109 protein-coding genes and 1 tRNA gene (1 of these 110 cut by a window edge) are annotated in these 113,878 nt (G+C 48.7%); 45 read left to right on the forward strand and 65 right to left on the reverse strand.

The annotated features are described in order from the left end of the window. Positions 1-574, reverse strand: a 574-nt coding sequence (locus ACYVB1_RS11780; RefSeq protein WP_460923791.1) for an AraC family ligand binding domain-containing protein, incomplete at its 3' end; no start/stop codon positions are given. Between the two features lie 277 nt (positions 575-851). On the opposite strand from ACYVB1_RS11780, the gene ACYVB1_RS11785 reads away from it, so the two are divergent. The 5 genes from ACYVB1_RS11785 (at position 852) to ACYVB1_RS11805 (ending at position 8,258) form a co-directional block, all read left to right on the forward strand. Beyond that, positions 852-1,415: a family 16 glycoside hydrolase gene (locus ACYVB1_RS11785; RefSeq protein ID WP_460923793.1), complete on the forward strand. Its 564-nt coding sequence runs from the start codon at positions 852-854 to the stop codon at positions 1,413-1,415. Continuing rightward, positions 1,412-1,753, forward strand: a complete 342-nt coding sequence (locus ACYVB1_RS11790; RefSeq protein ID WP_460923794.1) for a 3-keto-disaccharide hydrolase — start codon at positions 1,412-1,414, stop codon at positions 1,751-1,753. Before ACYVB1_RS11785 ends, ACYVB1_RS11790 begins: the two co-directional genes overlap by 4 nt. Before the next feature lie 366 nt (positions 1,754-2,119). Then, on the forward strand, positions 2,120-3,493 hold the full coding sequence (locus ACYVB1_RS11795; protein WP_460923795.1) for an alpha-L-fucosidase: 1,374 nt from the start codon (positions 2,120-2,122) through the stop codon (positions 3,491-3,493). A 10-nt stretch (positions 3,494-3,503) separates the two neighbouring features. Next, positions 3,504-4,763 carry a Gfo/Idh/MocA family oxidoreductase gene (locus ACYVB1_RS11800; RefSeq protein WP_460923796.1) on the forward strand — a complete coding sequence of 420 codons (1,260 nt, stop codon included), beginning with the start codon at positions 3,504-3,506 and terminating at the stop codon, positions 4,761-4,763. A 63-nt stretch (positions 4,764-4,826) separates the two neighbouring features. After that, complete coding sequence (locus ACYVB1_RS11805) at positions 4,827-8,258, forward strand: family 16 glycoside hydrolase (protein ID WP_460923797.1); 3,432 nt, start codon at positions 4,827-4,829, stop codon at positions 8,256-8,258. Between the two features lie 84 nt (positions 8,259-8,342). Here the strand turns inward: ACYVB1_RS11805 and fbp are convergent, their stop codons facing one another. The 5 genes from fbp to ACYVB1_RS11830 all read right to left on the reverse strand — a co-directional run bounded on the left by fbp (position 8,343) and on the right by ACYVB1_RS11830 (position 17,545). Next, the gene (gene fbp, locus ACYVB1_RS11810; RefSeq protein ID WP_460923798.1) at positions 8,343-9,350 is read right to left on the reverse strand and encodes a class 1 fructose-bisphosphatase; all 1,008 of its coding nucleotides are present in this window, start codon (positions 9,348-9,350) and stop codon (positions 8,343-8,345) included. Between the two features lie 202 nt (positions 9,351-9,552). Next, positions 9,553-11,199, reverse strand: coding sequence for a UxaA family hydrolase (locus tag ACYVB1_RS11815; protein WP_460923799.1), 1,647 nt, complete (start codon positions 11,197-11,199; stop codon positions 9,553-9,555). 514 nt (positions 11,200-11,713) lie between these two features. After that, positions 11,714-13,060, reverse strand: a complete 1,347-nt coding sequence (locus ACYVB1_RS11820) for a TolC family protein (RefSeq protein ID WP_460923801.1) — start codon at positions 13,058-13,060, stop codon at positions 11,714-11,716. 50 nt (positions 13,061-13,110) lie between these two features. Further along, positions 13,111-16,218 carry an efflux RND transporter permease subunit gene (locus tag ACYVB1_RS11825; RefSeq protein WP_460923803.1) on the reverse strand — a complete coding sequence of 1,036 codons (3,108 nt, stop codon included), beginning with the start codon at positions 16,216-16,218 and terminating at the stop codon, positions 13,111-13,113. Between the two features lie 238 nt (positions 16,219-16,456). Next, positions 16,457-17,545, reverse strand: coding sequence for an efflux RND transporter periplasmic adaptor subunit (locus ACYVB1_RS11830; protein WP_460923804.1), 1,089 nt, complete (start codon positions 17,543-17,545; stop codon positions 16,457-16,459). A gap of 204 nt (positions 17,546-17,749) precedes the next feature. Here ACYVB1_RS11830 and ACYVB1_RS11835 point away from each other — a divergent pair, with 204 nt between their 5' ends. Beyond that, complete coding sequence (locus tag ACYVB1_RS11835) at positions 17,750-18,091, forward strand: MGMT family protein (protein ID WP_460923806.1); 342 nt, start codon at positions 17,750-17,752, stop codon at positions 18,089-18,091. A gap of 86 nt (positions 18,092-18,177) precedes the next feature. Here ACYVB1_RS11835 and ACYVB1_RS11840 read toward each other — a convergent pair whose 3' ends face one another. The 6 genes from ACYVB1_RS11840 to ACYVB1_RS11865 form a co-directional block, all read right to left on the reverse strand. Then, positions 18,178-18,762 carry a DUF1579 family protein gene (locus ACYVB1_RS11840; RefSeq protein ID WP_460923808.1) on the reverse strand — a complete coding sequence of 195 codons (585 nt, stop codon included), beginning with the start codon at positions 18,760-18,762 and terminating at the stop codon, positions 18,178-18,180. 474 nt (positions 18,763-19,236) lie between these two features. Next, on the reverse strand, positions 19,237-19,839 hold the full coding sequence (locus ACYVB1_RS11845; RefSeq protein ID WP_460923809.1) for a hypothetical protein: 603 nt from the start codon (positions 19,837-19,839) through the stop codon (positions 19,237-19,239). A 172-nt stretch (positions 19,840-20,011) separates the two neighbouring features. Next, positions 20,012-20,869 carry a DUF4249 domain-containing protein gene (locus ACYVB1_RS11850; RefSeq protein WP_460923811.1) on the reverse strand — a complete coding sequence of 286 codons (858 nt, stop codon included), beginning with the start codon at positions 20,867-20,869 and terminating at the stop codon, positions 20,012-20,014. Positions 20,870-20,872: 3 nt separating this feature from the next. After that, complete coding sequence (locus ACYVB1_RS11855; protein WP_460923812.1) at positions 20,873-23,533, reverse strand: secretin and TonB N-terminal domain-containing protein; 2,661 nt, start codon at positions 23,531-23,533, stop codon at positions 20,873-20,875. A 32-nt stretch (positions 23,534-23,565) separates the two neighbouring features. After that, complete coding sequence (locus ACYVB1_RS11860) at positions 23,566-24,558, reverse strand: FecR family protein (RefSeq protein ID WP_460923814.1); 993 nt, start codon at positions 24,556-24,558, stop codon at positions 23,566-23,568. A 122-nt stretch (positions 24,559-24,680) separates the two neighbouring features. Then, positions 24,681-25,229 (reverse strand): RNA polymerase sigma-70 factor, encoded by a 549-nt coding sequence (locus ACYVB1_RS11865; protein ID WP_460923815.1) that lies wholly within the window; start codon positions 25,227-25,229, stop codon positions 24,681-24,683. 290 nt (positions 25,230-25,519) lie between these two features. On the opposite strand from ACYVB1_RS11865, the gene ACYVB1_RS11870 reads away from it, so the two are divergent. Together ACYVB1_RS11870 and ACYVB1_RS11875 are read left to right on the forward strand one after the other, a co-directional pair. Next, a complete protein-coding gene (locus ACYVB1_RS11870) occupies positions 25,520-26,635 on the forward strand; it encodes a sensor histidine kinase (RefSeq protein WP_460923816.1) in 1,116 nt (371 codons plus the stop codon). Positions 26,636-26,752: 117 nt separating this feature from the next. Then, positions 26,753-27,523 carry a LytR/AlgR family response regulator transcription factor gene (locus tag ACYVB1_RS11875; protein ID WP_460923817.1) on the forward strand — a complete coding sequence of 257 codons (771 nt, stop codon included), beginning with the start codon at positions 26,753-26,755 and terminating at the stop codon, positions 27,521-27,523. A gap of 296 nt (positions 27,524-27,819) precedes the next feature. On the opposite strand, the gene ACYVB1_RS11880 is transcribed toward ACYVB1_RS11875, so the two are convergent. Next, positions 27,820-28,221 carry a cupin domain-containing protein gene (locus tag ACYVB1_RS11880; RefSeq protein ID WP_460923818.1) on the reverse strand — a complete coding sequence of 134 codons (402 nt, stop codon included), beginning with the start codon at positions 28,219-28,221 and terminating at the stop codon, positions 27,820-27,822. Positions 28,222-28,321: 100 nt separating this feature from the next. Between ACYVB1_RS11880 and ACYVB1_RS11885 the strand changes: the two genes are divergently transcribed. Then, positions 28,322-28,678 (forward strand): hypothetical protein, encoded by a 357-nt coding sequence (locus tag ACYVB1_RS11885; protein WP_460923819.1) that lies wholly within the window; start codon positions 28,322-28,324, stop codon positions 28,676-28,678. Between the two features lie 190 nt (positions 28,679-28,868). Beyond that, on the forward strand, positions 28,869-29,405 hold the full coding sequence (locus ACYVB1_RS11890; protein WP_460923820.1) for a ferritin: 537 nt from the start codon (positions 28,869-28,871) through the stop codon (positions 29,403-29,405). A 58-nt stretch (positions 29,406-29,463) separates the two neighbouring features. Here the strand turns inward: ACYVB1_RS11890 and ACYVB1_RS11895 are convergent, their stop codons facing one another. Together ACYVB1_RS11895 and ACYVB1_RS11900 are read right to left on the reverse strand one after the other, a co-directional pair. Then, on the reverse strand, positions 29,464-29,754 hold the full coding sequence (locus ACYVB1_RS11895) for a (2Fe-2S) ferredoxin domain-containing protein (RefSeq protein ID WP_460923821.1): 291 nt from the start codon (positions 29,752-29,754) through the stop codon (positions 29,464-29,466). Positions 29,755-29,916: 162 nt separating this feature from the next. Further along, on the reverse strand, positions 29,917-30,747 hold the full coding sequence (locus ACYVB1_RS11900) for a zinc-dependent peptidase (protein WP_460923823.1): 831 nt from the start codon (positions 30,745-30,747) through the stop codon (positions 29,917-29,919). 111 nt (positions 30,748-30,858) lie between these two features. Here ACYVB1_RS11900 and ACYVB1_RS11905 point away from each other — a divergent pair, with 111 nt between their 5' ends. Then, the gene (locus tag ACYVB1_RS11905; protein ID WP_460923825.1) at positions 30,859-31,572 is read left to right on the forward strand and encodes a TIGR04283 family arsenosugar biosynthesis glycosyltransferase; all 714 of its coding nucleotides are present in this window, start codon (positions 30,859-30,861) and stop codon (positions 31,570-31,572) included. 3 nt (positions 31,573-31,575) lie between these two features. Here ACYVB1_RS11905 and ACYVB1_RS11910 read toward each other — a convergent pair whose 3' ends face one another. Beyond that, on the reverse strand, positions 31,576-31,995 hold the full coding sequence (locus ACYVB1_RS11910) for a hypothetical protein (protein ID WP_460923826.1): 420 nt from the start codon (positions 31,993-31,995) through the stop codon (positions 31,576-31,578). 141 nt (positions 31,996-32,136) lie between these two features. Between ACYVB1_RS11910 and ACYVB1_RS11915 the strand changes: the two genes are divergently transcribed. Continuing rightward, a complete protein-coding gene (locus ACYVB1_RS11915; protein ID WP_460923827.1) occupies positions 32,137-34,221 on the forward strand; it encodes a M13 family metallopeptidase in 2,085 nt (694 codons plus the stop codon). 85 nt (positions 34,222-34,306) lie between these two features. On the opposite strand, the gene ACYVB1_RS11920 is transcribed toward ACYVB1_RS11915, so the two are convergent. Then, entirely contained in the window at positions 34,307-35,077 is a 771-nt protein-coding gene (locus ACYVB1_RS11920; protein WP_460923828.1) for a peptidylprolyl isomerase, read from the reverse strand. Between the two features lie 420 nt (positions 35,078-35,497). On the opposite strand from ACYVB1_RS11920, the gene ACYVB1_RS11925 reads away from it, so the two are divergent. After that, positions 35,498-36,724, forward strand: coding sequence for a S8 family peptidase (locus ACYVB1_RS11925; RefSeq protein ID WP_460923830.1), 1,227 nt, complete (start codon positions 35,498-35,500; stop codon positions 36,722-36,724). A 77-nt stretch (positions 36,725-36,801) separates the two neighbouring features. Here the strand turns inward: ACYVB1_RS11925 and ACYVB1_RS11930 are convergent, their stop codons facing one another. Beyond that, a complete protein-coding gene (locus ACYVB1_RS11930) occupies positions 36,802-37,302 on the reverse strand; it encodes a GNAT family N-acetyltransferase (RefSeq protein WP_460923831.1) in 501 nt (166 codons plus the stop codon). A 136-nt stretch (positions 37,303-37,438) separates the two neighbouring features. Between ACYVB1_RS11930 and ACYVB1_RS11935 the strand changes: the two genes are divergently transcribed. Beyond that, positions 37,439-38,437 (forward strand): quinone oxidoreductase family protein, encoded by a 999-nt coding sequence (locus ACYVB1_RS11935; protein WP_460923832.1) that lies wholly within the window; start codon positions 37,439-37,441, stop codon positions 38,435-38,437. A 247-nt stretch (positions 38,438-38,684) separates the two neighbouring features. On the opposite strand, the gene ACYVB1_RS11940 is transcribed toward ACYVB1_RS11935, so the two are convergent. Continuing rightward, positions 38,685-40,889 carry a S9 family peptidase gene (locus ACYVB1_RS11940; RefSeq protein ID WP_460923834.1) on the reverse strand — a complete coding sequence of 735 codons (2,205 nt, stop codon included), beginning with the start codon at positions 40,887-40,889 and terminating at the stop codon, positions 38,685-38,687. Positions 40,890-41,067: 178 nt separating this feature from the next. Between ACYVB1_RS11940 and ACYVB1_RS11945 the strand changes: the two genes are divergently transcribed. Then, positions 41,068-41,325 (forward strand): acyl-CoA-binding protein, encoded by a 258-nt coding sequence (locus ACYVB1_RS11945; RefSeq protein WP_460923836.1) that lies wholly within the window; start codon positions 41,068-41,070, stop codon positions 41,323-41,325. A 53-nt stretch (positions 41,326-41,378) separates the two neighbouring features. Here ACYVB1_RS11945 and ACYVB1_RS11950 read toward each other — a convergent pair whose 3' ends face one another. From ACYVB1_RS11950 to ACYVB1_RS11960, 3 genes are all read right to left on the reverse strand, one after another. Further along, the gene (locus ACYVB1_RS11950; protein ID WP_460923838.1) at positions 41,379-41,822 is read right to left on the reverse strand and encodes a putative signal transducing protein; all 444 of its coding nucleotides are present in this window, start codon (positions 41,820-41,822) and stop codon (positions 41,379-41,381) included. Between the two features lie 20 nt (positions 41,823-41,842). Continuing rightward, on the reverse strand, positions 41,843-42,067 hold the full coding sequence (locus tag ACYVB1_RS11955; protein ID WP_115567266.1) for a CDGSH iron-sulfur domain-containing protein: 225 nt from the start codon (positions 42,065-42,067) through the stop codon (positions 41,843-41,845). A 133-nt stretch (positions 42,068-42,200) separates the two neighbouring features. Continuing rightward, positions 42,201-44,648, reverse strand: a complete 2,448-nt coding sequence (locus tag ACYVB1_RS11960) for a GAF domain-containing protein (RefSeq protein WP_460923840.1) — start codon at positions 44,646-44,648, stop codon at positions 42,201-42,203. A gap of 240 nt (positions 44,649-44,888) precedes the next feature. Here ACYVB1_RS11960 and ACYVB1_RS11965 point away from each other — a divergent pair, with 240 nt between their 5' ends. Further along, positions 44,889-45,518, forward strand: coding sequence for a hypothetical protein (locus ACYVB1_RS11965; protein ID WP_460923842.1), 630 nt, complete (start codon positions 44,889-44,891; stop codon positions 45,516-45,518). 81 nt (positions 45,519-45,599) lie between these two features. Here ACYVB1_RS11965 and ACYVB1_RS11970 read toward each other — a convergent pair whose 3' ends face one another. Beyond that, positions 45,600-45,776 carry a hypothetical protein gene (locus ACYVB1_RS11970; protein WP_460923843.1) on the reverse strand — a complete coding sequence of 59 codons (177 nt, stop codon included), beginning with the start codon at positions 45,774-45,776 and terminating at the stop codon, positions 45,600-45,602. A gap of 188 nt (positions 45,777-45,964) precedes the next feature. Between ACYVB1_RS11970 and ACYVB1_RS11975 the strand changes: the two genes are divergently transcribed. From ACYVB1_RS11975 to ACYVB1_RS11985, 3 genes are all read left to right on the forward strand, one after another. Beyond that, positions 45,965-46,579 (forward strand): deoxynucleoside kinase, encoded by a 615-nt coding sequence (locus ACYVB1_RS11975; protein ID WP_460923845.1) that lies wholly within the window; start codon positions 45,965-45,967, stop codon positions 46,577-46,579. 183 nt (positions 46,580-46,762) lie between these two features. Further along, a complete protein-coding gene (locus ACYVB1_RS11980) occupies positions 46,763-48,421 on the forward strand; it encodes a dipeptidyl-peptidase 3 family protein (RefSeq protein WP_460923847.1) in 1,659 nt (552 codons plus the stop codon). A gap of 258 nt (positions 48,422-48,679) precedes the next feature. Beyond that, entirely contained in the window at positions 48,680-48,889 is a 210-nt protein-coding gene (locus tag ACYVB1_RS11985; protein WP_460923848.1) for a hypothetical protein, read from the forward strand. 71 nt (positions 48,890-48,960) lie between these two features. Here ACYVB1_RS11985 and ACYVB1_RS11990 read toward each other — a convergent pair whose 3' ends face one another. From ACYVB1_RS11990 to ACYVB1_RS12035, 10 genes are all read right to left on the reverse strand, one after another. Continuing rightward, positions 48,961-49,596 (reverse strand): hypothetical protein, encoded by a 636-nt coding sequence (locus ACYVB1_RS11990; RefSeq protein ID WP_460923849.1) that lies wholly within the window; start codon positions 49,594-49,596, stop codon positions 48,961-48,963. Positions 49,597-49,684: 88 nt separating this feature from the next. Further along, positions 49,685-50,824 (reverse strand): NAD(P)/FAD-dependent oxidoreductase, encoded by a 1,140-nt coding sequence (locus ACYVB1_RS11995; RefSeq protein WP_460923850.1) that lies wholly within the window; start codon positions 50,822-50,824, stop codon positions 49,685-49,687. Between the two features lie 3 nt (positions 50,825-50,827). Further along, complete coding sequence (locus ACYVB1_RS12000) at positions 50,828-51,079, reverse strand: hypothetical protein (RefSeq protein ID WP_460923851.1); 252 nt, start codon at positions 51,077-51,079, stop codon at positions 50,828-50,830. After that, the gene (locus ACYVB1_RS12005) at positions 51,076-51,729 is read right to left on the reverse strand and encodes an alpha/beta hydrolase (protein WP_460923852.1); all 654 of its coding nucleotides are present in this window, start codon (positions 51,727-51,729) and stop codon (positions 51,076-51,078) included. Before ACYVB1_RS12005 ends, ACYVB1_RS12000 begins: the two co-directional genes overlap by 4 nt. A 139-nt stretch (positions 51,730-51,868) precedes the next feature. Beyond that, positions 51,869-52,516: a hypothetical protein gene (locus ACYVB1_RS12010; RefSeq protein WP_460923855.1), complete on the reverse strand. Its 648-nt coding sequence runs from the start codon at positions 52,514-52,516 to the stop codon at positions 51,869-51,871. 84 nt (positions 52,517-52,600) lie between these two features. Next, complete coding sequence (locus ACYVB1_RS12015) at positions 52,601-53,074, reverse strand: hypothetical protein (RefSeq protein WP_460923856.1); 474 nt, start codon at positions 53,072-53,074, stop codon at positions 52,601-52,603. 157 nt (positions 53,075-53,231) lie between these two features. After that, entirely contained in the window at positions 53,232-53,585 is a 354-nt protein-coding gene (locus ACYVB1_RS12020) for a Rieske (2Fe-2S) protein (RefSeq protein WP_460923857.1), read from the reverse strand. A gap of 5 nt (positions 53,586-53,590) precedes the next feature. After that, entirely contained in the window at positions 53,591-53,887 is a 297-nt protein-coding gene (locus ACYVB1_RS12025) for a DUF3221 domain-containing protein (RefSeq protein ID WP_460923858.1), read from the reverse strand. A gap of 77 nt (positions 53,888-53,964) precedes the next feature. Beyond that, the gene (locus tag ACYVB1_RS12030; protein WP_460923859.1) at positions 53,965-54,633 is read right to left on the reverse strand and encodes a DUF2461 domain-containing protein; all 669 of its coding nucleotides are present in this window, start codon (positions 54,631-54,633) and stop codon (positions 53,965-53,967) included. A 223-nt stretch (positions 54,634-54,856) separates the two neighbouring features. Continuing rightward, positions 54,857-55,552, reverse strand: coding sequence for a hypothetical protein (locus tag ACYVB1_RS12035; protein WP_460923860.1), 696 nt, complete (start codon positions 55,550-55,552; stop codon positions 54,857-54,859). 427 nt (positions 55,553-55,979) lie between these two features. Here ACYVB1_RS12035 and ACYVB1_RS12040 point away from each other — a divergent pair, with 427 nt between their 5' ends. The 4 genes from ACYVB1_RS12040 (at position 55,980) to ACYVB1_RS12055 (ending at position 61,788) form a co-directional block, all read left to right on the forward strand. After that, positions 55,980-58,529: a PIG-L family deacetylase gene (locus ACYVB1_RS12040; protein ID WP_460923862.1), complete on the forward strand. Its 2,550-nt coding sequence runs from the start codon at positions 55,980-55,982 to the stop codon at positions 58,527-58,529. A 76-nt stretch (positions 58,530-58,605) separates the two neighbouring features. Continuing rightward, entirely contained in the window at positions 58,606-58,758 is a 153-nt protein-coding gene (locus tag ACYVB1_RS12045; protein ID WP_460923863.1) for a hypothetical protein, read from the forward strand. After that, on the forward strand, positions 58,755-60,452 hold the full coding sequence (locus tag ACYVB1_RS12050) for a sodium:solute symporter family protein (protein ID WP_460923865.1): 1,698 nt from the start codon (positions 58,755-58,757) through the stop codon (positions 60,450-60,452). Before ACYVB1_RS12045 ends, ACYVB1_RS12050 begins: the two co-directional genes overlap by 4 nt. A 217-nt stretch (positions 60,453-60,669) precedes the next feature. Continuing rightward, complete coding sequence (locus ACYVB1_RS12055; protein ID WP_460923866.1) at positions 60,670-61,788, forward strand: glycosyltransferase family 4 protein; 1,119 nt, start codon at positions 60,670-60,672, stop codon at positions 61,786-61,788. A 90-nt stretch (positions 61,789-61,878) separates the two neighbouring features. Here ACYVB1_RS12055 and ACYVB1_RS12060 read toward each other — a convergent pair whose 3' ends face one another. The 14 genes from ACYVB1_RS12060 to yihA form a co-directional block, all read right to left on the reverse strand. Then, positions 61,879-62,796, reverse strand: a complete 918-nt coding sequence (locus ACYVB1_RS12060; RefSeq protein ID WP_460923867.1) for a class I SAM-dependent methyltransferase — start codon at positions 62,794-62,796, stop codon at positions 61,879-61,881. A gap of 88 nt (positions 62,797-62,884) precedes the next feature. Next, on the reverse strand, positions 62,885-63,751 hold the full coding sequence (locus tag ACYVB1_RS12065) for a DUF2911 domain-containing protein (RefSeq protein WP_460923869.1): 867 nt from the start codon (positions 63,749-63,751) through the stop codon (positions 62,885-62,887). Between the two features lie 98 nt (positions 63,752-63,849). Continuing rightward, a complete protein-coding gene (locus ACYVB1_RS12070) occupies positions 63,850-64,377 on the reverse strand; it encodes a hypothetical protein (RefSeq protein WP_460923870.1) in 528 nt (175 codons plus the stop codon). Positions 64,378-64,513: 136 nt separating this feature from the next. Beyond that, positions 64,514-66,331 (reverse strand): ABC transporter ATP-binding protein, encoded by a 1,818-nt coding sequence (locus ACYVB1_RS12075; RefSeq protein WP_460923872.1) that lies wholly within the window; start codon positions 66,329-66,331, stop codon positions 64,514-64,516. 208 nt (positions 66,332-66,539) lie between these two features. Continuing rightward, positions 66,540-67,463: a ribosome small subunit-dependent GTPase A gene (rsgA, locus tag ACYVB1_RS12080; RefSeq protein WP_460923874.1), complete on the reverse strand. Its 924-nt coding sequence runs from the start codon at positions 67,461-67,463 to the stop codon at positions 66,540-66,542. A 5-nt stretch (positions 67,464-67,468) separates the two neighbouring features. Continuing rightward, entirely contained in the window at positions 67,469-68,710 is a 1,242-nt protein-coding gene (locus ACYVB1_RS12085) for a 3-deoxy-D-manno-octulosonic acid transferase (RefSeq protein WP_460923875.1), read from the reverse strand. 319 nt (positions 68,711-69,029) lie between these two features. Continuing rightward, on the reverse strand, positions 69,030-69,671 hold the full coding sequence (locus ACYVB1_RS12090) for a redoxin domain-containing protein (RefSeq protein WP_460923876.1): 642 nt from the start codon (positions 69,669-69,671) through the stop codon (positions 69,030-69,032). 27 nt (positions 69,672-69,698) lie between these two features. After that, positions 69,699-70,163, reverse strand: coding sequence for a Fur family transcriptional regulator (locus ACYVB1_RS12095; protein ID WP_460923878.1), 465 nt, complete (start codon positions 70,161-70,163; stop codon positions 69,699-69,701). 256 nt (positions 70,164-70,419) lie between these two features. Beyond that, the gene (locus tag ACYVB1_RS12100; RefSeq protein WP_460923879.1) at positions 70,420-70,650 is read right to left on the reverse strand and encodes a hypothetical protein; all 231 of its coding nucleotides are present in this window, start codon (positions 70,648-70,650) and stop codon (positions 70,420-70,422) included. A gap of 126 nt (positions 70,651-70,776) precedes the next feature. After that, entirely contained in the window at positions 70,777-72,036 is a 1,260-nt protein-coding gene (locus ACYVB1_RS12105) for an aspartate kinase (protein WP_460923881.1), read from the reverse strand. Between the two features lie 241 nt (positions 72,037-72,277). Next, positions 72,278-72,583, reverse strand: coding sequence for a hypothetical protein (locus ACYVB1_RS12110; protein ID WP_460923882.1), 306 nt, complete (start codon positions 72,581-72,583; stop codon positions 72,278-72,280). Between the two features lie 74 nt (positions 72,584-72,657). After that, positions 72,658-73,113 carry a DUF5606 family protein gene (locus ACYVB1_RS12115; RefSeq protein ID WP_460923883.1) on the reverse strand — a complete coding sequence of 152 codons (456 nt, stop codon included), beginning with the start codon at positions 73,111-73,113 and terminating at the stop codon, positions 72,658-72,660. A 23-nt stretch (positions 73,114-73,136) separates the two neighbouring features. After that, positions 73,137-73,544 (reverse strand): energy transducer TonB, encoded by a 408-nt coding sequence (locus tag ACYVB1_RS12120; protein WP_460923884.1) that lies wholly within the window; start codon positions 73,542-73,544, stop codon positions 73,137-73,139. A gap of 80 nt (positions 73,545-73,624) precedes the next feature. Next, the gene (gene yihA / locus ACYVB1_RS12125) at positions 73,625-74,230 is read right to left on the reverse strand and encodes a ribosome biogenesis GTP-binding protein YihA/YsxC (RefSeq protein ID WP_460923886.1); all 606 of its coding nucleotides are present in this window, start codon (positions 74,228-74,230) and stop codon (positions 73,625-73,627) included. 794 nt (positions 74,231-75,024) lie between these two features. On the opposite strand from yihA, the gene ACYVB1_RS12130 reads away from it, so the two are divergent. From ACYVB1_RS12130 to ACYVB1_RS12150, 5 genes are all read left to right on the forward strand, one after another. Beyond that, positions 75,025-77,007, forward strand: coding sequence for an OmpA family protein (locus tag ACYVB1_RS12130; protein ID WP_460923887.1), 1,983 nt, complete (start codon positions 75,025-75,027; stop codon positions 77,005-77,007). 145 nt (positions 77,008-77,152) lie between these two features. After that, positions 77,153-77,875 carry a bifunctional demethylmenaquinone methyltransferase/2-methoxy-6-polyprenyl-1,4-benzoquinol methylase UbiE gene (gene ubiE, locus ACYVB1_RS12135; RefSeq protein ID WP_460923889.1) on the forward strand — a complete coding sequence of 241 codons (723 nt, stop codon included), beginning with the start codon at positions 77,153-77,155 and terminating at the stop codon, positions 77,873-77,875. Beyond that, positions 77,824-78,591 (forward strand): type IX secretion/gliding motility protein PorT/SprT, encoded by a 768-nt coding sequence (porT, locus tag ACYVB1_RS12140; protein WP_460923891.1) that lies wholly within the window; start codon positions 77,824-77,826, stop codon positions 78,589-78,591. Before ubiE ends, porT begins: the two co-directional genes overlap by 52 nt. A 1-nt stretch (position 78,592) precedes the next feature. Continuing rightward, on the forward strand, positions 78,593-79,345 hold the full coding sequence (locus ACYVB1_RS12145; RefSeq protein WP_460923893.1) for an SDR family NAD(P)-dependent oxidoreductase: 753 nt from the start codon (positions 78,593-78,595) through the stop codon (positions 79,343-79,345). A 100-nt stretch (positions 79,346-79,445) separates the two neighbouring features. Next, complete coding sequence (locus ACYVB1_RS12150; RefSeq protein WP_460923895.1) at positions 79,446-79,709, forward strand: hypothetical protein; 264 nt, start codon at positions 79,446-79,448, stop codon at positions 79,707-79,709. Positions 79,710-79,845: 136 nt separating this feature from the next. On the opposite strand, the gene ACYVB1_RS12155 is transcribed toward ACYVB1_RS12150, so the two are convergent. Both ACYVB1_RS12155 and ACYVB1_RS12160 read right to left on the reverse strand, forming a co-directional pair. Next, positions 79,846-81,432, reverse strand: a complete 1,587-nt coding sequence (locus ACYVB1_RS12155) for a hypothetical protein (RefSeq protein WP_460923897.1) — start codon at positions 81,430-81,432, stop codon at positions 79,846-79,848. 192 nt (positions 81,433-81,624) lie between these two features. Then, positions 81,625-81,885, reverse strand: a complete 261-nt coding sequence (locus tag ACYVB1_RS12160; protein WP_460923898.1) for a hypothetical protein — start codon at positions 81,883-81,885, stop codon at positions 81,625-81,627. 119 nt (positions 81,886-82,004) lie between these two features. Here ACYVB1_RS12160 and ACYVB1_RS12165 point away from each other — a divergent pair, with 119 nt between their 5' ends. After that, positions 82,005-83,051 (forward strand): hypothetical protein, encoded by a 1,047-nt coding sequence (locus ACYVB1_RS12165; RefSeq protein ID WP_460923900.1) that lies wholly within the window; start codon positions 82,005-82,007, stop codon positions 83,049-83,051. 80 nt (positions 83,052-83,131) lie between these two features. On the opposite strand, the gene typA is transcribed toward ACYVB1_RS12165, so the two are convergent. Further along, on the reverse strand, positions 83,132-84,934 hold the full coding sequence (typA, locus tag ACYVB1_RS12170; protein ID WP_460923902.1) for a translational GTPase TypA: 1,803 nt from the start codon (positions 84,932-84,934) through the stop codon (positions 83,132-83,134). 215 nt (positions 84,935-85,149) lie between these two features. Here typA and msrB point away from each other — a divergent pair, with 215 nt between their 5' ends. The 4 genes from msrB to ACYVB1_RS12190 all read left to right on the forward strand — a co-directional run bounded on the left by msrB (position 85,150) and on the right by ACYVB1_RS12190 (position 87,612). Beyond that, positions 85,150-85,698: a peptide-methionine (R)-S-oxide reductase MsrB gene (gene msrB / locus ACYVB1_RS12175; protein WP_460923904.1), complete on the forward strand. Its 549-nt coding sequence runs from the start codon at positions 85,150-85,152 to the stop codon at positions 85,696-85,698. A gap of 145 nt (positions 85,699-85,843) precedes the next feature. Next, positions 85,844-86,620 (forward strand): DUF3050 domain-containing protein, encoded by a 777-nt coding sequence (locus ACYVB1_RS12180; protein WP_460923906.1) that lies wholly within the window; start codon positions 85,844-85,846, stop codon positions 86,618-86,620. Between the two features lie 170 nt (positions 86,621-86,790). Further along, complete coding sequence (locus tag ACYVB1_RS12185) at positions 86,791-87,057, forward strand: hypothetical protein (protein ID WP_460923907.1); 267 nt, start codon at positions 86,791-86,793, stop codon at positions 87,055-87,057. 213 nt (positions 87,058-87,270) lie between these two features. Further along, complete coding sequence (locus ACYVB1_RS12190) at positions 87,271-87,612, forward strand: hypothetical protein (protein ID WP_460923909.1); 342 nt, start codon at positions 87,271-87,273, stop codon at positions 87,610-87,612. A 67-nt stretch (positions 87,613-87,679) separates the two neighbouring features. On the opposite strand, the gene ACYVB1_RS12195 is transcribed toward ACYVB1_RS12190, so the two are convergent. Then, entirely contained in the window at positions 87,680-87,898 is a 219-nt protein-coding gene (locus ACYVB1_RS12195) for a hypothetical protein (RefSeq protein WP_460923911.1), read from the reverse strand. Between the two features lie 139 nt (positions 87,899-88,037). Between ACYVB1_RS12195 and metG the strand changes: the two genes are divergently transcribed. Beyond that, positions 88,038-90,077, forward strand: coding sequence for a methionine--tRNA ligase (gene metG, locus ACYVB1_RS12200; RefSeq protein WP_460923912.1), 2,040 nt, complete (start codon positions 88,038-88,040; stop codon positions 90,075-90,077). 62 nt (positions 90,078-90,139) lie between these two features. Here metG and ACYVB1_RS12205 read toward each other — a convergent pair whose 3' ends face one another. The 6 genes from ACYVB1_RS12205 to ACYVB1_RS12230 all read right to left on the reverse strand — a co-directional run bounded on the left by ACYVB1_RS12205 (position 90,140) and on the right by ACYVB1_RS12230 (position 95,628). Then, complete coding sequence (locus tag ACYVB1_RS12205; protein ID WP_460923914.1) at positions 90,140-91,417, reverse strand: MFS transporter; 1,278 nt, start codon at positions 91,415-91,417, stop codon at positions 90,140-90,142. A 110-nt stretch (positions 91,418-91,527) separates the two neighbouring features. Beyond that, positions 91,528-92,793: an MDR family MFS transporter gene (locus ACYVB1_RS12210; protein WP_460923916.1), complete on the reverse strand. Its 1,266-nt coding sequence runs from the start codon at positions 92,791-92,793 to the stop codon at positions 91,528-91,530. A 116-nt stretch (positions 92,794-92,909) separates the two neighbouring features. Continuing rightward, positions 92,910-93,473 carry an aminoacyl-tRNA hydrolase gene (gene pth, locus ACYVB1_RS12215; RefSeq protein ID WP_460924103.1) on the reverse strand — a complete coding sequence of 188 codons (564 nt, stop codon included), beginning with the start codon at positions 93,471-93,473 and terminating at the stop codon, positions 92,910-92,912. Positions 93,474-93,756: 283 nt separating this feature from the next. Next, positions 93,757-94,344 carry a 50S ribosomal protein L25/general stress protein Ctc gene (locus ACYVB1_RS12220; RefSeq protein ID WP_460923918.1) on the reverse strand — a complete coding sequence of 196 codons (588 nt, stop codon included), beginning with the start codon at positions 94,342-94,344 and terminating at the stop codon, positions 93,757-93,759. Between the two features lie 123 nt (positions 94,345-94,467). Continuing rightward, entirely contained in the window at positions 94,468-95,397 is a 930-nt protein-coding gene (locus ACYVB1_RS12225) for a ribose-phosphate pyrophosphokinase (RefSeq protein ID WP_460923920.1), read from the reverse strand. 158 nt (positions 95,398-95,555) lie between these two features. Further along, positions 95,556-95,628, reverse strand: a tRNA-Gln gene (locus ACYVB1_RS12230). Between the two features lie 791 nt (positions 95,629-96,419). On the opposite strand from ACYVB1_RS12230, the gene ACYVB1_RS12235 reads away from it, so the two are divergent. The 3 genes from ACYVB1_RS12235 (at position 96,420) to atpC (ending at position 98,807) form a co-directional block, all read left to right on the forward strand. After that, entirely contained in the window at positions 96,420-96,644 is a 225-nt protein-coding gene (locus tag ACYVB1_RS12235) for a hypothetical protein (RefSeq protein ID WP_460923921.1), read from the forward strand. 315 nt (positions 96,645-96,959) lie between these two features. Then, the gene (gene atpD, locus ACYVB1_RS12240) at positions 96,960-98,471 is read left to right on the forward strand and encodes a F0F1 ATP synthase subunit beta (RefSeq protein WP_460923922.1); all 1,512 of its coding nucleotides are present in this window, start codon (positions 96,960-96,962) and stop codon (positions 98,469-98,471) included. A gap of 90 nt (positions 98,472-98,561) precedes the next feature. Then, positions 98,562-98,807 carry an ATP synthase F1 subunit epsilon gene (atpC, locus tag ACYVB1_RS12245; protein WP_460923923.1) on the forward strand — a complete coding sequence of 82 codons (246 nt, stop codon included), beginning with the start codon at positions 98,562-98,564 and terminating at the stop codon, positions 98,805-98,807. A gap of 86 nt (positions 98,808-98,893) precedes the next feature. On the opposite strand, the gene ACYVB1_RS12250 is transcribed toward atpC, so the two are convergent. Beyond that, entirely contained in the window at positions 98,894-100,003 is a 1,110-nt protein-coding gene (locus ACYVB1_RS12250; RefSeq protein ID WP_460923926.1) for an oxidoreductase, read from the reverse strand. 100 nt (positions 100,004-100,103) lie between these two features. Here ACYVB1_RS12250 and ACYVB1_RS12255 point away from each other — a divergent pair, with 100 nt between their 5' ends. Beyond that, positions 100,104-101,231, forward strand: a complete 1,128-nt coding sequence (locus ACYVB1_RS12255; protein WP_460923928.1) for a trans-sulfuration enzyme family protein — start codon at positions 100,104-100,106, stop codon at positions 101,229-101,231. Between the two features lie 66 nt (positions 101,232-101,297). On the opposite strand, the gene ACYVB1_RS12260 is transcribed toward ACYVB1_RS12255, so the two are convergent. Further along, entirely contained in the window at positions 101,298-102,431 is a 1,134-nt protein-coding gene (locus ACYVB1_RS12260) for a DegT/DnrJ/EryC1/StrS family aminotransferase (protein ID WP_460923929.1), read from the reverse strand. Positions 102,432-102,795: 364 nt separating this feature from the next. On the opposite strand from ACYVB1_RS12260, the gene ispE reads away from it, so the two are divergent. Then, entirely contained in the window at positions 102,796-103,605 is an 810-nt protein-coding gene (gene ispE, locus ACYVB1_RS12265) for a 4-(cytidine 5'-diphospho)-2-C-methyl-D-erythritol kinase (protein WP_460923931.1), read from the forward strand. Here the strand turns inward: ispE and ACYVB1_RS12270 are convergent. From ACYVB1_RS12270 to tgt, 3 genes are all read right to left on the reverse strand, one after another. Further along, positions 103,561-104,502, reverse strand: coding sequence for a DMT family transporter (locus tag ACYVB1_RS12270; RefSeq protein WP_460923933.1), 942 nt, complete (start codon positions 104,500-104,502; stop codon positions 103,561-103,563). The two genes, ispE and ACYVB1_RS12270, sit on opposite strands and share 45 nt — an antisense overlap. A 1-nt stretch (position 104,503) precedes the next feature. Continuing rightward, positions 104,504-105,580, reverse strand: a complete 1,077-nt coding sequence (locus ACYVB1_RS12275) for an LptF/LptG family permease (RefSeq protein WP_460923934.1) — start codon at positions 105,578-105,580, stop codon at positions 104,504-104,506. 89 nt (positions 105,581-105,669) lie between these two features. Further along, complete coding sequence (tgt, locus tag ACYVB1_RS12280; RefSeq protein WP_460923936.1) at positions 105,670-106,800, reverse strand: tRNA guanosine(34) transglycosylase Tgt; 1,131 nt, start codon at positions 106,798-106,800, stop codon at positions 105,670-105,672. Between the two features lie 267 nt (positions 106,801-107,067). Here tgt and ACYVB1_RS12285 point away from each other — a divergent pair, with 267 nt between their 5' ends. The 4 genes from ACYVB1_RS12285 to rsmG all read left to right on the forward strand — a co-directional run bounded on the left by ACYVB1_RS12285 (position 107,068) and on the right by rsmG (position 109,817). Beyond that, the gene (locus ACYVB1_RS12285) at positions 107,068-108,174 is read left to right on the forward strand and encodes a glycosyltransferase (protein WP_460923938.1); all 1,107 of its coding nucleotides are present in this window, start codon (positions 107,068-107,070) and stop codon (positions 108,172-108,174) included. Beyond that, a complete protein-coding gene (locus ACYVB1_RS12290; RefSeq protein WP_115567331.1) occupies positions 108,165-108,773 on the forward strand; it encodes an RNA polymerase sigma factor in 609 nt (202 codons plus the stop codon). Before ACYVB1_RS12285 ends, ACYVB1_RS12290 begins: the two co-directional genes overlap by 10 nt. Before the next feature lie 147 nt (positions 108,774-108,920). Continuing rightward, positions 108,921-109,142 carry a hypothetical protein gene (locus tag ACYVB1_RS12295; RefSeq protein WP_460923939.1) on the forward strand — a complete coding sequence of 74 codons (222 nt, stop codon included), beginning with the start codon at positions 108,921-108,923 and terminating at the stop codon, positions 109,140-109,142. 36 nt (positions 109,143-109,178) lie between these two features. Beyond that, a complete protein-coding gene (gene rsmG, locus ACYVB1_RS12300; RefSeq protein ID WP_460923941.1) occupies positions 109,179-109,817 on the forward strand; it encodes a 16S rRNA (guanine(527)-N(7))-methyltransferase RsmG in 639 nt (212 codons plus the stop codon). Between the two features lie 81 nt (positions 109,818-109,898). Here rsmG and ACYVB1_RS12305 read toward each other — a convergent pair whose 3' ends face one another. Beyond that, the gene (locus ACYVB1_RS12305; RefSeq protein WP_460923942.1) at positions 109,899-110,855 is read right to left on the reverse strand and encodes a YheT family hydrolase; all 957 of its coding nucleotides are present in this window, start codon (positions 110,853-110,855) and stop codon (positions 109,899-109,901) included. A gap of 129 nt (positions 110,856-110,984) precedes the next feature. On the opposite strand from ACYVB1_RS12305, the gene ACYVB1_RS12310 reads away from it, so the two are divergent. Beyond that, entirely contained in the window at positions 110,985-111,419 is a 435-nt protein-coding gene (locus ACYVB1_RS12310; protein ID WP_460923944.1) for a hypothetical protein, read from the forward strand. 171 nt (positions 111,420-111,590) lie between these two features. Beyond that, on the forward strand, positions 111,591-111,851 hold the full coding sequence (gene rpsT / locus ACYVB1_RS12315; RefSeq protein WP_460923946.1) for a 30S ribosomal protein S20: 261 nt from the start codon (positions 111,591-111,593) through the stop codon (positions 111,849-111,851). Between the two features lie 223 nt (positions 111,852-112,074). On the opposite strand, the gene pyk is transcribed toward rpsT, so the two are convergent. Next, positions 112,075-113,505 (reverse strand): pyruvate kinase, encoded by a 1,431-nt coding sequence (pyk, locus tag ACYVB1_RS12320; RefSeq protein WP_460923948.1) that lies wholly within the window; start codon positions 113,503-113,505, stop codon positions 112,075-112,077. A 2-nt stretch (positions 113,506-113,507) separates the two neighbouring features. Beyond that, positions 113,508-113,878 carry the 3' portion of an IPExxxVDY family protein gene (locus ACYVB1_RS12325; protein ID WP_460923950.1) on the reverse strand. 58 nt of this gene lie beyond the right edge of the window, so the window shows 371 of its 429 coding nt (coding positions 59-429); its start codon lies beyond the right edge, outside the window — the gene reads right to left on this strand; its stop codon occupies positions 113,508-113,510.

Here is a 113,878-nt window from a genome sequence, read left to right on the forward strand (position 1 = left end):
AAGAACCTTGGTCAGACAGGAAAAGAAGGCTGATAATTACCTGGCATTCCTGCTGCTCGCGTGCATGAAGATAATGCTTAGGTATTTTTGAGATAGCTTCTAGTATGCCCAGCATGGCCTGCATGATGCTGTGCATGATCAGCTCATAGGAGCTCTCTTCCCGATTATCATATTCATAGAGCAGCACCGAAAGCAATCGGTCGAGGTGCTGCTTTTCTTCAGCGTCTGTCACAATAGTCCCTTCACACTGATAAGGGGAGTTCAGGATAAACTCAATCATTCGCATCCAGTCAGGTACTTTCAGGATAGCCTGGTCTTTGATGTAAACCTCTGTAAACCGGATATAGCAGAAGGTGGTGTGCTCCTGAATCTCAAAATAATGGTAGTCTTCTGGTCCGAGTAAAAACACATCGCCAGCTGTGTACAGTACCGTGTTGTCGTTTATGACATGGAGGCCGCTCCCGCTCCGGATTAAGATAACCTCAAAGTAACTATGCTTGTGAACCAGGTGCTCCCATTTGCTGGTGTCGAACAGGTAAATGTTGAAGGGCTCATACTGGATATAGCGTCTCATAGAATGAAAGTACAAAGAATTGAGTCGTTATACCGCAAAAAGATGAATTTGTACAAGGCTGCAGCATGCTCTCTTTTCTAGTTTTGAGAACACTTTCCTGCCTCAAGATGAAGCAGTTCTCAAGATAGTCACCGGGCGTGGGAATCCATCCCGCGATGCTCAGTGGGTGTGAGTCTCCGAACCCACTTTAGAATTGGTGTACCGTCGTCTAACTGGCAAAGGGAGAAAGTGCAATTAATAAGCTTCTTTCAATTATTAACATCATCTCAGATTAACTATGAAAAATTTATCTAAAATTATCAAAGGGCTGATAGCCTGTGCCTTTGTAGTAGCCTGCATGTTCGGCATCAGTTCGTTCTACCCGAAAGTGGAGTGGACGCCACTGCTCGACAAAAACCTGTCTGGGTGGGATATGTACCTGAGCTATCGCCACAAAGATGGTTACAAGGGGGAGGTACCCATAAACGAGGACGGAAGTACGGTTGCGCCTATCGGATACAACAAGAACGTAAACAACGTCTTCTCCATAGTGGAAGAAAAGGGAGAACCGGTTCTGAAGGTAAGCGGTGAAATTTACGGGAGTGTCTTCACGAAGCAGGAGTACGAGAACTACCACCTGAAGCTGAAGGTAAAGTGGGGCAAGAAAAAATGGGTGCCACGCATGGATAAACTGAAAGACTCCGGTGTTTTGTACCATTCCATTGGCGAAAGCGGCACAGACTACTGGCGCGCCTGGATGCTCTCCCAGGAGTTCCAGATTATGGAAGGGCATATGGGCGACTACTGGACCATTGCCTCTTCTGCTATAGATGTACGCGCTATATACCGGAAGGAGACATGAATACGGTGGCCAGCACTAAACAGCCCTTCCTGCCGCTCGGCGCTGGTACCAATGTCAGTGGTTTCTGCCTGCGCAGCGAAGACCATGAGAGCCCGGAAGGGGAGTGGACGGACATCGAACTGATCTGCTTCCAGGACAAAAGCCTGCATATCGTGAACGGGCATGTGGTGATGGTACTACAAAACTCCCGGTACATGGACAACGGCACACCCAAGCCGCTCACAAAAGGAAAGATACAGCTCCAGAGCGAAGCCGCAGAAGTATACTATAAAGATATTAAAATCAGGCGCTTGGAGGAATTGCCTGCAAAACATGCCGTTTATTTCAGTAATGAGTAAACTCATTAATAAATTTGCATCATCATGAAAGCGAAGCGAAACAGCCCTGCCTATGTAGGTGGGGCTGTTTCGCTTTCTGCGTCCACCAGGAAAGGCCAGGCAGCAGCAGGAACAGTTGTTCGTTCAAAATCAAAAACAACCTGAACATACCTGCTAAGCTTGCAAATGATTCAGAAAGTGACTATTATGTTGTAGCAAAACCTATAGCGGAGGACATAAACTTTATTTTGTACCAAAGCGAAAGAGCATTGAAGCGATTGGCGAGTACTCTTGAAAACGTCAGCTTACTATCAGGCGGGACAAGGGAATAAAAAGTGAACAGAACCGGCCAGGAGTGGCTGGTTATACCATACCTTATAAAAGCCTATGAAGAAGCATGCTTTGCTTACCCTGTTAGCTGCCACAGTAGCCTCCACTTCCATAGTGGCACAAGAACTCCCAAAGCCCGACCCTCGCCAGATAGAGTGGCAAAAGCTTGAAACCACCGCCTTCCTGCATTTCACCGTGAACACGTTTACCGGAAAGGAGTGGGGCGACGGAACAGAAAGCCCACAGATATTCAATCCCACAGAATTTGATGCGCGGAAGCTGGTGAAAACTTTAAAGGACACTGGTTTTAAAATGGCTATCATCACGGCCAAGCATCACGACGGCTTCTGCCTCTGGCCCTCCAAATACACGGATCACACCGTTGCCAGCAGCCCCTGGAAAAACGGGAAAGGCGATGTGGTAAAAGACATCGCGGATGCCTGCCGGGAGTACGGGCTAAAGTTCGGCTTTTACCTCTCCCCCTGGGACCAGCATGAGGAACAGTATGGCACAGCCTCCTACAATGCCTTCTACAAAAACCAGCTACGCGAATTATTAACCAACTACGGAGAAGTGTCGGAGGTGTGGTTTGACGGTGCCAAAGGAAAGAACGCCAAAGACATGGAATATGACTTTGACGGCTACTGGCAATTAGTGCGGGAGCTGCAGCCCGGCGCAGTGATGTTCTCAGATGTGGGGCCGGATGTGCGCTGGGTCGGAAATGAATCCGGTAACGCAGGTGAAACCTGCTGGTCTACAATAGACACGGTAGGAATGGCCCCCGGAGTAGCAGACCCGAAATACCTGAACACCGGAGATGCAGACGGCAAACTGTGGATTCCGGCAGAGACAGATGTCTCCATCCGGCCAGGCTGGTTCTATCACCCGGAGGAAGACAGTAAAGTGAAGTCGGGGAAGCAACTGGTGGACCTGTATTATAAATCAGTAGGAAGAAACAGTTTGCTGTTGCTGAACATCCCACCCAACCCAAAGGGCCTTTTCGCTGATCAGGATGTGCGCAGCCTGCATGATTTCAGAAGTATCCTGAACGAAACCTTCCGCACCAACCTGGCCGCCGGAAAAGTTAAAAAGCAGCTGGCAGACCAGGAACTCAGCACTTATGTAACTCTGCAGGAGAAGCAGCCCCTGGTGCTGGATTTCAAAAAGGAAATAGCCTTTGACAGAGCGATGTTTCAGGAGAACATTGCAGAGGGCCAGCGGAATGTAACGGCTTTACTTGAATATTGGGATGGTAAGAACTGGCAGAAAGTTGATCAGTTTACCACCATCGGGTACAAAAGGCTGCTGCGCTTTCCGCTAATCAAGACTTCTAAAGTGCGGGTAACCGTGCTGGAGGCAAAGCAGCCTGTGCAGCTGGCCGAAGTAGGCTTTTTTAAAGCTTCCCCAAGAGAATCACAGTCCACCCTCTAAATCAAATCGCATGAACTCAAGACGGGATTTCCTGAAGAAGTCTGCGGCTACCATTGCCGCTTTCACCATTGTGCCTCGCTTTGTGCTGGGGGGCAAGGGTTACGTGGCGCCCAGCGATCAGCTGACCAAAGGTGTCATCGGCGTTGGCTCCATGGGGCGCAACCACTTTCCCTACGGCGATACCAGGGTGGTGGCCGTGTGCGACGTGGACCAGAACCATCTGAAGAAAGCAGTGGAAATGGTCGGGAAAGGAGTAAAAGCCTTTACCGACTACAGAGAACTGATACAGCTGCCGGAGGTAGACATTGTGCACATTGCCACACCCCCGCACTGGCATGGTTTGATGGCAACCGACGCGGCAAGAGCAGGCAAGGATATCTGGTGCGAGAAGCCTATGACCCGCACCATCGGGGAAGGTAAGCGCCTGGTGGAGGCAGTGCAGCAGCACGGCCGCATCTTCCGCCTCAACACCTGGTTCCGGTTCGATGATATTTTCTACGGTATGGGTACGCCGGTAAAACCCATCAAGAAGCTGGTAGAGAGTGGTATGCTCGGCTGGCCCCTGAAAGTGACGGTGGGCCGGGGCACGGGCTACGACTGGAAGTTCTACTGGGTAGGCAAAACCAGCATGGAGCCGGTGCCGGTGCCGCAGGAACTGGACTATAACATGTGGCTGGGTCCTGCCCCTTACCGACCCTACAACCCGCACCGGGTGCACGGCACCTTCCGGGGCTACTGGGACTACGACGGCGGCGGCCTCGGCGATATGGGGCAGCATTACCTGGACCCCATCCAGTACTTCCTCGGGAAAGACAACACCAGCCCCGTATCGGTAGAGATTGACGCCCCGCAACAGCACTCCGACGCCGTGGGCACCTGGCGCCGCATCACCTATACCTACGACGACGGCTGCCAGATTATTCTGGACGGTGAGGGCAAAGAGGAGAACATCCCCTACATTGAAGGCCCCAACGGAAAGCTTTACCCTGGCTTCCGCTCCGACATTCCGGACCTGCAGCGGAAACTGGCTGCCTTCCCGGACCCCGAGCCGCAGGTAACAGACTTTGTGGAGGCGGTGAGGAAACGCAAGAAGTTTGCCCTGAACGAGGAAAACGGCCACCGCTCCTGCACGCTCGTGAACATGGGATTGGCGGCGCTGCGTTTAGGCCGCTCTCTAAAGTTTGACCCGGTAAAACAGGAGTTTATTCAGGATGAGGCGGCGAACCGTTTAGTCAACCAGCCCATGCGCACAGACTGGACCCTGGTTTAATCAGGCGCTGCATCATATTAAAAAGTAGGATAACGTAAAACAGGACTCTTTTAAGCCAATCTTATGAAAAGAACATCTCTACTGCTTCTTGCCCTTTCTACCCTCAGCACCGTGGTTCTGGGGCAGCGAAAGGACGACCAGCGTACGCTCACCACCAAGATTGCTGACCTGCTGGCAGAGGTGCCCGCCCGTGATAAGGAGCAGTTAGACGCCAGTATGGGCGAGATGGCGGCCATGGGCAAAGAAGGCCTGACAGAAATGGCCGGCATGCTCTCCGCACCCGGTAAAGGCGACAACTCCAAGATAGAGTACGCCTTGGGTGGATTTTCCTACTATGTTATGCAGTCGGCAAGGGAAGACTGGCGGAAGATGAGCGTGGCGGCCTACTGCGAGTCCTTAGCAAGGGTGAATGACAGCGAGAACAAATCATTCCTGGTCCGGCAGCTTCAGATTGTAGGCAAAGACGACGCGGTGCCCTGCCTGCAACCCTACCTGGGAGACGGACGGCTATGTGATCCGGCTGCCGATGCCTTAACCAGCATCAACACAGCCAGCGGCAATACCGCCTTACTGCAGGCACTGCAAAGCACACAGGGTGGTTGCCAGGCGGCACTGGTGGAAGCACTGGGAGACACCCGCTCTACAGCGGCAGTGGCCACCCTGACGCCGCTGGCAGGCAGCCCCGACGCGAAAATCAGAAAACTGGCGCTTTACGCACTGGCCAACATAGCGGATCCTTCTTCAGAGGCTGTGCTGGCAAAGGCAGCAGAGGCCGACAGGTTCACTTATGATGATGACAACGCCGCTGCCGCTTACCTGCTGTACGCCAGGCGCCTGTCAGAGAACGGACAGCAACAGCAGGCAGAAAAAGTAGCATTGGCGCTGCTACAAAGCGCAGGCCAGCAAAAGCAGGTGCACACCCGCACCGCCGCCTTAAAGCTACTCACCGAAATACAGGGCGAACAAAGTATGCCGTTGCTTCTGACTGCGGCCGTCGATCCTGATCCAGCTTACCGTGCCGCAGCACTGCGTTTCTCTTCTCCCTACATTACCCCCACTACAACAGCTATGTGGGTAAAGAAACAGAAGAGGGAAAATGCAGCGGTGCGGGCTGACATTATCACTATGCTGGGTGACAGCAGAGCACAGGCAGCCTTGCCAGCCGTGAACAAGGCGCTCAAAAACAGAAACGAAGAAATAAGAATGGCGGCTGTGAGTGCTGCCGGTAAAATCGGGCAGGAAGAGGCTCTTCCCAAGTTGCTCAGGGTCATGAGAAAAGGTACTGCTCAGGACGCGGCGGCTGGGCGCAATGCCTTGCTTATCATGAAAGGGGATGGCATGACAGATAAGGTAGCGGATGCGCTGCCCAAAATGCCCGCAGAAGGGCAGGCTGCCATCCTGGAAGTACTTGGAGCACGCGCAGCACACAACAGAATAGGTGATGTTTTCTTCTTTGCTGAAAACAGGAACCCTGCCGTACGCTTAGCTGCCCTGTCTGCACTGGGGAAAATGGCCAGAAAAGAAGACCTTCCCCGGCTATATGCCCTGCTGAACAAGGCATCGGAACCAGAAGAGCTAAAGGCGGTGCAGCAGGCTGTTTTAGCGTCTGTGCGGGAGTATGACTCTCAGGAACAGCAGGCAGAGGTGGTGCTGCAGCAAATGGAGCAGGTCTCTGTGGAAAAGAAGCCAACCTTTTTTAATATTCTGGCGGGCATCGGAGGAGATAGAGCCCTTCGCACTGTTTCAGAAGCCTTTTATGCAGGCGATGCAGCCACCAAACAGGCCGCTGTTACTGCCCTGTCAGGATGGGCTGACGTCAGCGCCGCTAATGAGCTGTACCGCATCAGCCGGGAGCCTGCCCACGCCGCTTACCTCGACCAGGCCCTGAAGGGATATATTCGCACGGTAAGCCTATCGAAATATCCTGCTGACCAGAAGCTGCTGCTGTTGCGCAACGGAATGGAGCTTGCCAACACACTGGAGCAAAAGAAGCTGATACTGCAGCAGGTGGAGCGAAACAGAACCTTCCCAGCCCTGGTCTTCGCTGCGAGATATTTGGATGATCCTGCGCTGCAACAGGAGGCTGCCAACGCGGTAATGAACATCACGCTGTCGAACAAGAACTTTTATGGCAATGTGGTGCGGGAGCATCTGAATAAAACAATTCAAGTGCTGAAGGGGCCAGATAGTGAGTACCAGAAGGAATCCATGCGCAAGTTCCTGGCGGAGATGCCGGAAGGCGAAGGCTTTGTGGCTATGTTCAACGGCAAAGACCTGACAGGCTGGAAAGGTCTGGTAGAAGATCCTATTAAACGCGCGAAAATGGATGCCAAGACGCTAGCCCAGAAGCAGGCAGCTGCAGATGAGGAAATGAGGCGAGACTGGAAAGTGGAGAACGGAGAGATAGTTTTTGTGGGGAAGGGCTATAACAACCTCACCACAGAAAAGAAATACGGCGACATGGAGATGTTCGTGGACTGGAAGATATATGACGACGGCAACAAAGAAGGGGACGCCGGTATATACCTGCGTGGCACACCCCAGGTACAGATGTGGGATACCTCCCGTGTGAATGTAGGGGCACAGGTAGGCTCTGGTGGTTTGTATAACAACCAGGTGAACCCCAGCAAGCCCCTGAAGGTGGCAGACAATGCCCTGGGTGAGTGGAATAACTTCCGGATACTGATGCAGGGCGACCGCGTGACGGTGTACCTGAACGGCGAACTGGTGACGGACAATGTAATGCTGGAGAACTACTGGGATAGAGGTCTACCCATTTTTCCGGAGGAGCAGATAGAATTGCAGGCCCATGGTTCACGTGTAGCCTATCGTGACCTGTACATACGTGAAATTCCACGCAAGGAGCCTTTCAAATTGAGTGCTGCCGAAGAGAAGGAAGGTTTCAAAGTCCTGTTTGACGGCACCAACATGCACAGTTGGCAGGGCAATACGGCAGATTATGTGATTGAGGAAGGGGAAATGGTGGTGCGGGAGCCAAAGTTCGGCAGCGGGGGCAACCTGTACACGAAGGAGGAGTACGGCGACTTCGTGTTCCGCTTTGAGTTTAAGCTGACACCCGGGGCCAATAACGGTCTGGGAATACGCACACCGCTGGAAGGCGATGCCGCCTATGTAGGCATGGAACTGCAGATACTGGATAACGACGCCGATATCTACCGGAACCTGAAAGAGTATCAGTACCACGGCTCCGTATATGGTGTTATCCCCGCCAAGCGCGGTTACTTAAAGCCGGTAGGGGAGTGGAACTACGAGGAAGTAACGGTGAAGGGGAACAAAGTGAAGGTGGTTTTGAACGGAACGACCATTTTGGACGGTGACATCGCGGATGCGAGTAAAAACGGCACAATGGACGGGGAGCAGCATCCCGGCCTAAAGCGAGGCAAAGGACACATCGGCTTCCTGGGCCACGGTTCCACTGTCTTCTTCAGAAATATCCGGGTGAAGGATTTAGGTAAGAAGGGAAGAAACATTTAGCTGTAGCGCTGTATGTTATCATAAAGAGAGAAAGCCGGAGCAGTATCATCTGCTCCGGCTTTCTCTCTTTATGATATGCTTGAGTTAAACAGTCGCAAACTCAGCTGCTAAAAACTCTTCCACTTTATCCACCATGTCCGGCGAGCCGATGACCAATGGGCAACGCTGGTGCAGTTCCGTTGGCGTTTTATCCAGGATGCGCTCTGAACCGTCAGTTGCCTTGCCACCCGCCTGTTCAATAATCATTGCCAGGGCATTGCACTCATACACGAGCCGCAGTTTACCGTTCGGCGACTTGGCAGTTGGTGGGTAAAGATATACACCGCCTTTCAACAGGTTCCGGTGGAAGTCCGCTACCAGCGAGCCGATGTAGCGGGCAGAGTAGTTACGGTCTTTGCAGTAGCTGAGGTAAGCTTTGATACCGTCGGGGAAGCTTCTGATGTTTCCTTCGTTGCAGGAATAGATTTTACCATCCCGCGGTGTTTTGATGTTCGGGTGGGACAGGAAGAACTCGCCCAGCGAAGGCTCATAGGTGAAGCCATTTACGCCACAGCCTGTGGTGTACACCAGCATGGTGGAAGAACCATAGATGATGTAGCCCGCAGCTACCTGCTTGGTACCGTTCTGAAGGCAATCTTCCAGTGTACCATCCTCACCAGTGTCTGACAACCGTCTGTAGATAGAGAAGATGGTCCCAATGGCCACATTCACGTCTATGTTGGACGAACCATCCAGGGGATCCATCGCTACAATGTACTTGCCCTTGGTATTACCGGTCTGTATGATTCCTTCTTCTTCTTCCGAGATGATGGTACATACCTCTCCGCCATTGCGCAGGGCTCTGATAAAGCGAATATTGGCGATCACATCCAGCTTCTGTTGTTCTTCGCCCTGCACGTTCTGTTGCCCGAAAGTGCCGGTTACTCCAAGCAAACCAGCGCGGTTTATCTCGCGGTTCACTATTTTGGCTGCAAGGGCGATGTCCCGAAGCAACTGCGACAATTCGCCGGATGCAAAGGGGAACTCCTCTTGTTTTCGCATGATAAACCTGTCGAGGGTTGTTCCTACAGGTAGTGCCAGTTGATCATCCATAAGTTGTTTTTTTAAGCTATACCATTTATTAGATATTACGAAAGCACATTGCTTCATGTATCACAGGGTTCGTTCCTTGCTGCAAACACAGCCTTATAAGCAGCAGGTTTACGGGGACTAGCCCGACTGTTCTGACAGGCCTGGCAAAGCAACAGGTTGACACCTATACTCTGAACCGGCTCATAAAGATTCCTGAAATTTGCTAAAGCGAGATGCCCCTTTTCCAGGGGATAAAATCATCCTGCCCAAGCTGCATGGCCTTCGTTTGCACATTGCCGCTGGCCACTTCTATAATCAGATCCAGCATCTCGGCGCCCATCTCTTCAATGGTCTTTTCACCTGCAATCACGGGACCTGTATCGATGTCAATAATATCAGGCATGCGTTCCGCTAACTTTGTGTTCGAAGACACTTTTATAACCGGCGTAACAGGATTGCCTGTTGGCGTGCCCAACCCGGTGGTGAACAGAATGATGTTAGCACCGGAGCCAGCCATGGCTGTCGTACTTTCCACATCGTTGCCGGGGGTGCAGAGGAGTGTGAGTCCTGGTTTGGTGGCATACTCGCCGTAGTCCAGCACATCTGCCACCGGAGAAGTACCGCCTTTTTTGGCTGCACCGGCAGATTTGATGGCATCTGTAATCAAACCATCTTTGATGTTGCCCGGGCTGGGGTTCATATCAAAGCCAGAGCCTACTGCCTCAGCAGCGTAAGCATACGCACGCATTAGCTGTACAAAGCGATCTGCTGTTTTCTCGTCCACACACCGGTTAATCAGTTCCTGCTCTACACCACATAGTTCCGGAAACTCAGACAGCATGGATTTGCCTCCCAGCGCCACCACTAAATCAGAGGCATGTCCTACAGCAGGGTTTGCAGAGATGCCGGAAAACCCATCAGAACCACCACACTCCAGACCGATAACCAGCTTGCTGAGTGGGGCAGGTTGCCGTTCCTGCTTGTCTGCTTCAATAAGCCCCATAAAGGTCTGCTTTATTGCCTTGGCCAGCAACTCATGCTCTGTCCCTTCCTGTTGTTGTTCCAGCACAATCAGTGGCTTCGAGAAATTTGGATCGAGTGCTTTTAGCTTCTCCTCCAGTATGCTTGCCTGCGCGTTCTGACAGCCCAGGCTCAATACTGTGGCTCCTGCCACATTGGGGTTATGGATGTAGCCGGCCAATAGGGCACAGAGTGCTTCAGAATCCTGCCGTATACCGCCACAGCCACCTTCGTGCGTCAGGAATTTGATACCGTCGATATTTTCAAAAATGCGTTTGTGCCCGTTGGAGGAATGGCTCTGAAGCGAGAGCTCGGAAATTGCGGCTGTGTTGCCAGCACGGTACATCTCCACCATCTGTTGCACATAGGATTTGTAAACATCCTGGCGGCCAAAGCCAAGTTCTTCCAGAAAGGCCTGCTTGATGATGTTTACGTTTCGGTTCTCACAGAAAACCAGCGGTATTACCAGCCAATAATTCGCCGTACCTACCTGCCCGTCAGGGCGGTGGTATCCCTGGAAGGTTTTGTCTTTCCACTTAGACACATCTGGTGCCTGCCAGCCGGTAGTTTTGGTTTTTCCTGTGAAAGCAGAAGCTTTGTGTTTTACGTTTTCGGTGGATATTCTGCCTCCTGCAGGGATCACCGTTACTGCTTTGCCTACCAGCGTGCCATACATGATAATTTCTTGCTCCGGCAGCATTTCCTGTTGTGTAAACTTGTGCTTGGCAGGTATGTTCTCCACCAGTGTAATTGTGAGATCCTGGTATGTTACCGTATCGCCTGCAGGCAAATCTGTGAGTGCGACCAGCACATTATCATTGGGATGTATTTTTAGAATCTTCTGAGACATAACATCTGTTTTCATTTGCGCAATCGATTGCGCTATAGCAATTAACAAAATTTATTTCTAAAATAAGTAAATATTTATGACTTTTTGTGGAAGTAAGTAAGTCCTTAATTATGATCAGGCTTAAGTGTTACCTGAAAGTGCTTTCGGCTCATCATCATGAGGTTAACGTGCGCTGTCATTGCAAAACATACGGCACAAGTAAGTCTTTTGCTACCGTGATTTCGTTTGGCTGCATAATGCTGGAGTGCGTAGATGCTGTGTTAAAAAAATAATACATCTATATATAACTTTGCTATATAAGGCTCCGTATACCAACTCAACCCTTTAGTTTGTTAGGTTAGTTGAATTTGGTTTGTTAAGAAAGTCCTGGTAGTGAACGACCAGGACTTTTTTCATACCGTCTGCTGCTGTCGTGTAGCATGAGGTAAGGGGCAGGTTCGAAACGATTTTATATAAAACAGGAAAAGGATGGCAGCTGCCATCCTTTTCCTGTTTATAGGCTGTATCCAGTTGTTTATGGAACGGTAGTGCCTTGTAACAAAGTACTTGTAATAAACTTAAGCTGCGTTTCTGCAGCCTTCGCTTCATACTGAATATCGGTGAGCCGGTTTGCAGCAACTAATTCGTTGCGCTGGGCTTCACGCAGTTCAATAGCTGTAAGCAGGCCCAGGCGGTAACGCTCTAAGGCAATGGCTGCGTTTTCTTCCGCCAGGCGCAGGTTTGATTCTTCTAACTGAAGCAACTGCAAACGGTTGCTGTAGATGTTGTAAGCACGTGCCACCTCCGACTGCAGCCTGTTCTGCTCCTGCTGGAAAGCAAGGTTGCTGGACTCCATTGCAATTCTGGCATTTTGTGACAGCCGCCTTACTTCAAAGCCGTTAAAGATAGGCAGGTTCAGGCTCATGCCATAGTTAAAACCAACAGACTCCCTTACGTTTGTTCCTATTTGCTGCGCCACAATAGCAGGGTTCTGCTCAGACTGGTTTTTGCTGTAGCTGCCATTCAGGTTAACAAATGGCAGGCGGAGGCTTCGTGCAGCCTTTAGGTCAAGGAGGGCAATCTCTCTGTCTATCTGAAGGCGCTGCAGGTTAATGTTTGCAGCCATCCCGGTGCTTATCTGGTTATACTGTATGGTTGGGTCTACCACAATAGAGTCTGTTGGAACAAACTCTATGTTCGGGTCTCGGCCCAGCAGCTGGTTCAGGGTGATTTTAGCGCTTTGAAGCGCCTCCTGCAGCAGCAGGTATTCAGAGCGGTCTGCGTTATAATCCACCTGGGCACGCAGTATCTCTACCTTGGCACTCACCCCGATTTCATACTGCGCCTGCGTTAATTCCACACGCTGTTCTGATATGGCAATGGCATCTTCTATTGATTTGATCTTACGCGTCTGCCGCACCACCTCGAAGTATGCATTGCTGATGTTTGCCAAAGCAGCCTCTACAGTCGCTTTTGTGAATAATTCGCCTGATCTCTCCAGGGCATTGAGGCGCTCATAATTGATGAACATGCCAAAGCCGTCAAAAATTGTCCAGTTGAGGAACACCCCCATGTTGGTTGACTGGGTTCTCAGGTTATTGATTTCGCGGGGCTCGTTGTTACTGAACTGGTCGCGGGTGTCGTTGCGGTTGTAGTTCCTGATAATGCGGCCGTCTACAGTTGGAAGGAAGCCCGCATTCCCCAGCGTTACATTGTTTTCAAGTATCTGCTGCTCTGTCGCTACAATCCTGATATTAAAACTGTTTTCTAAGCCTATACGCAGTGCCTGCTCATAGGACAGTTGTTCCTGGCTGAAGGCTTTACCTGGTAATAAGAGTGCTGCAATTGAAAAAAGCAGCACTGTAACTTTTATCGAAGACATGAATGTTCTCTAAATGTGTTGGTTTGGGCTTATGACTACTTCTGGTTCTGCTACTCGCCGATGACCGGTTCCGGCTTTCTTACACGTGGCTTTTCCTCTTCCTCATGGTCGTACTCCTGCATGCGCGCAACATTGGCCTCTGCAGAAGAGAAGTAAGAATAGATAGCCGGGATAATGTAAAGCGTCAAGCCTGTCGCAAAAATAAGACCTCCTACAACAGCAATACCCATAGAGGCACGAGTTTCAGAGCCTGCTCCCAAAGCCAGGGCTATCGGCAAAGTACCCAGAATAGTAGATAAACTTGTCATCAGGATAGGGCGGAAACGCGACACCGCTGAGTCTACGGCAGCATCCAGCTTGGTGAGGCCTTCCTCTTTGCGCTGGTTTGCAAACTCCACCAGCAGGATACCGTTCTTTGTTACCAGACCCACGAGCATGATCATACCAATCTGGCTGAAGATATTCAATGTTTCGTCGAAGTACCAGAGGCTGAGGAGGGCACCTGCCAGGGCCAGCGGTACCGTGAACATGATAATAACCGGGTCCCGGAAACTTTCAAACTGAGCTGACAGGGCCAGGTAAATAAGTCCCAATGCCAGCAGGAAAGCGAACATCAAACTGCCTGAACTCTCAGAGAAGTCTCTGGACTGGCCTGTTAAGGAAGTCTGGAAGGTTTCGTCCAGCACTTGGTCTGCAATGGCATCCATGGCATCCACGCCATCGCCAATCGTTTTACCCTTTGCCAGCGAAGCGCTGAAAGTAGCAGCTGCAAACCGGTTAAAGCGGTATACCTGCGGCGACGCGCTTTCCTCAGTCAGTTCTATCAGGTTGTCCAGTTGTATCAGTTGCCCGGTGTTGCTCTTGACGTACAGGCTGCGCAAATCAAGTGGCTCGCTGCGGTTTTCGCGTGCTACCTGGCCTAATATCTGGTACTGCTTGCCGCCCTTCACAAAGTAGCCGAAACGCTGGCCACTGAGACCTAACTGCATCGTCTGTGCGATGTCACGCACGGATACACCCAGCGACTGTGCCTTTTCCCGGTTAATTTCAACACGCAGCTCCGGCTTATTAAACTTCAGGTTCACGTCCACGAAGTTGAAAGTAGGATCCTGCTGTGCCGCCTCAAGGAACGGCGGAATAATTTCCCGCAGTTTATCCATGTTCTGAGCCTGTACCACGAACTGTACAGGTTGGCCTGAGCCCCGGCCGCCACCGAGGCCTTTATCCCCAGAGGCAAAGGCCCTGGCACCTGGTATTTTGTTTATCAACGCGGGTAATTCGTCCACTATCTCCTGCTGTGATTTTTCCCGATCCTCAGGTGCCACCAGGCGCAGGCGAACAAAGCCGGAGTTGGAGTTGCGCGTCATGGAAGTGATGCTGGAAATGCCGCTCACAGAGTCGTTTACCAGGGATGTCAGCTCATTCATGTACTGGTCCATGAATTCGAAAGAAGCTCCCTCAGGGCCAGTAGCATTTATTCTGAGTCCGCTTCTGTCTTCGTCCGGGGTTAGCTCAGACTGAAGTGTTGATACCTGCCACCAGATGATGCCTGCTGAGACGGCAACCAGAATAAAGGCTATCCAGCGTACCTGCATAAAGCTTTCGAGGCTGCTACGGTAGCCGTCAGTAAGCGAGGTGAAGAAGGGTTCTGTTTTTCTGTAAAACCAGTTCGGCCTTTCCCTGTGCTTCAGAATGCGTGAAGACATCATCGGGGTAAGGGTTAAGGACACAAACGAAGAGATGATAACAGAACCGGCCACCACTATACCAAATTCCCGGAAGAGACGACCGGTGGTGTCTTCGAGGAAGGCAACGGGCATAAATACTGCTGCCAGGGCAACGGTGGTGGAGATAATGGCAAAGTAGATTTCGGCAGAGCCTTTCTTGGCAGCTTTCATCGGGTCCTCACCCTTCTCTATCCGGGCATAGATGTTCTCGAGCATTACGATGGCATCGTCCACTACCAAACCAATGGCCAGCACGATAGCTAGCAACGTGAGCACGTTGATAGAGAAATCCATCACATACATAATGAAGAAGGAGCCTATCAGTGACACCGGGATGGCCACTACCGGGATAAGGGTAGAACGCCAGTCGCGCAGGAACAGGAAGATAATAACCACAACGAGTCCAAAGGCTACGAAAATAGTTTCTTTCACCTCTGCGATGGAAGCTCTTACGTACTGCGTGTTGTCGAAACCAATGATAAGCTCGATATCTTCCGGAACATCTTTCTTGATACGCTCGAGACGGCGGTAAAACTCATCAGCAATTTCCACTTGGTTAGAGCCTGGCTGCGGTACAAGTACCACGCCTATCATGGGAATACCGTTGTAACGAAGCACCGTCTTCTCGTTTTCAGGGGAGAGCTGGGCATACCCCACATCCCGGAAACGAATCAGCCTGTCTGCATCCTGCCTTACAACCAGGTTATTGAACTCCTCGGGAGTGGAAACACGGCCCATTGTTCTTACAGAGAGTTCGGTGGTAGCACCCTCTATGCTACCGGATGGTAATTCTACGTTCTGGCGTGCCAATGCTGTCTGTACTTCAACAGGTGTTACCTGTAAAGCAGAAAGTTTGTCCGGGTCCATCCACAGGCGCATAGCATAGCGCTTGTCGCCCCAGATCATTACTTCACTTACCCCTGGTATAGTCTGAAGCTGCTCTTTAAATACATTCAGGCCAATATCTGAAAGCTCCAGAAGGTTTCGGGTTTCACTTTTAACACCGAGCATAATGATGGGGTTGGCATCGGCATCGGCTTTAGAAACAGTGGGCGGTTCTGCATCCTCCGGAAGCCTGCGCTGTGCCCTCGCCACACGGTCGCGCACATCATTGGCGGCCGTCTCCAGGTCCACATCCAGGTTAAACTCTACGGTAATATTACTGCTGCCTTCGCTGCTGGTGGAGGTAAGGGTTCTGATACCGGCAATACCATTAATAGACTCCTCCAGCGGCTCCGTGATTTCAGACTCTATTGTCTCAGCATTTGCTCCTGTGTAGGAAGTCCTTACGTTTACAATAGGAGGGTCCACGCTGGGATACTCGCGCACCCCCAGGTAGGTAATGCCGATAAACCCGAACACCATGATCGTGATACCCATCACGATAGCCAGCACGGGGCGCTTTATACTGATACTGGATAAGCTTGCCATATATTCATTGTAATTAATAGAGGAGACCTCTACTGTTTCTTTCGTTCGTTTTGCAAATCACAGACTGACTGCATCGTCATCGTTCCTCTCCATACCAACCATTCTGTTGCCGTTTTGTGTTGACTGGCACCATTTTTATTATCAGGCTGGAGCGCGCTTTATGAAGGTGTAGCGGCTGTTTTCAGCCGCTTTCAGTCTTTATCCAATCATCAGGGATAAAGGCTGTTCCTCTGGTAGTTTATAAGGATAGGTCTTCAGAAGTTTTTACCTGCCGTATGTTCAGGTCAGACCCCGGACGCACCTGCAGGATACCGGAGCGGATAATCGTATCGCCAGGGGCAATGCCCTCTACAATCTGGATAAGGCTCTCGGAGCGCTGTCCGATTTTCACCATCTTAGGTACCGCTTTGCCGTTCTGGGCTAAAAACACTTTCTGTCCTGAGGCTTCCGGTATAATTGCTTCTGTTGGAATAAGGATTGCCTGTTCCACCTCTTTTAAAGGCAGTTCAACTTTCACAAAAGCCCCCGGCTTTACATCTTCACGTGTATTTTCATAAAGGGCACGTACCTGCATGGTGCGGGTAGCAGGGTCTATGTTTGGCTGTATGGCGTAAATCTTAGCTTTATACTGCTCGGCCACACCTTCCGAAGTAAAGGTGATTTCATCGCCCACCTTCACCATCTGGCTATAGCGGCCAGGTACTGAAAACTCTATTTTTACAGGGCTGATGTCTACAATGCGGGCGATAGGGGTGGTGGCAGAAACATAGCTGCCTTCGCTTACCTGGCGTAAACCAATCACACCATCAAAAGGGGCACGCACATACGCTTTGTCAAGGGTAGCCTTCAGGGCCTGAATATCGGCAGTGGCGGTAGCCAGTTGGTTGCTTACCTGGTCATATTCCTGCCTGCTGATGTACTCTTTCTCCAACAGGGTGCGCTGGCGTTCTTCCATGTCGCTGTATAGCTTCTGGTTAGACTGCAGCTTCTGCAATTGGGCACGCATATCGGCATCGTTCACCTTAAGCAGCAGCTGTCCTTTTTTTACACGGGCTCCTTCTTCAAAATTGATATTCGTTACACGGCCGGCAATCTCACTGCGTAAATCTACATCTTCGTTCGGAAGCACTGTGCCGGTTGAGGTGATCCTGTTCTGGTAGGCAGTAGGCGAGACGACAAATACGTCCACAGCTACTTTTTGTGCCATTGGTCCGCCTGTTCTGCCACCTTGTGGTGCCTCGTCCCCGGAAAACGCTTTATTGATAATAAGATAGGCAACGACTGCCAGTACCGACAGAAGAAGGATGGTTTTAACAGTTTTATTCATGTATGTTTAAACACAGGTTTGGAAAGATCTGCACACTGTACAAAAGAAACAGACTTTTGAAGCTTAAGTTCCTGCTGTAGCAGCTTTAAAATTACGTCCTTTGCAGAAATATTAAAAGATTGCGTAATTAATATCTACGAACAGGCACATAGGTAAGACAGAAAGCCTGTTTAAAGGTTTAATCGGTGCGAAAAAGATTTTTAAATGACAGAGAAGCCAGAGAAAAGGAATTTCTTTCAGGACGTGTATGAGGTGGTAGAGCAGATACCTGCCGGGCGCGTCACGTCCTACGGTGCCATTGCAAGCTACCTGGGGACAAAGGGGGCAGCGCGCATGGTGGGGTGGGCACTTATTGCCTCACACCCTGGCACAAAAGTACCGGCTCACCGGGTGGTGAACCGTGTGGGGATGCTGACGGGGAGCCAGCACTACGATGACCCCAACGCCATGCAGGAGCGCCTGGAGCAGGAGGGGGTCAGGGTAGAAAACAACCGGGTGGCAGACTTTCAGAAGCTGTTCTGGGACCCGGCGAAAGAGCTGCTATAATATTTAAAAGGTAAAACCATCAGCAGTCCCGGGTGTAGCTTTGGGTTACCACTCCCGGGACTGCTGATTGTTTTGCAAGGTAATAGTCACAGGTTTGCTACACTCGAATTGGTATAATAATCCTGGTTCAGAATAATGCAGTTGCCATGTTTGTCAAATGTGCGGGTAAGTCTAAGGAAAGTACCGTCCCCCTTGAATATATACAGGCACTGTAAGTTTGGATCAATTTTGCTGCTCCACTGTCCTTCTCCCTTCAATGGACGGAAGATCAGTGTGTTGTATTTTGGGGACCACTTGCCGACCATCATCATGATGCTTTTACCTTTCTTGTCCAGCTGCACATACTCATATCTGTCCTGGGCTTCGCTGTATCTTAAGTAGCTTTCGCCCTGCATGCTGCTGCCGTCCGGCTTCTGAAGGTCGAACTGCTCATGCACATAATCATCCTGGAAGGATTTACTGAATTTTGCGATGCCTTGTGCCTCCATTTGAGCCTCTTTATCAGCCTGCCGCACATAATGGTTAACCTGCCAGTTGCCCACAATTCGCTGAAGTAACTGGTTCGCCTGTGTTTGCTTGGCGCTTGGCGCGTTAGGGTTCTGGGCCTGGGTTGCAGGCGCTGCTCCTACCAGCAGCACTGCTGCCAAAAGGAAAGTGAATACTTTTTTCATGGTTTTATCTTGTTAGGTTGAAAATGGAACAAATGTCTGCTTATCATTTGAGCAACAGAACTATACAAGTATAATCACTTTTTAAAAGTAAGTTTTGGCTTTTAGACCAACCCAGCCAGGATGTAGCCATAGCGATATTTTGTTTGTATGAATATGGCTGAACAGCAAGATTTTATCGACGAAAAAAGGGGTAAGAGCTGCTGGAGGGGGAGGAGGAGCAGCTAAAGCCAGGCTTTGCGAAGGTAAAAGAGGGGAGTACGGGTAACTCTACTGAACTGCTCTGTAGGCTGCTCTATGGCGAGAGGTTGAGCACCTCTCCGAATGGCTAAAGCTTCTCCGTTGCCGTCTTGGGAAAGGCGAAACAGAGAAGCTTTAAGAAAGAAGAAAAAATGTTCACCCATCAGGGTGTTACTCCTGCCTTACCCTCTGGAGGGTGCAGTGAGTATCAATGGTGGTAGAATGGTAATACCTCTATTACTGTCTCTTTGAGAGGATGTAAGCAAATTGCACACCTGCCGCTGGATACAACTGGCTATCGTTAAAATCAAAATCAGCGGCATATCCAAGACCCAGGTGGAGGTTGAAGAGGAATTTATGCCCAACAGGCCTCTGTATTCCCCAATGCACCTCGTTGAGAAGCGTTCTATTAAGGTAGTCGTAGTCTCCGCCAAAGTTGTCAAAGGTAGATGGGCTGCCAAACACTCTCCTGGTGGTATACTTTGTCTGGAATGCAACATAATTGCCTGCGTTATTCAGCATGGGTTTAGCTTTAGCAAGCCTCTTGTTCCGGTTGTACGTGTACCTGAATTCCGATTTGAAATAAGCAACCGGCTGATTGATGACAAAGGTGCTACGGAAATCATTGCCGTAAATGGAGTACCCTCCGCCTAAGCCTGTACTCAGGTTGGCAGACCACTTTTCGCTGAAAGGCATTTCATAAGCCAGTCCAATGCCATGCAGCCCCAGTTCGAGCTTTTTTAAAGGAACCAGCGCCTCCGGTTCGGTAGGTTCAGTTGTCTGCGCAATGGCATTAAAGCTGAATATCAGGAAGGCAAATAATAGGAGGTTCATTTTCATGTGTGTTGTTTTAGAAGTTTGTTTTGGTTTAGATGCTGGTTTTAGATATACTGATTCACTTTTCGTAGCTGATTTCACCTTGAAGATGCCAATTCATAACCTCTTATATATCTGGGTATGAATATAGTATTCTTTGTTATGGCTTCTTCTGTTTTTGTAGCAAAGTGAAGCATCACGGCTTCACAGAAAGTGTAATGGCGTTGTAGCCAGCAAAGATGCCAAAGCCACTTTGAATATTATTGGCCACTGATGTCGGGTTTTTCCCAAAGTCGTCTCCACCTGCTTGTCGCTGCAAGGTCCGGACGTACTCGTAATATTCTTTGGAGATATGCGCCACTTGCACGTAGGTGTTCTTCTCTGGCATGGTTTCCAGTTTCAGTGTTAGGTGCAGCGGTTTCCCATTGAAGAGTTTATCGCTGAAGAAGTAGCGGTTCTCCATTGTAAACTCCTCCTCTATGGGTGCAGTAAAGTCTATGCTAAGGTATCTGTTATAATAATTCCCGTAGAAATAGCTTGTGTCCTGTTTAAAAGCCTGTATATAGTAAAAGTTTTCCTGCTCCGCAGCATCCTCCAGAATAAGGGAGAGGTTAACGCTTGGGCCATTGTCCGGATGGCGCGGTGCCCTAGAGGCTTTTACCTCCTTAACGAGAGGTACGGCGGGAATGTAAGTAGTAGCGTTAGCGCTTGGAAAGCCCGGCGCACGCACCTGCAGTTCGTAATGCTGCAAAGCCTGTGGTTTTATATCAGCCTGGTAGATGCCATTGCCCATGTGCTGCAGGTTGCATAATACCTGCCCTGCCTGGTAAACCTGCACGGTGGCATCCGGCACCTGCTGATAAGCCTCGTTTGAGAAGGCGCTGCGGCTGGCGCTGACATCTACCGAAAACAAGCTATCGGAGCTGATGACAGCATTTACGACCAGCTGCGGCTCATGCGCAGGCAGGTCAAGTTCTACCACTGTTTCGCAGCTGCACAGCAGGAGGAGCAGGCTAAACAGGAAAGGGAGTTTGTTCTTTGTCTTTCTCATCATTCATTAAAATTTAAACCCGTAGCTGAACGAAGGAAGTACAGGAAACAGCGAGACCTGGTACAGTTGGCGGGAATTATTGCCGGCGGCACTGCCAGTGTAGGGCCTGCTTAAGCGCAGGTAGAAAGGGTTCCTGTGGTTGTAAACATTGTAGATGGATATGTTCCAACTGCGCTCGCCCCACTTCTTTTTCTTCGTGTGCGTCAGGCTCAGGTCGAGGCGGTGGTAGGCAGGCATGCGGTAGTTGTTGCGCTCCCCGAGGTAATCTACATTTTCAATAGTAGACCACGATGCACCTTCATGGAAATGAACTTCATTGTAAGCTTTGTAACTCGCGGCGGGCAGTGTGGTCACGAAGCCGGTGCGGTAAAGCCAGCTGCCGCCAATGCTGAGTTTCTCCGTGAGCTGATGGTTGGCAACCAGTGAAATGCTGTGGCGGCTATCATAAGTATAAGGATACTTCTGCCCGAAGTTAATGCTGTCCAGCTGTCGCCACGACCAGGCGAGGGTATAGCCGAGCCAGCCGGTTGTTTTGCCAGTTCGCTTGCGCAGCATCCACTCTGAGCCATAGCTCCAGCCTTTGCCACGCACGAGGCGCGTCTCGTAGGGCGGCGATACAAAATTGGCAAAATTGGTTTCCGGGCCTGCACTCAAAAAGTCGTTGATAAAGTTTGCTCCTTCCCTGAACTCGGCCACGTCCTGCATCTCTTTGTAGTACAGGTCAGAGGTCAGCTCCCACTGCCGGGCCAGCACCGCAGCCGCGCCTAGTGTGGCCTGCCACGAGCGCTGCGGCTTCACCTTATCAGTGGCCGGTACCCAGATATCGGTGGGAGTGCCCGTAGAGGTATTGCTAACCAGGTGGAGGTACTGCGCCATGGTGGCGTAGGAGGTCCTTACACTTATCCCCGTGTCTGAGGTGTAACCCAAGGCTAGGCGTGGCTGTAGCGAAGAATAGAATTTTCCGTTCACATTAAATCCCGATAAGTGCAGCCCCACATTGGCCTGCAGCCGTTCGCTTAGCTGTATTCTGTCTTCGGCGTAAGTATAAAACTCCTGCGCCCGGATTATGGAGAAAGAATCAGTGGTGAGCGTAAGGGTGTCTGTTTTTAAGTTAACAGACTCTGGCCTAAAAGTGTGGTCTGTAAAGCTGGCCCCGAACCGGATGCTATGCTTAGCATTCAGCAGAAAATCAAAATCGGCCTTGGCACCCCAGTCTCTGATGCTGGAGCTGTAGTCGGTAGCGCGGTAGAGGCTTTGCTCATTTTCCTGTCGTTGCAGCTCGCTCTGCTGGCTAAAGCTGTAGCGGGTATGGGTAAGGGTGAAGTTGCTGAACAGCCGGGGGCCAAACGTGTGGTTCCAGCGGAGGGAGCTAGTGCTGTTGCCCCAGCGCATATTAAAATCCTCTTGCTCATTCAGGTTAAAGTTCTGGTACTCCTGCTCATCCGAAAACTTATCCTGCCCGGCATATAGGCTCAGGAAAAGGCGGTCGGTGGAGGAGAAGGTGTGGTTAACTTTGGCATTAAGGTCGTAGAAGTTGTAGTTGCTGATAGTCTCACCGCTCATGGCTGCCCCCGCAGCTGCCAGCAGGTCGAGGTAGGTGCGCCGTGCGGCAATCAGAAAAGAGGTCTTCTCGTTTTTGATGGGGCCTTCCAGGAGTAGCTTTGAAGAGATAAGCCCTATAGCACCCTCTCCGGAAAAAGCTTGGTTATTGCCCTCTTTCAGCTGCACATCCACTACCGACGATAACCTGCCACCGTAAGGAGCCGGAAAACCACCTTTTATCAAATCCACGGTTTTAATGGCATCTGGGTTAAACACAGAGAACAAGCCCAGCAGGTGCGATACGTTGTAAACCGGTACACCATCCAGCAGAATCAGGTTTTGGTCAGGGCTTCCGCCACGCACCACCAGATCAGAGGAACCTTCCAGGCCTGCCTGCACCCCCGGCATCAGCTGGAGAGCTTTGATGGCATCGGCCTCGCCGATCAGGCGCGGGAGCTGCTTTACTTCGGTGCCGCGCATCGTCAGGCGGTTAGCCTGCTGCAAATCCGTTACCTTTTCTGCCACTACGCTTACTTCCTGAATCTCATTGGAGAGAGGCTGTAGCTGCAATACCAGTGTGGTGTCTTGAGAGACGGATAGAAGGGAGAACTCCAGCGGTTCGTAGCCAAGGTAGCGCACCTGCAGTGCCACTGTGCCCGCAGGAACGCTGAGACTGTAGAAGCCATAGGTATTGGCAGCAGAACCCGCTGTGCCAACTGATACTGTGGCGCCTGCCAGGTTCTCGCCTGAGGTGGCGTCCTGTACATGACCACTGACGGTAAAGCGTTCTTTCTCTTTCCTGTTGACAGATTTTTGGACTGGCTGCAGAATAATCTGATTGCCAATCAGTCTGTAGCTCGTGCCGGTGCCGCGCAGCAGTTCGTCGAGCACTTGCCTGAGGGGCTTTTGTGCGGCTTGTATGCTTACTTTCTGCTGCAGCGGCACCAGGTCGTTGCTGTACGAGAAGCTAAGTTTATAAGCGTCAGAAAGCTCCGTCAGCACCTCTTGTATGGTGGCCTCTTTAATCTGTACGGACACCCGCTGGTCCAGCACTTTTGTTTGTGCCAGCACGGTAAGCGTCATTGCCAGCCATCCAATGCCGAGGCACAGTAATCGTTTGCTCATAGGTCGTTACAGGTCTTTAGGGTGATGTTTAACTAATTACAGCCCTGGCCGCGCAGGGTATAAGTGGTGTCATGCTGCTTCGTGTATTCCAGTTGCATCGTAGCTTCTAACACCTGTAGTACCTCTTCCAGAGATGCCCCCTCAAAACTGCCGGTAAAGTGACAGGTAGCTAGCGCCTCGTTCTGCAGTTGCAACTGCACACCATAGTAACGCTCCAGCACCCGTGTTACCTCGGCAAGAGGCTGCCCCTCAAACTGCAGTTTGCCAGACTGCCATGCCCACGCGTTTGTGCTGCTGATGGTAAACTTGTTTAGCGTATGGCTTTGCTTGTTCAGAACTGCCGCAAAACCGTGCGTTACAACAGCGGCAGCATTTGCCTCCTTGGCACTAAAAGCAACTTTACCCGTTGCCACGGCTAACTCCACTGTTTCCTCTGCCGGGTAAGCGCGAAGGTTAAAGGACGTGCCCAGTACCTGGGTGTTTGCCGCCTCCGTTTCTATTCTGAACGGCCGCTGCGGATTCCGCTGCACCTCGAAAAAAGCCTCTCCTTCTAACTGCACCACACGCTCCGCACCGTCAAAATCAGGGTCATAGGCAAGCAGGCTGTTTCGGTTGAGCCACACTTTACTGCTATCGGGTAGCATGACTGCTGTTTTCCCGCTTCCTGACCGCACCACCTGCATACCATAATAAGGGAAGAAATAGAGCTGTACGAACCAGGCAAGGCCAATGAGCAGGGCCACCGAAGCCGCTATGCGCAGCAGCGTGCGGTACATCGGAACAACTTTAGGTTCCGGTTTCTCCGGCTGTACTTTCAGGCGCTCTTTTACTTTTTGCCATGCAGCGGCTGTGTCAACCTCCACTGGGGCGGCAGGAGGCGTAAGTTCCCACAACCGCTGCTGTGCCTGGAATTGCTCTGCATGTGCCGGGTCCTGCGCCAGCCACTCCTGCAGGGCCTCCTGCTCGGCAGGAGTGGCCTTGCCTTGCAGCTGTTTTGCGGTAATGTCCCAGTACTTGCTATCCATGGCAGGAGGCTTGTTTAGAAAGATTAAGTTTGTGTATAGTCTGGAGGCTTTCGCCGAAGGCACCTGTATTTTTTATGGCGTTCCTATACATGACAAATGAGAGCAGCCCAACCGCTACTCCATCAGGAAAAAAAGTTGAAAATAATTTTGAACAGCACCAGCAGGAGGCTCAGCAGTACTTTGCGTAGCACGGCCAGGGCTTTTTTGATATGGTTATCGACGGTGTTGGTAGAGATGCTCAGGAAGTCGGCTATCTCCTTATGGCTCATTTCCTCGTACCGGCTCAGCAGGAAAACCTTCTGGCACATGGGAGGCAGCGCAGCTATATGCTGCTCTATTTTTTGCCGCAGTTCCTGCAGGTGCAGGTCTTGGTCGGTGTTGCTTTCGGCAAAAGGCTGATGCGCCCGCAACTGGCTTTCCAGTTCTGTTCTGCGTTTCTGGCTGCTGGCGTAGTTTAGCGCTTTGTTGAGGACGGCCCTGTACAGGTACGCCTCGGGTGTGGCAATTTGCTGCTGCTTTTCGCTGTTCCAAAAATTCACGAAAACCTCCTGTACTATGTCCTCTGCGGCATCAGCATCGCGCGTAATGCGGTGCACACGCTGGCAAAGGCGCTCGTAATTGCGCCGGAACAGTTCCTCAAATGTTCGGAGTTCTTCCTGTTCGTCAGGCATAAAGGCGGGTGAGGTGACGGGTAAAAGTATAAAAATTTAAACGAATACACTGTGTATTTCCCTTTGCACCTGCAGTAAGGCACGGAAATGAAACATCAAAGTAACTATGCTACACTCAGAAGAATTCGTGATACTTGATACGTGTGTCGTGATACTCCTTCACCTGTAATCATTTTGAGCTTAAAGCTGTTAAGGTGTAATAGCATGTTGTTGAGGAGGCAATCAGTATGCTTTGTCTAAAAGAACAAGTAACTGAATTAAGACAGCTTCAGAAATCGTAGTTTTGTAACATGGAAGTTAAGTTGAGTCCTGCAGGCACCCTGAATACGGGCAATGCCCTGAGCCTGCCAGAGGTGCGGAGTATTACGCAGAACCGGTTGCTGTTGCACCTTGTTTTTTGGACGGTGTACGTGGTTTTCTTTGGCTTGCTGTACGGCAGCTACATCGATGATTACTACAACGCCTTTATGGTGGAACTGGTGGAGCTGCCGTTTAAGATAGGGCTGGTGTACTTTAACATGTATTACCTGATGCCCCGCTATCTGCTGCAGAAGCGCTACCTCGAGTTTTTTGTGTACCTGCTCTTGCTGATGGGCGCCATCGGTGCTTTAATGCAGTTCGTGCTGCTTCCTTTCCTGATTCACCCGCTGTTCTGCCCGACCACCTGCACCGAAGACAACCTGACGTTTTACCGCTTTACCAAAAACATAGTGAACATTAACTATGTGGTGGCCATTACCGCAGTTATTGCGTTGCTCAAGAACTGGTACAGCCACCAGCAGGCGGCACAGAACCTGGCGCAGGACAAACTGGAGGCAGAACTGAAATTCCTGAAGGTGCAGATTCACCCGCACTTTCTTTTCAACACCCTTAACAGCCTGTATTCCCTCACGCTCAAAAAATCAGATAATGCGCCGGAGGTGGTGTTAAAGCTTTCGAGCCTGATGGACTACATGTTGTATGATGCTAATGCGGCGGTGGTGCCACTTCAAAAAGAACTGGACTACATTCAAAACTACATTGCCCTGGAGCGCCTCCGCTATGGGGAGCGGGTTGACGTAAGCTTTACCCAGACCGGAAGCGTGGCAGGTAAACAAATTACGCCGATGATACTACTGCCCTTTGTAGAGAACGCCTTCAAGCACGGGGTAAGCACCGAAACCAGAAATGCCTGGGTGCGCATTAATGTGAAGGTAACCGACGAGCAGTTGGTACTGCTGGTAGAAAACTGCAAATGCGGTGACCGCGCCAGTAAAAGTCCCCGAGACATGGCATCCGGTATCGGCCTTAAGAATCTGCAGCGTCGCCTCGAGCTATTGTATGAAGGGCAGTATAACCTGGAAATTGAGGATGAGCCGGATAGCTATGCGGCACGTCTTGAGTTAGTCTTAACAAATGCCCGATAAGTAGTTTTTTTGGCAGGAGTGGGTAAGAGAGCCTGTGGTTTCAGGAGGCCACACTGATTGCATTTTGCTCTTACCAAAGAGCCCCAGTTAAGAAGTTTTTATCTTAAAGAACGAAGTATGAAATTACGATGCATGATTGTGGATGATGAGCCGCTGGCACTGGACGTGCTGGAGACGTTCATCAATCGCCTGGATAGCCTGGAATTGGTGTGCCGCTGCCATAATGCAGTGGAAGCTTATGATTGCCTGCAGAATGAGCACATTGATTTGATATTCCTGGATATCCAGATGCCAAAACTCACGGGCATCGATTTTCTCAAGTCGCTGGCGCACCCGCCAAAAGTCATATTTACCACCGCTTACCGCGACTATGCCGTGGAGGGCTTTGAGCTGAATGTGGTGGATTACCTGCTCAAGCCAATTGCTTTTGAGCGCTTTCTGAAGGCTGTCTCAAAAGTGTCGGCAGCAGATTATCCCGCTCCGGTTGCCCCTGCTGTTTCTCCTGCATCTGTCCCAAAACCAACACATACTCCTGCTGTTACCTCCTCTGCTGATTATAAAGAAGCTTTTATCTACCTGAAAGCTGAAAAGAAAATGGTGAAGGTAATGCTATCAGACATTCTCTATATTGAAAGCTTAAAGGACTATATCCGGGTGAAGACGGAGGCGAAGGAGATTATTTCTTACCAGAAAATCAGTTTTCTGGAGGAGAAACTGCCAACCGGAAAGTTCCTGCGCATTCACCGTTCCTTTATTGTGGCGCTTGACAAGATCCAGGCATTCTCCGCCAGCGCCGTGGACATTGGCAAATCAGAAATCCCGATTGGGCGGTTTTACAAAAACGAAGTGCTGCAGATACTGAACCAGAACAACCTGCTGGAAGCTTAAACCCTTCAACACAAAAAAATGACAGACGCTGGGCTACAGTCCCAGCGAGACGACTTGCCGGTAGCCTGAAAATTCATTTCTACCGTTAGCTCCAGAGGAGCGACCTATAAGGATGTTGCAGACAGGCCGCTCCTCTGGAGCTAGAAAAAGAACAGGCTGCTTTTCCATTAACAGGTCGTCCCGCAGAGGCAAACCGCGTTACACCAGTGGAATGCCGGAACATGATTGAATTTTGGGCACCCACCTGAAAAACCTTTATCACCAAAAATGCCTGGCGCAGCAAAGTCTAGGCTGTCTCAGAGTCGCTCCAGGTTTGTGCGGGTGCGCTCGCTGTTTTCCAGGTTACCAGTGTTAACAGTAGAGGCGGGCTCAAACATCAGCACTTCTGCCTCTTCGTTGGCGACCGGCCGGTGCTCTACGCCTTTTGGCACAATCAGGAACTCTCCAGGGTTCAGTGTTACTACTTTATCGCGGAGGTGCATCTCAAACTGTCCTTTTATCACCAGGAAAAACTCATCTTCGTGCTCGTGGTGGTGCCATTCAAATGGGCCAAGAAACTTGGCGAGTTTTACCTGCTGTCCGTTTAATTCGCCGGCGATGCGCGGGTTCCAGTGGTCATTTATTTGGCTAAACTTTTCAGTTAGGTTTACTTTTTCTAGTGCTGGCTTTTCCATTTTAAGATGATATGTGTCATTCATATGAAATGTCTTTCTTTTTATTTGGACTTAGTCTAAATAGGCATTAGCTTTGTAATGTACGTAAGAAGCCACAGAAGCTACAACAGCGAAGTTAGAACAGATGAAGCAAACAGCTACCCCATTAGCCGAAATAATTACTTCCGAAGCAGGTGCCGTTTACCAGTGCGACCGCAGTAACCGTGTATTAGTACACTTTGCCGGGCAGGTAGCAGCATTGAAGATAGATGCGTTTCTACGATTGAAGCAGGCAGTGGATAGCATCGATCTGGAGGACATGGCGGCCAGCACGGCACGCTATGCTGATATTGAGGTTATTTCAGTGTACGGTTGCGATCGTTGCTATGTACTCACGTTGCCGGAACTCTATGTTTTTAAAGAACTCCTGGGGCAGGCAAAGTTTTTTATGGCGCTTAACAGCATGCTGCACGAGTGCCTGAGCACCGAGCTGGCCTCCTGACTATCCTGCAAATCAGCTTTTTGATTGTTGAGCACAGCCCTAATGCTGTGCTTTTTTAATTTAGACTATTTCCATATTTCAGTTCATTATATACAATCTGCACACAAATCTCGTAGATTAGGGATGTAAAGAGGTAACGCCGGTAAAGCGTAGGCCCATTAAACACGAACCAATTAACACCCGATACCTAATGAAGGATTTACTAAGATTAAGAACATCCCTCACAGAGGAGATTGAACAAATACTGAACGAACAGATAAAGATGGAGGCAGAAGCCTCGGCTATGTACTTGGCTATGTCGAGCTGGTGCGATAGAAATGGCTTTGATTTTAGCGCCGGCTACTTCAAAAAGCAGTCGGATGAGGAGCGTGAGCACATGCTGCGCCTGTTCAAGTATGTATCTGACATGGGCGGCCGCGCGGTTTCCCCAAGTATTTCTAGTGTGCCACTAGAGTTTGATTCTTTTAAAGGCGTTTTCGAGCAGGCGTTGCAGCAGGAAATTGCCGTGACACAGTCGTTCAACCGCATTGCCGACAGATGTCAGAAGTCAAAGGATTATGTGACGTTCACCTTCTTACAGTGGTTCCTGCAGGAGCAGATAGAAGAGGAGTATGTGGCCCGCCGCGCGCTGGAGCTATTCGAGCTGATTGGTGAGGAAGGCACAGGCCGCTACGAGATTGACAAGCGCGTGCCGAAAATTACGTATGAAACTACTTACGAAGAATAAAAGCGAAGTATATCAGCATAAAAAAGCCTTTGGAGCACATCCAAAGGCTTTTTTGTGTTCAATGCCTTTCGTTTGGGGTGGTATTTAGGATATGCTCCTGAAAAGCTACCTGTGCTTTTCCCTCATTCATTTGTGGAAGCCAGGCATTGACAGGCTGCATGCAAATGACAGGAGCATAATCGCAGCGGTCAGTGCAGTCGGTTTTTACTATCTCCACCTGTCCCTTCAGCCCGGTGTTTTTGATCATCTCCCTGAATAGCTTACCTAAATCTTTGCCGCCTTTCTTTTTGCACTTGCTGCCTGTGCACACATAAATAACTTTATCGGGGGTATTGAAATTTTTACTCATGTAGGGGTTTACGGTTTTATAAGTAGCTAACGCCTATTTCCAGAGAAATAGTTTATGGAATAACCGCAAAGTTAGTACGGCTAAATGATTTGGCTGCTAAGCTGAAGTGTTTAATACAAATGCTAAGGCAGTGAAAGCTATTCTTTATTCAAGCTGTTGCCATTAAATCTGGTACATCCCCTTGACTGGGTCCTGCTGCAGCAGTGCTGTCATCGCCTGGTACAGGTCTGGGTGGTGCTTGCTGAAATCATGCGGGCGCTCAAAAAACGACTCTGCACTGACAGCAAAAAATTCGTGCTCATCATAGCAGGCCTGTGGGCGAAGAAAGCCTTCCGGGTTATTCTGCCGTTGCTGCATTTCTTGGGCTGCCAGTATGTTCCAATGCCGGAGGTGTTCCTGGTCCAGGAAGTTATGCTCGTTGTTTTGAATAATGTTCTCCAGGTGGAGTGCGTGGGCCATTTCATGCAAGCCGAGGTTGAAGCCGTCGGTATTGTTGCGGTAGCCTGACTCAAAATCCTTCCAGGACAGCACAATGAAGCCTCGGATGTTCACCTCACCGCTGTGGTAGCGTTTGGAAATGGTGGAATAGTAGCGGTCGGGGTAAAGAAGTATCTTGCTGAAGTGAGACAGGTAAACAGGCTCCAGCCCGAACGTCAGTTGCACGGCAGCGGCGGCAACATGCACCTGCATGGCTAAGGTCACTTCAAAGTTATTGCCGCGCGCGATAAACGTTTTCAGAAGCAGGAAATTTGCGACACGCTTTTCGAACCGGCGCTTGAGGTGTTGCGGCAAGGCGGCATAGTAAGCCGGCTGCTGCCTACGTAGCTCTTTAACAGAAGGGAGAAGGCGCAGTTGTTTTACGCCGTACTGCCCCAGTTGCATCAGTCCGTAAACCAGCAGCACCATCAGAATAGCTTCAAAAGGACTTAGCTCTGCCAGTGCAAAAGGGTGCGTCCGTGCACCAAAGACCGCACCAAGGGGAGGATGCGACAAGTTTAACGCAGAAGAAAGAGAAAAGAAGCCCAAGCAGATGCATTTAATGTTACCTAAATATATATCTTTTTAAATGAAAGACGTATTCTTAGCCAGTCCTTATATTCAGTTTTGACAAGAACAGAAGAAAAAGCACCCTTGAAGCTGAGCATCATCATACCCACCTTAAATGAAGAAGCCGCTATAGGTGCGCTGTTACAGTATTTAAAGCGGCACACAAGTACGGGGACAGAAATCATTGTGGCAGACGGTGGAAGCAGTGACAAGACCTGCACTATTGTGAAGCAGAAGGAAGCCCGGTTGCTTCACTGCCGGCAGAAGGGGAGAAGTTCGCAGATGAACGAAGGAGCAGCGGCCAGTACAGGCGATATCCTTTACTTTCTGCATGCAGACACTTATCCGCCCGCTACTTTCGAGACCCACATACACAGGGCGGTGCAGCAGGGCACAGGCAGTGGTTGCTTTCGGCTGCGTTTTGATTTTCCGCACTGGTTTCTGCGGCTTAATGCCTGGTTTACCCGTTTTGATGTGGATGCCATCCGTTTCGGAGATCAGAGCCTTTTTGTAAGGCGGGATGTCTTTTCCGAGGCGGGAGGCTTTAACAAACAGCTGCTGTTATTAGAAGACCAGGAGGTGATTGGCAGGCTGAGGAAACGCGCCCCTTTTGCCGTGTTGCCCGGGCGGGTAGTTACCTCAGCCAGAAAGTACAGGGAAGTAGGCATCTACCGGCTGCAGGCAGGTTACTTTCTTATTTACGGCCTGTACAGGATGGGCGCCTCGCAGGAGCGGCTGGTGCGGGTGTATAAATGGCTGTTGGGGCAGTAAGGGTTACTGTTCTGCCAGCCAGTTAGTTGCCTCGGTCATATCATGAAAATGCTTGTTTATGCAGGAACCTGTATCGACGGATAATTGCTCTATGTTATTTATGGCCATTTGTGTGAAAACATAGCTTGTGGTTACAACAGCAACGCTCAAAAACTTGCGGTCATTGTGCCTGGCCATCTGCGGCACAATGTGATGCCCTACCCAGCGTTGGTCTTCAGGTGCTACAATGCCTAGTTTCCGGGCATCTACGAGTAATTTTCCCTTTCTCTTTTTCTCGAATGCTTCCACCAGCTTATAATGCAGGCTACGAAATTCAGCAGAAGTGCCTTTTCGCTTATAAGTTAGGATAATAGCCTGCAACCCGTCATGCTGGCCAATCTCAAAATAATCATTAGTTAAAATGGTAGAATACAGCTCCTTCACAACGGGTATATAGATTAAAGTTAATTCTGGTAATCCCGGTAAAAATATACTTTTTTAGACAACAAAAGCAACTAATAACAGTAGGTGTAGTAATTTTTGATAGAAAAAAAAGATTACTAGCTTAGAACTGTCAAAAATAACATGATGAGAAGAGCGTATCTAAACCCTTTTTCAGCAGTGCTGGCAGGCCTGCTCTTAGGAGGATGTAGTTCATCTACCACCACAGAAACCGGTGCAACGGCAGCAGCAGTAACAACTGAGATGGACATGGGGCGTGGGCTGGACCTGGCGAACCTGGACACAACAGCGAATCCTTGTGTTGATTTTTACCAGTATGCCAACGGAGGCTGGATAGCCAATAACCCGATACCGGCCTCTGAAAGCCGCTGGGGATCTTTCAATGAACTGGCAGAACGGAACAATGCAGTGCTACGTGAGCTGCTAACCGAAGCAGCCTCTAACACCACAGCTCCCAAAGGTTCTGCTACGCAGCTAGTCGGGGATTTTTATGCCGCCGGTATGGACTCGGTGGCGGCAAACCAGGCAGGAATGAGCCCTATCCAGCCCGAACTAGACAAAATTGCAGCGGCTAAATCAACAGCCCACCTGCTCAATACAGTGGCCGACCTAAAGACCAGGGGGATAAGCGGTTTCTTCAGCATGTATGTATCGCAGGACGATAAGGTAAGCACACAGTATGCGCTGCAGGCAGGGCAGGGAGGCTTGGGCCTGCCTGACAGGGATTATTACCTGAAGGATGACGAGCGTGCTAAAACCATTCGAACGGAATACCTGAAGCACCTGCAAAACATGTTTCAGTTGATGGGCAGCGATGCTACGGCAGCACAGCAGAAAGCGCGGGCCGTGATGAATATTGAAACGAAACTGGCACAGGCTTCACGATCCCGCGTAGACCTGCGCGACCCGTACGCCAACTATAACAAGATGACGGTGCAGGATTTCGCGAAACAAAACCCCAACCTTCGGGTGAGCCAGTTGCTGACAGGTATGGGGGCGCAGGCGGCAAAAGAAATCATCATCGGGCAGCCTGGCTTCTTTAAGGAACTGAACAGCATGCTGAAGAGCGTACCGCTGGAGGATTGGAAAACTTATACGCAATGGCATGTAGCCCGAACTTCCGCGCCTTACCTGAGCAACGATTTTGTGCAGGAGAACTTCAACTTCTACGGTAAAGTGCTGAGTGGGGCAAAAGAAATACAGCCACGCTGGAAGCGGGTGTTGCGTGCCACAGACAGTGCTTTGGGCGAAGCTCTTGGTCAGTTGTATGTGCAGGAAACTTTTTCGCCGGAGGCCAAGCAAAAAGCTATTGAGATGGTAGACAACCTGCAGGAAGCATTCAGGGAGCATGTGCGCGACCTGGACTGGATGAGTGAAGAGACAAAGGCGCGTGCCCTTCAGAAACTGAGTGCCTTTGCTGTGAAAATAGGCTATCCGGATGAATGGGAAGACTATGAGGGCCTCAACATCACCCGCGACTCTTATGTGGCCAATGTGATGCGCGCCAGCCAGTATGCCTTCCGTGACAATATCGGTAAAATAGGCCAGCCTATAGACCGGAAAGAGTGGTTTATGTCGCCGCCAACGGTAAACGCCTACTACAACCCGAGTATGAACGAGATTGTGTTTCCTGCCGGCATCCTGCAGCCGCCTTTCTTTGATCCAAAAGCCGACGATGCTGTGAATTATGGTGGCATGGGAGCTGTGATTGGGCATGAGTTGACTCACGGCTTTGATGACCAGGGGGCCAAGTACGATTATGAGGGCAACCTGAAAGACTGGTGGTCTGAAGCTGACCTGGAGCAGTTCAATGCCCGCGCAAATGCTGTGGCAGATCAGTTCGACCAGTATACTGTGCTGGATAACCTGCACGTAAACGGCAGGCTGACCCTGGGGGAAAACATTGCAGACATAGGCGGGTTGAATATTGCCTACACTGCCCTGCAGAAGGCGCTGGAGAAGAAAAACCCGGGTAAGATTGCCGGATTTACGCCGGAGCAGCGTTTCTTCCTTGCCTGGGCTCAAATCTGGCGTGTGAACATGCGGGATGAGGCACAGAACCAGCAGATACTGACTGACCCGCACTCCCCGGGCCGGTTCCGCACAAACGGGCCGGTTTCCAACATGCCGCAGTTCTACGAGGCCTTCGGCTGCGGCCAGGGAGATCCGATGGTGCGAAACGAAGGGAGCCGCATTAAGATTTGGTAATTACAGGTGACTTTGTTACACTAAAAAGCAAAGGCGCTGCAGGAAATCCTGCAGCGCCTTTGCTTTTTAGTGCTGTTTCCTAAAATTACTCATTCACGACTTTCACCGTGTGCTTTACAACTCGCCTGGGCCAACTGGAACCATCTACAGGCTCCTGCTCAATTTTTTCTACCACATCCATCCCTTCCACCACTTCGCCAAAAACAGTGTACTCCGTGTCAAGGCCTGGTTCCCCGCCAACCTCTAAATACGTTTGAATCTGTTCCGGCGTGTACTTCATGTCATGTGCTGCTTCAAACGCCCGTAGTTCTTCTTCTGTCACGGGTTGACCAGTTACAATATAAAAATTATGGGAAGATGACTCTTTTTCCGGGTTACGCTCGTCGCCGTAGCGGGCCATCGCCAGGGCCCCACGCTTGTGGATATACTTCGGGTTAAACTCCTGCGGAATCTTATAAGCGCCCTGGCTCATCTGCCGCTCATCTGAGTCGCCCCCCTGTATGGCAAAATCTTTTACCACGCGGTAAAACTCACCTTCATTGTAAAAACCGGCTTTGGTGAGGCGGACAAAATTAGCGCGGTGCAAAGGGGTGTCTTTATAAAGGCGCACCTTAATGTCACCGTGGCGCGTGCTGATGACCGCCAGGCTATCCTGGTGCTGTTGCTCATAGGCAGTCAGTACCTCTACTGCATTTTCTGTAGTAAGTGGTACCAGCCGCTGTTCAGAATCATCTGTTGCCCCTGTGGTTGTTCCGCTTGTGCTGTCAGAGGTCTGGTTACAGGAAACTGCGGAAAGCAGGCACCCGGCTACCAGCAGTGATCTCAGGATGGAGATAGAGAAGAATGTATGTCTCATGTCTTTCGCTTTTTGCATTGCCATTCAATATACGAAATCTTAGATAGAAGCAGCAAACATTAAATCTATATTAGCACGTTTATGGCTTGTATTTGCAACTTTCTAATATATAGAAATGCGCTATACCCCCTGTTATGCACTTCTGCGTACAACACAAACTACCATTTTTTTAATGTAAAGAGGGAGCAGTTCCCTTACCCGATTAACTATCACGTCAGCTAGTTTGAATACATGAGGGGCATAGATTTTCCGTACTACAGCCCGGTGATTGATTATATCTGTGCTAGAAGGTGTTCTAAAAAAGGTGATAAATAAATATTGCCTATATATTGAACAAATGAATTATATATCATACTTTAGGATTGCGTTACTTAAAATATTTTCAATTATGTAATTGTCACTTAACCCCTTTTTACATTTATGAAGAACAATTTACACTTCCGTAGCCTGATGCGCTCACTCATGTTTGGTGCTGCCTTTTCAGCAGCTGCATGTACCTTCACAGCATGCGATAATGAAGCAGGAGATGCTGCCGAGCCACAGGCTATGGTGCAGGCAAATGGCCAGAACGGTGCTATTATTGAAGGACAATACATTGTTGTATTTAAGAAAGACGAAACCCTGCGTATGAGTGCAGGTGCAACGTATGCACAACGTACAGATATGGTACGTGAAGTTGGCCGGGAAATTCTAACCAGCAATGGCATCCAGAGCTTTCAGATTCAGCAGGCTTACGGGCAGGCAGTGACAGGTATTGCCGTGAAGATGACAGACGCAGAAGCTGTGTTGCTGCGCAACGACCCACGGGTGGATTATGTTGAGCCAGACCGCATCGTCATGCTTGCTAAACCGGGCTCCGGTGGCGGAGGCAGTACAGGCCAGGAAGTGCCCTATGGCATTAGCCGTGTGGGCTATGCAAGTGGCGCAGGTAAAACGGCCTGGGTTATCGACACAGGCATTGATTTAGACCACCCGGACCTGAACGTTGATGTAGCCCGCAGTGTGACGATGTTCACCAGCGGAAGAGATGCCAACTCAGCTGACGATGGAAACGGACACGGCTCACATGTGGCAGGAACCATTGCAGCGAAAAACAACAGCACAGGTGTAATAGGCGTTGCCTACGATGCCACTGTGGTAGCTGTAAAAGTGCTGGACTCCCGTGGTAGCGGTTCTTACTCTGGCGTAATTGCCGGTGTGGATTATGTGGCAGCAAACGGTAAAGCAGGTGACGTGGCCAACATGAGTTTAGGCGGCCCGGTTTCCCAGGCACTCGATGATGCCGTTCTAAGTGCCGCATCTAAAGGTATTTTCTTCGCTTTGGCGGCAGGTAACGATGGCGTTGATGCAAATAATACATCCCCGGCCCGTGTAAATGGAGCAAATATTTTTACAGTGTCAGCCATGAACTCTACTGATACTTTTGCCAGTTTCTCTAACTACGGGAACCCGCCTGTAGACTTTTGTGCTCCGGGTGTGAATATTAAATCTACCTGGAAAGATGGTGCTTACAATACCATCAGTGGTACATCTATGGCAGCGCCACACGTAGCAGGTGTATTGCTGCTGACAGGCGGCAGTCCTAAGACGGATGGCTTAGTGAAAAACGACCCTGACGGAAGTGCAGACCCAATTGCACACAATTAACCTGAAAGTTTAAAGTGAAATAAATAGTAGGAAAAGGGCAATCATTTGACTGCCCTTTTTCTTTATAACAGGCAAGGTTAAAACACCTTCCGCATCACATAGTCATTCATCCAGTACGGGCCGATGGGAATGTCTTCCTGCAGGTGCACCTGGTAACCGCAGCGCTCATAGAACTGCTTTGCCTTGTTGTAGCGGTTCACGTTCAGGTCCAGTACCCTGGCTCCCTGTTGTTTCACCTCCTCTTCTGCGGCTGAAAGTAAGGCTGTCCCGAATCCTTTCCCCTGCTCACCTGGCAGCAGGTATATCTTGTTCAGTTTATAAACACCCGCCGCTCTGTCTTTTACTGAATAGGCAGCAAAGCCAACCGGTTTTTCTTCTTCAAACATCAGCAGGAAGGTTTGCCCCTCCTGCATCTGCTTCACCAGTGCCTCTTCCTGGTAAATAACCCCGAACATATAGTCCACCTGTTCCTGGCTCAGGATGCTGCTGTAGGTAGGTGCCCAGATGGCTTTAGCGAGTGAATGAATGGTGCTTATATCTGCCTCCGTAGCATGCCGTATACTATAGCTTGTGTTCATAAAGTATGGGTTGATTACCCGAAAGTTAAGCGCCAGGGGGCAGAATCCAAACCCTCTCTTACAGATGGCTGGTATAGCTGTTCCCGTTCTTATACTTTTGTGCGCATTGTTCTATTCGTTTAACAAGAGAAATTTGATGAAAGCAGTTACGTTAAAAGAAACAGGAAAACCACTCGAAATAATAAATAAAGCTAAACCACAGCCGGGTGAGGGAGAGGTGCTGGTGCAGGTAAAAGCGGCGGCTCTGAATCACCGCGATGTCTGGATTCAGCACGGGCAGTATGCCAACATCCAACTTCCTGCCCTTCCGGGTTCCGATGGAGCCGGTGTAGTGGCCGAAGCAGGAGCTGGTGTGGACGAAAGCTGGATAGGCAGGGAGGTCATCATAGATCCTTCTACAGGTTGGGGGAGCAACCCGCGTGCGCAGGGCAGGGACTTTAAGATCCTGGGCATGCCGCAGGAGGGTACCTTTGCCGAGTATGTGAAAGTGCCAGTAGGGAACCTGCATGAAAAGCCTCAGCACCTGAGCTTTGAGGAGGCTGCAGCCGTTCCACTGGCAGGGGTAACCGCCTACAGGGCCTTGTTTACGCGCTGTGATTTACAAGCGGGTGAGCGCGTGTTAGTGACCGGTGCCGGCGGCGGTGTTGCGCTTTTTGCCGTGCAGTTTGCCGTGGCGGCAGGTGCCGAAGTGTGGGTAACCTCCAGCTCAGAAGAGAAGATAGAACGCGCAAAGGCACTCGGAGCCAAAGGCGGCATCAGTTATAAAGCAGCAGACTGGGGCAGGCAGCTGAAAGAACAGGCAGAGGGAGGTTTTGATGTGATGATAGATTCTGCAGGAGGAGAAGGTTTTGCACAGCTTATCCGGATAGCTAACCCCGGTGCCCGTATTGGCAATTATGGCCGAACAGCAGGCATGATAAAAGAACTAAACCCGGCAGAGATTTTCTGGAAGCAAATCTCTATCAATGGCACCACGATGGGCACAGCACAGGATTTTGCTGACATGGTTCAGTTTATCAAAGAGAAAAAGATACAGCCTGTGGTAGACAAAATATTTTCTTTGGAGGAAGCAGAGCAGGCCTTCCGGCGCATGGACGAAGGAAAGCAATTCGGGAAAATTGTGCTGAAAGTTTAATTATTGACTGTTAATTGTTGAAGTGATAGGTTGAGCCTTCTGCAGTATCGGGCCTGCTGCCGTAGAGACACAGTATTTTGCATCACCTGCTGCTGCGGTTCCTCATGCCTCCACTGGCTTTACCTGGCGTGGGTAGTGCATTTTTAGGCAGAAGGGGAGAAAAGCAGAAAAGCATAACAAGCAAAAGCGAGCCTATTTGCTCGCTTTTGCTTGTTAAAAACTTATATCAGAACAAAATCTTCAACAATTACTGGTTCTGCTCCAGCAAATTCAGCAGGAAGGCGTACTGCAGGGCTGTTTCTTTATAGCGCTCAAAGCGGCCGGAGGCACCTCCGTGGCCTGCTGCCATGTTGGTGTGCAGCAGCAACATGTTGTCATCTGTTTTCATCTCCCGAAGCTTGGCTACCCACTTGGCTGGCTCCCAGTACTGCACCTGAGAGTCGTGGAGGCCGGTGGTTACGAGCATGTTCGGGTATTCCTTGGCTTCCACATTGTCGTAAGGCGAGTAAGACAGCATATAGTCATAATACTTCTTATCGGCCGGGTTGCCCCACTCGTCAAATTCACCCGTTGTCAGCGGAATACTGGTATCCAGCATGGTGGTGACAACATCTACAAAAGGCACCGCTGCCAGCACACCTTTGAACAGCTCCGGGCGCATGTTCACCACGGCACCCATCAACAGGCCCCCGGCACTGCCGCCCTGAGCAAAAAGCTTGTCAGGGTTGGTGTACCGCTGCTCTATCAGGAACTCGGCGGCATCTATAAAGTCGGTGAAGGTATTTTTCTTCTTCAGCAGCTTACCGTTCTCATACCACTGGCGGCCCATTTCCTGGCCTCCGCGGATGTGGGCGATGGCGTATACAAAGCCCCTGTCGAGTAAGCTGAGGCGAACGGAACTGAAGCTGGGGTTGGTACTGATGCCATAGGAACCATAGGCATACAGCAGTATCGGATTATTGCCGTCCAGCTGCAGCCCCTTCCGGTATACCAGCGACACCGGAATTTTTGTACCGTCATCGGCAGTGGCATAAATGCGCTTCGCCTCATAATTCTCCGGGTTAAAGTCTCCTACTACTTCCTGCCGCTTCAGTAACTCGCGCTCTTTTGTCTCCATGTTGTACTCGTAAGTGGAGCTTGGCGTAGTGAGTGAGCTGTATTCGTAGCGCAGTTCTTTGCTGTCGAAGTCAGGGTTAATGCCGATGTAGGCGGTGTAAGCTTCCTCACCAAAATCAATGTAGTAATCGGTCTTCGGGTCGTTCCACTTCATCACGCGTATCTGTGAGAGCCCGTTTTTTCGTTCCTGCAGCGTCAGGTAGTCCTTGAAAATTTCGATGCCCTCCAACAGCACATCCTCACGATGCGGTACCACTTCTTTCCAGTTGGCCTTGCCAGGCTTGCTCACCGGCGTCTGCATCAGCTTAAAGTTGGTGGCGCCGTCCTTGTTGGTTACCATGTAAAACTTGTCGCCAAAGTGGTCCACGCTGTACTCCAGCCCCCGCTCGCGCGGCTGTATCACTTTGAAAGTGCCATTCGGCTTGTCCGCACCCAGGTAGCGGTACTCGTTCGAAACAGTGCTGCCGCTCCCGATGATTATGTAGTCCTCTGATTTAGTCTTGTAGACGAAGGTGCTGAAGGTCTCGTCTGCCTCGTGGTACACTTCTTTATCCTGTGAGGTAGGAGTGCCGAGCGTGTGCTTGAAAATCTTGAAGGAACGCAGCGCCGGGTCCTTCATGGTGTAGAACACGGTTTTATTGTCGTTGCCCCAGACAGCGCCGCCGGTAGTGTTCGCGATGGCGTCTGGTAAGAGCTTTCCTGTGTTCAGGTCTTTGAAGCGGATGGTGTACTTTCGGCGGCTTACAGTGTCTTCGCCAAAGGCAAGAAACTGGTTGTTCGGGCTCACGTTCATGCCGGCAGCGGAATAATAGCTTTGGCCTTCGGCGCGCTCGTTTGCGTTCACCATCACTTCCTCCGGTGCCTCCAGTGTGCCTTTTTTGCGGGCATATATCGGGTATTCTTTTCCTTCTTCGTAGCGGGTGTAGTACCAGTAACCATCATCTTTGTATGGCACTGACTCATCTTTCTGCTTAATGCGGCCCACTATCTCTTTATAAAGCTTTTCCTGGAGCGCTTCCGTATGCGCCAGTCTTTGCTGGGTGTATTCGTTTTCGGCGTTAAGATAAGCAATCACCTCCGGGTCTTCGCGCTGGTTCATCCAGTAATAATTATCGATGCGCGTATCGCCATGGATAGTAAGTTCTTTGGGTACTTTTTTAGCCACAGGCGGCTGAGGTGTCTGCATGGTTGTTTGTGTGGTAGTTGTATTGGCAACAGCCTGTTCCGTTGTGGTGGCGCTACTGCTGGTGTTGCTGGAGGAGCAGCCGGTACCAACTGCAAGGCAAGCGGTGAGCAACGTGGCTGAGGCGGCCACTTTCGGTTTAAAGCTTTTCATAGTTCTTTATTTATGGCTTTTAATAGATGCTGCTGCTTAAAGCTGGCTGCATTTCACAGCTAAAATTAGGAAAAATGAGGGGGAAACAAAACAGTTGATATGTTATGCATGCCGATGAAAATTTTTTAATTTAACGCATCACCTAAACCTACATCAACAGATTAACACTGACAGCAAAATGGCAACACAAGCAGAATTTGAGAACGCAGTAGAAAAATCAAAAACGTTAACAGAGCGCCCGAGCAACAACGTGCTGCTACAGTTGTACGGCTTATACAAGCAAGCGACAGACGGAGACGTGAACACTGAGCGTCCCGGCGGCTTCGACTTCAAGAATATTGCCAAGTGGGATGCCTGGAAACAGCAGGAAGGAAAAAGCCAGGAGGAGGCACGGGAGGAGTATGTGCAGTTAGTAAACAAACTGGCTGCAAAATAAGCCTACCACTTCTACGGATGGAGAAGAGGGTGCCTATCCAAGACACCCTCTTTTTATTTAGCTTTCCAGCGGTGGCCGCAGTTATGGCATACAAACTTAAGGCTCCGGAAAGGCACCGGAAAACCAAGCAGCAGGTAACTCAGGGAAAACACAGTCTTGCTATACTTCTCCTCACTTACATCGTCAGAACTGCAGTTCGGGCAGATTCTGGCCGGCGTATGCTCCTGCATGGGCGGGGCCAGTTCCAGGTCATCGTTGTACAGGTACTCCGAAGTGCCGCCATGTATTTTGGCCATGATAGCCTGGGCCTCTTCCGCGTCCTGCGCTGTCACTTTCAGCTTTACGCCTCCCACAGCCACTGAGTAAAATGGCTGTGCCCCCACAATATGCTCATCACCCAAAAAGCAGAGAATACCCTCTGCCTCTAAGCGCCCTTTCACAATATGAGCTTCCGTTACATCATTAAAAGTGGCAATGGTTACGAAGCGCTCAGCCATTGAAGAGTGCGTTTAAAAGATTACTGTTTTTTTGGGGGCAGGTCGAATGCCTCAGCCTCATGCTCAAAATGGCCTTTATGGGAGGCATCGCAAAACGGTTTGTTCTTAGACAGGCCACAGCGGCAGATCGATACCAGTTCGCGACCGCCAAGGCCGTACGTGTTGCCGTTCTTATCAACAATTTCAAAGTCGCCCTCTACCCGGAGAGAGCCATTGTTGTTTACAGTGATTTTCGTTTTTGCCATAGTTAATTTTTTTTGATTAATAACAAATATACATAAATATGCGGACTTGCCTTTATCCAGTCATGTTGCCCGTGCTGATGAAGTAATTATATAGCTGTGACAGGAGAGGGTTTTCTTTTGCAGCGAAGCCTGTTTAATTTAGGCTGGCGTTCTGGGCAATGCTCAGCAGTTCATCCCCGGCATCAATATTGTGCCGCAGCTCTTCCTTGAAGTTAATGGAAAGGCGCAGGGCTTTCAGCCCAGGCACGCCCGGAAGTTCTTCTACATCCAGGTACTCCACTTCCTTGTGTATATAATTCTCTGACTGCAGGAACTCAATGTAGCGCTGGTACTCCTGTACTTCTTTCTGTTGGGTGTACACAATGGCTATTTTCCCTGGCTGCGTCAGGCGCTCTTCGCTGTCGCGCACAGTTGCCTTGTCTATCCGCTTCTTGATAATCTCGTACCTTATGTTATTGGCTCCATCCACGTCAAACTTTTTCTCGTCCATCCTGAAGCGAATGGAGATAGGGTCGCTGTGTACGAGTATCAGCTGCGTAATCTCCAGTGGCAGTTTCAGGTTTGCCCGAAGCTTATGCACACGCCTGGCAATCTCGCAAGTGAGCATCAACTGCCAGAGGCGCATGTTTTTGAGGTAAATCGGCTGGTAGTCGCCCTTGTTCAGCAGCGAGGCACCAATGTAGATGTTATACTCCAGACCATCTGTTTTATACTTTTCAAAATAATGCGGGAAAATCTGCTGCACTTTCTCTTCTTCCCGATCCAGAAAAGTAGAAATGGTCTCGTTTATCATGAAGAGGCTCTCTTCATAAGCCCGTCGCTTGTTGTAAACCACTTTATAAGGATTGCTGATGGCAGACCGGTATGCCTCTACCGCCGGGCGCGCAGCAGGCTGCTTCCGCACGAAGTGGTCAAAGAGGGGCTCGATTTCAGTTCGCAGAAACTCCAGTACCAGTACTTCATCACCAGAGCCCAGCTCACTGAGGATATCCTGCGAGTACTTGTCCATTTTATACACCAGTTCATCCAGAATGGAGAGCGGCAGGCTGTCTTTTACAGCCAGTATTACCTCTTTAGCCAGCACCAGTTGGTCTACGAGGTCGCCTTGAATGGCTTTGTTGCGTTCGGTGGCAGAGCCCCGGATGTCAGAGGAGCCGTAGAGCGGGTATATATCCCGGAACACGATAGGCTCAATCTCAGAGCTCACATTACGTTCCATTTTATCGAGCAGGTTGACTGCGGCCTTTGTGAAGCGCCATTCCACAACAGGGTGTATAGCAGTATATTTTTCCTTGATAATGCTTTGAATATTGCTGCGTAACTCTTCCAGGCTGCGGTTGATGGCGAGGGCAAACAGGGGCAACAGCTCTTTCAGCTTGATGGTGGAAAGGGCATTAAGCTCTCCAGGTATAGGCGAGGCCAGTTCCATCAGGCCGATAGTTTTGCCATCATACTCCAGCGGTGCTATAATCAGGTTCCGGATTCCGGATTCCATTAACTTCTTTTCTACCCGGGTTGGGTTTGGGAAAACATTCAGGTCTTCCACCACAATGGTATTCCCTCTCTTTAGTACCGGTTCATAGATTGAGTTTTGCAAGTCTGAGAGTACGATATCACAGTCCTGTGTCAGGATGAGGCCGTTCCAGATTCTGCGGGCGTAGGTAGTGTCGAATTCCTCCAAGGCAGGGCAGGAGGCAAAGCCAAGCTTTATGCCGGGCAGGCCAAACAGAATGCGCAACTTCTGTTGCAGGTTCAGAAAGCCTTCCGTAGTGCTCACGGAGCCTCTGTCCAGCAGGTCGAAGCGCAACGTGGAAATAGTTTCCTCGTTGGTGACTTCTGTAAAGTCATACACGGCAAAGCCTGAAAACTCGAAGTTCTCTGGCGGGAGTTTCATCATCCAGAGGTCAAGGTCATTGTAGCGGTTAATCAGGAAGTTGATTTCCTGGGTTTTCAGTTTTTTTATTTTCCCTGTTGCCTTCACCTCCATAAACTTCAAATCAATGCTGAGTTTATAGTGGCGTGGTAAGCCCGTAAACTTATCTTTTACAGTGAAGATAAAGGGCACGTCAATATTAAAGTTGGCGTTATAGAATTTTTCGAGAATAAGGGTATAAGCGGACAGGGTAAGGCGGAAAAGCAGTGTCTTCAGGTCCAGGTTCAGCTTTTCAGTATAATTGTCGCCTTCCAGAAGCTTTAGCTCCTCTAGCTTTGGCGTGGCGTAAAAACTTTGAAAGCGGAAAGGGACAACCGCTGCCATCAGCTCCTTTTCCCAGAGTGCGCTTGGAAAAACATCCTCCATGAGGATGTCAACGGTTTCTACATATTTCTCTATAATCTGAGGGTCCTCTATCGGGCCGGCCAGTTCAGGGGTGTTGCGCAGCAGGTCTGCCAGCTCGCGCACGCGTGCAGCGTTGCAGCTGGGATCATTTTGCTCTTTGTTTTCCCAATACGTAATCAGCGGCGACAGACTAAGCGTTGTCCTGAACGGAAATTCGTTCACACTCAGAAAAATGTCGTCCTGGTTCGATATAGATACAACAGTTTCGTGGAAGCTGCCTTTATTATATTTGGATCTACTCATAATTCACGTATTGCGTCGTGGCGGAGAGGGTACAATAATGCGCTTCACTTTGCCACTCGTGCATAATAACGCAGTTTCTCTCCAAAAGATAATTCAATAACCCTTCTGCTTGTGTAAAGTTTGTGTAAGTTTCTTCCGATACTGTATGGATAAGTGTGGGAGTATAGATGTTTCGTATCTTTGTGGCATAATTTTTACGGTTAAACGCTGTTATAGTTTAAGCCAAAAGAGAACTTACCTATGAAGAAAATCATGAAATGGATGCTGACGCTTGTGTTGGCAACAGCGACACTCGGAATTGCCCAGGCACAATCGCAACTGGAGCAGGACCTGGCCAACCTCCGTTCCTGGATGCAACGCAGATCAAGCCAGGCTGATAGCACTATTCGCAATGAGTGGCCAAATGTAAAACAGGAGTATAAGAGCCTCACCCAGAGCCTTAACCGCAACTCGCAAAATCTTTCCGAGGAGTCTAGGGAAGAGTATAACGACATAAAGCAGCGCTACAAGAGCTGGGAAGAACGCAACGAAAGTGTATCTGTAGACCTGAACGGCAAGGAACTGGAGCGTTGGGAAAAGGAACTGGCCGGTACAGCCAATATCAGCCGCATGAAGCCAGCTAAAATGCGCGATGCCTATATCAGGCTTCTGGAGAAAACGCGTAGCCAGCGGCGCAACTGGAGTCTCCGCGATTGGGAGTATGCCGAATTTGTGCTTGGGGAGCTAAACAGCCGAAAGGCAGAGGTACAGAGCCAACTCAGCAACAGCGATAAAATAAAGATTGCTGCTCTTCAGGTAGAATTTACATCCCTAAAAAGGAGCCGTGAAGCCAAAGATGCCTACGAGAACATGCGCGAAAGTAAGCGGTAGTGCTTTAAAGCAGTGCAATAAACGCAAAAGCCTGGCAGCATATGTAGCTGCCAGGCTTTTGCGTTTATGATGGTTGTACTTTTAGATAGCATTCTGCCCTTTTGTGCCACCAGACTGGTCTTCACCGGAGTTGCGGCCCTGGTTCGGGCTCTTGTCTTTTTGCTGATCGCTCAGGCTGCGGTTTTGTTTCTGGTCGTCCGGATGCTTTGCCTTTGGGTTTGACTGTTTGTGTGCGTCCTGGTTATGTCCTTTTGTCATAGCTTTCAAATTTAAGTTAATACCTTTTAAATAAATGTACGGGCCCTTGCCTGTGGGGTTAAGGCGAAGGTGACAATCAGGTGCGGAATGTTGATAACCTCGTGGGGAACTTATCTAAAACGGGCCCGTTGCGTCTGCTGAAAAAGCCTTAATTTTGCTTCCCATTTTTACTAAAACCACAGATTACGATGCATATTGCAATAGTTGGCAACATTGGTGCCGGCAAAACCACTTTAGCTACAAAACTTTCCCAGCACTTTAAATGGGATTTATACCTGGAGGCAGTTGATAACAACCCTTACCTGAAGGATTTTTACGAAGACATGGAGCGCTGGGCCTTCCACCTGCAGGTGTTTTTCCTGAACAGCCGCTTTAACCAGGTGCAGCAGATACAGGCGAAAGATAACGATGTGATTCAGGATCGTACTATTTATGAGGATGCCTACATCTTCGCTAAAAACCTGCACCAGTCGGGCCTGATGAGCACCCGCGACTACGAAAACTACTTTTCGCTGTTCCAGTCCATGATCAGCATGGTAAAAGCACCAGACCTTATGATATACCTGAAGGCTGACCTGCCCAAACTGATTGGCCAGATAGAGAAGCGCAACCGCGACTATGAGAGCAGCATCAGCATTAACTACCTCCGCAACCTGAACGAGCACTATAACACCTGGATGAGCAGTTATGACCAGGGTAAGAAGTTAGTAATTGATGTGAACAACTTGGATTTTGTAGCGAATCCCGAAGATTTAGGTTCTATCATTGAGAAAATTCAGCGCGAACTGTTTGGCTTATTTTAAGCCTTAGGGGTGTGCAAAATTATTTAAGAGGAGGGAAGGGCGGCGGCTCTTCCCTCCTCTTGTTTCAGGGGAGCTAATGCTTCTGTAGCTTATACTTTTACGCCCGCGCCGGTGCTGTTTGCAGGTTTGGCACCACCTCAAATTTTACTATCTTCAGCATCAGAATAAAACTATAAACACTCTATGAAACCACAATATATACTTTTTGCTTCGGCCCTGGCGACGGCCACTTTTGGCTGCACGAGCACAACCACAGACACCGGAGAAACCACCGAGGCCGTGCAGGCTGGCAACGAGCTGCAGCAGAAACTGGACATGTATACTACCGTGCGCCTGACCGCCGACTTAGTCAGCCTGAGTGCAAAGGAAAAGCAGATGATTCCGTTGCTGATAGATGCAGCTGATATCATGAACAAACTTTTCTGGTACGAAGCCTACGGAAAACAGGACTCGTTGCTGGCTGCGCTGGATAATGAGGAGGCCAGACGTTTTGTAAAAATAAACTATGGACCCTGGGACCGCCTGAACAATAATGAGCCTTTTATAGCTGGAGTGGGACCAAAGCCAGAAGGTGCCAATTTTTACCCACAGGATATAACGAAGGAGGAGTTTGAACAGGCTAACCTGCCAGACAAAGCTAGCCAGTACACTTTCCTGCGCCGCGATGCAAACGGTAAACTGATCACCGTGCCTTACCATGTGCAGTTCAAGGGGGAGGTGCAGCGTGCTGCAGACCTGCTGAGGCAGGCTGCTAACCTGGCTGAGGATGCCGGCCTGAAAAAGTACCTGAACCTGCGGGCAGAAGCACTCCTGACAGACAATTACCAGCCAAGCGACCTGGCTTGGATGGATATGAAAGACAACAGGATTGATGTGGTAATAGGGCCTATTGAAACTTATGAAGACAAGCTGTTTGGCTATAAAGCAGCACACGAGGCCTATGTGCTGGTGAAGGACATGGACTGGAGCGGGCGACATGCCAAATATGCGGCTTTCCTGCCGGAACTGCAGCGGGGCCTGCCAGTGCCGGCGCAGTACAAGCAGGAAACCCCCGGTACCGACTCTGACCTGAATGCCTACGATGTGGTGTACTATGCCGGCGACAGCAATGCAGGCAGCAAGACTATTGCCATCAACCTGCCGAACGATGAGGAGGTGCAGCTGAAAAAAGGAACCCGGCGCCTGCAACTTAAAAATGCCATGCGTGCCAAATTCGATAAGATCATGGAGCCGATTACGGATGAGTTGATTGTGGCAGATCAGCAGCAGCACGTTACGTTCGATGCCTTCTTTGCCAACACCATGTTTCATGAGGTGGCGCATGGGCTTGGCATTAAAAACACTGTGAATGGGAGAGGCACTGTGCGTGAGGCTTTGAAAGAACACGCCTCTGCACTGGAAGAAGGAAAAGCAGACATTCTTGGCCTATACATGATTACGCAGCTACACGAGAAGGGGGAGATAGAGGGCAGCCTGGAGGATTACTACACCACCTTCCTGGCCGGTATTTTTCGTTCTGTGCGGTTTGGGGCGGCCAGTGCCCACGGTAAGGCCAATATGGTTCGCTTTAACTTTTTCCAAGAGAACGGGGCTTTTGAGCGCGATGAGCAGACAGGCAAGTACCGTGTAAATTATGTGAAGATGCGGGAGGCAATGAACAAGCTGTCGGAGAAAATACTGACGCTTCAGGGCAATGGAGATTATGCCGGGGTAGGTGAGCTTCTGGACAAACAAGGACAGGTGAGCGCACAGCTACAGGCTGATCTGGCAAGGTTAGGAGAAGCAAACATACCAGTTGATATTGTGTTTAAGCAGGGTACAGATGTGCTTAGTCTGAAGTAGGCTTTTCCACATACTGTAGAATCAGCCTGTAGACTCAAGAAAGCTGCCGAAAAATTGGCCATTTTCTTAAAACCTCTTTAAATGTTAGCAAACCGGCTATACCCTTTTGGTGTAGCCGGTTTATTTTTTAGGGAAGATGTTGCTGTGGCTTGTGTTATTGGCTTGATTTTCAAATTGTTAATAACCTAATGTTTATGTTAAGAGTATGTTACTCTTGGCAATAAATTGTAAATCAATATTTTAATTTAAAAACTAACCATGAAAAGCTTTTATGACTTTAACAGAAACAATCCAGAAGAGCGGATGGAACAGTACCAGCTATTTCCTGAAATGGCTCTTTTTCATATAGCGCTACGTGAAGAAATGGGCGACGAAGAATACCAGGCATTTTATCAGGCAGAAAAAGAGTCTTTCAAAAAAATGGCGCCAATGTATCACCAGCGTAACCGTGTATGGGCAACTGCATAAGCAAAAATACCGAAACAAAGTAAAAGGCAAGCTGATCTACCCGGCCTGCCTTTTACTTTGTTGAATACCTTCTATGTAACAGTTTCTGCAGCTTGTGCTCTTATGCGCTTCATGGCTCTCAAACCCTTTATAAAAGCATAAACCAGGAACAGCTTTATGAGCAGGCCTGAGGTAGGTGAACTGGGGCCGTCTTTTATGGAAGTAAAAACATACAGCAGCACCATGTCTAACGCAATCACCGCGGCAATGGCATAGAATGCAAAAGAAGGCCGGCTCCTGAGGGCCCATGCCAGCAACAAATACCCGGCTCCTACGACTACGCTCCCATACCCAAGGCCAATACTCAGCATAACATCGGATGGTATGACCGCTGCCACTACACCACTTGTTATATTGAGAACACCCAGGAAAATTGCCAGCTGAAAAACAGTTTTCGGACTACTTCGGGCATATGTTTGTTTGCATGGCAGTGGGAGGCCATCGCGCAGGATTTCCAGCTCGGGCTTTAAAGTACCCTTCAGGCGCACTGACAGGAGATGCCCATCAGGCATTACAAACTTGCGCCCGGATGCCAGCTCACCCTTAGAAACAAAAGAGCAAACCACTTCATCCTGAAAAAGAAGTTTAAAGTTTTTCCAGTCATGCCCCCAGGAAGCAGAGAGGCATTGTTGTTTCTCTTCGTCTATGTAAAATACACACTGTGGCATAAAAGGGTGAACTATATAAACTGGCTGTTAAACAGGTTTTCATACAGCTTCTGCACTACACATAAAACAGGCGCAGGTTTATAAAGATTCAAATCTGTTGCAGAACCAGCGCGGCTCCTTCTTCTCCTACCAGAGAGCCTATGGCAATGCCCATGCCGCTTAGGCGAATAGCACAGCTAACCCTTTCCGATACCTGCTGCACAAGCGTTGTCTTACCGGCTCCCATTCCCATTATACCGCTCCACCGTTGTTCTACCTCAAACGGAGTGTCTGGCAGAATAACTTCGCGCAACAGCGCCTCTAGTTTGTGCTGTACCAATTCGGTCAGGCCAAACTCGGCTGTTTCTTCTGCTTTAAAATTTAAGTTACGGCCCCCGCCAAATAACACACGGTTCCCTATGTTACGGAAGTAATAATACCCTTTGTCATAATGGAAAGTGCCTTTGATTCTGAGGTGGGGAATAGGCTTCGTTATTAGTACCTGTGCCCTGGCCGGTACGATGGACAGCTGGGGCAACAGCTTTTGCGCAAAACCGTTTGTGGCAACCAAACTGGCACGGGCCTGTATGGTAATGCCTTGCGCTGTGTGTGCAGCTACGTGTGTCGCCTCATCCTGTAGTTCCAGTACCTCCAGCCCGTTCAGCACCAATACACCGAGTGCCTGTGCTTTTTGCGTCAGGGCCAGAATCATTTTGCCTGTATCTATCTGGCCTTCTGCGGTGCTTAGGATGAGGTGGTTTACCTGCTGAAAACCAAAAGTGCTTCTTTTATCGTCGGCAGTGCGGTAAATATCTGTTTCGCCGAGCAATTGCTGCAGTTGCCTGTTCAAGTAGGGGAGGCGTTCCATACAAGCTTCATACAGTTCCTGCTGGTGTGGTTCGAACAGTTCATAGCCACCCCAGCGGTGGTAATCGATGGCGGTGTCGCCAAGGTTCTGGCGCAGGCGCTGCAGCCCCTTCCAGCGGCGCTCCACCAGGTTGAATACTTCTTCCTCTGAGTGGTGCTCCAGGTCTTCCAACAGCTCTGAGGGGCTGCCGAAGCAGGCAAAACCAGCGTTTTTAGAGCTGGCACCAGTCGGTAACAGGCCTCTTTCCACTACCATCACTTTTAGCTGTGGCTGGCTTGTTTTCAGGTGCAGGGCAGCATTCAGGCCCACAATACCGCTGCCCACTATCAACACATCAATGTTACTGAAATAAGTGTCTTTTTCCCAGAAGCTGAGTTGCATAGGCTATTCGTCTTTTCGGATGTAAGGATGGGCATAGTTGCGGGCGGTCGCTTCGTCCATCCGCTCGAAATGGGTCAGCATAATCTCGCGCTCGCCTCTGTTCAGCCCCTTTACAAAGTTGCCTTCCGGCGTTTCATAAATTGCATAATTATGCTCCCCAAAAGGATAAAGGTTATTGCTTTTCAGGATGATAGCTTGCGTAAGGTCTACCTGCTGGCCATCAGGAGTTTTTACAATGTATTTGCTCTTGCTCATTCTTCATCTAAAATTTTTTTCAAGATAGCACTTATTTCGCCTGCGTGGTGCATCACCATCAGATGTTCGCCGCCGGGTACTATTATAAGGCCGGGCCTTTTATACAACGGCAGCACCCGGTCAGCCGTGCCATGAATGTGTACCAGCCCCGGCAATACTTCCTCCTGCTGCCAGTTCAGCAGCTGGCCCATCGACCAGCGCAGGAACAGTTCGTCTATGTCCAGGATAACCTCCTTTAGCAGTTCCTTATTGGAAGGTGTGTGAGCCCCGAAAAACCAGGGCGCAAAAGGCAGCGCACGCTGCAGTACCTTCAGGGGTACCCAATGGTGCAGCCTTGTGCTGCCCAGCACGCGGTAGTACCAGGGCAGGGCGTGACGGGTGGCCAGGCTGGAGATGATGATAGTCTTACGCGGCTTCAGGACTTTGGCCAGTTCTATGGCCGCCACACCGCCAAACGATAGCCCGATAAGTATTGGGTCAGGGGCAGTTATTTGCTGCTTCAGGCGCTTCACGTACGCTTGCAGCGGTTCATTTATACTTTCAGGCCTGAGCCACTCTACATCATGCCTTTGAAATTGCGTTGGCAGTTTCAGGAACTGGAACATGCGCCAGTCGGCACCCAGGCCGCTGATAAGGTAAATGGTACTCATGCTTGGCTATACGCAGGCTGATGCAGTTGTTTTACCTTCCTGCTGTTTCACAACTGGGCTGTTGGCACAGGCACAAATGTGCACGGTTGGAATATGGGTAAAAGAATTGGAGCAGGAGGAGGAAATGTCTGGTCTTAAGTTACTGGGGCGGCAGTGGCTGCCGGTACAGCGGCACAACAGATGGTGCAGCGTTTCCCCTTATTGCCACCTTACCCCCTTCCTGTGCTTTCTCGACAATAATTTTCGTACTGATGCCACGCTCTATAACAGTCAGGCTGGTACTTGTGAAGTAGTAAAACCAACCTACAATGCCCATAAGCTTAAATCCATCTTCAAAAAGATAGGCCAGTTCGCCTGTGCTACTCTTTTCCTCAATTTCAATGAAGAGGGAAAGTGCATCTGTGAAAACGGAAAGCCCAAAGAACCCGAGTGAGGAAAGCAGAACCAGGTAAGAGGTTGTCCATATCTTTTTTACAAAGCAGATTAGAAACAGCGCGATTAGGACAAGATATGTGACCATGACATACCTTTCCCTGATTCCAAGAAGCGCAGGCAACTCACCTTCATGAAGCAGGAATAAGTCGTCCAGCAGAAGTGTAGTAGTTAACAATCCGCCACAAAGCAGAAAATTTTTATAGAAATTCAGGTCCCACATTTTCAGCAGTAACACGCTGAAAAGGCAAATAGCGGCAGTTGCGCACCACAGCAGAATGCCTATGTTCGATATCATGCCATGATAAAAAGAACCTCCTGACACAACTACTGCATCACGGGTAAGCTCGCTCATTTTTACATAGGGTTGTGCATATACAGCTATCATTACCAGAAGGGCGGGAACATAAAAGCAGGAGGCTCTCAGCAATGATGACTGCTATCTCCTGAGGGTTTCATTGGTAACAGGGTTGGAGAGTAGCCACTCCTGAGCAAGTGCTGCATCGTTGAAGTCTTTTATCCAAATGTTGGGCTTCAGGCGCTGGATCATGTCGCGGGAGGAGAGCCTGCTGAACATGTTGTCAGAATAGACATAGGCGATGGCATTCAGGCCCGCCTTCATGGCGAGAGGCAGCCATTCAAACTCCAGCCAGTCGTTTGCTTCTGTCCAGTCGCCGGTGGCGTCAGTTTTATCATTCAGCAGCTTTGTTGCGGGTGTCTTCTGCAGCAGGGCGAGGTAGAGGTTAGCTGCCGTCACAATGTTGTCTGCCGTAACATGACCACTCCACCGGGCTTCAATACAGTCTTGCCGAAGGGATATCGTCAGGAATACGTCACCTCCGGGATGGTAAAGCAGCACTGGTTCCGGCCATGCTGTCACCAGGTCCTCAAAATCAGTTTTGTGTGGTGCCATAGGTACATGCTAAAAAAGACAGCTGCAGCGCTCTTTTGTCTTTAAACCTGTAGAAAGTATTGGATACCGATAAAAGGGTTACGTTTTTCTGAAGCAGGTGATCAGCATAAAAGTGAAATGTTTCAGGATAAATTGCACCTGCTCGCTATTCTGTGCCCTAATCCTGCTTTTTGATGCCAATATATACGCCATCGGGTCGCAATTCTACAGGATGCAGCACTGCATTCCGGGTGCGGTATTCGCATTCGCGGCCATTGTTCAGGTTATAGCGGTAGCTGTGCCAGGGGCAAATTACCTCGTTCAGGTAGTTTGTAGTACCCCTACTTAAAGACTGTCCCAGGTGTGGACAGGCATCATCCAGGGCAAAGAATCCCTCGGCGGTGTGTGCGAAGCAGATGGAGCGCCCCTCCACCTCCAGGAGCTGCAGTTTCCTGGGGGCTACTTTCTCTCTTGCTTCTTCAGCGGAAGAGAAAATTTTGTGCCAGGTATAGTTTTCGGTTGTTTCGGGCATAGGCTCTAGTATTCTACGCGCATGGCTTTGGCATATCCCTGCACCGGCATTGATTCCAGGATGTCACCTTCGAACCATGCCTGTACCTCGTGTCCTTCCCGCAGTTGCTCCAGTTTCAGCGCTTTGCCGGTTGCGTCTTCTATCAGGGTGTTTTCGTCTATTCTTACGCTGGCCTGAGGATGGTTTGCTTCCAAGCCTTCTATTGTTTTTACCATAATAACGGCTTTGGCTGAATTGCCATTGGAGGCAGTGCGTTTTATGTCGTCAATATAACCGTGCACATCAGGCAAAGTATCGGGCATGCGCTTTGGCTCTTGCCTGCAGCTAGCATTTAACAGTAGCAACAGGGCCATGCAGAGGAAGTAAAGCTTGTTGTTTTTCACGTATCTTCAGTCAATGTTCTGTTCAGAAAATGGTGTAACGGCTTAACCTGCCTGTACAGGGGCAGCAAACGGTTAATGAAATCAGGGGCACACACTTCTTCATCTGTAAAGTAATGGAGCACTTGAAAACTGCTGTGCTTCAACAGATTTATCTCTGGGTGTGCTTTATCGTAGCCTTTGGGAGGAAGTTTTCGCTTGTCTCCCTGTAGCCCTCCAAAGGCATTCCTGAATCCGGGTTCCTCCAATATGCCCTGCAGCTCTCCGGGGTGGTAGTCAATTTCTTCCCGTATTAGTTCCAACTGCTTTGCTGTAGGCTTTCGTATACCGCCTCCGGCTCTTGATTTTCCGTTTGGTTCTAGCACGAGTACGTAATTAGGGTGGGGGGAATGCCGTCCTCCCGGTGACATGCCCGCCCCAAAGTGCCCTTTATACGGTGCTTCTCCTTTCCTGGAGAAGTCGTTCTTGTTTATTCTGAAGATGCATTCCTGCGCCGTAACTCCATAAAGGCTATTGTCAAATTGCTGTAACTGCTCCAGCAGGTGGTTAACGAGTGCAGTAAAATGAGTTTTTGCCTGTTGATAATTTTCCCGGTGGCTGTCCATCCACAGTTTGCTGTTGTTTTGCTGAAGGTCCCGCAGAAATCCGAGTACAGTGCAAGTGTCCATTAGAATATAGCTGGTTTTAAGGCTTTGGTGTTTTTGCCTTAAACCAGATAACACCTATGATGATTACTATAGCCAATATGATTAATAACATTAACGTCATGGTTCTCTCTTTTTTAAGTGTTGAGGGTGCTAACAACCTATAGTACTAAAGACAAAGCCCTCTTGTTGCAAATTAATTTGCAACAAGAGGGCTTTGTGAGCCATAAAGCAGGTAATAGCCTGGTTATGCTACGCGCAGGTAGGATTCTCCAAGTAAAGCTTTACGGATACGGGCCTCCGATTCATAATGAGACAGGAAGTCTCCACGGCGGCAGGTTTGAGTTTGCGGTTCCTGCATCAATACAACCTTGGAACGCTTACCTACTGTTATAACACCAACACCGCGGCGCTGGCAGACACTCAGCAGGTGCTTTGCCAGGTCGTTGTTCCGAAAGATCAAACTGCTGATAGAGATGCCCAGCCACCGCTCATCGGCATGAAGGTTCATAACATCCTCAAGCAGACGCTCTACGTTTCGCTTCAGGCGCTTCTTCTCCAGAACAGAATAAAGCACAAAGCCAGTTAGTGCTGCAACTACGGGTACTATGTACAGCATAGCCCAGTGCCCTGTTCTAATACCTATATATAAAGTGGCAGCAAACAGCAAAGCCGCTACTAAATAACGCATCCTGCTTAACCCTTTCTTTTTATAATCAGTTAATAAAGAGGCTATTTTCGAAGAATTCTTGGTGCTTAGAGAGGCAATAAAAAGGCTTTTCTCGGAGTTTTTAAAAGAGAAGACTCCATCTGCCACATAACCTTGCCTGGTGCGCTCAGCTTTGTCTACTAATATGGTTGTGATACCTGCACGTGTTGTGTAGTAGTTCTGTATATAGTCGAATGCGAAGTCCTCTATATTGCTTTCTCTTTTGTCTGGCATATGATGCACACTATGTTATACAAGGGTGGGAGAGCTGCAGAAGCCTTTCATTTTGTGCATGAAGACAGCTTGTTCGCTTTCACACCAATCGGTTGAAGTCAAAGTATAAACACTGAGAGGAGGAAGCCTGCACAGGTTTTGAAAACTTTACAAGTATATATTATTACTTATATATTTACAATTAAAAGTATATTTTATTAATAAACAATTTACTTAAAGCTGCAAAAAGCACTGTTGCAGCAGTTTTTGCCCATAACCTGCCTTTAAACGTTTGTACAGAACTTTCTGTTGTTTATATGAGTTCAGGACATTTCCATCAAATACGGAAAAGGTAGCTGTGTTTTAGCTCAACTTAATTTTATAGCTTTACAGAACAAGTTGCTCTGCAGCAGTTGCTCCTTTAATTTGCTGTGTATAAAAAACAAAGATGATAAAATACGCCGACATTCGCCATAGTATCTTTCTGTTAGTGGCGCTTTTACTGTCTGTGCCTGCTGCATGGGCACAGGCCCCTGCTAAACCCTCTGCTGCCAAGGTGTTGCAGGACCTTAAAAAACTGAATGTTCTGGGCGCTGTGCTGTATGTGGCAGCGCACCCTGATGATGAGAATACCCGCCTGATTGCCTATCTGTCTAATGAAAAACTGTACAATACCGGCTATCTGGCATTAACGCGCGGCGACGGTGGGCAGAACCTGATTGGCCCTGAGATAAGAGAAGGCCTGGGGATAATAAGAACACAGGAATTGCTGCAGGCACGCCGCACAGACGGTGGGCAGCAGTTCTTTACCCGTGCCAACGACTTTGGCTTCTCCAAGGACCCGGAGGAAACTTTCACTATCTGGGATAAAGAGCAGGTACTGGCCGATATGGTGTATGTTATCCGCAAGTTCAGACCGGATGTCATGGTGACACGCTTCTCTCCGGAGCCTTCCGGTACCCATGGCCACCACACCAGTTCGGCTATACTGGCATCAGAGGCATTTGAGGCGGCCGCAGACCCGAAGCGCTTTCCGGAGCAGCTGCAGTATGTGGAGGTATGGCAGCCTAAGCGCCTGCTGTGGAATACAGGCATTTGGTCTTTTGGCAGCCAGGCCGAGTTCGATAAATATGTGAAGGAACTGCTGACGATAGATGTAGGGGCGTACAATCCGCTGTTAGGAAAATCATACGGAGAGATTGCCGCAGAAAGCCGCAGTATGCACAAAAGCCAGGGCTTCGGGTCCTCAGGCTCGCGTGGAGCTGCACTGGAGTATCTGAAGCATACGAAAGGTACCCGAGCCGAGAAAGAACTCTTTGAGGGTGTGAACACGAGCTGGAGCCGCGTGAAAGGCGGCGAGAAAGTTCAGAAGCTGATTCAGAAGGCCATCGATACTTATAACCCTGCTGTGCCGGCTGCTGTAGTGCCTACGCTGGTGGCCGTCAGGAAAGAGCTGGATAAGCTGCCGGAAGGTTACTGGAAGCGTGTGAAGCAGGAAGAGTTGCAGGATGTGATACAGGGAGCAATGGGACTGTACCTTGAAATAACAGCAAATGATTTTGCTGCAACGCCTGGCCAGTCGGTAAAGCTGCAGGTGGAAGCTGTTAACCGTTCTGCTGTGCCCGTTACACTGCAGCGCGTTACGTACAGCTTTGCCTCCAAAGACACCACGCTTAACAAGCAACTACAAAATAACATACCGCTTCAGTACACAGCCACTGCAACCTTGCCGCAGAACATGACTTACTCCCAGCCTTATTGGCTGCGCAAGCCGGGTACAGTGGGCATTTTTGCAGTAGAGCACCAGGAGGAGGTAGGCATGCCCGAAAATGCTCCTGCTGCCCAGGCCACTTTCTCATTGCAGGTGGCGGGACAACCCCTGCAGTTAACGGTTCCGGTAGTATACAAACGTACTGATCCTGTAGAGGGGGAAGTGTACAGGCCTTTTGTGGTAACACCTCCGGTTTTTGTGAATATCTCGGAGAGCGTGTATATGTTTGCCAGCCAGGAGCCGAAACAAGTGCAGGTACTGGTAAAATCAGGCAAGGATAATATAGCAGGTAACGTGGAGCTGCAACTGCCGCAAGGCTGGCGTGCAGAACCCTCCTCGGTGCCATTCAACCTAAGGAGCAAGGGTGCAGAATTGCCTGTTACTTTTACTGTTTACCCACCACAGGGTCAGCAGGAAACAACTTTACAGGCTGTTGCTACTGTAGATGGAAAAAGCTATACCCAAGGCCTCAACGTCATCAACTACAGCCATATTCCTGCCCAGGTTACGTTTCCTGATGCCACGGCTAAAATTGTAAAGCTGGATTTGCAGAAGAAAGGGCAAAAGGTTGGTTATGTGATGGGTGCCGGCGATGACATTCCGGTTAGCCTGCAGCAGATTGGTTATGATGTTACGCTTTTAAAGGAAGAGGATATGCGCCTGAGCAACCTGCAGCAGTTTGATGCCATTATCCTGGGAGTGCGTGCCTATAATACTGTAGAGCGGTTGAAATTCTACCAGCCCACCCTGCTGAAGTACGTTGAAAATGGCGGAAACCTGATTGTGCAGTATAACACTAATCACAGCCTTGTGATTCCGGACATAGCGCCATACCCTCTTAAGTTGTCCCGCGACCGTGTAACAGTAGAGGATGCGGAAGTGCGCTTGCTGCAGCCAAACCACCCGGTGCTGAACACGCCGAACAAAATCACACAAAAAGATTTTGAAGGTTGGGTGCAGGAACGGGGCTTGTATTTCCCGAGCGAGTGGAGCGATGAATACCAGGCCATCCTATCATCAAACGATCCGGGTGAGCCTGCACGAAACGGGGGACTGCTGATTGCTCCCTATGGCAAAGGGAATTACATTTATACCGGCTACTCCTGGTTCAGGGAATTGCCTGCCGGCGTGCCGGGTGCTTATCGCCTGTTCGCCAACCTGATTTCGCTGGGCAGCAATGCAGCCGGAACAACCAACGGCGAGGCAAAATCAAACACAAATAAGTAAAAGCAGGAGACCAAAGAAGATATCCTTTTAAGGGCTGCTTTCTTTGGTCTCTGCTCTTATCAAACCCACTCTTACTATGAAAGATAAGACGAATCACCCTATCGATTCGGAAAAGCCTATCGATAAACCACCTTTCTTCAGTAGCTGGGCCGGTATGTATTGGCTGGTACTCGGAAACCTCGCTTTTCTGGTTGTGCTGTTTTACATCCTCACTATAGCCTACGCATGAGTCCACTCGACTGGATTGTGCTACTGGGCACACTTGGCTTTATTGTGAGCTACGGCATGTGGAAGACACGTGGGAGCAAAGACATTGAGGGTTACCTGAAAGGTGACAACAGCATGAAATGGTGGACCATAGGGCTGTCTGTTATGGCAACACAGGCAAGTGCCATCACTTTTCTTTCAACGCCGGGGCAGGCGTACGAAGACGGAATGCGGTTCGTGCAATTCTATTTCGGGCTGCCCATCGCTATGGTTATCATTTCCATAACTGTTATCCCCATTTTTTACAGGCTTAATGTTTACACCGCCTATGAGTTTCTGGAGAACCGCTTCGACCTGAAGACCCGTTCCCTGGCGGCCCTGCTGTTTCTGGTGCAGCGGGGGTTGGCAGCCGGTATCACCATTTATGCCCCTGCCATCATCCTGTCTACTATGTTAGGCTGGAGCCTGGAGGTAACGATTCTGATAATCGGGGTGCTGGTTGTTTTATATACCGTGTCAGGAGGAACCAAGGCAGTGAGCGTAACACAGAAACAGCAAATGGCTGTCATGATGGGAGGGATGATAATAGCCGGCCTGATGGTGGTCAGTTACCTTCCTGATAACGTCGGCTTTGGCGAGGCCGTGGCCGTGGCCGGGAAAATGGGTAAGATGAACATTGTGGATTTCTCCTTTAACTGGGACGATCGCTATAACTTCTGGTCTGGTATCACAGGCGGGCTTTTCCTTGCGCTGTCCTACTTTGGTACCGACCAAAGCCAGGTAGCCCGTTACCTGGGCGGTAAATCTGTTGGGGAAAGCCGTCTGGGGCTGCTGTTTAATGGCCTGCTGAAGATACCGATGCAGTTCCTGATTCTTTTTATAGGTGTGATGGTGTTTGTGTTCTATCAGTTTAACCAGCCACCTGTTTTTTTCAATGAAGTAGCCAAAACCAGAGTATATGCCACGCCCTATGCGGATGACCTGCGGCAGCTGGAGAGTGAGTATGCAGCTGTCTCTGAACAAAAGCAGGAGGCAGTTCATGGCTTGGTAGCCGCTATGAAAACAGAAGACGAGGCTGCTATAGAATCAGCACAAGGCAGGGTCAACACTTTAACTACAGCCACAAAAGCAGTTCGGGAAAAAGTAAAAGACCTTATCAAACAAGCCACTCCGGATGCTGAGGTTAAAGACACAGACTACGTGTTTATATCTTTTGTGATGAAGTACCTTCCGGCGGGCCTGGTGGGCTTGCTGCTTGCGGTTATTTTCTCGGCGGCTATGTCATCCTCAGCATCGGAACTGAACGCGCTGGCATCTACCACCGTGGTCGATGTTTATAAACGATCAGTGAAGCAGCAGGCCAGCGACAGGCACTACCTTAACGCCTCCAGGTTCTTTACAGTAGGGTGGGGAGCTGTGGCTATTCTCTTTGCCATGTTTGCGTCGCTGCTGGATAACCTGATTGAGGCGGTGAACATAGTCGGCTCCATCTTCTATGGTACTATTCTGGGCATTTTCTTGGTAGCTTTCTACGTTCGTTATATCCGGGGAAACGCTGTGTTTATAGCTGCTGTGCTGGCTGAACTGGTGGTGCTGTACTGCCATTACTTCACAGAGATTGCCTTTTTGTGGTTCAACGTAATTGGCTGTGCCTGTGTCGTTTTATTCGGCTTTGTAATACAGGCCTTGCTGGGGCGAAAGCAGTTGGAGCCGTAAACATCCGAAGCGTAGCTATGATTGGCCTCACACTCACCCTGAGAGGAAAGGAAGTAGTGAGTGCTGTAGAGTTGCCTACTCTACCTTCCTATTCCTTTATATAGTGAATGGTAAATATTTATAATTTATTATATATAATAATATATATTTTGTATATTGGCTAAGTAAGCTTAAAACATACCCGAAAAGGGTGTTTACCTATACTTAGCCAATCAAAATGGAAAAAATCGGGATACTGGCATGGCCCGCGTTTTCTACAAAGAAAGGAAACCCGTACAATTACATCCTATATAGCAACATCCAAAGCAAAGGGTATCAGCTTTACGAGTTTGATATCACGCTGAAGGACATACTAAAGTATAGCCTTTTACAATTTGATGTTTTTCACATCCACTGGCCAACGCACCTCTTTTTTGAAAACAGCGAGTTTAAGGCCAGGCTCAGGTTAAAAGTTTTTTTCCTTTTTATAAAGCTTATTAAGTTCTGTGGCAGAAAGGTTGTCTGGACGGTGCATAACCTGGAGGCTCATGAGAGCAAGTTCCCCGCTTTACAAAAGCAACTGGATGATTTCCTGTACAGGGAAGTAGACGGCTTCATCAGCCTTAACAAAGCTGGGTTAGACCTGATAAAGAAGAAGGCCCTTAACCCACAGGAGCAGAAATTTGCCCACATTGCACATCCTCATTATGAGGAGTATTATGTGAATGCCGTAAGCAGGAACGAAGCCCGCCAAAAGTTAGGCGTGCCTGCAGAACAGTTCGTGTTCCTTTTCCTAGGGCAGATTCGTGCTTATAAAAATGTGATTGGCCTTATAAAAGCATTCAAAGACCTGAAATCCGCTAAGGCAACCTTGCTTATTGCAGGTAGTGTGCACCAGGAAGTTGAGGCAGAACTAAGGGACAGCCTGAAAGGTGCTGCCGGGGTTGTATTCTCAGACTCTTTTGTTAAAGACGAAGACCTGCAGCTTTATCTTAACTGTGCCGATGTGGTCGTAACTCCTTACAATAAAGTTTTCAACTCAGGCTCAGTCTACCTGAACCTAAGCTTCAGCAAGCCTACGCTGGCTCCTGATGTTGGGGCCTTAACTGAACTGAAACAACTGGTCGGCCCGCGTTGGATTAAAACATACCAAGGACAGATCTCGGCTAAAGCGCTGGAAAAAAGCATGGCAGAAGTCATGAGTGAGTCCTACGCTATAGCCGCACCCTCCCCAGATATCAGTTATTTTGATCCGGAAATGGTGGCTGTGGAAACAGTTTCCTTCTTTCACTCCTTATTTGAGACCGAGGAGGCTGCTGTTAGAAGAAGAAAGCAGGTGCAATTTGATCATGCCTAGCAAAGCTTTGGGTGACTGTCGGAATTTTTAGGTGTAGCTGTCACTCCAGGCTTTGCTGCCTGATTGTGTGGGTTAGCGAATAGTCAGAGTTTACCTCGGTTTTTGCGCTGCAATTATATACACCAGGCTGCCACCTGCTGACACATACTCCTCGTTCTGTAGCTTCTGCTTCAGCGTCACTTTGTTGTAAAGCAGTGTCTGCCAGTAAGCATCAAACTTTTCTTTCTGGCCACCGCCAGCCATATAGTAGTTCAGGTTGTCCTGGTAGTCGTAGCCCATGGCCTCCGACTCTATCCACTGCAGCATTTGCTCTACGCGCAGCATCTTTTCCTGCGTATCGTAGGGCGGAATAATAGAGAGGGCTTTGTCCGAAATCCATACTTTAATGTCCTTCAGCCCCGCTTTCAGAAACAGGTCCGGAATCACGTCTCCCAAAGAGTTGAAGCCTTCGCCCAACTGCTTTTTCCCTTTCTCAATGCGGAGTTTCACTTCCAGCACGTCCAGCATGCCCTCCACGCTATAGTCTGTCTCCCCGTAACGGTCGAACATGAGGTTAGGCACAAGGTTATTCGGCTCCAGCGCCAGCACCCAGCCGCCGGGCTTCGTTACCCGAATCATTTCCTGTATCACACGCTGCGGGTTTTTCACGTGAATCAGCAGTGTCTGGCATAAGGTTACATCAGCGGTGTTATCAGGCAAAGGTATGTCTGTGGCATTGCCAACCTTAAACTCATAGTCGATGCTGTTTCCGGAGTACTGGCTCTGTGCCCGCTGGCGTGCCTCTTCAATGTATCCAGGCTCGTAATCCACTCCATAAACCTTACCACCGTCGGGCATGTACTTAGAGAATTTAAAGCCCATCATACCCTTGCCGCAGCCAATGTCCACTAATGTTCCGCAGTATTCAATGTACAGGCGCTGCGCCAGTAACTCCAGGTAGTCCTCGTTCCACCAGTATTCGCGGGCTGGCCCCAAATGCTCTTCTGAATGCTGTTTTTCCTCTTGCACGTTATCTTTTTCTAAAATCCAAAGGATAAAAAAGCCCCCGGAAGATGGTCTCCCGGAGGCTCTTTATACGGTAAAGCCGGCTTAAGCTTTATTTCTGCTTTTTCCAGTCAGCAATGGCTTTCTGGTTCAGGGCTACATAGTCCTGGTTCTGTGCCTTCTGTGCCTCCTCCATTGATTTCTCAGCGGTTTTGATAGCACTCTTGTAGTCTTTTAGCTGTGCCTCAATTTTAGCCTGTGTGTGCAGGTTCCAGAACTTGGCATCTTTGGCGTTGGCTTTCTTCATCCAAGCCAGTGCCTGCTTCAGGTCACGGTTGGTTTCGAGGTAGTAGCTGGCGGCAGCGGCATACACGTTAGGGTCTGCGTTTGCATTGTCGATAGCCTCTTTCTTAATCTGGCTCATCACCTTGCTGTCCACATCTGTCTTGATGGTGAAAGGTACAATGGTGTTATCCCACAGTATCTCCACATCGGCTGCATCTGGCTTCAGGTTAGCGAAGTTAATGGTGAAGGACTCCACTTTACGTGGGTTCTGCTGTGGTCTCACCGTAAAGCGCGCCTGGTCTTCTTCCTGCTTGTAAGCAGCCACGTTTCCTCCCAACTTGGTGTTTTTAGAAAGGATGATGGTCCACTCATTCTGGTTCGGAATAGACAGGATGGCGTACTCACCGGCAGGTACCTGCTTTCCTTCGATGGTTACATCGTCTGAGAACTTTATGACAGTGGATGAGTTGGCACCGGTTCTCCATACTTTGCCGTAAGGTACCAGGTCGCCAAAAACTGTACGTCCTTTTACAGAAGGGCGTGAGTAATCGACAGAGACAGTAGAAAGACCTACTGCCTGCTCTACTTTTTGAGATGGGCTTGCGGCTGGCATTCTGATGCCCTGTGCCTGCGTTGCTCCTGCACCAAACAGCAGGGCAGCAGAAAGTGCAAAACCAATGATCGTTTTCTTCATGATAAACCTAATATAATAAGGATGTTTTGAAGCTGTAATATTACAAATTAAATCATCATTTAGCCAAAGATATGTGGCAGTAAAAGAGCGGATTTACTTTATCTGAAGCTTTTGCCTATACTAAAGCCGAACCGGGGTATCACCCCGACGCCGGGAGTCCGGGACTCGCTGTTGGGAGATATAAAAGGCGTGATGGCCACCCGCACGAGCAGGCCACCGCGTGGCACCTGGTACCGGAAGCCCAGCCTTGCAAAGTACATGTTCTGTATCAGTTCGGGGTCGTCTGTAAAGCGCCGGGTGTAGCCTAAGCCACCCTCAAAATGCTTCTGCCTGTTGCCTACCAAAGCCATCACTTCCAGAGGCACAACAGGATAAACAGAGTCCTCGTCCTCCAGGAAGAAAAGGTTCGTACCCAAACCCGCTCTTACAGCTGTTTTGAACCTGTCCCGCTGGTAAACGACACGGTCGTAGTTGATGGAGTAGACATCGCTGTTGCCGCCCACTTCTACATAAACGGCGTTGAGGGCCTTAAAATTCTGAGTAAACTCCTGTGCGAAGACGTGGCACGGGAGCAGAAACAGGAGAAGGCAAAGGATGTAGAGTACCTTCAGTTTAGGGTGTGGCATAGCTTTTCTTGGGGCGGAATATCAGGCTTTAATTATTCTGGCTTCTCTACGTAACTTTACATGATAAGAAGTAAATTTATACAAATAAAAAAACCTGCCGGCACTGAGCCGGCAGGTTTTTTTATTTGCTATGCTTTTAACTCAATTCGAACTGGAGCTTCAGGAGGTTGGCATAAATGCCCTCCGGATTCATGGAGAGCATGTCGTGTGAGCCTTGTTCCACAATCTCCCCGCCGTCAATCACCAATATCTTATCTACTTTACGAATAGTTGCTAAGCGGTGGGCAATCACAATGGTAGTGCGGTCCTGCATTAGCACGTCCATGGCCTGCTGCACCAGCTGTTCTGACTCTGAGTCGAGGGCACTGGTGGCTTCATCGAGTATAAGGATGGAAGGGTTCTTCAGAATAGCCCGGGCAATAGCAATACGCTGGCGTTGCCCACCTGATAGCTTAATTCCCCGCTCGCCCACCAGTGTTTCAAAGCCTTCCGGGAAAGAAACAACAAAATCGTAGGCGTTGGCTTTTCGGGCTGCCTCCACAATCTCAGCCTCTGTTGCCTCTGGTCGGCCGTAGGCAATGTTCTCACGGATGGTACCGCCAAACAGCAGTACTTCCTGCGGCACAATGCCAATGTTGCCGCGAAGGGTGGTCAGGTTAATGTCGCGGATGTCTTTCCCGTCCACGGCAATGGCGCCACCAGATACATCGTAGTAGCGCATCAGCAGCTGTGCAATGGTAGACTTGCCGGCACCGCTCGGGCCGACAAGGGCAACCTTTTCACCGGCTCTTACACTAAAGTTAATATCATGCAGCACCTGTACATCGGTGCGGGTAGGGTAGGAGAAAGCCACCTGGCTGTACACAATGTCTCCGTGCAGCCTTGGCACCTCGCTCAGCGCCTTTATGTTTTTGTCGGTTGGTTCTTCCTGCTCCTGCAATATCTCCAGAATGCGCTCCGTAGAACCCAGTGCCGACTGGACTTTACCATAAATCTCACCTAAACCACCTACAGAGGCACCTATAAACACAGTATAAAGCACAAACGAAATCAAATCGCCTGGCTCAATCTCACCGTTGGCCACCAGCGTGGCGCCATACCAGATAACCAGGATAATTCCACCAAACAAGCCAATGATAATGAAGGTGATAAAGGCGCCACGGTAATACGCAGCAGATAATGCTGTGCTCACGGCTTTGCCTAGTGTGGTTCTGTAGCGGGTAACCTCAAACATTTCGTTTGTGAAAGCTTTTACAGTATTAATTGCCTGCAGTGTTTCTTCCACAATTACGTTGGTGTTGGCCAGTTCGTCCTGTGTCTTTTTAGAGAGTATCTTAATTTTGCGGCCAAACACCAATGCCAGTGCCACCAGTACCGGAAAGGTAGCCAGCATAAACAGCGACAGCTTGATTGAAACCCACATAATGATGCCTACGCCAACCAACAAAGTGGTGGTTTGCCTGAAAAGTTCGGCCAGTGTAATGGACATAGCATCCTGCACCTGGGCCACGTCGGTGGTTATGCGACTGGTGATTTCGCCCACACGCCTTTTCTCAAAGAACGAAATTGGAAGCAGCACAAACTTGCTATACAGGTCGCGCCGAATATCGGCCACGGCGTTTTCGCTTACCTGCGCAAAGAAGTATACTCTGAAAAAAGAAAAAATACCCTGTAGTATGATGATAGCAAAGAGGCCCATGGCTATCAGGTTAATGTCCTGAAGCAGCCCCTGCGCATTGCCGATGGAAGAATCCACAAGCTTACCTACCATGTAGGGGAACGCCATAAATGTCAGGCTCGAAAGCACCAGAAAGGCAAGGCCAATGATGAATTTGTACTTGTAGGGAAGAACGTAGCTGAAAATCTGAAGACCACGGCGAAAGCTCTCTTTGCTGATCTTTACCCTTCCTTCTTTATTCTGCTCTCCGCCTGGCCCGAATCCGCGTTTTGCCATTAAAAAAATGCTTAAAAAATGTTACAGAACAGCCTTGGCTATATCATGCTTCAGCTGTGCCGGTGTATCTGTGGTATAACAGTATTTCTGCCTGAATGATGCCACAGTCCTGCAAAATCTTACAAAGGTAAGGATTCTGCTGAACTTTGATAAAGTATGAAGAAACGAACGAAGGTCGTATTTATGCTTTGCAGTAAAGGAGGAGGAACTATTTTCTGTTGTCCCCGCCGTGCATCATGCTGAGGTAGCTTTCGTAGCGGGTGAGGGAGATCTCATTCTGGCGCACGGCACCCACTACCGCACAGCCCGGTTCATTAAAGTGTGTGCAGTTGTTGAAACGGCACTGGTTCATGCGTTCGCGCATCTCCGGGAAAAAGTGGCTTAGCTCCACTGCCGGGATATCCACAATGCCGAGCTCTTTTATACCGGGTGTGTCGATGATGTAGGTTCCGTCGCTTACCTCGAACATCTCGGCAAACGTGGTGGTGTGAACACCTTTATCTGAGAAATCAGAAATCTCAGAAGTCTTCAGCTCCAGGTCTGGCACGAGCCTGTTAATCAGGGTGGATTTTCCTACGCCGGAGTGGCCGGAGAGGAGCGTGGTTTTTCCCTCCAGCAGCGCCTGCACCTCCTCCAGGCCTTCGTTGTCTTTGGCAGACACTGACAGGCTGTTATAGCCAACCTGCTCATACATGTTGCTGATTTGGCGCTGGTAGTCCCGGATGTCCTCGTCATACAGGTCGGTTTTGTTGAAGACGAGGGTGGTGGGAATGTCATAGGCCTCTGCCGTTACCAGAAAACGGTCTATAAAACCAAAGGAGGTGCGGGGCGACACCAGCGTCACTATCAGCAGTGCCTGGTCGAGGTTGGAAGCAATGATGTGGGAGTAGGCTGTTTTATGCGTAGACTGCCGGATGATATAGTTTTCGCGGTCCTCTATCTTGTTGATAACAGCAGTGTCTTCACCGGTTTGTTCAACATCAAACTCCACCCGGTCGCCCACAGCCAATGGGTTGCTGACTTTTAAGTCTTTGTTCTTAAACTTACCGCGCAGGCGGGCACGGTGCATTTTACCTTCTTCGTCGCGCACCAGGTACCAGGATCCTGTCGATTTTACTACTACTCCTTTCATGCCATCTACTTTAGCAGTTGCTGTATGTCGGCCATGATTTTGGCTGTGGCCCCTGCCTGCTGTTTTACGTATCGTTTTTCGTTCTCGGTTATCCTTTGCCTGAAAACAGGAGAGGTATGCACTTTCTCAAATGCCTGCAACAGTTCCTCGGCATTACTTACTGGGAAAGCGCACTCCAGTTCCACAAGCTCTTTTGCCTCCTGAAATTTTTCGTAACGCGGGCCAAAGAACAAGGGCAGTCCAAACACAGCAGCCTCCAGCGTATTGTGCAGGCCTTTGCCAAAGGCTCCCCCAACATAGGCGTATGTGCCGTAGCTGTAGAGTGAAGAAAGCATGCCGATGTTATCAATCACCAGCACATTATAAGCAGCCACATCTCTGACTGTAGCCTGCGAAAAGCGGATGGCGCCTTCTCCTGTCTGCAGCATTACGCCATTAATGCTGCTCTCGTTCACCTCATGCGGTGCAATGATAAACTTCATGCTGCTACGGTACTTCCGGATAAGGGGCAGAAGGACTTCTATGTCGGGGGGCCAGCTACTGCCTATCACAAACACCTGCTGCTGCTGTACAAATGCCTCTACCAGCGGCAGAATTTTAACAGAGGCAGCTGTTTGCTGCACCCTGTCGAAGCGGGTGTCGCCGGCAATGCTTGCCTGGGTCACGTCTATGCTCCGTAGCAGGTTCAGCGACTGCTTATTTTGAGTGTAGATGTGTGTGAAGCGTTTTAATATGTTACTGTAAAACCGGCCATATGGCTTGAAATAAACCTGCTCTTTCCGGAAGATGGCCGAAATGGATAATACCGGAATCTGCTGCGCCTGCAGTTGCTGCAGGTAGTAATGCCAGAACTCATATTTCACAAAGACCGCCAGTTTCGGTTTTACCAGCGCTATGAACCGGGTTGCGTTTTCTTCGCTGTCCAGGGGCAGGTAGAAAACATAATCTGCGCCGCTGTAGTTTTTGCGCACTTCATAACCGGACGGGGAGAAGAAGGTAAGAAGGATTTTAAAGGCTGGAAAAGCTTCTCTGAAAGCTTCAATTACTGGGCGGCCCTGCTCAAACTCACCCAGAGAGGCACAGTGGAACCACACCACCGGCGACTGATTTTCTTTCAGTGCACTTTGTAGGCGCTCAAACTGCTGCTCACGGCCCTCCAGCATGAGTTTTGCCTTTTCATTGAAAGGAGCGGCCAGTGAGACGGCTGTTTTGTAAGCCTTCAGGCCAATGTCGTAGAGTAGCTTCAAATTTAAAGTGGTGTGTTGTACAGCTATGCATAGTTCCGGAAAACAGAATTGGAGCTGTACGCTTTCTGCACGTTATCTACTGCAAATATACGGTATTGGCTTGTTTTCCGGAGGTTTAGTTTTAGAGATAAGTGTGTCTCTATGCTGGTTTTACTTCCTTCTTACCAGGAGAGGTACGGTTACAACAATGTGTAACAGGCTAAACAAGACAGAGCAGCGTGACCAGACTGGCATAGCCGCTATAAAACAGGAAAGCCACTGCAAATGCAGTGGCTTTCCTGTTTTATAGCGGAAGCTGATTAGGCTTGCGTTAATACTGTTACTGGTTTGCTCTGTTTGCAAGGTAAGCAGATACGCCTTCTCTGGTAGCCTGCATTGCTTCTTCACCTTCTTCCCAGTTAGCAGGGCAAACTTCGCCTTTCTCTTCGAAATACTGCAGGGCATCTACCATGCGCAGTGCTTCGTCGATGCTGCGGCCAAGCGGAAGGTCATTTACTACTTGGTGGCGAACCACACCTTCTTTGTCAATCAGGAACAGACCACGGTAAGCAACAGGCTCACCTACAAAAGTAACTTCTCCGTCTTCGTTATAGTCGTAGTGCCCAGCCAGTACATCAAAGTTCTGAGCAATAGTTTTAGCTGCGTCAGCTACAAGCGGGTAAGTAACCCCCTGGATACCACCCTGATCCTGTGGTGTGTTTAACCAGGCGAAGTGAGATACGTGCGTATCGGTAGAGCAGCCCACTACAGCCACGCCCTTACGCTCGAAATCAGCTAATCTGTCCTGGAATGCAAGAATTTCCGTTGGGCATACGAAAGTGAAGTCCATCGGATAGAAGAAGAACAAAACGTGCTTCTTTCCTAGGTACTGCTCCAACGAAAAGTTTTCTTCGAATTCCTCGCCGTTTACTACGGCTGTTGCTTTAAATGAAGGAGCTTTTTTACCTACTAATACTGCCATTATTGAATTGTGTTAAAGTTTAGAAATCTATTTATTTACTCTTGATATACTTATTTGCTTTTCAGGCTCTATTTTATTTCCAGTCAGTTGCACTGCAAAACCTTTGAGCTCGAAGTTAGATAGTCTGCGCTTCCGGAAGAAATCCTGCAGCAATTGCTCTAATTCCTTATCTTCAAAGTCGATTATTTCCTTTGTATTACTACAGTAAATGTGGCTATGAGTCGTTGTGTTGGCATCAAAGCGCTTCCCGCCTTCTTCCGACAGAACCTTTCGAACAAGGTTAGTCTCTGCAAAAGTATCGAGGGTTTTATATACCGTGCCTAAAGAGATGCTGGGGTTCGCTGGCTTCAGGTGAAGGTACACTTCTTCAGCCATCGGGTGTTTTCCGTGCAGATCCATCAGTGCCTCATACACCACAATCCGCTGGTGCGTGGCCTTCAAGCCACACGCCACAATGCGCTCTCGCAGGGTATGTCGGTTTGTGTTATGCATCGGTTGTTAGGAAAACTTCTTAACTAGTAATTTATACTGCAAAGCTAAGGCATAAACATTTTGCCTGCAAATGAGGCAGCGCTTTTAGTGTTAAAACATGATTTAGATTTGGCAAAACTCCCCAAGCCTCACAGCTGCACCGGGTAAGTTACTTCCGCATGTCTCCTTGGGAGGAGTGGGCTTCATTATCTTTACTTTAAAGGCAAAAAAAAAGCCCGTCTTTTCAGGCGGGCAGTAAGTTTTATGATGATGACTCTTAAAGAGCGGCAGATGAGGAGCCGGAATTAACTATACGGAAGTAGAACTGCTGAATTTGTTGAGAAGAGTCAGGTTCAGAAGCCGGAGTGGGATGGGTAGCCTTCAGGCTTCGCGCTTCTACTATCGGTGTTAAATCAGCGGTTTTCAGCATTACGCCAGTAATGAGAAGAGCGAAGAGAAGCATTAGCTTAAAAAAGGATTTAAGGGTAAAAGTTTCAGCAGTTTGCATAGCGGTTGAGGTGGTAAGCTAGCCTATGGTGTAGGCCATTATGTATGCAAAGTAAGCACAAAGTTTTCAGAAAAAAAATTAATATATTAAAGTTTTACAATAAATTCATTTATAAAAATAGTACAATTAACGACTCGCGAATTGATATGTAGTGCGGGTACGCTGCTCTAAAAGTACTTCCTTGTTTTCTAACAGGCTGTTTAAATCCTCTGTGTCATAATTTTTGACAGTGAACAGAGATAAGGCAGTATTATAATGAATATTAAAGGAGTCGCGCAGCCGCTGTAAGAGGCGCTGCAGCCGCTCTTCGTTGTAGTCAGCGCATACAGAGAAAGAGATGGCTGAATTTTGCATAAGGTTTATTTTTATGCGCAGTTCTGACAGGGCATTAAAAATGGTTTCCAGGTTTTTTTCAGAGATGAAGGCAAAATCCTTTACACTGAATGAAATAAGGCACTGGTTTTCTTTGATGATATAAGCAGTAGCCGGCTTCTCAAAACGGCAGTCACATATTTTAGTGCCTTTGCCGGATGGATTCAGGAACGACTTGACGTAGAGTGGAATCTGCTTATTAGCTAGAGGCTTTATCGTTTTGGGGTGGATAACGGAAGCGCCGTAGTATGCCATCTCCACCGTCTCCTGGTATGATATTTCAGGGTAGCAAACGGTGTTTTTAAAATGCTTTGGGTCGGCGTTGAGAAGGCCTTCCACATCTTTCCAGATACACATTTCCACGGCATCAAGGCTGTATGCAAAAATAGCGGCACTATAATCTGAACCTTCACGACCCAGTGTAGTTGTGCCCCCGGTCTCTGTGCCACCCAGAAATCCTTGCGTTACTATTAGTTGTTTATCCAGTAATGGCAGCAAACCTCGCTTTATCAGGCGTTCTGTTAAAGGCCAGTCTACCTTTGCCTCGCGCCAGGTCTCATCTGTCTGAATGTACTTCCGGCTGTCGATCCATATATTCGATAGCCCCTGAGCCAGCAGATAATGGTGAAGTATGGTGGAGGAGAGTAACTCCCCGTAACTCACAATCCGGTCGTAGGCTTGGTCGTAGTTTTCGGTTGGGTTTAGCCGTTGGAGGTCGTTGTGCAGCAGGCGGAACAATTCTTCAATGGATTGAAAAACAAGGTTGTCCGGCTTCTGGAACAGTTCCTGCAACACCTCATTATAGTATGCTTTACTCTGCTGGAAAACTGTCTCGAAATCCTGCTGCTTGATTGCCTGGTCCATTACCTGCTCCAGGGCATTGGTCGTTTTGCCCATGGCAGATACTACCAGTAGCAGTTGCTGTTCACCACCAAACTTTTTTACAATGTTCGCCAGATTTCTAAATGCTCCGGCGTCTTTTACAGAGGCACCACCAAATTTATATACTTTCATGCTGTTATTGCTCTTAGACCTCGAGATAGGTAAAGCCTCTTGCCTAAAGGTAATATTTTGAGGTTATACAGTTCTCATACTTTTTATAAGCATTGGGTTTGGTAGGCAGCAGTCACCATTTTGTGGAGCAGCCTTCCCTTTGCATCCAGAGCGTTTTGCCATGCATCATGGATAGGAAGGCATACCCTACTGTGAAATAGTTGGACTAACAGAAAGCAACAAACAGTATTCTTGCAACAGTCTATTGGCTGTACCTGAAACGGATTTCTGCTTTCTGCAATTCTCTTTTGATAATTAGCCGTGATATGCGTTCAGCAATGATCTCAGGCTCTTCGGCAATCATAGCCTCTTTTACCTTCCTTTCTTCTACATCTATGCGGTAGAGGATGTGCAACAGGCGGTTAAAATCAGAGTACAGCAGTTTTTGTATGAGGTGAGCAAGCTTGTAGTGCAGCGTCTCAAGGTCTTTAGCAGGCAGGTTATCTACTTCAAAAACCTTTTGCAGGTGATTGGTAGCGCTGGTTAGTATGGCTGGCGAATACTGCATGATGATAATGGGTGGCGTTCTACATCTTTTACCTAAAACAAAGAAGCCCTCCTTTGCCGGAGGGCTTCTTTGTTTTAGGCTTGTTCTTCTTTGCCTTCATCAGCCTCTGATTCAGTTGCTGTTTCTTCCTTTTCTTCTGTGAAGCCTACAAAGTCTTTAACAATGTAGTACCAGTTCACCAGTTTTTTCATGTCTGACACATACACGCGCTCCTCATCATATTCTGGTAGCACCTCCGCCAGCAGGTTCTTGTATTCCTCGCTGTCTGGTTTCTCACTGATAGGTAAATCATCCCCGTATTTCTGGTGCATCAGGTCAAAAACCTCTGCAAGTGGCACAGTGCCTTCCTCATCTGTTGTATAGATAGAAATCTCATCCAGCAGCGACATACGGTGACGTGCCTGTGCTACAAGATTCTTGGGATTCTCCTCCAGACTTTCTACAATAACTCCTGTACGGGTAGGTTTTACAACACGGTAAAGGCCGCTCATGCCAGAAATGGCTGCAACTTGTCTTAAATCAATAGGCATAATAAAGAATAAGCTATTATTTGTTATAGTTTAAACATAATCGGGAGGCTGGCATTCAGGCTATAGCCCGGGGCTTTGAATTTAAGTAATTTTGCTACCCGCACGGCTTCTTCGCCTGTGCCGGCACCAGGATTACGCAGTACTTTGAAGTTTGAGGTAGAGCCATCTTCGTTAATATCAAAGCTCACAATACTCTCTCCCTGTACCCGGTTGCGTTTCGCCAGCGCCGGGTACTGAAGCTCTTTGTATATGGCTTCGTACATCTCTTCTTTACCACCTTCGTAGTGCTCTGCCACCGGAAGCACCTTGTCCGGCATCCATACATTTTTTTCTTGTTGGTCCACCGCGGGCTTACTGTCGCTGGTTTGCGCCGTAGCCGTTAAGGTTACAAAGGCAAAGAAAAGAAACAAAATTGAGATTTTGGTTTTCATAAGGGTAAACATTTAAAGTTTCAACTTCACTTGGCTTGCTCCGGCACATGTTTAAATGCATACCTGCTATTCAGGGCGTGTTATTGGTTCTGTACTTGCGCGTTTACTTCTTCTATGAAGTTCAGAATCTCCTCACGGCCTGTTTTCAACTCTGCAGAGGTGCGAAACATCTGCGGCAGCTCATCCCAAGTTTCCCGCAGTTTACGCTGATAAGCAGCTATGGTTGAGTCTGTTTTTGTTGCCGATTGCTTGTCAAGTTTTGTAAATACAATGACAAAAGGCACGCCTAAGGTTCCTAAGTGATTGATAAAATCAAGGTCCTGTTTCAGCGGTTCGTGCCTGGAGTCAATCAGCACAAACACACAGGTCAGGTTCTCGCGCTTCTGAAAGTAATAATTAATCATCTTACGCCAGTTCTCGCGGGATTCTTTGCTTACTTTGGCATATCCATAACCGGGTAAGTCTACGAGGTACCAGCTGTCGTTTATCAGGAAGTGGTTGATGAGCTGCGTCTTGCCTGGCGATGCAGAGGTTTTGGCAAGGCCTTTCTGCTGCGTCAGCATATTTATAAGTGACGACTTGCCCACATTAGACCTTCCGATAAAAGCATATTCCGGCTTGTCCGGTACCGGGCAGTCTTCTACTCGGGTGTTACTCATCAAAAATTTTGCTTCCTTGATTATCATGTTGCAGTAAGTGTTTGCTGTCTCTATTTTTAATACGTGTGATATACCAGACACAGCGCTGAAAATCTTATGCTGCCCCACACCGGCAGGCTTTTAACCAGCTCAAAGGTACTAAATTATTTTCCTATTCGGGGAGGAGGAGCAAACCTTTGGTGCCAGCTCTACTTTGGCATCAGCAGTATTTAATAATATAACGGGTTTGAAGCGGGAACAGTATGTGTCTCTAAAATGGACAGTAGCACCAGGTGGGTTCTGCCAGATTTAGCTGGTCGTTGTCTGCGTATGTTTGCGTTGCAGGCTGTTGAGAGTTCCCTGCTGGCACCCATATAAACTTTGAAATAACTGATGATTGTGCTTAAGGCTCATGAATTGATAGTCAGGTGTCAAAGTGGCTGACCGGGTTCTCCACTACAGAGTGCTGATAACAAGTGACATCCTTCTCATAGAGAAAAATATTTTGCTGTTCCGTAGTCTAGAAAGCAAATAAAAACTTATATAACATTTATTATTTTATATATTTGCTCGTTCAAATTTTTGTTCTTAATATTATACTTAGGGCAGGGGTCTTAACTTGCGAAAGCTTGTAAACATAAGCTTCCAAAACAGCTGGTATAAGCGTTTAAGAATCAATTTATTTACCGGTAAGGCAGAAATTAAATATACTAAATTTGATATTAAACGTATAGAAGCGGGATTGAAGTCTATATTAGTGGTATAATCGGCACATCTGCTTATTCAGTAAACATCAAACCAAATTCAAGCGAAGTATAAAAAGTATAACAAACCCTTTTAACATGAACCACTTAGCCAAATCGTTCTCACGGTTTACTATGCTGCTGGCTTTAATCTGCCTTTTGGCAGCTTCTGCGTCGGCACAAAGCACTAGAAAACAGCTGCGGAAAGCGAACAAATTTTTTGATAGAGAAAATTACAGGGCCGCGCTGCCTCTTTATGAACAAGCGCTGGCTGCTAATCCGAACAATGCCACGGCACTTTATCGGGCGGGTATCAGCTACTTAACTTTCGATAAAGAAAGAGCGGCTGATTACCTGTACCGTGCCCAGGCCATCAAGCCTAACGTAGACAGGGATCTGGAGTACTGGCTGGGTAGGGTAGACCATATCAACTACCGTTTCGACAGCGCGATTGAACACTGGCAGGCTTACCAAAAGACTATACCTAAGCGCAATGAATACCGCCGTGAAGAGGTAGCACAGTTGATACAGCAGGCCCGTAACGCAAAGCGTGAAACGGCTAACCCGAAAGATGTTTTTGTTAAAAACCTTGGAGGTACTGTAAACACGGCTTATTCAGAGCATAGCCCTGTTATTTCTTCTGATTACAACTACCTGCTTTTTACCTCTCGTAGCGCAGCAACAGAAGGCGCCAGAGCGGCAGAGGATGGGGAGTATTTCGAAGATATTTACGAAACAAGCCGCATAAGTGAAGATGAGTGGCAGCCAACACGTGTGGTTTCTGGTGTGCTTAACAGCCCAGGCCACGATGCTTCTATCCAGCTTTTTGATAATGATACTAAATTGTTGCTGTACCAGTCTATCAACAACGGAGACATTATGGTGTCTGAGCGCCAGGCAGATGGCAGTTGGGGAGCACCCAAGAGCATCGGTGACAATATAAACACGGCAGACTTTGAATCAGATGCTTTCATCACACCTGATGGACAAACTCTGTATTACTCCACCAGCCATAACTCTGAGAATGGCGATTTAGATATTTATGTTTCCCGTCGTAACGCCAATGGCACATGGGGTAACCCAAGAAGCTTAGGCCGCTCAATTAACACACCTTACGATGATGATAGCCCTTACATAGATAGCGAAGGATCTCTTTACTTTGCTTCACGTGGCCATAACTCTATGGGTGGCTACGATATCTTCTATGCCAAATACGACTCAGTAGCCAGAAGATGGGCACGTCCGGTGAACCTTGGTTACCCGATTAACACCCCGGATGATGATACTTACTATCGATTGGCACCAGATGGTTCTTATGCCTACTTGTCCTCTTACCGCATTGGTGGTTACGGTGAAAAAGACATCTATACCATCAACTATATTAAAAGTGCTGGGGTTGAAGGGCAGGTGTTTACTAAAGCAGACAGCATCCCTGTTCCAGGTGTAGAGTTGATTTTTAATAGCCAGCAGGCTGATAAGCGACCTATCTCTTATCGTGACGTAACAAAGCCTGATTCTGCTAATTATAGTGTAAGAGTACTCTCCGGTAGACCATACCAGGTGCAGTTGTCATTGGATAACCAGGTGATTGAGACGCAGGAGATTGAAATACCTGTTGTGCTGGATGATAATACAACTATCAGACAAAACTTCTACATCACGCTGTCTGACACTGCAACTGCTACACTTATCGCAAGAGAAGGAACTCGTGGCACCAGATCAACGGCCTTTGCCATGAAGCCGGTGTATTTCGATACTGATGAGTATGAGCTACGCCCTGAATCTATTCAGGAACTCGATAGCATTGCCCGTATCATGAAGGCAAATCCGAACATCAACATCAGCATAGAAGGTCACACAGACTCACGTGCAACGGATGCCTATAACGAGACACTGGGTCAGAACCGTGCGGATGCAGCCTATGACTACCTTGTAAGACAGGGAATTTCTCCGAAGCGCCTTGTGACCGTAACCTACGGAGAGCGCAGACCAGCTGTTCCAAACACTTCTGCTGAGAACATGCAGTTGAACAGAAGAACAGAGTTCAAAGTGTTGCCTCGCCAGGATGATAATGTACAGTAAATAAAGGTCCTTGGGCCAGTTTAAAATACTGCAGAAGCAGGCTGGATAAATATTCAGCCTGCTTTTTTTATATTTCAGTACAGAAACCATGCATTATAGTTTTAGTAGCAGTATTTTTGCCGGAACTATTCTTTACATTTAACCCATGGCGGTAGTACCCTACAAAGACCAGAACGACGACAAGAAGTCTCAGGTAGCCAAGATGTTTAACAACATCGCCGGCAAGTATGACTTCCTGAACCATTTTCTGAGTGCTGGCATTGATATTATCTGGAGAAAGAAAGCAGTTAGCCTTCTTGCTCCAGCAAAGCCCAAACTGGTGCTGGACATTGCCACCGGTACTGCAGATTTTGCTATCGAAACTCTGCGCTTGAATCCCGATAAAATTATTGGTGTCGATATTTCTGAGGGGATGTTAGCAGTAGGCCGTGAAAAGTTGATGAAAAAAGGCCTGGCAAACAAGATAGAACTGCGGTATGGTGATTCAGAAAACCTGCCTTTCGAGGACAATACGTTTGATGCCATTACCGTAGCGTTCGGAGTGCGCAATTTTGAGAACCTGGAGAAAGGTTTGGCAGATATGTACAGGGTACTGAAGCCGGGTGGCACGGCTGTGGTGCTGGAGTTCTCCAATCCCCGCAGTTTCCCCATGAAGCAACTCTATCATTTTTATTCCAGCAACATACTACCACTGGTAGGTAAAATCGTTTCTAAGGACAATGCTGCCTATACCTACCTCCCGGAATCGGTACAGGCATTCCCGGACGGGCAAAATTTTCTTAATATTTATTCAAAAGTCGGATTCAGAAGCACGCAATGGCATTCACTCACATTTGGAATAAGCTCTATTTACATAGGCAAAAAGTAACTGTTACCGGAATACTTGCCCTGCTGCTGCTGAGTGGCGGTGCCGTTCAGGCGCAAAAGATTAGAGACATTAATAAACCGGGATATGATGAAAGGCCGGTGCATTATGGGTTCTACCTTGCCATGCCGCTTACCACGTATAACCTGCAGCACTCACAGCTTTACGCTGACGAGCTTGCTAAGGGGGCGGATATTGCTGTTAATGCGAAACCAGGTCTAGGCTTTTACACCGGCCTGGTACTTAATGTGCGTGTGGCCGATTACCTCGATGCCCGCTTTGTTCCGGGTGTTGGGTTTTACGGCCGTACACTTGCATTCAGTAATGTGGAAACGACAACAGTGGAGACACAGCCTCTCATGAACGAGACTGTGAGCAACACGATGATAGAACTGCCTGTGTTGCTGAAATATAAAGCCAAGCGCCGCTCCAACTTCAGGCCTTATATAGTTGCAGGCGTGAAAACCAGCTACGATTTAGGTAAGGGAAATAATGGTGCAACCAGAGGTGAAATAAATTTAGAGGTAGAAAACTTTGACATTGCGCTGGAATACGGTGTCGGTCTGGATATTTTCTACCCCTACTTTAAGTTCGCACCTGAACTTCGCTTTTCGCATGGCCTCCTAAACCAGCATAAACCTGTGGCCAACAGTACCTATAGCAGTTATATACAGAAACTGACAAACCATAACGTTTCCCTGATTTTCTTCTTTGAATAGCATGACGAAAGTAGCATTTGTTACAGGAGCTACCTCCGGTATAGGCCGGGCTACGGCTTTTGAGTTAGCCAAAAAAGGGTACCATATTATCGCCACCGGCCGCCGTGCAGAGCGCCTGCAGGAGCTCAGGCAAGAACTGACCGAAGTGCCAGTCTATGCCTTGGAGTTTGATGTGCGCGATAAGGAAGCGACACAACAGGCCGTAGATTCCTTGCCGCAGGAGTGGAGGCAGATAGAGGTACTGGTGAATAATGCCGGCAATGCCCATGGGTTGTCTGCCATTCAAAATGGCTCTTTAGATGACTGGGATGCGATGATTGATATAAATGTAAAAGGCTTGCTCTATGTGAGCCGCGCTGTGCTTCCCCTCATGCTGCAGCACAAGAAGGGCCATATTGTGAACATTGGATCCATTGCCGGAAAGGAAGTGTATCCGAATGGTAACGTTTATTGCGCTTCCAAACATGCGGTGGATGCTATTTCCCAGGGAATGCGCATTGACCTCGTTCAGGAGGGAATACGGGTGTCTGAAGTAAATCCGGGACTGGTAGAGACCGAGTTTTCAGAGGTGCGCTTCAAAGGGGACAAAGAACGGGCTGCTGCTGTGTATAATGGTTTTCAGGCGCTGCAGGCGCAGGATATTGCAGAAATTATCAGCTTTATTGTAACAAGGCCTGCCCACGTAAACCTGGCGGAAGTGCTGGTGCTGCCAACGGCACAGGCAGCTGCTACCATCGTGCATAAGCAACAATAGGCGCATTTCTATATAACCCGCTTGCCTTACCTTCGTAACAAAAGAGAGACACTTGTAACAGATGCAAGTCTTAAACTTTTACAATAAAACAGATAGAGTTATGGCAAACGAGATAGAAGAAGAAAGAAATAAAAATAAAAACACCAAACCAGCTAGTAACGCTAATTCACAGCCCATGCCGGAAGAATATTCTAACACGGCCAATCATAAAGGTGCTACAGATTTAGGTACGGATGGTACAAAGGCGACTGCCAGCCAACAGCAGGGGCAGGGAGCTTGGGATTCGAAGAACAACGATAACAACCGCAACGGCAGCAGAAAGAGTGGCAAAGGCCAGGGTGGCGGTACTGCAACAGGTCAGTAAAACAAAACAATGATAAAAGCAAAGGGCGGCACCTACAGGTGCCGCCCTTTGCTTTTATCATTGTTTATGGAACTCGGTTCGGTAATTTCTGGCAAGTACAGTACAACTTAGAGCTGAGATCCTTTGGAATGAACCATCAGAAGCCTTCCCTGTCAAAGGCATGCACGCGCACATCGCTGGTTCGCTTGTCTTTTGTTTCGGGGCCTGCCTCCAGTTCGGTGCCACGCTTGGTGTCGTACACCCAGGTTTTCTTACCCCAACCGCCTACCTTAGAAGTGTCCTTTATTTCATCTTCGCCACGACCGCCGTATATCTCTATCTTTATACCTTTGTTTACCTCTCCACTCACTTTAAATTCATCGTCTCCTGCCAGGCCATGCAAAGTTATCAGGTCGGTTTCGGCACGCTTAAACACCCGGTGGTAGGTTACTTTGTCGTCTGATTTCCGACGTACTGTTACCTCTGTCTCTTCGTCGTTCAGGCGCTTTACCTCAAACTCATCTTCCTTGTCGTTGCCCACAACCAACACCTCTTTGGCTAATATCTCATAAAATTCTGCAGCGGCTTTTGGCAGGTTGTTGCGTCGGTTAATGAGCTTTCTCTTCGTGCTCTCACCCACTAGTTGGTAAACTGAGTCGGGAAACTGCCGGACAGCCTGTTCTATCACCTCGTCTGTGATCGCGGTTTGAAGCTCTTTTGCCAGCGAATCGAACTGCTGCCGTGTGAGTTCAGACAGGGCGCGCTTGTCAATAAACTCTGAGTTGATGGTTAGGGCGTATACATCATTGAACTCATCATCAAAAGACTCAAACTTACGGATGCCCCAATTGCGGCTGAAGAGCCAGGGAATGATGCCATCTTGGAATCTGTAATAGACATTGTCCCGGTCTTTCGGGATGGGGCGGTATATACGGTCGCCCTCTACTTTATACTGGGCCCATTCCCATTGCCCTTCGTGGCGGTCCCAGTCGTGAATGAGAATATCGAGGAGGCGGGCTTTTCCAAAAGCCACTTGGTCAATAAAAGTGTCGTCTTCGCTGTATCGGTTATTTAATACAGTGCCAGAGCCATCTATGTCCACGGCATCTCCTAAGGCAGGTGTCAGTGTATTTTTATCATCAAATTTTTCCTCCAGCATAAACAACCTGTCGCTGAAGCGCTCTTCGTGCTCACCCAAGGCTTTATAGCCGGGGGGGATGTAGTATAGTTTAGGGCTGGAGTGTGGAATGCCGGCTGCGGCTGCCATAGGAGGTACCGTAAGTGCGCCATACGGGTTGATGGCTGAAATCTGGTCCCGGAGAACGTTGGCAACAAAAGTGTTGCGCCAAAAAGCAGGAATTACGGTTACAGGGTCTTTGTCGAGTGTGCGTAGTGCATAGGTAAAGCCGTTAGAGTCAGACAAGGTCATGCTGGTGGTTTGGAATCCACCGCCCAGTTTCTCAAATTTCAGCCCTCCTTTTAAAGTGTCCATGTTAAATACAGGTACCGTGACCGGTGCGTCCCAGACAGGACGGTAGTGTGAACCCCAGAAAATGCGATGTAGAAAGCCGCGCTTATAATGCTTTCCTGCTTTTACAGTCACACTGTCTACCGCTTCCGGATATATTGTTAGCTGCTCATGAACATCAGGGCGAACGACCGGCGTTTTGGCAAAGAAATTTCTTCTGGCACAGCCAGCTGAAAAAGCCAGGAGTAATATAAGTAGGATTTGCCTTGGGTGCATCTTTTAAGGAAGTGTAAGCTTTTTGTGAACTATCTAACGTAAAATGGCCATAATGTTTTCAAACAGCTTCTGCCTCTTTTTTTAGTGAACAATGAGGGGATAGAGGATATGTAAGATTCAGGTAGGAGAATGATGAAAAAGCACCCGGTTGAATGATGTGCCTAAATAAAACTTGTGAAAACCATTGTGGTGTTACTCAAGGATATAGTCCCTGATGTAGGCTTCATAGGCAGGAGTAACATCTGCGTCTTTAGGTGATTTAAAAACGATGCCCTTACCTGAAAGCCTGTCAGTGGTGAAGAATTTTTCGCCAGTCAGACGTTCTTCGGGCGTGAGTTCTAAAACACATCCACCCGCGATGTTTGGGGCCACCTGGTCTGCCGCTTTATCACTTAGTTTCTCTATCTGAACACGAATGATGTTTACCAGGTGTAGACAGCGGTAGATGAGCATATGCATCATCTAATTTGAAGTCTATTTTAAAAACTGTAATTAATTGGCTTATTGTTATTTAAAACCTGTGGTAGTTATTGTCGTTAGATAGTACATTGAAAATATAATGATATAAAGCTATGCAAGACGACTTACATAATGAAAGACCCTATAGGGCATCACCTTATGCAGGGGGAAGGCCTGCCGTAGGACTAAGTGCTTTGAAAAGAATATCCTGGGGAGCTGTTTTCGCCGGGCTCGTGGTAGCCTTAGTGGTTCAGCTTACGTTGAGCCTACTGGGGCTTGGAATAGGAATGGGCTCCATTGACCCTGCAGAGGAGCAGAACCCTATGGCTGGCTTAGGTACAGGTACACTGATATGGTGGATTGTGAGCATGCTTATTTCGCTCTTCGCAGGCGGATGGGTGGCTGGCCGGCTGGCAGGTATGCCAACTGGTTTTGACAGCATCCTGCACGGTATCCTTACTTGGGGGCTGTTTACGTTGCTTTCCTTTTACCTGTTAACGACTACAATTGGGAGCCTGATTAGTGGCGTAGGAAGTGTGGTCGGGCGTACGCTGTCTCTTGCCGGGCAAGGAGTGGCCGCGGTGGCGCCGCAAGCTGCGGAGGCTATTCAGGGTGAGCTGCAGGAACGGAATATTAATTTCCAGACTGCAAAGCAGGAAGCACGCCAGATTTTGCAACAGACGGGCAGACCGGAACTGCAGCCTGAAAACATTGAGCAGGAAGCGAGGCAGGCAGGCAGCCAGGTGCAGGGAGCAGCAGGAGAGGCGGCAGCAGATCCCCAGTCCGCTAGCTCTACTTTTGACGAAGTAATGAACAGACTATATGGACGAGGGTCAGATGTGGCCAGCGCTGCAGATCGGGAGGCAGCGGTAAATGTGATTATGGAACGTACCGGTAAAAGCAGAGCGGAGGCAAACGAAATAGTAGACAGCTGGATTTCTACCTATGAGCAGGCAAAGGCGCAGTATAAAGAGACAAGAGCACAGGTAAGCCAGCAGGCACAGCAGGTTGGAGGAGACGTTGCTTCTGCCATATCAAAGGCAGCCATTTATGCTTTCTTCGGTCTTTTGCTGGGTGCCATTGCAGCAGCTGTTGGTGGCAAAGTAGGCGAGCCGCATGATTTAGCCGTTACAGGCGGTAATGCTGTAGAAAAGATATAGGATTCCCATGTAATCCGAATAATCAAAAACGGCCAGCTATAGATGTACAGCTGGCCGTTTTTGATTTAAGGTATCCCAAATTAGTCCGCTCTTGACATACGGTTACGCTCGTTCTCGTCGAGGTAAATCTTACGCATACGGATGCTCTTTGGCGTTACCTCCAGGTACTCATCCTTCTGGATGTATTCCATGGCTTCTTCCAGAGAGAAGTTCTTGGCAGGCGCAATCTTTACGTTATCGTCAGAACCAGAGGCACGCATGTTGGTAAGCTTCTTACCTTTTTGAATATTCACCGTGATATCATTCTGGCGGCTGTGCTCTCCGATTACCTGACCCATGTATACATCTACACCCGGATCTACGAAGAATACACCGCGGTCCTGCAGCTTATCGATAGAGTAAGCAGTACCAGGACCTGTTTCCATCGAGATGATAGAGCCGTTGTTACGGCCAGGGATGTTGCCTTTGTATGGCTCGTATGCCATAAAGCGGTGGTTCATGATAGCCTCACCAGCAGTGGCAGTCAAAACGTTGTTTCGCAGACCAATCAGGCCACGGGCAGGAATGTTGAACTCCAGGTGCTGCAGGTCGCCTTTCGGCTCCATAATGGTCAGTTCACCTTTACGCTGCGTTACCAGTTCGATTACTTTACCGGCAGTTTCTTCCGGCACGTCTACTACCAGGTGCTCAATTGGCTCGTGGCGCTGGCCGTCAATTTCTTTATAAATTACCTGAGGCTGACCTACCTGTAGTTCATACCCCTCACGGCGCATGGTTTCAATCAGTACAGACAAGTGCAGGATACCACGACCGAATACCAGGAACGTGTCTTCACGGTCAGTTTCCTGCACACGCAGGGCCAGGTTTTTCTCTGTTTCCTTGAACAGGCGGTCGCGCAGGTGGCGTGAGGTCACAAACTTACCTTCTTTACCAAAGAAAGGGGAGTTGTTGATCGTGAACAGCATGTTCATCGTCGGCTCGTCAATGGAGATACGAGTCAGTGGCTCCGGGTTCTCAGCATCGGCAATGGTATCGCCAATATCGAAACCTTCAATACCTGTTACAGCACAGATTTCGCCGGCAGATACTTCCTGCACAGTTTTCTTGCCAAGTCCTTCAAATATCTGAATTTCCTTGATACGCCCTTTCTTGATACTACCGTCTGCTTTGCACAAGCTAATCGGCATTCCTTCCTTCAATGTGCCACGGTGTACACGACCAATCGCAATACGGCCCACAAAAGAAGAGTAGTCAAGGGATGTGATCTGCATCTGAGGTGTTCCTTCACGGTATGGAGCAGCAGGAATCACATCAATGATGGCATCCAGCAAAGGGGTGATGTTATCAGTTGGCTGTGTCCAGTCGGTGCTCATCCAACCCTGCTTGGAAGAACCGTAAAGTGTCACAAAGTCAAGCTGGTCTTCTGAAGCATCCAGGTTAAACATCAGGTCAAATACCTGCTCGTGCACTTCATCAGGACGGCAGTTTTCCTTGTCTACCTTGTTTACTACAACAATTGGCTTCAGACCTAGCTGAATGGCTTTGCCCAGTACGAAACGGGTCTGTGGCATGGCACCTTCAAAGGCATCTACCAGCAGGAGTACACCGTCAGCCATTTTCAACACACGCTCTACCTCGCCACCAAAGTCGGCGTGGCCAGGCGTGTCGATGATGTTGATCTTTACGTCTTTGTAACGTACCGACACGTTCTTTGAAACGATTGTGATTCCGCGCTCGCGCTCCAGGTCGTTGTTGTCCAGAATAAGGTCGTCAAACTGCTGGTGCTCAGCAAAAAGCTTAGAAGCGTGGATAATTTTGTCCACGAGCGTCGTTTTGCCGTGGTCTACGTGTGCGATAATCGCAATATTTCGAATGTTCTGCATTTAATTGGTTTTTCGAGCCGCAAAAATACTAAAAAGCCTTTATACTTTAAGTATGCTGCTCGAAATAAACAGGTTATGTATGTAAATAAATTCCCGAAGCCTCAAATGTTCTCGGTTAGAAGGCAAACATTATCATCTTTGAGTTTGTTTCTTAAGCTGTTATAAAATTATAAAGGGCATAAAGCCAACCGCGCTCTTGCCCCGTAACTGTACTTATGAAAGCATTTTATTTTATTTTACTAACAGGTGTTCTGCAACTTGGCGCATGTGCACAGCAGGAAAATACAACAGACCGGGCATTCTCCACAGCTGCCACTGGCAACGAACCCCTTCCAGATGAGGTGGTAAAGGAACTGAATGAGCAGGTACTAGGCGACACTGTAGTAAAAACGGAGCAGGAGTGGCGGGCGCAACTCACTACGGAAGAGTACTTTGTACTGCGGCAGGAAGGCACTGAACGGGCCTTTGATAATGCCTACAATGACAATAAGAAGAGGGGCATTTATGCCTGTGCCGCCTGTGGTAATCCCATGTTCACGTCTGATACAAAGTTTGACTCTGGCACCGGTTGGCCAAGTTTTTATGCGCCCATATCAGAGAAACGGGTGAAGGAGGTGGAAGACAGGACCATGGGGATGCTGCGTACAGAGGTAGAGTGCGCCCGCTGTGGTTCCCATATTGGGCATGTCTTCGACGATGGGCCTAAACCTACCGGCTTGCGCTACTGCCTTAATTCAGTAGCCCTCGACTTCGAGGAAAGATAAATGAGCTGTCTCCTATACTGCTCTGCTATACCTTTGCTGTTAACACAAAAGCAAAAGCTTTTATGCTAGAATTTTAAGCGCCTGCAGCATCACCAAATCGCTTAACCTGTTATATTGTTATTGATTTATTACGCATATCCTATTTATGAATAACCGCATCGAAGCGCTGCAGCAAGCGCTAAAGGAGCACAGGCAGCGCCTGTTGCGCCACAATGTGTACCAGTCCTTAGAGACCCTCGACGACCTGAAGCTGTTTATGGAGCACCACGTGTTTGCCGTCTGGGATTTCATGAGCCTGCTGAAGGCCCTGCAGCGCGGCCTGACATGTGTGACCTTGCCATGGGTGCCAAAAGGTAGCCCCAGCACCCGCCGCCTGATAAACGAAATTGTGCTGGAAGAGGAAACCGATGTGGACCAGGAAGGCAATCCAATAAGTCATTTTGAGCTGTACCTGCGCGCGATGGACGAGGCCGGTGCCGATAAGAGCCTGATAGAGCAACTGTTGCAGAGCATTGCGGAGGGTAAAAGCGTGAACAACGCACTGGACCACATCCGCATAGATGCCAGTGTTAAATTTTTCGTACGCAACACGTTCAGCGTTATCAATTCCGGGAAGCCGCATGTGGTGGCCGCAGCCTTTACTTTTGGCAGGGAAGACCTGATACCGGATATGTTCCGGAATCTTATCAAAGACCTGAACAAGCGCTTTCCGGGCAAACTCGACATATTCATTTACTACCTCGACCGCCACGTGCAGCTGGACGAGGAGGTGCATACACCGCTGGCGCTGCAGATGGTAGCAGAACTGTGTGAAGATGACGATGAGAAGTGGCTGGAGGCATTGGAAGTGTCCCAGGCCTGCATTGAGCAGCGCATAGAACTCTGGAACGGTATCCGGAATATGTTGCCCTCAGAGGCCTAGCTTACTGATTGGAAGATTGTTAGTTGTTGATTATTAGTTAACATAGTTGAGAGACGGCTGGGTTCTCTCAGTCAGCTAACTTTGTAGCCATGTAACAATTCAATCATCAACAACTAACAATCAACCTGCGCCTGCCGTATCTTTTAACAGAACAACTAAAAGATAGCATAATGGCAGAATTACATTCAGAAGCTGAAAACATAGAAAACACCGCACAATGTATTATAGAAGCCTTCAGGGAGATGGGTTTGCAGGCAGGCAATGTACTGCCCTATGAGCAACTGTACCCTTACCTGCAGGAGCATTACCCGCACTACAAAGATGTGCAGAAGGAGGCAGAGCATCATCTCAATAAAGAGGGTTTTGTGAATCCTGCTCCGGATGGCTTAATGCTGACGCAGGTAGGGCATCAGCATGTGTATGGTGAAAAGGCGTAGAGGCCACACTAAAGATTTTTTTACAGAAAGTCTGATAGAAAAGGGCAGGGGTTATAGCTTCTGCCCTCTCTTCGTTTATTGACCATACACTATCCTGCAGGAGCTTTTCTGCCGCGAATTGCAGTTGCCTGACTCCAACATGCGCTTTTCATCCGTATACTAGTTTATAGGCACCAGCATAAGAGGAGTATGTTAGAACAGATGAGAGTGAAAATGGAAAAATATAATTTATATATAGTTGGAATAACATTGATGTGCAGTGCTGGTTGTACGTCTTTGTCGGAGGGACAGGAAACATTGCCACCTGACGCCGTGGTAAATGAACGGGTAACCCTGCGGCCTACACCACAAGGCACTTTGGGACGACAGATGGGAGGGGTGGCCAGCGAAATAAACCGGAAAAGAAACATTGAGGAATTTGACAGAAACGGGCCGGCAATGACCCCGAATACGTTACGTCCACGCCAGCTGCCTTATTCCCCCATCGACTCGACTAGGCATAATATTTACTGGCCCATCCGGCCTGTTGTCAGGCCAATCCAGATAAACCAGTAAGTAGTATAAACACAGAGGCCTCCGCTTTATATTAAAAGCGGAGGCCTCTGTGTTTATTTAAAGTTATTTAACTCTTTCCGCCTGCATCATCTGCCTCTTCATCATCCCCCAAGTGTAGTTCATCCGGCTCCAGGTTCACATACACCTCATTTTCAGGAGGGGTGTTTTCTGATTCTCTGTCTACTTTCCTGGACGCAGGATTTTGTGAGAGTTCATTCTCATGGTCTTTCTTTCCGAGGTTTTCCCCATCGTCCCTTCTCGTTTTTTGACTATCGTGATGTCTCATATCAGCATATCCTTTAGGTGATGCTTTTTCTTACGGAAAAAAGCCCTGCAGGTCAGATATTGTTTCAGATTTTGGCATTTGCACCCGCAGGGCGGTGCAATACGTTCTCTATTTGTATATTTGTATTTTAAAACGAGACATGACAACAACTCCAAAACGATATACCGTAACGGCTGCATTGCCTTATGCCAACGGGCCCGTGCATATTGGCCACTTGGCTGGCGTGTACCTGCCTGCTGATATCTATGTGCGCTACCTGCGATCACAGGAGCGTGATGTAAAATTTGTGTGCGGCTCTGATGAGCATGGCGTACCCATTACTATCCGCGCCAAGAAAGAAGGCATCACGCCGCAGCAGGCCGTAGACAAGTACCATGAGCTGATTAAAAGCTCCTTCGAGGATTTTAATATTGCTTTCGATATCTACCACCGTACCTCTTCAGACGTGCACGCAGAAACGGCCGCTGGTTTTTTTAAGAAGCTGTACGAAGAAGGCAAGTTTATAGAGCAAACCACCCAGCAGTATTATGACGAGGGCGCGCAGCAGTTTCTTGCCGACCGCTACATTGTGGGTACCTGCCCGAAGTGCGGCAACGAGAATGCCTACGGTGACCAGTGCGAAAGCTGCGGTACTTCCCTTAACGCCACCGACCTGATTAACCCGAAGAGCACACTGAGCGGCCTGAAGCCAGTGATGCGTGAAACGAAACACTGGTACCTGCCCCTGAACGATTTTGAACCGTGGCTGCGCGAGTGGATTGTGGAAGGGCATAAACATGATTGGAAGCCGAACGTGTACGGGCAGTGCAAAAGCTGGATTGACCAGGGGCTGCAGCCGCGTGCCGTTACCCGCGATTTGGATTGGGGTGTACCGGTGCCGATAGAAGGTGCCGAAGGCAAAGTGCTGTATGTTTGGTTCGATGCTCCCATTGGTTACATTTCCGCTACCAAGGCCCTGACAGAGGATTGGGAGAAGTACTGGAAAGACGAGGAGTCGAAGCTGGTGCACTTTATTGGTAAAGACAATATCGTGTTCCACTGCATCATTTTCCCGAGCATGCTGAAGGCGCATGGGGACTACATACTGCCGGATAACGTGCCTGCCAATGAGTTCCTGAACCTGGAAGGCGATAAAATATCCACTTCCCGCAACTGGGCCGTATGGCTGCACGAGTACCTGCAGGACTTTGCCGGGAAAGGCGATGTGCTGCGGTATGTTTTGGCTGCCAACGCACCCGAGACAAAAGACAACGATTTTACATGGAAGGATTTCCAGGCCCGCAACAACAATGAGCTGCTGGCTATATTGGGTAACTTCATCAACCGCGCAGTGGTGCTCACCCAAAAGTATTACGAGGGCGCTGTACCTGCCCGTGGCGAGCTGCAGGACATTGACAACGAGACACTGGAGCAACTGGCAAAATACCCAACTGTCATTGCTGAGCTGATTGAGCGTTACCGGTTCCGGGAGGCGCTGAGCGAACTGATGAACCTGGCCCGCCTCGGCAACAAGTACCTGGCTGATACTGAGCCATGGAAGTTGATTAAAACAGATGCGGAGCGTGTGAAAACCATCATGAACATTGCGCTGCAGATTTCTGCCAGCCTGAATATTCTGATGGAGCCTTTCCTGCCAACCACAGCGACTAAGCTGAGCAACATGCTGAATAAGCCTGTTGGCAAATGGGCAGAGGCCGGAGCAGCAGACCTGCTGCAGGTGGGGCATACCCTTGGAACGCCAGAACTACTGTTTGAAAAAGTAGAGGATGCCGCCGTTGATGCACAGGTGCAGAAGCTGCTCGATACTAAGAAAGCAAACGAAATAGCCAATGCCGTAGTGGAGCCAGCCAAAGATAATATCACTTTTGAGGAATTCTCGAAGATGGATATCCGCATTGGTACTATACTGGAGGCTGAGAAAGTAGCCAAAACCAAAAAGCTCCTGAAGCTTAAGATAGACACAGGCATCGATCAGCGTACCGTAGTTAGCGGCATCGCAGAGTACTATAACCCGGAGGATATCATCGGGCAGCAGGTAAGTATCCTGGTGAACCTGGCTCCACGCGACATCAAAGGCATCACAAGCCAGGGCATGATCCTGATGGCTGAGAACGCTGACGGTTCCCTTGCCTTTGTGCAGCCAAGCAAGAAAATTGTGAACGGTGGCGGAGTAAGCTAGGCGTTGCCGTAAGAACCCAATTTTAACCCTCCAGAATTTTAGAGACTCTGGAGGGTTTTTATTTATACTGCCATCACTACCTCATCCACGTTTGGAATGGCGGCCCGCCTGTTAGCGTGTTGCTTTTCCATCTGCTCTACCACAAGGTACAAACCACCCGCCGTGATAACAGCCAGTCCACCGGTTGCCCACCAGAGGGTAGTAAACCCATATAAGGATGCGATGGTGGTGCCAAGATAAGGCGCTGCCACCAGTGGGGCCGTGTAAGCAATCGTGAACAAGCCCATATAAGCGCCCCGGTTGTGGATTCCGGAGCGTTCCACAGTAATGGTGGACATAAATGGCATAGCAAATATCTCAGACAAACTGAAAAACAGCATTGAGAACACCAGTACACTTGTGTGCTGCACCATGTTAAGGAGCATAAAGGAAATGCCCAGCAGCAGCACGCCTGCTACTATCATTACCGCCTTTTTCATATACTTAGCCAGCAGGTAGATCAATACCATTTCCACTGATAAACAAACCAATCCATTAAAGGACATTAAAAAGCCAATGTGATCCTCTGATAATTGGTGCACCTGCTTGTAGTAAAGAGGAAGGGTGGAGAACAACTGATAGAAGATAGTGGCAAAACAGCAGCACAGCAGTACGAAAAGCAGAAAGAGAATGTCTTTGTAAGGGGACAATGCTACTGCCGAAAGTAGCTGTTCCTGTTGTTGTCCTTGCTCCTGCTTTGATGCAGGCTGTTCGCCTTGCCTGCCCAGGAAATACCAAAAAAAGAAGATGCCGGCCAGAATACCCGTTACGCCATTCGCTATAAAAATCCACTTGAAAGAGAATGCTGCCAGCACACCGCCTAAGGCCGTACCCACAATAAAGCCTACATTCACGGACATCCGGTTGAGCGAAAAAGCGCGTGTCATCGTATCAGCAGTGGCATATTGAGCAACAGCCGCAGCATTTGCAGGGCGCAGGGTATCGTTTACCAAACTGAGTAGAAATACGCCACCTGCCACATATTCAAACTGATGCAGTTGCAGGATGAGAAAAAAAAGGAAGCCCCCGGCAACCTGACTGATGAGTTGAATGTGAAAATGCCCGTACTTATCGGTGAGCCAGCCACCGAGAAAAGAGGCGCATACAGAGCCTAGCCCATAGATGCTCAGAATAAAACCTGCCTGGCTCAGGTTAAAATGCAGCACCTCGGTTAGATAAACAGCCAGGAATGGCATGACCATGGCGCCGCTTCGGTTTATAAAAACCATTACCGCCAACATCCAGGCCGGCCTGGAAAATCCACTGAAAGCGTTACGAAAAATCTGTAATATTGGCATCATAGCACAGGAGCAGCTGGTAAACCATTGTAAATGTAGTGTTTATATTTGCTTTACAAAAGCTGTTTTTCTCCTGTAACTGTTGTTAGCCAAATAAAAACAGGGGAGAGAGCTTACCCCACTACCAGTCTCTCCGTTTCAGATGCTTCTGCCTGTTTCTCCAGCCTTTGCTTCTCCATCTGCTGCACTACCCAGTAAAGGCCGGTTGCTGTGAAAATAGCCATGATGCCCGTTACCCACCAGAGCGTAGCGAAGCCATAGGCAGCAATGATAGTAGTGCCCAGGAGAGGGGCTATCACATGCGCCGCTGCGTAAGAGATAGTGTACAGCCCCATGTAAGCGCCACGGTTTACGCTGTTAGAACGCTCCACCGTGATGGTGGCCATAAACGGCATAGCAAAGATTTCGGATACGCTCAGCAATAGCATGGAGAGGTAGAGCACGCTCAGGTGCTGCATCATGTTCAGCAAAACGAAAGACACACCCAGTATCAGCAGCCCCGCGGCTATTAACACTTGCTTCTTGATGCGCTCGCCAATCAGGTACACCACTATCATCTCCAGCAGAAATACGATGCATCCGTTTAGGGCCATCAGCAGGCCAATCTGTCCTTCCGGCAACGCATACTCTCCCCGCCAGTACAGGGGCAGGGTGGTGAACAGTTGGAAAAACATGACAGCAAAGCTGCAGCACAACAGCGCGAACAGCAGAAAGTAGCCGTCGCGGTACGGTGAGCGGGCAGCGGGTGCTTTTACTGTTAAGGAGACCTGCTGCTGTGGCGGTGGCGGGTGTCCCTGCCTGTGGCGAAAATAGAGGAAAAAGAAAATGCCTGCTGCTATACAGGTAGCACCATCGGCAATAAAAAGCCAGCGATAGGATAGTGCCGCCAGCGCACCACCAATGGCCGGACCTACTGAAAAGCCAAGGTTAATGGCCATGCGGTTCAGCGAAAAGGCCCTTGTCATGTTTTCCGGCTTGGCATAATGTGCAATGGAGGCAGAGTTGGCAGGGCGCAGGCAGTCGTTTACTAGGCTAAGGATAAATACTCCAGCCGCAAGGTGTTCAAACTGCCGCAGGTTGAGTAGCAGAAAGTACAGGCTGCCACCCAGGGTAAGGCTCACGAACTGTACCTTAAAGTGCCCGATTTTATCAGTCAGCCAGCCTCCAAGGAAAGAACCGCACACGGACCCCGCGCCATAGATACTGAGTATGATGCCTGCCTCCCGCAAACTGTAGCCCAGCATATCTGTGACATAAAGGCTCAGGAAGGGAGTTACCATGGAGCCGCTCCTGTTGATCAGCATCACCACAGACATCATCCAGGCAGGCTTGGAGAGCCCGCCAAAGGCGTTGCGGTACAGGAGGAAGAGGCGTTTCATGGCTCTGGCTGGAAATGTTGAGGGTAGCGCGCTGCAAATGTAAACTTAAGGAACAGATTACAAGACAAAAAGAAACGCAGGATATGGCGCCTCTACGAAGGATACAGCCAAGTTGCTTATTTGGTGTTGTACTGGTTCATGGTGCGCTCAAGACCTATCGTGCCGAAGGCAATGACAGACTCAGCCGCTTTTTCTATCAGGGCCTGCAACTCAATTTGCTCGTCTGCACTGAAGGTGCTCAACACATAGTCTACCTGTTTGCCTTTAGAGAAGGCGTCGCCCACACCAAAGCGGAGGCGTGGGTAGTTGTTATGGCCCAGCGTCTGTTCAATGTGCTTCAGGCCGTTGTGTCCGCCAGGGCTGCCTTTGGCACGGATGCGGATTTTGCCAAATGGCAGGGCAATGTCGTCGGTAATTACCATCATCTGCTCAGGCGACAGCTTGTGGCTGTTGAGGTAATGGCCAACAGCTTTGCCACTCAGGTTCATGTAGGTCGTTGGTTTAACCAGCACAAAAGTGCGGCCTTTGGACTTTACCTCTGTCACAAAAGCATGGCGGCTCACATCAAATTTACCTTCATACTTTTGCGCCAGGTAATCGAGCACCATAAAGCCGATGTTGTGGCGGGTTTCAGCATATTCAGGGCCGATGTTACCCAGGCCCACTATCAGGTATTTCATACTTGTATCTTCTTCAGGCGTGGCGGTGGTTATGCCCAGCCACTGTTTTATTATTTGCAGCATGTTTTAAATAGACGTTAGACACAGGACATAAGATATAAGACTTCCTTTCAAAGGACAGATACGCCTTAAAGAATTTCCGCAACGGAACGCGCTAAATACTAAAGCATATGTTTTAAAAAGTCTTGTGTCCTAAGTCTTGCTACTTGTGTCTGTAAAGAAACAAAAAATCCTGCCCTGCTTGGAGGCAGGACAGGATTTGATGCTATAAAGCTGAGTGACCTTATTTCTTGCCGGCACGAGCCTCTTCCATCTGCGCACTCTTCAGGGCACGTGGAATAGTTACTGTAGCGATTGGAGAACTTGGGTTAGTAAGGATCTCGTAGTTCTCAGACTTAACTTTCGATACTTTGATTGACTTACCAAGCTCCAGGTCAGAAATGTCAACTTCTACGTAGTCTGGCAGGTTAGCAGGAAGTGCTTTCACTTTCAGTGAACGTAGTTTCACAGCCAGCTTACCACCAAGAATCACACCAGGAGAGTTACCAACAAACTTCACAGGAACATCCAGTTTCACTGGCTTATCATCCTGCAGCTGAAGGAAGTCTACGTGCAGCAGCATTTCGTTCACTGGGTGGAACTGTGCATCCTGCAGTACCGCTCTGTAATGTGTACCTTCAATGTTAAGGTCTACTTCGTATACTTCTGGCGAATAGATTAAGTCTCTGAACAGGATAGCTGGCGCATAGAAGTGCACTTGCTCTCCGCTGCCATACAATACACCTGGTACATAAGACTCATTGCGCAGCTCTTTTGACTGCTGCTTACCGAGATTTGCTCTTTTAAACCCTATAATCTCTAAAGTTTTCATAAAAATGAATTTGTTAAAATGATATATCGCTACAAAAGTATAGCCTTTTTTAGTTGTTGGTTATTTGTATTTGGTTGTTCGCATTCGTTTCAAAGAACACGCGATGGGTGACAAATAACGTCATTAAATAAACAGCGAGCTTATCGACTCGTGTGTTACCACGTTGTTGATTGCCCGGGCAAACAGGTCTGAGAAAGACAGCACTGTAATTTTTGACGACTCCCCTTTCAGCGGAATCGTGTCTGATACAACAAGTTCTTCTAACACAGAGTTCTCTATACGCTCATAAGCCGGCCCCGAAAGGATAGGGTGTGTGGCAATAGCGCGTACAGATTTTGCTCCTTTGTCCCGCAACAGCTCTGCTGCTTTTGTGATGGTACCTGCCGTATCCACCATGTCATCTACAAGCACCACGTCCATGCCTTCCACATCGCCGATTACCTGCATAGAGGCAATCTCGTTGGCACGTTTACGGTACTTGTCGCAAACAACCATCTCGGCCCCGAAGTTCTTGGCAAAGGCTCTTGTTCTTACCACACCTCCAACATCCGGAGAAGCAAATATCAAGTCGTTGCCCAGGTTCTTGCTACGCAGGTAGGGCACAAAGATGGCAGAACCATCCAGGTGATCAACCGGAATATCGAAGAAACCCTGGATCTGGCCTGCGTGCAGGTCACAGGTCATCAGGCGGTCTGCACCTACCGATTGTATGGCGTTGGCCACCACTTTAGACCCTATTGATACTCGTGGCTTGTCTTTTCTGTCCTGGCGGGCGTAGCCGTAGTACGGCATCACCACGATGACTTTGTGCGCCGATGCCCGCTTAGCGGCATCCACCAGCAGCATCAGTTCCATCAGGTTATCGGTAGGCGGAAAAGTTGACTGAACAATAAATACCTCGGCTCCGCGTACTGATTCGTTGAAGTGGACACCTATCTCACCATCGCTGAAACGCGAGATGGTCAGATCTCCGAGTTTAGTGCCATATGCGGCAGCTATCTTCTCAGCTAAGTATTGTGAAGCAGATCCGGAAAAAATTTTAACCTGTGGCATAACGGGGCAGAATACTAAATTGAGTTTCGTTTTATTATGCCTGCAAAGCTACCAAAATTTCAGATGCCTCCCATCAACAATCTCTGATTTTAAATTACTTACGGCTGCTCCATAAGCAAAAAAAGAACAACACCTGGTGGGTGTTGTTCTTTTTTAAGTTGTCCGACCAGGGCTCGAACCTGGACTCTTCTGAACCAAAATCAGACGTGTTGCCAGTTACACCATCGGACAATCTCCCTACTTAACTTCAGAACTTTTGTCCTGTTGTTGTTTGGTGATGCAAAGATAGAGAGAGGTTTTTAAACTGCAAACATTTGGTGCAAAAAAAGTCAGAAAATTTTAGTCTGAAATCTGCTCCAGCGCCGTGCCATCGTGCTTTTTGGCTGCCTGAATACCGCCTAAAAGCCTGCCATCGATGTGGCTGTCGTAGGTTGTTACTCCCCTAATTTAATGAATTTCACCGCTTTATTTTAGAGCAAATTCTAAAAGGTCTCCCGCTGCTCTGGCCACTTGTAAATTCCGGCACTGCCCTGGCTTGGGCAAAAAAAAATAATGTGTCCTTTTTAGATTTTTGTCTCTGTCGATGCCGAAGCCCAGTCTTTCAGCATGGGAGGTTTCAGCAGCGCAATGTGTAAACACTATCTTTCATCCCGTGTGTCGGCTTTGTCAGCTTTTGCCCGATGACATTCTGTTGTTAGAATTCCTCTTCCAGAAGGCCTGGCTTTGGAGCTTTACTACTATGTCAGTACCTGCTCCCTGTTTTGCTTATTTGTCTTTGTCGCGAATCAGTGTAAGCAGGAACATATCAAAGAGTGTACCGCAGCAGGATACCCTTATATACTATATATAACTGCCACGGATTAAAACCTGAACTGCTTTGGTAACATCCTGCTTTCTTTCTGGAGATGCTGTGCGGTTAACAAAAAAAAGCAGGATTTTATCCGCCAGAGGTGTCACATGTGCGGTGTTTATGCGTAAAGAATTTTGCAGTACCCTTTTACCCTCTGATTCCCCTTTTTACCATGATAACCACTAATCCCGACATTGTTGTTACCACCTGTGGCCGAGAGTTAGATTTAAGCAACACTGAGCTGGTGATAGAGCGGTCAAATAGCCTGTTTAGTTATAATATCCATAAACTAAAATCCGGTGAGTATATTATAGCTGAGAAATTCTACGCGAACCCCTTTAATAACAGGTATATTCTTCTGAACGATGAGCAGATAGAAATGCTGAAGAATCTGTAGGTGTACTCTGCTTTCAGCAGGTCAGCACATAGGTACAGGTGCGTCTGGAGAACAGTTGGCTCATTATATAGATGAGCATGCTGTATATATATGAGCATGCTGTAGCCTTGCTGCTGTACAACAGCACCCGTTTGTTGAGGCTGCCTATGTAGGATACTTCCGGAGGGCAGCCCCGGCGTATTTACACCATTTGCAAACAGATAAAAGGATGAACGCAAAGTTTTTAAACCCTCGCATGGTTTTCACCTTTTTATACATTAGTTTTGCACCTTGAAATAACTCCATAACAATAGTTAGTTAATTTAACAAAGTCAAATGGCGAATATTGGCAGAATTACCCAGGTTATCGGTCCGGTGGTGGACGTTAGCTTCGTGGGTGACAACATTAAGCTACCAAATATCTTGGATGCCCTGCAAGTGACGAAAGAAAACGGCCAGGTAATTATACTGGAAGTGCAGAATCACCTGGGTGAGGACCGTGTGCGTACTATCGCGATGGACTCTACCGAAGGTCTTAGCCGTGGCATCGAAGTACTTGACCTGGGTTCTCCTATCAAGATGCCAACAGGTGAAGGCATTAGAGGTCGTCTCTTCAACGTAATCGGAGAAGCCATTGACGGTATTCCGCAGCCTGTGAGCACTGGTGGTTTGCCAATTCACAGACCTGCGCCTCGTTTCGAAGACCTTGCTACTTCTTCTGAAGTTCTTTTCACAGGTATCAAAGTAATCGACCTGATCGAGCCTTATGCAAAAGGAGGTAAAATTGGTTTGTTCGGTGGTGCCGGTGTAGGTAAGACAGTACTTATCCAGGAGCTGATTAACAACATCGCGAAAGCACACGGTGGTCTTTCTGTATTTGCCGGTGTGGGTGAGCGTACGCGTGAAGGAAATGACCTGTTGCGTGAAATGATTGAAGCCGGTATCGTGCGTTACGGTGCAAACTTCCTGGAGTCGCTGGAGCACGGCGGCTGGGACCTTTCAAAGGTGGATGCGGAAGAGTTGAAAGAGTCTAAAGCAACCTTCGTGTTCGGTCAGATGAACGAGCCTCCTGGGGCGCGTGCCCGTGTGGCGCTTTCTGGTTTGACTATGGCGGAGTACTACCGCGATGGTGAGCCTGGTTCAAGCGATGCCGGTCGTGATATCCTTTTCTTCGTTGATAACATCTTCCGCTTTACGCAGGCGGGTTCTGAGGTATCGGCCCTTCTTGGCCGTATGCCATCAGCGGTAGGTTACCAGCCAACACTGGCAACTGAAATGGGTGCCATGCAGGAGCGTATCACGTCTACTAAGCGTGGTTCTATTACGTCTGTACAGGCCGTTTACGTACCTGCGGATGACTTGACGGACCCGGCTCCGGCAACAACGTTTGCCCACCTGGATGCAACAACCGTACTTTCCCGTAAAATCTCTGAGCTTGGTATCTACCCTGCGGTAGACCCTCTGGATTCTACTTCCCGTATCCTGTCGCCAGACGTAGTTGGTGCTGAGCACTACAACACTGCGCAGCGTGTAAAAGAGATTCTGCAGCGTTATAAAGAACTTCAGGATATCATCGCCATCCTTGGTATGGACGAACTTTCTGAGGAAGACAAGCTGGTAGTACACCGTGCGCGTCGTGTGCAGCGTTTCCTGTCCCAGCCTTTCCACGTGGCAGAGCAGTTCACAGGTCTGAAAGGTGTGCTGGTTGATATCAAAGACACCATCAGAGGCTTCAACGAAATCATGGACGGTAAGCATGACCACCTTCCGGAGTCTGCTTTCAACCTGGTAGGTACCATCGAAGATGCGGTAGCTAAAGGTGAGAAAATGATGGCTGAAGCCAGATAATATAATTAGTTAAGAGTTAAAAGTTTAAAGTTATGGGTTGTCTTCAATTCTGGCTCTGAACTTTTAACTCTAAACTCTTAACTAACGAAGATGTATTTAGAGATAATCACGCCAGATAAAAAGGTGTTTGCCGGTGAGGTAGAAGCAGCTAAGTTTCCGGGAACCAACGGTTCTTTTGAGGTACTTGACCTGCACGCGCCGCTTATCAGCACACTCGACAGAGGCCAGGTTCGCATCACGACTGCTTCAGGACAAGAGTTCTTTACCGTAGACGGTGGTGTGGTGGAAGTGCTGAACAACCGTATTATTGTGCTCGCTGAGTCTGTGATAGCGTAGCTTAAGCCTTTTTAAGAAAAACAGCAGCTCCTTCTGTTCCTATGAGCAGAAGGCGCTGCTGTTTTATTGTTTATTGCTTTATCCTGTTACAGTTCATGAGGCTTTAGCTTGGCATCAGGCGACAGGAAATTCTCCGGTTTAAATTCTTCCAGTTCTTTCGCGGCTGCTACCTTGTTTGGCCAGTCTTTGTTTGCCAGGGCGCCTTTTCCGATGGTAATAATGTCTGCACCTCCGTCTTGCAACATCATTTCCGCCCTGTCAGGTGTATTGAGTCCGCCATTAACGATAACAGGTAAACTGCTGTATTTCTTAGCAAGTGCTGCTAAAGTTAGACCCGACTCTCCAAAAGCAGGCCGCAGCGCGTCATACTCTGTCACGTGTATAAAATCGGCACCGGCATCTGCCAACGCTGAGAAAATAATTTCCGCATCTTTTTCACCTCCGGCCCATTTGTGCGTGTAGTCGTTTACCTTGCTTTGCGAAATACGGATGCCCACTGGTACGTCAGCACCCACTGCCTCTTTTGTTTCTCTTACTATTTCGGCGGAAAGCCTCACCCGGTTCTGCACACTGCCCCCGTATGCGTCTGTACGCTGGTTCGTGTAGTCTGTCAGGAACTGGTCGAGGATATACCCGTTGGCCCCGTGGATTTCAATTCCATCAAAACCGGCAGCAACAGCGTTTTTGGCCGCCTGCACAAAACCCTCCTTTACTTCAGAAATGCCTTCAGAAGTCATTTCCAAAGGAGTTGGGTATTTGCCACTTCCGCCATAAAAGCCCAACTGCTCCCCTTTGGGCTGTACCGATGACGGCCCAATGTTAAAGTCTCTGAAGCGGTTGCCCTGGGAGAGTGCCCCGGCATGCATGAGTTGAGTAAATATTCTGGCTCCCTCCTGGTGCACTGCGTCTGTAATCTTCTTCCAGGCATCCACCTGCTCCTGGTTGGCAATACCCGGTTGGTCAAAGTACCCCTGGCTGTGGGCCTCGTCCGGGTAAGTGCCTTCTGTAATAATCAGCCCAAATCCGCCCTTCGCGTAATTACGGTAATAAGCCAGCATTTCATCTGTGGCAGTGCCGTCAGGGTTTGCGCTGGTGCGTGTCATAGGTGCGAGACCAAGCCTGTTTTTCAGCTCCAGTGATCTTATCCTGAATGAGGTAAATAAAGAAGAGTAGTTTGTCTGTTTGTTTTCTTGCATCTGTAATCAAATTATATATTCGTAAACCTTTACTTACGTGCTGTGCCATTATTAAGTATATTGCGGAGCACTAAATCAGAACCCTAAACGGCATTTAAAAGTGGCCACACACCCTAAAACCACCCCGATTTATCAGACCTCTGTCTTCACCTTTGAGGATCTGAACGCCTTAGAACAGTATTTTGAGCAGCCGGGGCAGAGTTATATGTACACGCGCTACAGCAACCCGAACTCTGATGAGCTGGCAGATCAGGTAAATAAGCTGGAAGGAGGTGAAGGCGCTATCGTGACCTCGTCAGGTATGTCGGCCATACTGGCAGCTGTGCTTGCAATGTGCAAGGCTGGTGACCACGTGCTTTGTGCCGAGGAAATTTATGGCGGCTCATCTGCCTTACTCACGAAGGAACTGACGCGCATCGGCATAGAAGTAACCTTGGTGCCCACTGACGACATGTACAAGCTGCAGCCATATATGCAGCCCAATACGCGCCTTATGCTCATTGAAACCATGAGCAACCCTTTACTGCAGGTCTTCGATATTGAGCGGCTGGCGCAGCAGACAAAACAGCACCAGATTAAATTAGTAGTGGATAACACGTTTGCCACGCCTATACTTACCAGGCCCCTATCTCTGGGAGCGGACATAGCACTCCATAGCGTAACAAAGTACCTGTCTGGGCACAGCGATGTAACGGCGGGCGTAGTGGTTTGTAAGCAGCCGGAGGATTTGCAGCGCGTAAAGCAGGTGATGATGGTGTACGGCCTGAACCTGAGCCCTTTTGAAAGCTGGCTGGCGGCACGTGGGTTGAAAACGCTGCGCCTGCGTATGCGGCAGCATTGCAGTAATGCCTTGGAACTGGCAAATTACCTGCAGGCGCATCCTAAAGTAGAGAAAGTGTGGTACCCCGGCTTGGAAGAACATCCGCATTTTGAACTGGCGAAAAAGCAGGGGCAGGAAATGTTTGGCGGCATGCTTAGCTTTCGGATTCGGGACGACAAGGAGGCAGTGAACCGCTTTATGCAGGCGCTGCGGCATATACCCTTTGCTCCTTCGCTGGCAGGAGTGGCTACTTCCATCTCTTACCCACTAGGTACCTCACACCGCTCACTCAGCCCTGTGCAACAAGAGAAAATGAACATCACGGCAGGTGTTATCCGCCTGTCAGTTGGTATAGAAGAACCGGGAGAAATAATTGCCGACATCGAGCAGGCATTACAGCAGGTGTAACGCAGGCTCTGGCACTCTCTTTAACAACAGAGGCTCCATCAGGAGCCTCTGTTGTTAAAGAGAGTGCTAAACGTACTCTAGAATTCGCTTCAGGTGCTTTACCACCTTATCTAATTCTTCTTCAGTGAGGCTGCTGCTGCTGGGCAGGCAGAGTCCTTTCTCAAACAAGGCGGCACTCAGGTTATTGCCGTAATAAGGGTACTGTAGAAAGAGGGGCTGCAGGTGCAGTGGCTTGTAAAGGGGCCTGGTCTCAATGTTTTCCTCTTCCAGCGCCAGCCTTACTTTTTCTGGATGATGGCTTTCCGGCAGCAGGAGTGTGGTGAGCCAGCGGTTAGAAAAGCAGGTTTTAGGCTCCTGCAGAAACTGCACGCCTTCTACATGCTGTAATTGATTTTTGTAATAAGTGAATATCTCGCGGCGCTGCTTCACACGTTTCTCCAGCATCTCTATCTGGCCACGGCCAATGCCTGCGCTAATGTTGCTGAGGCGGTAGTTATAGCCCATCTGCGAATGCTGGTAAAAAGGGGCAGCATCTCTTGCGTGTGTGGCTAGAAACAGGGCCTGCTCCGCCAGTTGCGGATCTTCTGTTACCAGTGCGCCGCCTCCTGAGGTGGTAATTATCTTATTGCCATCAAAAGAGAAGACCCCAATGCGGCCCACCGTACCTACCTGGTGGCCACTATAGCGGGAGCCAAGCGACTCTGCAGCATCCTCGACCACAGGTATACCAAACTCATCGGCTACGGCCATGATTTTACTTAGCCTGGCGGGCATGCCGTAAAGGTGTACTAACACAATGGCTGCCGGTCTGATACCTGCTTTCAAGCGGTCTATGATCGTCTCGCGCAGGGTGTCCGGGCACATATTCCAGGTTTTTTCTTCGCTCTCCACAAAAACTGGGGTAGCGCCCAGATACAGGATAGGGTTAGCTGAAGCAACAAAAGTAAATGTGGAGCAAATCACTTCATCACCGGCTTTCACTCCCAGCAACCTCAGGGCCAGGTGTAAGGCTGCTGTGCCCGTATTCAGGGCTACTGCATGGCGCACGTTGGTGTGCTGGCAGATATCGTGTTCAAAACCGGGGAGGTTCGGCCCCACAGTGGTGACCCAGTTGTCCTCCAACGCTTTCTGCACATAGTTCTTCTCATGCCCGCCCATGTGCGGCACTGAAAGAAAAATTCGTCCTGGCCTGTAGTTCATGTTGCTAAAAAATCTGTGCTGGAATTCCGACAGGCGTTAGCCCAACGGTATTTTGTGGAACGGCATTTCCCTGATTTGGGTGCCTCGTTGTCTGCTTTGCAGAGGTTTGTTCTAATGAAGCTACAACAATTTTTTCAGCTGCTGACTGCACGGGTGCAAAATATTCTTGAATCAGCTGCTCAGATCTTGAAATTTGTATCAATTTATGTTGATAACCAGTACAATCCTCAGGCTGCTCAATATACAATATTCACTTTTACCGTAATAGTCTGAGCCCATACAAAATTTAGAAAGGAGAAGGGCTACAGCAGCTGTTTCCTCACAATTTTATAGATTGCATCATTAATAAGCACAAGTACTCTCTATGCTCGACTTTCCGAACGCAAAACTGAACCTTGGTTTGTACATTACTGAAAAGCGCCCCGATGGTTTTCATAACCTGCAGTCGTGCTTTTACCCGGTGAAGTGGACAGATGCCCTGGAGATTTTGCCGGCACCGGAAATGCGTTTTGATATGACTGGGCTTCCGGTGCCAGGCGACCCGGAAACGAACCTGTGCCTGAAGGCTTACAAGCTGCTACAGCAGGACCATGAGCTGCCGCCTGTGCACATGCACCTGCACAAGGTAATTCCAATGGGAGCAGGCCTGGGCGGTGGATCAGCCGATGCAGCCTTTACGCTGCGCATCCTCAATAAACTTTTCGGGCTGAACCTGACGGCAGAGGCGCTGGAAAACTATGCCCGCCAGCTGGGCAGCGACTGCGCTTTCTTTGTGCGCAACAAACCTGTTATTGCTGTTGAACGTGGAGATGTATTTGAGCCGGTTGTGCTGGACCTGAGTGGCTATACGTGCGTAATCGTGTACCCTAACCTACACATTACAACCGCGGAAGCCTATGGAAGCATTACGCCCAAAGAGCCGACCTGCACAATGGACTTGCTGCTGAAGCAGGATGTGAGGGTATGGAAAGATGTGCTGGTGAACGATTTTGAAGCCGCCCTTTTTCCTAAATACCCGGAACTGCCCCAGGTAAAGGAGAAATTATACGCCGCAGGAGCAGCCTATGCCTCGATGACGGGTTCGGGCGCTGCCGTATACGGACTGTTTGAAGGCGAAGTGCCAGGTGACTTACTCTTTCCCAACCACTACCTTGTCTGGCAGGGTTTGCTTTAATTTTTTTCTGCGCTCTGTGTAAGCATCTAAAACAGGATAGATGAAAACACTCATCAGGATAATAGCCGCACCATAGTAAAAGCCTGCTGACATCTTTTCCCCTTCTTTAAATATAAACCAAGCCAGCACAATACCATACACAGGCTCCAGGTTCACTGTCAGGTTCATGGAATAAGCAGAGATGCGCTGCATCAGGCGCACACCTGCCGTATAGGCATACACTGTACAAGCCAGCGAAAGCACCAGTAGGTATACCCAATCCATAGCCGATAGGGTAAAGTTCAGCGTGCCGCCCTCGGCAAATAGCTCTGTATAAACCGGGAAAAACAGCACTGTTCCCAGGCAGGCGCCAGCCATCTCATAACACGTAATGGTGGTAGAGGGTATTTTCTTCACCAGTTTTGCATTGATGATGGTAAAGACAGAAGCCAGCAGAGCGGAGCCTACTGCCATACTGATACCCACGATGCTGTTGAACTCCGTTTCGTGCTGAAAAATAATGTAGAGCCCCAGAATGATGAGCAGGGCGAGTAGAATCTCATGCGGTTTTACCTTTGTTTTAGAGAACAGTGGCTCCAGAAAAGCAGTCCAGAGGCTGCAGGTGGCCATGCCTACGAGGCAGATAGAGACCGATGCTACCCGTGCCGCCGCAAAGAAAAGTATCCAGTGCGCAGCAATCAGAAATCCAACACCTACAATCTTGAGGACATTCAGGCGGCCCAGCCAGAACGCAGTGCGACGTTTGTAAATAATCAGGCCTAAAGCCACAGCTGTAATAAAGGTGCGCAGGGCTACCAACTCCACGGCAGGTATACTGATGAGTTTACCGAGTATGGCGGTGAACCCCCATAGCAGGATAACAAAGTGGAGCTCCAGAAAATCTTTTAAACGAGGCATGCTAACGCGGAACGTAACGGTACAGTAAGAAGCCTACGCCTGTAAAAATGAGCGTAGGAATCCAGGCGGCAATCTGAGGGGCAATATCGCCGACCTGTGCCAGACTCCGGCTGGCGATTACGAAGATGATGAACACGAACGCCAGGAAGAAGCCCAGCGCTATCTGAAAACCTACGCCCCCGCGCGCTTTTCGCGCGCTCACAATCACACCAATCACGGTTAATATGATGATGGCAAAAGGATAGCTGAAACGCTCATACTTCTCAATGAGGTATATCTCGATGTCGTCGGCCCCACGGTCTCTTTTTTCGTTGATGAACTCGTTCAGCCGTGTCAGGGTCATGGTCTGCTCCAACTTATAAGTGCTCTCAAAGTCTTTGGGCCACATGTTCAGGGTGGTGTCCAGAGAGGAGCCCTTGGTGAGGGTTTCTTCCTCCCCGTTAAAAGTACGCAGGGTGTAATTGTCTATATGCCACTTCTCTTTTTCAGCATTCCAGGAGATGCTGTTGGAGGTAAGCTTTTGCTTGAGCGTGGTACCTTCAATATTCTCTATGGCAAAGTTATAGCCAACGTTTGCAATGTTATTATAGCTCTCCATGTACACATAGGTCTCAGGGGCTATTTTGATATGGATATTCCGGCTGTCGTAAGTAAAGGGACTCTTAATATACTTTATCTGAAAAGCCACGCTCTCCTGGTTAGCCTTTGGAATAACCCAGCCAATCAGCACAAAGATAACGGCTGCAATAAGGGAGGCGCCTATCAGGTAAGGGACCAGCATTCTTCTGAAGCTCACGCCACTGCTCAGGATAGCCACAATCTCGGTGTGTGATGCCAGTTTTGCTGTTACGAAAACAGTGGCAATGAATACCGTAATCGGGCTGAGCATGTTCGCGTAGAACGGAATCAGGTTCAGGTAATAGTCAAAGATGATTTCGCCAACACTGGGGTTGGTTTTGATAAAGTCGTCGTTCTTCTCAGTGAAGTCGATGACCAGAATAACCACCACCAAAATCAGAACCGTGAACACATAGGTGGTTAGGAACTTCTTTAATATATATTTATCGAGGAGCTTCACTTAAATAAGTTAGAAAGTTTGGGAGTTAGAAAGTTAGAAGGTTGCAGATAAGAGATCTTTAACTTTCTAGCTCTCTTATTTTGAACTCATCACAATCTTGTCATTAGTTTCTTTACAGTTAAATCTTTCCAGTCACGGAAAGTTCCGTTCAGTATTTGCTGGCGTGCCTGTTTTACAAGCCAGAGGTAGAAGGTAAGGTTATGAACGCTTGATATTTGTGCACCCAGCATCTCATTGGCGCGTACAAGGTGGCGCAGGTAAGCCTTGCTGTAAAAGGTGCTGGCATAGCCACCCAGTTCGGCATCAATCGGGGAGTGGTCGTTCGCCCAACGCTCGTTCCGGATGTTTACGATGCCCTGCGTAGTAAAGAGCATGCCATTGCGTGCATTGCGGGTCGGCAATACGCAGTCGAACATATCCACGCCCAATGCAATGTTTTCCAGGATATTGGCCGGCGTACCCACACCCATCAGGTAACGGGGCTTGTCTGCTGGTAGTATGTCGCAAACCAGTTCGGTCATCTCGTACATCATTTCGGCTGGTTCCCCCACAGACAAGCCTCCGATGGCGTTCCCCTCGCGCCCGAAGCTGGCGATAGTCTCTGCCGATCTTACCCGCAGGTCTTTGTAGGTGCTGCCCTGTACAATCGGGAAGAGCGTTTGCGAGTATCCGTACTTCGGCTCTGTGCTGTCGAAGCGGTCTACGCAGCGCTGCAGCCAGCGGTGGGTGCGCTCCATGGAATTTTTAGCGTAAGTATAGTCGCAAGGGTAGGGGGTGCACTCGTCAAAGGCCATGACAATATCAGCACCAATGGTACGCTGTGTGTCCATGACATTCTCCGGGGTAAAATCCAGGGGAGAACCGTCAATATGCGACCTGAATTTTACGCCTTCCTCCTTAATTTTTCGGGTGCCGGCCAGGGAGAATACCTGGTAGCCCCCGCTGTCGGTCAGAATGGGGCGGTCCCAGCCGTTGAATTTGTGCAGGCCACCTGCCTGCTCTAACACGTTTAAGCCTGGGCGCAGGTATAAGTGGTAGGTGTTGCCAAGAATAATCTCCGCTTTCACATCCTCTTTTAACTCGCGCTGGTGTACTGCTTTTACAGTACCGGCAGTGCCCACAGGCATAAAAATGGGTGTTTCAATGGCGCCGTGATCGGTTTGCACTACGCCGGCGCGGGCTTTGGATTGTGCGTCTTTTGCTACAAGTTTAAATTGCATGATATAAGTATTGCCGGTGCCAATGCTATCAAAAAAGACACCAATTGTACCAGCTCTGCCGCAAGGGCTTCTGATTCTATAGGTTCTGAAAAAATATAACCTGCAAAGATACAAACTGCCGTGGCACAAACCATAAACATTATATAAATCCTGGGGTGCTTCGGAAATGCCTGTAGTTTGACTAATTTTGAAAGCAAAGCTGTTGTATGGTTTTGTATCGGAAGCCGGCCACACAGCATGTTGAAAAATGAATAAACAACAAATAATTTGATTATAACTGTACTCTTGGTGCTGCTGGCTTTGTGTGTGCTGGTGCAGCTTTATTTCTCTTTATTTTATTTTCTACCCCTTACAAAGTACAAGGATCCCGAAACTGGTGCCGTGTGGCGGCCGGTATCGGTGGTGGTGGCGGCCCATGATGAATTGGAGAACCTGCTGGAGTTGTTACCTATGCTGCTGGACCAGGAATACCCGGAGTTTGAAATAATTGTGGTAAACGACCGTTCTGAAGATGAGACAGAGTTTTACCTGCATGATTTGGAAAGGCAGTTTCCACACCTTCGGGTAGTATCTGTAAAGAAGACCCCGGAGTATCTGAATCCAAAAAAATATGCGCTGGCGCTGGGTATAAGAGCAGCAAAATACGAACACCTGCTGCTGACTGATGCAGACTGCCGGCCACAGAGCAAAAATTGGATAGAAAAAATGCAAAGTGGGTATGTAACTGGCTCTGAAGTGGTATTAGGCTACTCTCCATATGTACAATTACAAGGATTTTTAAATCACTTGGTGCGATATGAAACCTTGCTGACCGGAATTCAGTATTTGTCTCATGCAAACAAGGGTAACGCATATATGGGCGTTGGCCGAAACTTATCTTACACCAAAGGGTGTTTCTTTAAAAACAAAGGGTTTGCATCGCATATCAAAACTATAGGCGGCGACGACGACCTTTTTGTCAGGGATGCTGCCAACAATAGTAACATTAGCATTGTTATCGATAAGGAAGGACAGACGGTCAGCATTCCTAAAAAAACGTTTCGGGAATGGATAGTTCAGAAACGAAGACATATGTCTGTAGGCGGACGATACAAGGCAGGTGATAGAAGAAGAATCGGAATTTTTGTAGTTTCTAATATACTTTTTTACATAATTTCCATTGTTATTCTTGTTCTAAATAGTCATTTGGCTATCTTAGGTGCTCTTGTAGGCGTGCGGTACCTGTCGGTTTTCCCGGTGTACGTGCTGGCTGCCCGCAGACTCAATGACACGATATCCTTGCCAATGCTACCTTTACTCGATGTAGTTTATTTTATGAACTACTTGTTCCTTGGGATATCTGTAATACTGTATAAAAAATTCAGATGGAAGTAAACAAACAATTCTCTGCGAAAGCAAAGCACGACTTCAAATTAATTCAGGCCGCAGTTGAGGAGAACGATGAAAAAGCGTATGCCGAACTGATGAGCATCTATAAAAAGCCTGTATACCACGTGGTGCTGAAGATGGTGCGCAACGCTGACGATGCAGAGGACTTAACGATAGAAGCTTTTGCAAAGGCTTTCCGTAACCTGCACAAGTTTAATCCGGAGTATGCCTTCAGTACCTGGCTTTTCCGGATCGCCACTAACAACTGCATCGACTTTATTCGTAAGAACCGGATTAAAACCATGTCGATTGATTCTGCCATCAAGATCGATAATGGCGATGAAATCACAATCGACTTCAAAGACAAGAATTTAAATCCGCAGGAAGAGGCAATCAAAAATCAGAAGATTGAGATTATGCAGTACGTGGTGGCAAAACTGCCAGACAAGTACCAGCGACTGGTGACACTGCGTTACTTCAATGAGTTGAGCTACGAGGAAATTGCGACAGAGCTGAACGCACCGCTTGGTACTGTAAAAGCACAGTTGCACCGCGCCCGTGAGTTGCTCTATGACATGGTGAAGAACAAAAAGCACCTCATTTAAAAAAGAAATTAAATTAAGGTTGATAATTGATTACGTTCAAAGCCCCTGGTGCCTGAGTGCAGCAGGGGCTTTATACATTTTTCGCGACACCCGTTTTATTTCATACTTTTGCGATGGCTGCTGTGGCTACACGCAGGCTTAAAAGAAATGCAGTTTATACCAGGTGAACTTATGCTTTCCTTTATTGGCAGGGCCTATTTATATTTCCGTTTCAGAGATGAACAGAAGGTGAAGCAGGAACTTGCCAGGAAGTACGAAGGGCAGTACCGGAATGCGGGAGTTGTGCTCCTGGCTGATATCTTTATGGCTTTAGCCGTAGTGGCTGTGGTAAGCTTGCTTGCCGCTGTGTTGTACTTCCTGTTTGCCTGAAGTCCCATTTATCATCTAAACTCATTATTCAGAAAAATGCCTCATTCTACCGCCATCCGCACCTTATTATCAGGTTACTTCCCGGAGCTTACTGAAGACCAACTGCTAAAGTATGAGCAGATGGGGGAGCTCTACGCCGAGTGGAATCAGAAAATTAATGTTATCTCACGGAAGGATATGGAACAGTTAGGCGTGCACCACATTCTGCATTCTTTGGGCATTGCAAAGGTAGTGGCTTTTCCGGAGCATACGTCGGTGCTGGATGTGGGCACCGGTGGGGGATTGCCGGGCCTTCCGCTGGCGGTGATGTTCCCGGAGGTAAAGTTCCACCTCGTGGATTCTATCGGCAAAAAAATACACGTGGTGCAGGAGATAGCACGTGAACTGCACCTGCAGAACGTGACAGCCGCGCACGTGCGGGCGGAGCAGGTACGGGAGAAGTTTGATTTTGTGGTAAGTCGCGCTGTTACCCGCCTGGCTAACTTCTACCCCTGGATTGCCAACAGCTTCAAAAAAACAGACCTTCCTGTAAAAGGGCTCTATTACTTAAAAGGCGGAGACCTGGCCGAAGAAATTGCAGAATCCGGCCTTATCACCCAGGTATACGACCTGAAAGACTACTTTAACGAGGAGTTCTTTGAAACAAAAAAGGTAGTGTACGTACCGTTTAAGTAACAAGGGGTAAGGATGTTCCCGAAGGTGAGCCTGAGTGGCTAAACGCCTTTATCATCGGGCAACGCTACATCCATACTTCTTTTACTCCTGATCCCCCAATAGAAACTGAATGGCTCTTGCCTCTGAGTAATACAGGTCTTTCCTGAAGTCTTCGGCGAAGCCTACATGGCCGCCTTGCTCAGGCATCTCCAGGTAAAAAATTGGATTCTTATTTGCCTCCTGCACCGGATAGCATTCTTTGGAGAGGAATGGATCGTTCTGAGCATTCACCAGCAACGTCTTAACTCTGATGTGTGGGATAAACTGCTTTGAGCTGACGCGGGCGTAGTAGTCTTCGGCATCCTTGAAACCATGCAGCGGAGCCGTATACCTGTCGTCAAACTCAGGAAAGGTCCAGAGTACATTGTAGTCAGACAGGTCTATCTCCTGGCCATACAGTTTCTGCTTTTGCTCCAGCTTAATCTTCAGAGACTTCATAAAACGCCTTGTGTAGATCTTCGATATTCTTTGGGCTGAACCCTTCAGATCCACCGGAGTTGAGAAAACGGCTGCACGCTTTACCTGGGCTGGTACATGTTCAGGAGTTTCGCCTAGGTACTTTAAGGTGATATTGCCGCCTGCACTAAAACCTGTCAGGTAAACCTTGTTGTAGTTGTGGTGTTGCAGGGCATGCCGCAGTACAAAGTCCAGGTCATCGGAAGCTCCCAGGTGGTAGGAGCGGAGGAGCTTATTTGGCTCGCCACTGCAGCTACGGTAGTTCCAGGCCATGGCATCTACTCCGCGTGCATTAAAGGCTTTCACCATGCCTGTAATGTAAGGCCTGGCGGTATCTCCTTCCAGCCCATGCGACAGAAGGAGCAATGAGTCAGAGCCAACCCTGGACCAGTCCACATCAATAAAATCCTCATCAGGTGTAACAAGGCGCTCCCGCTGGTACTGCACGCCCTCTACCTGCCTGAAAAGGCTGGGCACAATAGTTTGCAGGTGGCCGTTAAAGAGGTAAAAAGGGGCTTTGTGTTCAGATGGAATAACCGGCATAATAAGTAAGAGTGAAATAAGCTTGTCAGCTTCTAAAGCACAAAACGTGCTACACTTTAAGAGGTGTGCTCCTAAACCAATATTCTTTTTTCCTGCGTAAGTAAACGAAGGGAACAACAAATAAACAAAATGAAAACAACATCAATATACAGAACAGCAGTTTTTGCAGGCATACTCAGTGCCTTCATGTTTGCCTGTAGCCAGGAAACAAACCGTGATGTGAACGAAGAAATAAACGAGGCGCAGATGGAAGCCCCCGACAGGTCGGCAGAAGTTAACTATGACGCAGGTAACCGAGACATAGAGGAGTTCGAGGCTTGGGTACAGGATAAAAGCAGCCGTGCCGAAACAGCTACAAAAGAGGAGTGGGCTGAAACAAGAGCTGAGTTCCGCCGCCGTGAGGCAGAAATGGAGGCAAAGAGCGCCAACTGGGATGATAAAGCAAAACGCGAATGGGAGAAACTGAAAGCCGATTGGAATGAAGTGGAAAACAAGGCCCGGCAACGGCTGGGGGAAATTGAGGACATAGACGTGAATGTTGACGTGGAGCGCCGGAATAATTAAAGTAAGACTTCTAAAACACAATGGGGAAGAGAGCGGGGTTTTGCTATCTTTGTGCGTCGCCGGGATGAAAGAATAATTTTAACAACTGACTTTGGAAATTATGTGTAAAGGTTATACCTTTGCAAACTCATTCTAAGAACAGAATCAAAAGAATTAATTACATAAAATAATATGGCTAATCACAAGTCGGCATTAAAGAGAATCAGAGCGAACAACGCTAAACGTCTTCGTAACAGATATCAAGCGAAAACTACTCGTACTTTCATCAAGAAATTAGAGAGAACAACTGATCAGGCAGAGGCGCAAGAGCTTTACAAGACAGTTTCTTCTATGCTTGACCGTCTGGCTAAGAAAAACATCATCCACAAAAACAAAGCTGCCAACAATAAGTCAAGACTGGCTAAATTTGTAAACGGCCTGGCCGCAGCTTAATTTTTTGCTGGAAAAGCACCTTAAAAGCCTTACGCTAGCCGTGTAAGGCTTTTTGTATTTAGTATCACTGTATTTTTGTTGTACAGTTTGATAGATTGGAGGCCGCGGCTCTGCCACGTTTGTCATTCAGTAGCAGTTATAGAAACCACTTTGCCAGGCTATCAAAAGAAAGGCCCCTGCAGATGCATCTGCAGGGGCCTTTCTTTTAAGGGATGTTCAAAGCTTATGCGATGCTAAGCTTAATCATGTTAGTACGTTTCTGCTCATTTATTGGCATGCTGGCCGTGTTGATGAACACATCACCCTTCTTAAGGAAACCTTCTGCCAACAGCGTGTCCTTGATATCGTTGATGGTAGCGTCAGTCGACTCAAACTTGTTGTAATGGAAGCCACGCAGCCCCCATACAAGGTTAAGTGTTGTGAGTAGCTTTTCGTTTTCCGTGAAGATGAAGATATCAGCCTTTGGACGGTACTTCGCCAGCTGGAAAGCGGTGTAGCCAGACTTGGTCATACCAATTACGGCACGTGCGTTTGTGTCGCGGGCAAGGCTGCAGGCGTTAGCTACAATGCTGTCGTTGCAGAACGAGTCAGAGTCAGGGTTAAGCCTATACGTTTTGTTAAAGATGCTGGTGGCGTTGGCCTCTACAGTTTTGATGGTAAGGCTCATGCTGCGGATAGTCTCGATAGGGTAAGCACCAACTGCTGTTTCAGCACTTAGCATTACCGTATCAGCTCCGTCAATTACAGCGTTCGCTACGTCATTTGTCTCGGCGCGTGTCGGTCTTGGGTTTGTGATCATGCTCTCCATCATCTGGGTGGCTACAATCACAGGCTTGCCTGCTCTGTTGCACTTCTCCACCAGCATTTTCTGGATCATTGGCACTTTCTCCATACCCACTTCCACGCCAAGGTCACCACGAGCCACCATGATAGCATCTGTCGCCTCGATGATTTCATCTATGTTTTCGATTGCCTCAGGCTTCTCGATTTTAGCAATAACACGGGTGCCTTTGTTACGCTCCTTGATCAGGCGCTTGATCTCGTGAATGTCCTCTGCTCTGCGTACAAAAGAAAGGGCTACCCACTCCACATCGTTGTCTAAACCAAAGTGCAGGTCTTCCACATCTTTCTCTGTCATGGACGGGGCCGACACTTTAGAGTCTGGCAGGTTGATTCCCTTACGTGGTTTTACAGTGCCGCCGTAAATAACCTCTGCCTCCACTTCCATTTCGTGATCCGTGCTGATAACCTTCACCTCCAGCTTACCGTCATCCAGGAGGATGGCGTCACCTGGTTTCACGTCTTTGGCCAACCCTTCATAAATAGTAGAAAGCCTGCCTTCTGTAGTAAGAGAGCCGTCGCATACAAGTTTAATCCGCTGGCCTTCTCTTATTTCTATAGCTCCGTTCTCTACATCACCCAAGCGAATCTTTGGCCCCTGAAGGTCCTGCACCAGGCAGATGTTCCTGTTGTGCTTCTTATTTAGATTGCGTACATGATCAATTACTTTCTGGTGCTCTGAATAGGCGCCATGTGAGAAGTTAAGGCGGAAAGCGTTTACGCCTGCATCAACCAAAGCCAGAAGGCGATCAGGTGTATTACTTGCAGGGCCAACAGTAGCCAGGATTTTTGTTTTGTTGAAGGATAATTCCATACTTAGAATATCAGGTTATCTTTTAGTTTAAGTGTAAGTGGGTCAAATTGTTTTACGTATTGTACCAGCGGAATACGAAGAAGCTTCTGTATAAACTCCTGCGGGTACAACTGCTGCAGCGGACCATTTATCTGCAGCACGTAATCATACTCTTTTATTTCTGGCAGCAAGTACGGCTTCTTAGCTGGGGCGGCACCTACTGCTCTGTTCTTAAGAAGGCGTATTATACTATAGTCGGTAAGATACTCATAATTAGAGATAATTATGCGCTCCTGATCAACCAAGTCATAACAAAGGTCCTTCTGCTTTACCAGCCGGAAGCCAAGTAGTTTGTTAAGCGCCCAGGCCAGTTTGTACTCTTTTACTGTCGACA

Source organism: Pontibacter brevis, assembly GCF_054779655.1.

Bases quoted from the DNA above. Each gene is read 5' to 3' on its own strand.
- ACYVB1_RS11785 (WP_460923793.1), top strand. From the start codon at position 852: ATGAAAAATTTATCTAAAATTATCAAAGGGCTGATAGCCTGTGCCTTT.
- ACYVB1_RS11790 (WP_460923794.1), top strand. From the start codon at position 1,412: ATGAATACGGTGGCCAGCACTAAACAGCCCTTCCTGCCGCTCGGCGCT.
- ACYVB1_RS11795 (WP_460923795.1), top strand. From the start codon at position 2,120: ATGAAGAAGCATGCTTTGCTTACCCTGTTAGCTGCCACAGTAGCCTCC.
- ACYVB1_RS11800 (WP_460923796.1), top strand. From the start codon at position 3,504: ATGAACTCAAGACGGGATTTCCTGAAGAAGTCTGCGGCTACCATTGCC.
- ACYVB1_RS11805 (WP_460923797.1), top strand. From the start codon at position 4,827: ATGAAAAGAACATCTCTACTGCTTCTTGCCCTTTCTACCCTCAGCACC.
- fbp (WP_460923798.1), bottom strand. From the start codon at position 9,350: ATGGATGATCAACTGGCACTACCTGTAGGAACAACCCTCGACAGGTTT.
- ACYVB1_RS11815 (WP_460923799.1), bottom strand. From the start codon at position 11,199: ATGTCTCAGAAGATTCTAAAAATACATCCCAATGATAATGTGCTGGTC.
- ACYVB1_RS11820 (WP_460923801.1), bottom strand. From the start codon at position 13,060: ATGTCTTCGATAAAAGTTACAGTGCTGCTTTTTTCAATTGCAGCACTC.
- ACYVB1_RS11825 (WP_460923803.1), bottom strand. From the start codon at position 16,218: ATGGCAAGCTTATCCAGTATCAGTATAAAGCGCCCCGTGCTGGCTATC.
- ACYVB1_RS11830 (WP_460923804.1), bottom strand. From the start codon at position 17,545: ATGAATAAAACTGTTAAAACCATCCTTCTTCTGTCGGTACTGGCAGTC.
- ACYVB1_RS11835 (WP_460923806.1), top strand. From the start codon at position 17,750: ATGACAGAGAAGCCAGAGAAAAGGAATTTCTTTCAGGACGTGTATGAG.
- ACYVB1_RS11840 (WP_460923808.1), bottom strand. From the start codon at position 18,762: ATGAAAAAAGTATTCACTTTCCTTTTGGCAGCAGTGCTGCTGGTAGGA.
- ACYVB1_RS11845 (WP_460923809.1), bottom strand. From the start codon at position 19,839: ATGAAAATGAACCTCCTATTATTTGCCTTCCTGATATTCAGCTTTAAT.
- ACYVB1_RS11850 (WP_460923811.1), bottom strand. From the start codon at position 20,869: ATGATGAGAAAGACAAAGAACAAACTCCCTTTCCTGTTTAGCCTGCTC.
- ACYVB1_RS11855 (WP_460923812.1), bottom strand. From the start codon at position 23,533: ATGAGCAAACGATTACTGTGCCTCGGCATTGGATGGCTGGCAATGACG.
- ACYVB1_RS11860 (WP_460923814.1), bottom strand. From the start codon at position 24,558: ATGGATAGCAAGTACTGGGACATTACCGCAAAACAGCTGCAAGGCAAG.
- ACYVB1_RS11865 (WP_460923815.1), bottom strand. From the start codon at position 25,229: ATGCCTGACGAACAGGAAGAACTCCGAACATTTGAGGAACTGTTCCGG.
- ACYVB1_RS11870 (WP_460923816.1), top strand. From the start codon at position 25,520: ATGGAAGTTAAGTTGAGTCCTGCAGGCACCCTGAATACGGGCAATGCC.
- ACYVB1_RS11875 (WP_460923817.1), top strand. From the start codon at position 26,753: ATGAAATTACGATGCATGATTGTGGATGATGAGCCGCTGGCACTGGAC.
- ACYVB1_RS11880 (WP_460923818.1), bottom strand. From the start codon at position 28,221: ATGAATGACACATATCATCTTAAAATGGAAAAGCCAGCACTAGAAAAA.
- ACYVB1_RS11885 (WP_460923819.1), top strand. From the start codon at position 28,322: ATGAAGCAAACAGCTACCCCATTAGCCGAAATAATTACTTCCGAAGCA.
- ACYVB1_RS11890 (WP_460923820.1), top strand. From the start codon at position 28,869: ATGAAGGATTTACTAAGATTAAGAACATCCCTCACAGAGGAGATTGAA.
- ACYVB1_RS11895 (WP_460923821.1), bottom strand. From the start codon at position 29,754: ATGAGTAAAAATTTCAATACCCCCGATAAAGTTATTTATGTGTGCACA.
- ACYVB1_RS11915 (WP_460923827.1), top strand. From the start codon at position 32,137: ATGATGAGAAGAGCGTATCTAAACCCTTTTTCAGCAGTGCTGGCAGGC.
- ACYVB1_RS11920 (WP_460923828.1), bottom strand. From the start codon at position 35,077: ATGAGACATACATTCTTCTCTATCTCCATCCTGAGATCACTGCTGGTA.
- ACYVB1_RS11925 (WP_460923830.1), top strand. From the start codon at position 35,498: ATGAAGAACAATTTACACTTCCGTAGCCTGATGCGCTCACTCATGTTT.
- ACYVB1_RS11930 (WP_460923831.1), bottom strand. From the start codon at position 37,302: ATGAACACAAGCTATAGTATACGGCATGCTACGGAGGCAGATATAAGC.
- ACYVB1_RS11935 (WP_460923832.1), top strand. From the start codon at position 37,439: ATGAAAGCAGTTACGTTAAAAGAAACAGGAAAACCACTCGAAATAATA.
- ACYVB1_RS11940 (WP_460923834.1), bottom strand. From the start codon at position 40,889: ATGAAAAGCTTTAAACCGAAAGTGGCCGCCTCAGCCACGTTGCTCACC.
- ACYVB1_RS11945 (WP_460923836.1), top strand. From the start codon at position 41,068: ATGGCAACACAAGCAGAATTTGAGAACGCAGTAGAAAAATCAAAAACG.
- ACYVB1_RS11950 (WP_460923838.1), bottom strand. From the start codon at position 41,822: ATGGCTGAGCGCTTCGTAACCATTGCCACTTTTAATGATGTAACGGAA.
- ACYVB1_RS11955 (WP_115567266.1), bottom strand. From the start codon at position 42,067: ATGGCAAAAACGAAAATCACTGTAAACAACAATGGCTCTCTCCGGGTA.
- ACYVB1_RS11960 (WP_460923840.1), bottom strand. From the start codon at position 44,648: ATGAGTAGATCCAAATATAATAAAGGCAGCTTCCACGAAACTGTTGTA.
- ACYVB1_RS11965 (WP_460923842.1), top strand. From the start codon at position 44,889: ATGAAGAAAATCATGAAATGGATGCTGACGCTTGTGTTGGCAACAGCG.
- ACYVB1_RS11970 (WP_460923843.1), bottom strand. From the start codon at position 45,776: ATGACAAAAGGACATAACCAGGACGCACACAAACAGTCAAACCCAAAG.
- ACYVB1_RS11975 (WP_460923845.1), top strand. From the start codon at position 45,965: ATGCATATTGCAATAGTTGGCAACATTGGTGCCGGCAAAACCACTTTA.
- ACYVB1_RS11980 (WP_460923847.1), top strand. From the start codon at position 46,763: ATGAAACCACAATATATACTTTTTGCTTCGGCCCTGGCGACGGCCACT.
- ACYVB1_RS11985 (WP_460923848.1), top strand. From the start codon at position 48,680: ATGAAAAGCTTTTATGACTTTAACAGAAACAATCCAGAAGAGCGGATG.
- ACYVB1_RS11990 (WP_460923849.1), bottom strand. From the start codon at position 49,596: ATGCCACAGTGTGTATTTTACATAGACGAAGAGAAACAACAATGCCTC.
- ACYVB1_RS11995 (WP_460923850.1), bottom strand. From the start codon at position 50,824: ATGCAACTCAGCTTCTGGGAAAAAGACACTTATTTCAGTAACATTGAT.
- ACYVB1_RS12000 (WP_460923851.1), bottom strand. From the start codon at position 51,079: ATGAGCAAGAGCAAATACATTGTAAAAACTCCTGATGGCCAGCAGGTA.
- ACYVB1_RS12005 (WP_460923852.1), bottom strand. From the start codon at position 51,729: ATGAGTACCATTTACCTTATCAGCGGCCTGGGTGCCGACTGGCGCATG.
- ACYVB1_RS12010 (WP_460923855.1), bottom strand. From the start codon at position 52,516: ATGAGCGAGCTTACCCGTGATGCAGTAGTTGTGTCAGGAGGTTCTTTT.
- ACYVB1_RS12015 (WP_460923856.1), bottom strand. From the start codon at position 53,074: ATGGCACCACACAAAACTGATTTTGAGGACCTGGTGACAGCATGGCCG.
- ACYVB1_RS12020 (WP_460923857.1), bottom strand. From the start codon at position 53,585: ATGCCCGAAACAACCGAAAACTATACCTGGCACAAAATTTTCTCTTCC.
- ACYVB1_RS12025 (WP_460923858.1), bottom strand. From the start codon at position 53,887: ATGCCCGATACTTTGCCTGATGTGCACGGTTATATTGACGACATAAAA.
- ACYVB1_RS12030 (WP_460923859.1), bottom strand. From the start codon at position 54,633: ATGGACACTTGCACTGTACTCGGATTTCTGCGGGACCTTCAGCAAAAC.
- ACYVB1_RS12035 (WP_460923860.1), bottom strand. From the start codon at position 55,552: ATGCCAGACAAAAGAGAAAGCAATATAGAGGACTTCGCATTCGACTAT.
- ACYVB1_RS12040 (WP_460923862.1), top strand. From the start codon at position 55,980: ATGATAAAATACGCCGACATTCGCCATAGTATCTTTCTGTTAGTGGCG.
- ACYVB1_RS12045 (WP_460923863.1), top strand. From the start codon at position 58,606: ATGAAAGATAAGACGAATCACCCTATCGATTCGGAAAAGCCTATCGAT.
- ACYVB1_RS12050 (WP_460923865.1), top strand. From the start codon at position 58,755: ATGAGTCCACTCGACTGGATTGTGCTACTGGGCACACTTGGCTTTATT.
- ACYVB1_RS12055 (WP_460923866.1), top strand. From the start codon at position 60,670: ATGGAAAAAATCGGGATACTGGCATGGCCCGCGTTTTCTACAAAGAAA.
- ACYVB1_RS12065 (WP_460923869.1), bottom strand. From the start codon at position 63,751: ATGAAGAAAACGATCATTGGTTTTGCACTTTCTGCTGCCCTGCTGTTT.
- ACYVB1_RS12070 (WP_460923870.1), bottom strand. From the start codon at position 64,377: ATGCCACACCCTAAACTGAAGGTACTCTACATCCTTTGCCTTCTCCTG.
- ACYVB1_RS12075 (WP_460923872.1), bottom strand. From the start codon at position 66,331: ATGGCAAAACGCGGATTCGGGCCAGGCGGAGAGCAGAATAAAGAAGGA.
- rsgA (WP_460923874.1), bottom strand. From the start codon at position 67,463: ATGAAAGGAGTAGTAGTAAAATCGACAGGATCCTGGTACCTGGTGCGC.
- ACYVB1_RS12090 (WP_460923876.1), bottom strand. From the start codon at position 69,671: ATGGCAGTATTAGTAGGTAAAAAAGCTCCTTCATTTAAAGCAACAGCC.
- ACYVB1_RS12095 (WP_460923878.1), bottom strand. From the start codon at position 70,163: ATGCATAACACAAACCGACATACCCTGCGAGAGCGCATTGTGGCGTGT.
- ACYVB1_RS12100 (WP_460923879.1), bottom strand. From the start codon at position 70,650: ATGCAAACTGCTGAAACTTTTACCCTTAAATCCTTTTTTAAGCTAATG.
- ACYVB1_RS12105 (WP_460923881.1), bottom strand. From the start codon at position 72,036: ATGAAAGTATATAAATTTGGTGGTGCCTCTGTAAAAGACGCCGGAGCA.
- ACYVB1_RS12110 (WP_460923882.1), bottom strand. From the start codon at position 72,583: ATGCAGTATTCGCCAGCCATACTAACCAGCGCTACCAATCACCTGCAA.
- ACYVB1_RS12115 (WP_460923883.1), bottom strand. From the start codon at position 73,113: ATGCCTATTGATTTAAGACAAGTTGCAGCCATTTCTGGCATGAGCGGC.
- ACYVB1_RS12120 (WP_460923884.1), bottom strand. From the start codon at position 73,544: ATGAAAACCAAAATCTCAATTTTGTTTCTTTTCTTTGCCTTTGTAACC.
- yihA (WP_460923886.1), bottom strand. From the start codon at position 74,230: ATGATAATCAAGGAAGCAAAATTTTTGATGAGTAACACCCGAGTAGAA.
- ACYVB1_RS12130 (WP_460923887.1), top strand. From the start codon at position 75,025: ATGAACCACTTAGCCAAATCGTTCTCACGGTTTACTATGCTGCTGGCT.
- ubiE (WP_460923889.1), top strand. From the start codon at position 77,153: ATGGCGGTAGTACCCTACAAAGACCAGAACGACGACAAGAAGTCTCAG.
- porT (WP_460923891.1), top strand. From the start codon at position 77,824: ATGGCATTCACTCACATTTGGAATAAGCTCTATTTACATAGGCAAAAA.
- ACYVB1_RS12145 (WP_460923893.1), top strand. From the start codon at position 78,593: ATGACGAAAGTAGCATTTGTTACAGGAGCTACCTCCGGTATAGGCCGG.
- ACYVB1_RS12150 (WP_460923895.1), top strand. From the start codon at position 79,446: ATGGCAAACGAGATAGAAGAAGAAAGAAATAAAAATAAAAACACCAAA.
- ACYVB1_RS12155 (WP_460923897.1), bottom strand. From the start codon at position 81,432: ATGCACCCAAGGCAAATCCTACTTATATTACTCCTGGCTTTTTCAGCT.
- ACYVB1_RS12160 (WP_460923898.1), bottom strand. From the start codon at position 81,885: ATGCTCATCTACCGCTGTCTACACCTGGTAAACATCATTCGTGTTCAG.
- ACYVB1_RS12165 (WP_460923900.1), top strand. From the start codon at position 82,005: ATGCAAGACGACTTACATAATGAAAGACCCTATAGGGCATCACCTTAT.
- typA (WP_460923902.1), bottom strand. From the start codon at position 84,934: ATGCAGAACATTCGAAATATTGCGATTATCGCACACGTAGACCACGGC.
- msrB (WP_460923904.1), top strand. From the start codon at position 85,150: ATGAAAGCATTTTATTTTATTTTACTAACAGGTGTTCTGCAACTTGGC.
- ACYVB1_RS12180 (WP_460923906.1), top strand. From the start codon at position 85,844: ATGAATAACCGCATCGAAGCGCTGCAGCAAGCGCTAAAGGAGCACAGG.
- ACYVB1_RS12185 (WP_460923907.1), top strand. From the start codon at position 86,791: ATGGCAGAATTACATTCAGAAGCTGAAAACATAGAAAACACCGCACAA.
- ACYVB1_RS12190 (WP_460923909.1), top strand. From the start codon at position 87,271: ATGGAAAAATATAATTTATATATAGTTGGAATAACATTGATGTGCAGT.
- ACYVB1_RS12195 (WP_460923911.1), bottom strand. From the start codon at position 87,898: ATGAGACATCACGATAGTCAAAAAACGAGAAGGGACGATGGGGAAAAC.
- metG (WP_460923912.1), top strand. From the start codon at position 88,038: ATGACAACAACTCCAAAACGATATACCGTAACGGCTGCATTGCCTTAT.
- ACYVB1_RS12205 (WP_460923914.1), bottom strand. From the start codon at position 91,417: ATGATGCCAATATTACAGATTTTTCGTAACGCTTTCAGTGGATTTTCC.
- ACYVB1_RS12210 (WP_460923916.1), bottom strand. From the start codon at position 92,793: ATGAAACGCCTCTTCCTCCTGTACCGCAACGCCTTTGGCGGGCTCTCC.
- pth (WP_460924103.1), bottom strand. From the start codon at position 93,473: ATGAAATACCTGATAGTGGGCCTGGGTAACATCGGCCCTGAATATGCT.
- ACYVB1_RS12220 (WP_460923918.1), bottom strand. From the start codon at position 94,344: ATGAAAACTTTAGAGATTATAGGGTTTAAAAGAGCAAATCTCGGTAAG.
- ACYVB1_RS12225 (WP_460923920.1), bottom strand. From the start codon at position 95,397: ATGCCACAGGTTAAAATTTTTTCCGGATCTGCTTCACAATACTTAGCT.
- ACYVB1_RS12235 (WP_460923921.1), top strand. From the start codon at position 96,420: ATGATAACCACTAATCCCGACATTGTTGTTACCACCTGTGGCCGAGAG.
- atpD (WP_460923922.1), top strand. From the start codon at position 96,960: ATGGCGAATATTGGCAGAATTACCCAGGTTATCGGTCCGGTGGTGGAC.
- atpC (WP_460923923.1), top strand. From the start codon at position 98,562: ATGTATTTAGAGATAATCACGCCAGATAAAAAGGTGTTTGCCGGTGAG.
- ACYVB1_RS12250 (WP_460923926.1), bottom strand. From the start codon at position 100,003: ATGCAAGAAAACAAACAGACAAACTACTCTTCTTTATTTACCTCATTC.
- ACYVB1_RS12260 (WP_460923929.1), bottom strand. From the start codon at position 102,431: ATGAACTACAGGCCAGGACGAATTTTTCTTTCAGTGCCGCACATGGGC.
- ispE (WP_460923931.1), top strand. From the start codon at position 102,796: ATGCTCGACTTTCCGAACGCAAAACTGAACCTTGGTTTGTACATTACT.
- ACYVB1_RS12270 (WP_460923933.1), bottom strand. From the start codon at position 104,502: ATGCCTCGTTTAAAAGATTTTCTGGAGCTCCACTTTGTTATCCTGCTA.
- tgt (WP_460923936.1), bottom strand. From the start codon at position 106,800: ATGCAATTTAAACTTGTAGCAAAAGACGCACAATCCAAAGCCCGCGCC.
- ACYVB1_RS12290 (WP_115567331.1), top strand. From the start codon at position 108,165: ATGGAAGTAAACAAACAATTCTCTGCGAAAGCAAAGCACGACTTCAAA.
- ACYVB1_RS12295 (WP_460923939.1), top strand. From the start codon at position 108,921: ATGCAGTTTATACCAGGTGAACTTATGCTTTCCTTTATTGGCAGGGCC.
- rsmG (WP_460923941.1), top strand. From the start codon at position 109,179: ATGCCTCATTCTACCGCCATCCGCACCTTATTATCAGGTTACTTCCCG.
- ACYVB1_RS12305 (WP_460923942.1), bottom strand. From the start codon at position 110,855: ATGCCGGTTATTCCATCTGAACACAAAGCCCCTTTTTACCTCTTTAAC.
- ACYVB1_RS12310 (WP_460923944.1), top strand. From the start codon at position 110,985: ATGAAAACAACATCAATATACAGAACAGCAGTTTTTGCAGGCATACTC.
- rpsT (WP_460923946.1), top strand. From the start codon at position 111,591: ATGGCTAATCACAAGTCGGCATTAAAGAGAATCAGAGCGAACAACGCT.
- pyk (WP_460923948.1), bottom strand. From the start codon at position 113,505: ATGGAATTATCCTTCAACAAAACAAAAATCCTGGCTACTGTTGGCCCT.